94 protein-coding genes, 4 tRNA genes and 1 riboswitch (2 of these 99 only partly in view) are annotated in these 115343 nt (G+C 58.8%); of the genes, 62 read left to right on the top strand and 36 right to left on the bottom strand.

Translation table 11 applies throughout. The annotated features are described in order from the left end of the window. The 3 genes in view from B5F90_RS01780 to B5F90_RS01770 are tightly spaced (at most 60 nt apart) and all read left to right on the top strand, a layout consistent with a single transcriptional unit that may run on beyond the window. Nucleotides 1-130: the final stretch of an ABC transporter permease gene (locus tag B5F90_RS01780; RefSeq protein WP_087360511.1), read on the top strand. Its footprint begins 2270 nt before the window's first position; the window shows 130 of its 2400 coding nt (coding positions 2271-2400); its start codon lies off the left edge, out of view; the stop codon is at nucleotides 128-130. Between the two features lie 17 nt (nucleotides 131-147). Further along, nucleotides 148-2541, top strand: a complete 2394-nt coding sequence (locus B5F90_RS01775; RefSeq protein WP_087360508.1) for an ABC transporter permease — start codon at nucleotides 148-150, stop codon at nucleotides 2539-2541. Nucleotides 2542-2601: 60 nt separating this feature from the next. Continuing rightward, entirely contained in the window at nucleotides 2602-3282 is a 681-nt protein-coding gene (locus B5F90_RS01770) for an ABC transporter ATP-binding protein (protein WP_087360505.1), read from the top strand. A 231-nt stretch (nucleotides 3283-3513) separates the two neighbouring features. On the opposite strand, the gene B5F90_RS01765 is transcribed toward B5F90_RS01770, so the two are convergent. The 6 genes from B5F90_RS01765 to B5F90_RS01740 form a co-directional block, all read right to left on the bottom strand. Beyond that, nucleotides 3514-4293, bottom strand: a complete 780-nt coding sequence (locus tag B5F90_RS01765; RefSeq protein WP_087360502.1) for a LytTR family DNA-binding domain-containing protein — start codon at nucleotides 4291-4293, stop codon at nucleotides 3514-3516. Then, nucleotides 4274-5353 carry a histidine kinase gene (locus B5F90_RS01760; protein WP_087360499.1) on the bottom strand — a complete coding sequence of 360 codons (1080 nt, stop codon included), beginning with the start codon at nucleotides 5351-5353 and terminating at the stop codon, nucleotides 4274-4276. Before B5F90_RS01760 ends, B5F90_RS01765 begins: the two co-directional genes overlap by 20 nt. 15 nt (nucleotides 5354-5368) lie before the next feature. Next, complete coding sequence (locus tag B5F90_RS01755) at nucleotides 5369-6271, bottom strand: efflux RND transporter periplasmic adaptor subunit (protein ID WP_087360496.1); 903 nt, start codon at nucleotides 6269-6271, stop codon at nucleotides 5369-5371. A gap of 12 nt (nucleotides 6272-6283) precedes the next feature. Next, complete coding sequence (locus B5F90_RS01750) at nucleotides 6284-10594, bottom strand: CusA/CzcA family heavy metal efflux RND transporter (RefSeq protein ID WP_087360493.1); 4311 nt, start codon at nucleotides 10592-10594, stop codon at nucleotides 6284-6286. 478 nt (nucleotides 10595-11072) lie between these two features. After that, complete coding sequence (locus B5F90_RS01745) at nucleotides 11073-11612, bottom strand: flavodoxin family protein (protein WP_204229517.1); 540 nt, start codon at nucleotides 11610-11612, stop codon at nucleotides 11073-11075. 16 nt (nucleotides 11613-11628) lie between these two features. Then, nucleotides 11629-12012 carry a nuclear transport factor 2 family protein gene (locus B5F90_RS01740; RefSeq protein ID WP_087360671.1) on the bottom strand — a complete coding sequence of 128 codons (384 nt, stop codon included), beginning with the start codon at nucleotides 12010-12012 and terminating at the stop codon, nucleotides 11629-11631. Between the two features lie 160 nt (nucleotides 12013-12172). Here B5F90_RS01740 and B5F90_RS01735 point away from each other — a divergent pair, with 160 nt between their 5' ends. Then, nucleotides 12173-12526 carry a helix-turn-helix domain-containing protein gene (locus tag B5F90_RS01735; RefSeq protein WP_087360487.1) on the top strand — a complete coding sequence of 118 codons (354 nt, stop codon included), beginning with the start codon at nucleotides 12173-12175 and terminating at the stop codon, nucleotides 12524-12526. Nucleotides 12527-12731: 205 nt separating this feature from the next. Here B5F90_RS01735 and B5F90_RS01730 read toward each other — a convergent pair whose 3' ends face one another. Further along, nucleotides 12732-13610 carry a radical SAM mobile pair protein B gene (locus tag B5F90_RS01730; protein WP_087360484.1) on the bottom strand — a complete coding sequence of 293 codons (879 nt, stop codon included), beginning with the start codon at nucleotides 13608-13610 and terminating at the stop codon, nucleotides 12732-12734. Continuing rightward, the gene (locus B5F90_RS01725; RefSeq protein ID WP_087360481.1) at nucleotides 13595-14272 is read right to left on the bottom strand and encodes a radical SAM mobile pair protein A; all 678 of its coding nucleotides are present in this window, start codon (nucleotides 14270-14272) and stop codon (nucleotides 13595-13597) included. Before B5F90_RS01725 ends, B5F90_RS01730 begins: the two co-directional genes overlap by 16 nt. Nucleotides 14273-14426: 154 nt before the next feature. Between B5F90_RS01725 and B5F90_RS01720 the strand changes: the two genes are divergently transcribed. Next, complete coding sequence (locus B5F90_RS01720; RefSeq protein ID WP_087360478.1) at nucleotides 14427-15326, top strand: helix-turn-helix domain-containing protein; 900 nt, start codon at nucleotides 14427-14429, stop codon at nucleotides 15324-15326. Between the two features lie 70 nt (nucleotides 15327-15396). On the opposite strand, the gene B5F90_RS01715 is transcribed toward B5F90_RS01720, so the two are convergent. The 14 genes from B5F90_RS01715 to thiS all read right to left on the bottom strand — a co-directional run bounded on the left by B5F90_RS01715 (nucleotide 15397) and on the right by thiS (nucleotide 28136). Beyond that, nucleotides 15397-16158: a 4Fe-4S binding protein gene (locus B5F90_RS01715; protein WP_087360475.1), complete on the bottom strand. Its 762-nt coding sequence runs from the start codon at nucleotides 16156-16158 to the stop codon at nucleotides 15397-15399. A 13-nt stretch (nucleotides 16159-16171) separates the two neighbouring features. Further along, nucleotides 16172-17173, bottom strand: a complete 1002-nt coding sequence (locus tag B5F90_RS01710) for an NADP-dependent oxidoreductase (protein ID WP_087360472.1) — start codon at nucleotides 17171-17173, stop codon at nucleotides 16172-16174. Next, a complete protein-coding gene (locus tag B5F90_RS01705; RefSeq protein WP_087360469.1) occupies nucleotides 17170-17589 on the bottom strand; it encodes a helix-turn-helix domain-containing protein in 420 nt (139 codons plus the stop codon). Before B5F90_RS01705 ends, B5F90_RS01710 begins: the two co-directional genes overlap by 4 nt. A 691-nt stretch (nucleotides 17590-18280) precedes the next feature. Beyond that, on the bottom strand, nucleotides 18281-19816 hold the full coding sequence (locus B5F90_RS01700) for a bifunctional GNAT family N-acetyltransferase/carbon-nitrogen hydrolase family protein (protein ID WP_087360466.1): 1536 nt from the start codon (nucleotides 19814-19816) through the stop codon (nucleotides 18281-18283). A 304-nt stretch (nucleotides 19817-20120) separates the two neighbouring features. Beyond that, on the bottom strand, nucleotides 20121-20930 hold the full coding sequence (gene thiD / locus B5F90_RS01695) for a bifunctional hydroxymethylpyrimidine kinase/phosphomethylpyrimidine kinase (protein ID WP_087360669.1): 810 nt from the start codon (nucleotides 20928-20930) through the stop codon (nucleotides 20121-20123). A gap of 16 nt (nucleotides 20931-20946) precedes the next feature. Continuing rightward, nucleotides 20947-21597 (bottom strand): TenA family protein, encoded by a 651-nt coding sequence (locus B5F90_RS01690; RefSeq protein ID WP_087360667.1) that lies wholly within the window; start codon nucleotides 21595-21597, stop codon nucleotides 20947-20949. A gap of 17 nt (nucleotides 21598-21614) precedes the next feature. Next, nucleotides 21615-22316 (bottom strand): methyltransferase domain-containing protein, encoded by a 702-nt coding sequence (locus B5F90_RS01685; RefSeq protein ID WP_087360463.1) that lies wholly within the window; start codon nucleotides 22314-22316, stop codon nucleotides 21615-21617. Nucleotides 22317-22350: 34 nt separating this feature from the next. Next, nucleotides 22351-23049: a HesA/MoeB/ThiF family protein gene (locus B5F90_RS01680; RefSeq protein ID WP_087360460.1), complete on the bottom strand. Its 699-nt coding sequence runs from the start codon at nucleotides 23047-23049 to the stop codon at nucleotides 22351-22353. Between the two features lie 2 nt (nucleotides 23050-23051). Then, nucleotides 23052-24161: a 2-iminoacetate synthase ThiH gene (gene thiH / locus B5F90_RS01675; RefSeq protein WP_087360457.1), complete on the bottom strand. Its 1110-nt coding sequence runs from the start codon at nucleotides 24159-24161 to the stop codon at nucleotides 23052-23054. A gap of 35 nt (nucleotides 24162-24196) precedes the next feature. After that, nucleotides 24197-25891: a phosphomethylpyrimidine synthase ThiC gene (thiC, locus tag B5F90_RS01670; protein ID WP_087360454.1), complete on the bottom strand. Its 1695-nt coding sequence runs from the start codon at nucleotides 25889-25891 to the stop codon at nucleotides 24197-24199. Nucleotides 25892-25929: 38 nt separating this feature from the next. Then, nucleotides 25930-26700, bottom strand: coding sequence for a thiazole synthase (locus tag B5F90_RS01665; protein WP_087360451.1), 771 nt, complete (start codon nucleotides 26698-26700; stop codon nucleotides 25930-25932). Nucleotides 26701-26708: 8 nt separating this feature from the next. Further along, nucleotides 26709-27335 carry a thiamine phosphate synthase gene (locus B5F90_RS01660; protein WP_087360448.1) on the bottom strand — a complete coding sequence of 209 codons (627 nt, stop codon included), beginning with the start codon at nucleotides 27333-27335 and terminating at the stop codon, nucleotides 26709-26711. A 10-nt stretch (nucleotides 27336-27345) separates the two neighbouring features. Continuing rightward, nucleotides 27346-27939: a thiamine phosphate synthase gene (locus B5F90_RS01655; protein WP_239307719.1), complete on the bottom strand. Its 594-nt coding sequence runs from the start codon at nucleotides 27937-27939 to the stop codon at nucleotides 27346-27348. Then, complete coding sequence (gene thiS, locus B5F90_RS01650; RefSeq protein ID WP_087360445.1) at nucleotides 27936-28136, bottom strand: sulfur carrier protein ThiS; 201 nt, start codon at nucleotides 28134-28136, stop codon at nucleotides 27936-27938. The genes B5F90_RS01655 and thiS overlap by 4 nt, the downstream gene beginning before the upstream one ends. Nucleotides 28137-28180: 44 nt before the next feature. Further along, nucleotides 28181-28284: riboswitch (TPP riboswitch) on the bottom strand. Nucleotides 28285-28579: 295 nt separating this feature from the next. On the opposite strand from thiS, the gene B5F90_RS01645 reads away from it, so the two are divergent. Further along, entirely contained in the window at nucleotides 28580-29674 is a 1095-nt protein-coding gene (locus B5F90_RS01645) for an alpha/beta hydrolase (protein WP_143256077.1), read from the top strand. A gap of 243 nt (nucleotides 29675-29917) precedes the next feature. Here B5F90_RS01645 and B5F90_RS01640 read toward each other — a convergent pair whose 3' ends face one another. Both B5F90_RS01640 and B5F90_RS01635 read right to left on the bottom strand, forming a co-directional pair. Then, complete coding sequence (locus B5F90_RS01640; protein WP_087360442.1) at nucleotides 29918-30313, bottom strand: hypothetical protein; 396 nt, start codon at nucleotides 30311-30313, stop codon at nucleotides 29918-29920. A 143-nt stretch (nucleotides 30314-30456) separates the two neighbouring features. Next, nucleotides 30457-31494 carry a LacI family DNA-binding transcriptional regulator gene (locus tag B5F90_RS01635; RefSeq protein ID WP_087360439.1) on the bottom strand — a complete coding sequence of 346 codons (1038 nt, stop codon included), beginning with the start codon at nucleotides 31492-31494 and terminating at the stop codon, nucleotides 30457-30459. 164 nt (nucleotides 31495-31658) lie between these two features. Here B5F90_RS01635 and rbsK point away from each other — a divergent pair, with 164 nt between their 5' ends. Genes rbsK through B5F90_RS01590 form a run of 9 tightly spaced genes read left to right on the top strand, consistent with a single transcriptional unit; the run spans nucleotide 31659 to nucleotide 45727 of the window. Further along, nucleotides 31659-32561: a ribokinase gene (gene rbsK, locus B5F90_RS01630; protein ID WP_087360436.1), complete on the top strand. Its 903-nt coding sequence runs from the start codon at nucleotides 31659-31661 to the stop codon at nucleotides 32559-32561. A gap of 36 nt (nucleotides 32562-32597) precedes the next feature. Then, nucleotides 32598-35555, top strand: a complete 2958-nt coding sequence (locus tag B5F90_RS01625; RefSeq protein ID WP_204229516.1) for a SusC/RagA family TonB-linked outer membrane protein — start codon at nucleotides 32598-32600, stop codon at nucleotides 35553-35555. 19 nt (nucleotides 35556-35574) lie between these two features. After that, nucleotides 35575-37104 carry a RagB/SusD family nutrient uptake outer membrane protein gene (locus tag B5F90_RS01620; protein ID WP_239307718.1) on the top strand — a complete coding sequence of 510 codons (1530 nt, stop codon included), beginning with the start codon at nucleotides 35575-35577 and terminating at the stop codon, nucleotides 37102-37104. A 49-nt stretch (nucleotides 37105-37153) separates the two neighbouring features. Further along, nucleotides 37154-39136, top strand: a complete 1983-nt coding sequence (locus B5F90_RS01615) for an ADP-ribosylglycohydrolase family protein (RefSeq protein WP_087360431.1) — start codon at nucleotides 37154-37156, stop codon at nucleotides 39134-39136. Between the two features lie 6 nt (nucleotides 39137-39142). Beyond that, complete coding sequence (locus B5F90_RS01610; protein ID WP_087360428.1) at nucleotides 39143-40753, top strand: ADP-ribosylglycohydrolase family protein; 1611 nt, start codon at nucleotides 39143-39145, stop codon at nucleotides 40751-40753. A 13-nt stretch (nucleotides 40754-40766) separates the two neighbouring features. Continuing rightward, nucleotides 40767-42299, top strand: a complete 1533-nt coding sequence (locus B5F90_RS01605) for an ADP-ribosylglycohydrolase family protein (protein WP_087360426.1) — start codon at nucleotides 40767-40769, stop codon at nucleotides 42297-42299. A 33-nt stretch (nucleotides 42300-42332) separates the two neighbouring features. Further along, a complete protein-coding gene (locus B5F90_RS01600) occupies nucleotides 42333-43895 on the top strand; it encodes an alpha/beta hydrolase-fold protein (RefSeq protein ID WP_162607735.1) in 1563 nt (520 codons plus the stop codon). A gap of 28 nt (nucleotides 43896-43923) precedes the next feature. Next, a complete protein-coding gene (locus B5F90_RS01595; RefSeq protein ID WP_087360420.1) occupies nucleotides 43924-44931 on the top strand; it encodes a GRP family sugar transporter in 1008 nt (335 codons plus the stop codon). Between the two features lie 55 nt (nucleotides 44932-44986). Next, nucleotides 44987-45727, top strand: coding sequence for a DUF4595 domain-containing protein (locus B5F90_RS01590; RefSeq protein ID WP_162607734.1), 741 nt, complete (start codon nucleotides 44987-44989; stop codon nucleotides 45725-45727). A gap of 453 nt (nucleotides 45728-46180) precedes the next feature. On the opposite strand, the gene B5F90_RS01585 is transcribed toward B5F90_RS01590, so the two are convergent. Together B5F90_RS01585 and B5F90_RS01580 are read right to left on the bottom strand one after the other, a co-directional pair. Further along, a complete protein-coding gene (locus tag B5F90_RS01585) occupies nucleotides 46181-47392 on the bottom strand; it encodes a site-specific integrase (protein ID WP_087360659.1) in 1212 nt (403 codons plus the stop codon). A 161-nt stretch (nucleotides 47393-47553) separates the two neighbouring features. Then, nucleotides 47554-47629 (bottom strand) — tRNA-Lys (locus tag B5F90_RS01580). 148 nt (nucleotides 47630-47777) lie between these two features. Between B5F90_RS01580 and B5F90_RS01575 the strand changes: the two genes are divergently transcribed. The 10 genes from B5F90_RS01575 (at nucleotide 47778) to B5F90_RS01530 (ending at nucleotide 62765) form a co-directional block, all read left to right on the top strand. Then, nucleotides 47778-48968 carry a saccharopine dehydrogenase family protein gene (locus tag B5F90_RS01575; protein WP_087360414.1) on the top strand — a complete coding sequence of 397 codons (1191 nt, stop codon included), beginning with the start codon at nucleotides 47778-47780 and terminating at the stop codon, nucleotides 48966-48968. A gap of 161 nt (nucleotides 48969-49129) precedes the next feature. After that, nucleotides 49130-49684, top strand: coding sequence for a cysteine dioxygenase (locus B5F90_RS01570; protein WP_087360411.1), 555 nt, complete (start codon nucleotides 49130-49132; stop codon nucleotides 49682-49684). Between the two features lie 579 nt (nucleotides 49685-50263). Further along, the gene (gene nspC, locus B5F90_RS01565) at nucleotides 50264-51394 is read left to right on the top strand and encodes a carboxynorspermidine decarboxylase (protein WP_087360408.1); all 1131 of its coding nucleotides are present in this window, start codon (nucleotides 50264-50266) and stop codon (nucleotides 51392-51394) included. An 18-nt stretch (nucleotides 51395-51412) separates the two neighbouring features. Next, a complete protein-coding gene (locus tag B5F90_RS01560; RefSeq protein ID WP_087360405.1) occupies nucleotides 51413-52705 on the top strand; it encodes a cysteate synthase in 1293 nt (430 codons plus the stop codon). Nucleotides 52706-52861: 156 nt separating this feature from the next. Further along, a complete protein-coding gene (locus B5F90_RS01555; RefSeq protein WP_087360402.1) occupies nucleotides 52862-54853 on the top strand; it encodes a TonB-dependent receptor in 1992 nt (663 codons plus the stop codon). A gap of 365 nt (nucleotides 54854-55218) precedes the next feature. Next, a complete protein-coding gene (ftcD, locus tag B5F90_RS01550) occupies nucleotides 55219-56919 on the top strand; it encodes a glutamate formimidoyltransferase (protein WP_087360399.1) in 1701 nt (566 codons plus the stop codon). 9 nt (nucleotides 56920-56928) lie between these two features. After that, nucleotides 56929-58947: a urocanate hydratase gene (locus tag B5F90_RS01545; RefSeq protein ID WP_087360396.1), complete on the top strand. Its 2019-nt coding sequence runs from the start codon at nucleotides 56929-56931 to the stop codon at nucleotides 58945-58947. A gap of 120 nt (nucleotides 58948-59067) precedes the next feature. Further along, a complete protein-coding gene (gene hutH, locus B5F90_RS01540; RefSeq protein ID WP_087360393.1) occupies nucleotides 59068-60561 on the top strand; it encodes a histidine ammonia-lyase in 1494 nt (497 codons plus the stop codon). Between the two features lie 34 nt (nucleotides 60562-60595). Then, nucleotides 60596-61834 carry an imidazolonepropionase gene (hutI, locus tag B5F90_RS01535; protein ID WP_087360390.1) on the top strand — a complete coding sequence of 413 codons (1239 nt, stop codon included), beginning with the start codon at nucleotides 60596-60598 and terminating at the stop codon, nucleotides 61832-61834. Nucleotides 61835-61898: 64 nt separating this feature from the next. Further along, a complete protein-coding gene (locus tag B5F90_RS01530; protein WP_204229519.1) occupies nucleotides 61899-62765 on the top strand; it encodes a bifunctional methionine sulfoxide reductase B/A protein in 867 nt (288 codons plus the stop codon). A gap of 403 nt (nucleotides 62766-63168) precedes the next feature. On the opposite strand, the gene mutS is transcribed toward B5F90_RS01530, so the two are convergent. The 3 genes from mutS to B5F90_RS01515 form a co-directional block, all read right to left on the bottom strand. Beyond that, on the bottom strand, nucleotides 63169-65805 hold the full coding sequence (gene mutS / locus B5F90_RS01525) for a DNA mismatch repair protein MutS (RefSeq protein ID WP_087360658.1): 2637 nt from the start codon (nucleotides 65803-65805) through the stop codon (nucleotides 63169-63171). Between the two features lie 261 nt (nucleotides 65806-66066). Beyond that, nucleotides 66067-66687 carry a uracil-DNA glycosylase family protein gene (locus B5F90_RS01520; RefSeq protein WP_087360384.1) on the bottom strand — a complete coding sequence of 207 codons (621 nt, stop codon included), beginning with the start codon at nucleotides 66685-66687 and terminating at the stop codon, nucleotides 66067-66069. Next, the gene (locus tag B5F90_RS01515; RefSeq protein ID WP_087360381.1) at nucleotides 66684-68138 is read right to left on the bottom strand and encodes an AAA family ATPase; all 1455 of its coding nucleotides are present in this window, start codon (nucleotides 68136-68138) and stop codon (nucleotides 66684-66686) included. Before B5F90_RS01515 ends, B5F90_RS01520 begins: the two co-directional genes overlap by 4 nt. A gap of 42 nt (nucleotides 68139-68180) precedes the next feature. Here B5F90_RS01515 and B5F90_RS01510 point away from each other — a divergent pair, with 42 nt between their 5' ends. The 9 genes from B5F90_RS01510 (at nucleotide 68181) to B5F90_RS01470 (ending at nucleotide 77383) form a co-directional block, all read left to right on the top strand. Next, nucleotides 68181-68816 carry a hypothetical protein gene (locus B5F90_RS01510; protein ID WP_087360378.1) on the top strand — a complete coding sequence of 212 codons (636 nt, stop codon included), beginning with the start codon at nucleotides 68181-68183 and terminating at the stop codon, nucleotides 68814-68816. A gap of 22 nt (nucleotides 68817-68838) precedes the next feature. Continuing rightward, the gene (locus tag B5F90_RS01505; RefSeq protein WP_239307717.1) at nucleotides 68839-69402 is read left to right on the top strand and encodes a hypothetical protein; all 564 of its coding nucleotides are present in this window, start codon (nucleotides 68839-68841) and stop codon (nucleotides 69400-69402) included. Then, complete coding sequence (locus B5F90_RS01500) at nucleotides 69393-69929, top strand: RsmD family RNA methyltransferase (RefSeq protein ID WP_087360375.1); 537 nt, start codon at nucleotides 69393-69395, stop codon at nucleotides 69927-69929. Before B5F90_RS01505 ends, B5F90_RS01500 begins: the two co-directional genes overlap by 10 nt. Nucleotides 69930-69985: 56 nt before the next feature. Beyond that, nucleotides 69986-70062, top strand: a tRNA-Asp gene (locus B5F90_RS01495). A 248-nt stretch (nucleotides 70063-70310) separates the two neighbouring features. Further along, entirely contained in the window at nucleotides 70311-71528 is a 1218-nt protein-coding gene (locus B5F90_RS01490; protein WP_087360372.1) for a site-specific integrase, read from the top strand. A gap of 943 nt (nucleotides 71529-72471) precedes the next feature. Beyond that, complete coding sequence (locus B5F90_RS01485) at nucleotides 72472-73590, top strand: DUF3575 domain-containing protein (RefSeq protein WP_087360369.1); 1119 nt, start codon at nucleotides 72472-72474, stop codon at nucleotides 73588-73590. 18 nt (nucleotides 73591-73608) lie between these two features. Next, on the top strand, nucleotides 73609-74478 hold the full coding sequence (locus B5F90_RS01480; protein WP_087360654.1) for a FimB/Mfa2 family fimbrial subunit: 870 nt from the start codon (nucleotides 73609-73611) through the stop codon (nucleotides 74476-74478). Between the two features lie 37 nt (nucleotides 74479-74515). Continuing rightward, nucleotides 74516-75385 (top strand): fimbrillin family protein, encoded by an 870-nt coding sequence (locus B5F90_RS01475; protein ID WP_087360367.1) that lies wholly within the window; start codon nucleotides 74516-74518, stop codon nucleotides 75383-75385. A 123-nt stretch (nucleotides 75386-75508) separates the two neighbouring features. Then, nucleotides 75509-77383, top strand: coding sequence for a fimbrillin family protein (locus B5F90_RS01470; protein ID WP_087360364.1), 1875 nt, complete (start codon nucleotides 75509-75511; stop codon nucleotides 77381-77383). Nucleotides 77384-77744: 361 nt separating this feature from the next. On the opposite strand, the gene B5F90_RS01465 is transcribed toward B5F90_RS01470, so the two are convergent. Then, nucleotides 77745-78512 carry a hypothetical protein gene (locus tag B5F90_RS01465; RefSeq protein ID WP_143256075.1) on the bottom strand — a complete coding sequence of 256 codons (768 nt, stop codon included), beginning with the start codon at nucleotides 78510-78512 and terminating at the stop codon, nucleotides 77745-77747. Between the two features lie 1131 nt (nucleotides 78513-79643). On the opposite strand from B5F90_RS01465, the gene B5F90_RS01460 reads away from it, so the two are divergent. The 24 genes from B5F90_RS01460 to B5F90_RS01350 all read left to right on the top strand — a co-directional run bounded on the left by B5F90_RS01460 (nucleotide 79644) and on the right by B5F90_RS01350 (nucleotide 104318). Next, nucleotides 79644-80792, top strand: a complete 1149-nt coding sequence (locus B5F90_RS01460; RefSeq protein WP_087360358.1) for a transcriptional regulator — start codon at nucleotides 79644-79646, stop codon at nucleotides 80790-80792. A gap of 99 nt (nucleotides 80793-80891) precedes the next feature. Further along, nucleotides 80892-82046, top strand: coding sequence for an MraY family glycosyltransferase (locus B5F90_RS01455; RefSeq protein ID WP_087360355.1), 1155 nt, complete (start codon nucleotides 80892-80894; stop codon nucleotides 82044-82046). Between the two features lie 52 nt (nucleotides 82047-82098). Further along, entirely contained in the window at nucleotides 82099-83004 is a 906-nt protein-coding gene (rfbA, locus tag B5F90_RS01450) for a glucose-1-phosphate thymidylyltransferase RfbA (protein ID WP_087360351.1), read from the top strand. A 27-nt stretch (nucleotides 83005-83031) separates the two neighbouring features. Further along, complete coding sequence (gene rfbC, locus B5F90_RS01445) at nucleotides 83032-83601, top strand: dTDP-4-dehydrorhamnose 3,5-epimerase (RefSeq protein WP_087360348.1); 570 nt, start codon at nucleotides 83032-83034, stop codon at nucleotides 83599-83601. A gap of 3 nt (nucleotides 83602-83604) precedes the next feature. After that, entirely contained in the window at nucleotides 83605-84513 is a 909-nt protein-coding gene (gene rfbD / locus B5F90_RS01440) for a dTDP-4-dehydrorhamnose reductase (RefSeq protein WP_087360345.1), read from the top strand. 2 nt (nucleotides 84514-84515) lie between these two features. Continuing rightward, on the top strand, nucleotides 84516-85661 hold the full coding sequence (locus tag B5F90_RS01435; RefSeq protein ID WP_087360342.1) for a dTDP-glucose 4,6-dehydratase: 1146 nt from the start codon (nucleotides 84516-84518) through the stop codon (nucleotides 85659-85661). Nucleotides 85662-85704: 43 nt separating this feature from the next. Beyond that, nucleotides 85705-87237, top strand: coding sequence for a sugar transporter (locus B5F90_RS01430; RefSeq protein WP_239307716.1), 1533 nt, complete (start codon nucleotides 85705-85707; stop codon nucleotides 87235-87237). Between the two features lies 1 nt (nucleotide 87238). Further along, on the top strand, nucleotides 87239-88099 hold the full coding sequence (locus B5F90_RS01425) for a polysaccharide pyruvyl transferase family protein (RefSeq protein WP_087360339.1): 861 nt from the start codon (nucleotides 87239-87241) through the stop codon (nucleotides 88097-88099). A gap of 1 nt (nucleotide 88100) precedes the next feature. Further along, nucleotides 88101-89372 (top strand): glycosyltransferase family 4 protein, encoded by a 1272-nt coding sequence (locus B5F90_RS01420; protein ID WP_087360336.1) that lies wholly within the window; start codon nucleotides 88101-88103, stop codon nucleotides 89370-89372. After that, a complete protein-coding gene (locus tag B5F90_RS01415) occupies nucleotides 89353-90468 on the top strand; it encodes a glycosyltransferase family 1 protein (protein WP_087360333.1) in 1116 nt (371 codons plus the stop codon). Before B5F90_RS01420 ends, B5F90_RS01415 begins: the two co-directional genes overlap by 20 nt. Beyond that, nucleotides 90465-91061: an acyltransferase gene (locus B5F90_RS11260; protein ID WP_143256074.1), complete on the top strand. Its 597-nt coding sequence runs from the start codon at nucleotides 90465-90467 to the stop codon at nucleotides 91059-91061. Before B5F90_RS01415 ends, B5F90_RS11260 begins: the two co-directional genes overlap by 4 nt. Then, entirely contained in the window at nucleotides 91058-92038 is a 981-nt protein-coding gene (locus tag B5F90_RS01405; RefSeq protein ID WP_087360328.1) for a glycosyltransferase, read from the top strand. The genes B5F90_RS11260 and B5F90_RS01405 overlap by 4 nt, the downstream gene beginning before the upstream one ends. Nucleotides 92039-92059: 21 nt before the next feature. Then, nucleotides 92060-93178, top strand: coding sequence for a glycosyltransferase family 4 protein (locus tag B5F90_RS01400; RefSeq protein ID WP_087360650.1), 1119 nt, complete (start codon nucleotides 92060-92062; stop codon nucleotides 93176-93178). 129 nt (nucleotides 93179-93307) lie between these two features. Next, entirely contained in the window at nucleotides 93308-94516 is a 1209-nt protein-coding gene (locus B5F90_RS01395) for an O-antigen ligase family protein (protein WP_343213188.1), read from the top strand. 5 nt (nucleotides 94517-94521) lie between these two features. After that, nucleotides 94522-95847: an MBOAT family O-acyltransferase gene (locus B5F90_RS01390; protein ID WP_087360323.1), complete on the top strand. Its 1326-nt coding sequence runs from the start codon at nucleotides 94522-94524 to the stop codon at nucleotides 95845-95847. A gap of 3 nt (nucleotides 95848-95850) precedes the next feature. Beyond that, nucleotides 95851-96771, top strand: a complete 921-nt coding sequence (locus tag B5F90_RS01385; protein ID WP_239307715.1) for an SGNH/GDSL hydrolase family protein — start codon at nucleotides 95851-95853, stop codon at nucleotides 96769-96771. Continuing rightward, nucleotides 96737-97663 (top strand): glycosyltransferase family 2 protein, encoded by a 927-nt coding sequence (locus B5F90_RS01380; protein WP_087360320.1) that lies wholly within the window; start codon nucleotides 96737-96739, stop codon nucleotides 97661-97663. Before B5F90_RS01385 ends, B5F90_RS01380 begins: the two co-directional genes overlap by 35 nt. A 477-nt stretch (nucleotides 97664-98140) precedes the next feature. Next, nucleotides 98141-99292, top strand: coding sequence for a glycosyltransferase family 4 protein (locus B5F90_RS01375; RefSeq protein WP_087360317.1), 1152 nt, complete (start codon nucleotides 98141-98143; stop codon nucleotides 99290-99292). 7 nt (nucleotides 99293-99299) lie between these two features. Next, complete coding sequence (locus B5F90_RS11230) at nucleotides 99300-99719, top strand: acyltransferase family protein (protein ID WP_262481247.1); 420 nt, start codon at nucleotides 99300-99302, stop codon at nucleotides 99717-99719. Then, nucleotides 99682-100380, top strand: coding sequence for an acyltransferase family protein (locus B5F90_RS11225; RefSeq protein WP_262481246.1), 699 nt, complete (start codon nucleotides 99682-99684; stop codon nucleotides 100378-100380). The genes B5F90_RS11230 and B5F90_RS11225 overlap by 38 nt, the downstream gene beginning before the upstream one ends. A 38-nt stretch (nucleotides 100381-100418) precedes the next feature. Beyond that, on the top strand, nucleotides 100419-101165 hold the full coding sequence (locus B5F90_RS01365) for a WecB/TagA/CpsF family glycosyltransferase (protein ID WP_087360314.1): 747 nt from the start codon (nucleotides 100419-100421) through the stop codon (nucleotides 101163-101165). A gap of 18 nt (nucleotides 101166-101183) precedes the next feature. After that, entirely contained in the window at nucleotides 101184-102272 is a 1089-nt protein-coding gene (gene gmd / locus B5F90_RS01360) for a GDP-mannose 4,6-dehydratase (RefSeq protein WP_087360310.1), read from the top strand. A gap of 12 nt (nucleotides 102273-102284) precedes the next feature. Further along, the gene (locus B5F90_RS01355; protein WP_087360307.1) at nucleotides 102285-103229 is read left to right on the top strand and encodes a GDP-L-fucose synthase; all 945 of its coding nucleotides are present in this window, start codon (nucleotides 102285-102287) and stop codon (nucleotides 103227-103229) included. 12 nt (nucleotides 103230-103241) lie between these two features. Continuing rightward, complete coding sequence (locus B5F90_RS01350) at nucleotides 103242-104318, top strand: mannose-1-phosphate guanylyltransferase (protein WP_239307714.1); 1077 nt, start codon at nucleotides 103242-103244, stop codon at nucleotides 104316-104318. Between the two features lie 147 nt (nucleotides 104319-104465). Here B5F90_RS01350 and B5F90_RS11100 read toward each other — a convergent pair whose 3' ends face one another. From B5F90_RS11100 to B5F90_RS01320, 6 genes are all read right to left on the bottom strand, one after another. Further along, nucleotides 104466-104792: an RAP domain-containing protein gene (locus B5F90_RS11100; RefSeq protein ID WP_239307713.1), complete on the bottom strand. Its 327-nt coding sequence runs from the start codon at nucleotides 104790-104792 to the stop codon at nucleotides 104466-104468. A 619-nt stretch (nucleotides 104793-105411) separates the two neighbouring features. Next, nucleotides 105412-107043, bottom strand: a complete 1632-nt coding sequence (locus tag B5F90_RS01340; RefSeq protein WP_087360301.1) for a BACON domain-containing carbohydrate-binding protein — start codon at nucleotides 107041-107043, stop codon at nucleotides 105412-105414. A 54-nt stretch (nucleotides 107044-107097) separates the two neighbouring features. Beyond that, nucleotides 107098-108651 carry a BACON domain-containing carbohydrate-binding protein gene (locus tag B5F90_RS01335; protein ID WP_087360298.1) on the bottom strand — a complete coding sequence of 518 codons (1554 nt, stop codon included), beginning with the start codon at nucleotides 108649-108651 and terminating at the stop codon, nucleotides 107098-107100. 354 nt (nucleotides 108652-109005) lie between these two features. Next, nucleotides 109006-109362, bottom strand: a complete 357-nt coding sequence (locus B5F90_RS01330) for a hypothetical protein (RefSeq protein WP_087360295.1) — start codon at nucleotides 109360-109362, stop codon at nucleotides 109006-109008. A gap of 11 nt (nucleotides 109363-109373) precedes the next feature. Next, a complete protein-coding gene (locus tag B5F90_RS01325) occupies nucleotides 109374-110591 on the bottom strand; it encodes a site-specific integrase (protein WP_087360292.1) in 1218 nt (405 codons plus the stop codon). Between the two features lie 233 nt (nucleotides 110592-110824). Then, nucleotides 110825-110912 (bottom strand) — tRNA-Ser (locus B5F90_RS01320). A gap of 316 nt (nucleotides 110913-111228) precedes the next feature. Between B5F90_RS01320 and B5F90_RS01315 the strand changes: the two genes are divergently transcribed. The 4 genes from B5F90_RS01315 to B5F90_RS01300 all read left to right on the top strand — a co-directional run. Beyond that, nucleotides 111229-112425: a pyridoxal phosphate-dependent aminotransferase gene (locus B5F90_RS01315; protein WP_087360289.1), complete on the top strand. Its 1197-nt coding sequence runs from the start codon at nucleotides 111229-111231 to the stop codon at nucleotides 112423-112425. A gap of 458 nt (nucleotides 112426-112883) precedes the next feature. Further along, nucleotides 112884-114320: an outer membrane protein transport protein gene (locus tag B5F90_RS01310; RefSeq protein WP_087360286.1), complete on the top strand. Its 1437-nt coding sequence runs from the start codon at nucleotides 112884-112886 to the stop codon at nucleotides 114318-114320. Nucleotides 114321-114395: 75 nt separating this feature from the next. Beyond that, a tRNA-Arg gene (locus B5F90_RS01305) sits at nucleotides 114396-114470 on the top strand. A 306-nt stretch (nucleotides 114471-114776) separates the two neighbouring features. After that, nucleotides 114777-115343, top strand: partial view of an L-serine ammonia-lyase, iron-sulfur-dependent, subunit alpha gene (locus B5F90_RS01300; protein ID WP_087360283.1) — the 5' end (the start) only. 639 nt of this gene lie beyond the right edge of the window; only the first 567 of its 1206 coding nucleotides appear in the window; its start codon is at nucleotides 114777-114779; its stop codon lies beyond the right edge, outside the window.

Below are 115343 nucleotides of genomic sequence, written 5' to 3'. Positions count from 1 at the left end.
CGTGCCGCTGCACTGGTGGCTCTTCGCCGCGGCCTATGTCGTGGTGCTTGCCGTCACGGTTGCCACCGTCACCTTCTGCTCGTGGCGCACGGCCAACGAGAATCCCGCCGACTGCGTGAAAACTGAATAATCAAAATACCGCTGTATATGAAAATCGCATTGAGAAACTTCCTCACCACGTTGCGGCGATACAAGGCTTCGTCGCTGCTCAACATCGTGGGTCTGACGCTCGCCTTTACGGCCTGCTACATCATCCTGGCGCAGGTGCGCTGGGAGCTCACCTACAACCGCACGCTTCCTGATTCGGAGCGCATCTATCTGGTCGAGTCCACCGACTGGTACACTCCGGGCAGGTGGCAGGCATGGCTCAGCAGGCCTCTCTCCGAGCGGCTCATCTCCTCGACCTCGGCCGTCGAGGCCGGCGGCTGCTCCTGGGGCGGCTTCGGCCCCATGACCGTGCTGCGCGAGAATGCCTCGAAGATGGGTTACGACCGCTTCAACAACATCTATGCGGGCTCCATCTCGCTGCCGTTGCTCGATGTCTTCGACTTTAAGCCTGTTGCGGGCGACGTTCACGAGTTGAAACGGGCGCAGAGCGTCATCATTTCGCGCTCGACGGCCGAACAGCTCGGTGTCGGCGTCGGCGACATGCTCTGGTGCAACATCGACCAGCCTTCGGCCGAGAACGCCCGTGAGGTTGTGGCCATCTTCGAGGATTTCCCCCAGAACTCGTTGATGGGCAGGTGCCACATGGTCATGGATTTGGGCGATAAGTCGCTCGACGACCCTTCGGAGTGGAGCTACAACTACTACGTCCGGCTCCAGCCCGGAGCCGACCCCGGAGCGATAGCCGATGGATGGGAAAAATTCTTCATAGAGATGAATCCCAGCGCGGCGAACGAGGATGGGCACCTCGACACGGCCCCCGTTCGTCTGTCGTGCATCCGCGACCTCTACTTCGAGCCCGACAGCCGCGTGCCGTGCGCGCAGGGGTCGCTCGTGACGACCTACACGCTGCTGGGTATCGCCCTGCTGGTCATTGCGCTGGCCTTCATCAACTTCGTCAACTTCTTCCTGGCGCTGGTGCCCGTCCGCATCCGTACGGTCAACACCTTCAAGGTCTTCGGCGCCCCGAACTCCTCGCTGCGCTTCAGCTTCGTCTTCGAGGCCGTGGGGCTGGTCCTCATCGCCCTGCTGCTGGCCTGGTACCTCTCCTTCGCCATCCAGGGCACCGAGCTGGCCAGCTATATCTCCGCACCGCTCGACCTGGCGCAGAACCTCCCGGTCATCGGCATCCTGCTCGTCGTGGCGCTGGTCATGGCCCTTGTGGCGAGCCTCTATCCGGCATGGTACATCACCTCGTTCCCGCCCGCCATGGTGGTCAAGGGGGCCTTCTCCGGTACGGCCGGCGGCCGGCGGCTGCGCACGCTGCTGCTGGGCTTCCAGTTCACCATCTCGATGGGGCTCATCATCGCCACGGGATTCATCCTCCGCCAGCACAACTTCATGCTGCAGCAGGATATGGGCTTCGACCGCCGCAACCTGATGGCTGCACAGCTCTCCGGAAAGGCGGCACAGGGCTATGACGCCCTGCGCAGCCGGCTGCTGGCCGACCCGCGCGTGGTCGACGTCACGGCGGCTGAAGGACAGCTGGTGAATGTAAGCCGCATGGGATGGGGCCGCCGGTACAAGGATGAAGCTATCGCCCTGCAGGCCTATATCGTGCGGTGGAACTTCCTCAAGATGATGGGTATCCCCATTGTCGACGGCCGCGATTTCCTCGAATCGGACGAGCATAAGGAGACCGGCATGCTGATTTGCAACGAGACGGCCCGCGACGAATACAAACTCGAGCTGAACGACGTAATCGGCGGATTCCTGGATACGGACCCGCTCGTGGGTGTCTGCGCCGACTTCAACTTCCGGCCGATGCAGTACAGCATCATCCCCTTCGTCTTCTATGTCGTTCCCGATAAGTGGTCGCAGCGCTCATCGCGGGTCCTCTACCTGCGCTACCGTCCCGAGGCCAACGTCGCGGAGGTGGCCGACTACATGCGGCAGTGCATCGCCGAGGCCGACCCGCATCTGACGCCGGGCGATATCGAGATTCGCACCTTCGAGGAGGAGCTGGGCTTCGAATATGCGAAGGAGCGGCGTCTGGCGACGGTCGTCGGGCTCTTCACGGTGCTGGCCGTGGTCATCGCCCTGATGGGTGTCTTCGGCATCGTGCTGTTCGAGACGCAGTACCGCCGCCGCGAGGTGGCCGTGCGCAAGGTGATGGGGGCCACCACCGGCGAGGTGCTCCGCCTCTTCAACCGCCGCTACCTCTGGATGGTCGTCATCTGCTTCGTCATCGCCCTGCCGCTGAGCCTCTGGATTGTCAACCGCTGGATGGCCTCGTTCGCCTACCGCGCCCCCTTCACGGTGTGGATTCCCGTGGCGGCGCTCGCCGCGGTGCTCCTCGTTACGGCTGCCACGGTGACCTTCTGCTCGTGGCGTACGGCCAACGAGAACCCCGCCGAATCGGTCAAGTCCGAATAGGCGGAATACAAACCCCGAAATCGTAAAACTTAACTAAACTAAAAAATATCTGTTATGGCTATGTTGAAAGTGGAGAATCTCCACAAGATTTTCCGAACCGAAGAGATTGAGACCATCGCCCTGAACGGCGTGTCGTTCGAAGTCAACGAAGGCGAGTTTGTCGCCATCATGGGCCCCTCGGGCTGCGGCAAGTCGACGCTGCTCAACATCCTGGGGCTGCTCGACAACCCCACCTCGGGCAGCTACCAGCTCCTGGGCCGTGAGGTGGCGACGCTGCGCGAGAAGGAGCGCACGCGCTACCGCAAGGGCAACATCGGCTTCGTCTTCCAGTCGTTCAACCTCATCGATGAGCTGAACGTCTTCGAGAACGTCGAGCTGCCGCTGATTTATCTGCGCGTGAAGGCCTCGGAGCGCAAGCGCCGCGTCAACGAGATGCTGAGCCGCATGAACATCTCGCACCGCGCCGAGCACTTCCCGCAGCAACTCTCCGGCGGTCAGCAGCAGCGCGTGGCCATTGCCCGCGCCCTGGTCTCGAACCCCAAGCTGATTCTGGCCGACGAGCCCACCGGTAACCTCGACTCGAAGAACGGCCGCGAGGTGATGGAGCTCCTCTCGGAGCTGAACCGCGAAGGTACGACCGTCATCATGGTAACCCACTCGCAGTACGACTCGACCTTTGCCCACCGCGTGCTGCACCTCTTCGACGGTGAGCTGGTCAAGGACCTCACCAACCGGATGTAGCCCCCTCCCGGCGCATCGAATGAAACGCCCCGTGACGGATACTCGTCACGGGGCGTTTCGTTGCGTGTTGCCCGACGTTTTGCCGGCTGCGGGGAGGGCCTGCCGGGCGGCTCAGGTTATTGCGTGGCGTGGCCGCGGGGTAGAGGGAACGGGGCTGCTGGATGGCAGGGTAGCGGGGCGGTGTTGTGCGACGGAGCGACAGGGGCCGTTTTCCGCCTGCGCCGGGCGCCGTCACGAGCCCGAGAACCAGTTCTTGAAGTCGTTGACGCGGAGCTTGCTGACCAGAATCTTGCCGTCGGTCGGCACCTTGAGGTTGATGGCCAGCCGGTTGTTGAACCACAGATCGATGTCCTGCACGGCGCCGCGCGAGATGAGGTACTGCCGGTTGACGCGGAAGAAGCGCGCCGGGTCGAGGCTGTCGGTCAGCTCGTCGAGCGTGTTGGGAAGCACGTAGCGCTCGCGGTCGCTTACGACGGCCTTCGTCACCCCGTCGGCGATGCAGAAGTACTGCACCTGCTCGACGGCCAGCGGCAGCAGCTTGTCCCCCTTGCAGGGAATCAGGAAGTGGCTCTTGTAGTGGCCCTGCCGCTGCAGGCCGCGGATAAGTTCGGCAAGCGACTCGCCCGATGCGGCCGACGCGCCGGCACCGGCTGCGCCGTGCAGCGTCTCCAGCTTGTCGAGCGCCCGTCGGAGGTCGGCCGCGCCGATGGGCTTGAGCAGGTAGTCGATGCTGTTGACCTTGAAGGCCCGCAGCGCATACTCGTCGTAGGCCGTGGTGAAGATAACGGGGCTGGCGATGCGCACGTGTTCGAAAATCTCGAAGGCCGAGCCGTCGGCCAGATGGATGTCCATGAAGACGACGTCGGGCGCCGCGTGGCTCTCGAACCAGGCGACGCTCTCCGTGACGCTGTCCAGCGTGTCGATGACCTCGGTGCTGGGAGCGACCTCCTTCAGAAGGGCCTGCAGGTTGCGCACGGCCGCCTTTTCATCCTCAATGATTAACGCTTTCATGGTTCTTGTCGGGTTGTTGCAGGGGAAGCCTTACGCAGAAGAGCCCCCGGTCGGCCGTAATCCCTATCTCCTTCTGCCAGAGCAGCAGATAACGCTTGGCCAGATTGTCGAGCCCGATGCCGGGGCCGGCCGGAGCCTGCCGCTTGGGCTGGATGCGGTTCTCGACGAGCAGCGTCCGGCCCTCGGTGCGGATGGTGATGGTGAGCGGATTGCGGTTGCTGATTTCGTTGTGCTTGATGGCGTTCTCGACGAGCAGCTGCACCGACATGGGCGGCAGCAGCATCCCCCTTGTGGACTCGTCAATCTCCACCTCGAAGCGCAGATTCTCCTCGTAGCGCATCTTCATCAGGTAGATGTAGGCCTCGGCGAACTGCATCTCCTCGTCCAGCGTCACGCTCTGCCGGTCGTTGTCCTGGAGCGTGTAGCGCAGCACGCGCGAGAGCTCCTGCGTGTAGTCGAGCGCCCGGGCGGGCGACTCGCGAATCAGCGACTGGAGCGTGTTGAGCGAGTTGAAGAGCATGTGGGGGTTGAGCTGCTCCTTGAGCGACTCGAACTGGTGGCGCAGGCTCTCGGTGCGCAGCTCCTCGTTCTCGACGACGATGCGCTGCTGCCGCACGATGAGGTGGAAGATGTAGTTGCTGCCCGAGACGATGCTCGACATGATGAAGTCGCGCAGCGGGTGCAGGTAGTGGTGCACCATGGCGTCGATGGCCGGGATGTCGAACTGGTGGTGGAGCCAGACGAAGAGCTGCCCCAGAAGGTTGCTCGCCGCCCACGTCAGCAGGAACGAGAGCACCGTCTTCCACCCGGTCACCCGCACCAGCGGCGAGTTGAAGTGGAAGATGAGCGCATTGAAGCCGAAGAGCAGCAGCAGCGAGATGAAGGTGAAGAGTATCTCGTTGAAGACATCCTTGGGCTCCATCCCCGTGAAGAGCTGCTCCCGTTCGAAGCTGTCCGAGAGCGACAGCACCTCGGGAAAGTGTATCAGCACGGCCACCACGGCCGAGACCAGGAGCGTGGAGAGCAGATAGCGGTTCTTGAACGGAACGGAGGCTTTCATGGTGCAAAAATAGCATTATTTCCGCGCGATGCGCGCCATGGCGTACATTCCCGGGCGGAATTGCGGATTCTGCCCCTCGATGCGGACGTAGACGTCAATCGAGCGGTTCTCGTTGTTGACCTGCTGGCCGACCATGGTGATGACCCCGTGGAAGGTCTCCCCCTCGATGCCGTTGACGCGGAACTCGACCCGGTCGCCCGCCCGCAGGTTGGCGAGGTCCTTCTCGTAGGCGGTCAGACGCAGCATCATGTCGCTCTTGTTGACAATCTCGCAGAGCGGCTCGCCGACGTCGAAGTGGCGGCCGATGTTCATCTTCACGTCGGCCGCATAGCCGCTGATGGGGGCCTTGATGTCGAGGTAGGGGATGATGCCCCCGGCGAGCAGGCGCGTCGTGTCGACGCCCAGCAGTGCGAGCTGGGCTGCGGCGGCATCCATGCGGCTCCGCATCGAGAGGTACTCGGCCTTGCTCTGCTGGAAGTGCTTCTGCGACGAGGCCTCCTCGCGCGCGAGGGTCTGCTGGCGCAGGAACTCGGTGCGCAGAAACTCATACTGCGCATGGCTGTCGAGGTAGGACTGCTGCAGGGCGATGAACTCGGGATTCTCGAGCGTCGCCAGCACGGTGCCCTGCTTGACGTAGGCGCCGGGCAGCAGCGTGGTGGAGCGAATCGACCCGCCCATGGTCAGCGTCACCGTGGCGCGGCTCTGGGGCGGGAGGACCAGAATGCCGTTGAAGGTGGGTTCGTTGGGCACCGACGTGGCGCCCGATGCGGCGTCGACCTCGGAGGCGGGCTCTTCGGCCGGGGCGGCCGCGATGCTGTCGGTGGCGGCGGCTTCGGATGCAGCCGTCGAGGCCGGTGCGGTCGGAGCCGACGAGCAGGCGCAGAGAAGCGCCGCGATGGGAAGAAGTATCTTTTTCATGACTGGATGTGTTTATCGGTAGAGTTCGTATTCGAGTGCGGTGATGTTGTACTGGTTGAGCGTCTCGATGTAGCCGCGGCGGATTTCGAGCGCCGTATTGAGGCTCATGATGTATTCGGCGATGGTCGTCTCGCTGTTGGCCAGCTGCAGCCGGGCGGCGCGCACGAGCGTCTCGGCCTCGGGAAGCGCCGATTCGACGTAGTAGCGCAGGCTCTCCTCGTAGCGGCGCAGGTTGGCCTGCAGCTCGGTGATGCGGTTGTCGACGTTGCGCAGGTTGAGCGCCGCATCGTTGCGGGCGATGTAGGCGTCGGCCTTGGCCTGGCGGATGCGGCTGCGGCGGGTGTTGAAGAAGATGGGGAACGAGGCGCCGATGACGTAGGCGTTCAGCCCCTTGTCGGGGAGGATGTTTTGCCGCTGGTATCCGAACGAGAGCTCGGGGAAGAAGCGGCTCTTCTCGACCCGCGTGCGGGCCTCGGCCTCGCGCACCTGCGACTGGAAGTAGCTGCGCTGCAGGTCGGCCGAAATCTCCTTCGGCGCATCGAAGCGGGTCAGCAGCGTGTCGGAGGGCATGAGCGGCGCATCGGCATAGCAGGCCCACTGGAGCCGTGCGGCGGCGACCTTCTGCTCCTCCTGCGCCTGGAAGAGACGGTTGCGCATCTCGGCGGCCATCGTCGCGGTCATGCTCTGCTCGAGGCGGGTAATGTCGCCCTGCTGGTAGCGCAGCTCGCTCGTGCGCGAGAGCTCGGCGGCCAGCGCATTCTGGTCGGCGTAGAGGCGGCAGAGCTCCTGCGTGTAGAGGTAGTAGGACCAGGCGCGCTTGACCTCGGCGACAACCTCGCGCCGCACGAGCTCGCGGTAGTGGCCTCCGGTTTCGGTCTGGCGCCGCACGAGCGCATTCTTGTAGAAGGGGGTGAGCAGCGAGCCGAACGACTGCGTGATGCTGATTTCACGGTCGTTGCGCTCCGTGCCGTTGAGCTGTCCGAAGGAGTAGTCGACCGTCGTCGGGGCCAGCTCCCACGACTCGCCGCGCATGGCGCGGGTCCGTTCGACGGCCGCGTCGGCCGACTTGAGGCGGGGATGGTTTTCGAGGGCCATCGCAACCGCCTCGTCGAGCGTCACGCGCTGCTGGCTGTGTCCTTCGAGCGGCAGCAGCATCAGTGCGGGGAGCATCAGCACGGGAAGCAGGCGGCGCAGCAGGGGACGGCGCAGCAGCAGCGGAGCCGAGCCCACCAGCCTGTAGAATACCGGGACGACGAAGAGCGTGAGCAGCGTCGAGACGAAGAGTCCGCCGATGACGACCGTTGCCAGCGGGCGCTGCACTTCGGCCCCGGCCGAGGTGGCGACGGCCATGGGCACGAAGCCCAGCGAGGCGACCAGTCCGGTCAGGAAGACGGGGCGCAGCAGGTGCTGCGTGCCGCGGGCGATGACGCAGCCGGTCGAGAGACGATGTGTGGTGCTCTCTCTCAGAGCATTGAAGTGGTTTATCATCAGAATACCGTTTAATACAGCTACACCGAAGAGCGCGATGAAGCCCACGCCGGCCGAGATGCTGAAGGGCAGGCCGCGCAGCCACAGCGCCAGAATGCCGCCGATAATCGAGAGCGGAACCGTCGAGAAGACCACCAGCGAGTAGGTCACGCTCTTGAAGGCGAAGAAGAGCAGCAGCAGGATGAGCATCAGCGCCACGGGAATCACGACCAGCAGCGTGCGGATGGCGTTCTGGAGGTTCTCGAACTGACCGCCGTACTCGAAGTAGTAGCCCGGCTTGAGCGTGACGTGCTGTTCGAGCGTCTGGCGGATGGACTCGACGACCTGCTGGATGTCGGCGTCGCGGACGTTCACGCCGATGACCACGCGCCGCTTGGTGGCGTCGCGGTTAATCTGCAGCGGGCCGTTCACCAGGTCGATGGTGGCCACCTCGCTCACCGGAATCTGAATCCCCTCGGAGGTGCGGATGAAGAGCCGGTCGAGGTTCAGGTCGGCCACCTTGCGCTGGTCGAGGCGTACGACCAGGTCGAAGCGGCGCTCGTTCTCGAAGACCGTACCGGCCGTCTCGCCGGCGTAGGCCGAGCGGATGATGCTGTTGAGCTCCTCGATGTTGATGCCGTAGCGGGCAATCTTGGCACGGTTGTACTTCACTACGAGCTGCGGCAGACCCATCGCCTGCTCGACCAGCACGTCCGAAGCTCCGGGCACCTGCTCGACGTAGCGGGCCGCCTCGCGCGCCTTGTCGTAGAGCTCGGCCATGTCCTCGCCGTAGAGCTTGATGGCGATGTCGGCCTTGGCGCCCGTCATCAGCTCGTTGAAGCGCAGCTGGATGGGCTGGCTGAAGTTGAACTCCACGTCGGGAATCGTATCGAGCGCCGCCTTCATCTTCTCGACCAGTTCGGCGCGCGACGAGGCGCTGGTCCACTCCTCGAAGGGCTTCATGACAATCATCACGTCGGCATCCTCGACGGCCATGGGGTCGGTCGGCACCTCGGCCGTACCGATTTTGGCCACGACGTGTTTGATTTCGGGGAAGTTCTCCATCAGAATCTTCTCGGCCTGCTCCGAGACGGCGATGCTGCGCGTGAGCGAGCTTCCGGCCGGCAGGGTCATCTGCATGGCGAAGTCACCCTCGTCGAGCGTGGGGATGAACTCCGCACCGAGCCGCGTGAAGAGCATGAGGCTGCCGATGAAGGCCGCCACGGCCACGGCGACGGTCCCCCAGCTGAAGCGCAGGCAGAAGGCCAGGCAGCGCTGGTAGATGCGGTTGAGCCAGGCGAAGAAGCGGTCGGCGAAGGTCGGACGGTCGCTGATGCGGCGCCGCAGTACGAGCGACGACATCATCGGCACGTAGGTCAGCGAGAGCAGCAGCGCTCCGATGATGCAGAATACGAGCGTCTTGGCCATCGGGGTGAAGTACTTGCCCTCGATGCCCGTCAGCGTGAGAATCGGGAAGAAGACGATGAGGATGATGATGACGGCGAAGGTGGCCGAGCGGACCACGTTGCCGGCACCGGCGATGATTTGCTCGTCCATCTCGCGGCGGGAGAGCGTGCGGCCGAGGTTCTGCCGCACGAAGAGGTGGGCGAGGATTCCCTCGACGATGACGATGGAGCCGTCGACGACAATACCGAAGTCGATGGCGCCCAGACTCATCAGGTTGGCCGAGACGCCGAATATGCGCATGAGGATGAAGGCGAAGAGCATCGCCAGCGGGATGACCGAGGCGACAATCAGGCCGGCGCGGACGTTGCCCAGGAAGAGCATCAGCACGATGAAGACGATGATGGCCCCCTCGATGAGGTTGCGAATCACGGTCGAGATGTTGCGGTTGACCAGCTCCGAGCGGTTCAGATAGGGGTTGATGGTGACCCCTTCGGGCAGCATCTTCTGGATTTTCTCCACGCGCAACTCCAACTCGCGGGTGACCACGTTGGCGTTGGCCCCCTTGAGCATCATGGCGATGCCGCCGACACACTCGCCCTTGCCGTCGCGCGTCATGGCGCCGAAGCGCTTGGCCGAGCCGAACTTCACGGTGCCCACGTCGCTCACGTGAATCGGGATGCCGCCGCGGTTGGCCACCACGATGCGGCGGATGTCGTCGAGCGACGAAATCATACCCTCGGAGCGGATGTAGTAGGCGCGGTTGACCTTCTCGATGTAGCTGCCGCCCGTGTTTTCGTTGTTGCGGCTCAGCGCCTCGAAGACGTCGCCGATGGTGATGTTGAGCGAGTAGAGGGCGTCGGGGTCGACGGCCACCTCATACTGCTTGAGGTAGCCTCCGAAGCTGTTGATTTCGACGATTCCCGGGATGCCCGACAGCTGGCGCTTGACAATCCAGTCCTGGATGGTGCGCAACTCCATGGCGTCGTAGCGCTTCTCGTAGCCCGGCTCGACGTCGAGCGTATACTGGTAGATTTCGCCCAGACCCGTGGTGATGGGCATCATCTCGGGGGTGCCCAGCTCGGAGGGAATCTCTCCGGCGACGGTCTGTATCTGTTCGTTGATGAGCTGCCGGGCGTCGAGAATCGGCACGCTCTCCTTGAAGACCACCGTGACGACCGACAGACCGAAGCGCGACACGGAGCGAATCTCCTGGACGTTCATGATGTTGCTCATCGCCACCTCGATGGGGAAGGTGATGAGCTGCTCGACCTCCTGCGGAGCGAGCGTGGGGGAGACGGTCACAATCTGCACCTGGTTGTTGGTGATGTCCGGCACGGCGTCGACCGGAAGCGTCATCATCGAATAGATTCCTCCCGCCAGCAGGAAGAGGGTGGTCAATCCGACGAAGAGTTTTTTCGTGACCGCAAAGCGGACGATGGATTGGAACATGGTATGCGAAGATTGATTGTTTTTTGTACAGTTTTTAACGGTACAAAAATAGCGCGGGCGCCGCGGCCTCTGGATGAGAATCCTCCGAACTCGCCTTTTCGGGGGATGAGCGGTCCGTATGGCGGTCTGAACGGCATACGGCGCCCTCTCTTCCGCCGAGGCGCGCTTCCGGGCCGCCATCCTCCCCGCTCCCGGGCCGCCGGGCATCATCCCGCCGTCATTTTTTCCGCTTCCGGGACGCCGGGGCACGCGGAGCTCCGGCCGGACGGTCCTTCCGCTGCCTGCGCCGGGGGCAAAAAAATCCCGGGCTCGTTCACAAGCCCGGGATTGTCCCGATGGGGTTGTCGTGCGACGCCTTCCGCCGCCTCCGTTGTGCGAGGCCGAAGCGCGGCGACCTCCGCTGCGTCTGTTGCGCGGGGCCGGAACGCGACGCCCTTCCCGCCTCTACAGCGATAGCGGAGCGGCTGCGGCGTGTGGCTCAGAAGCGCTCTGCCAGAGCGGCAGCCTGCCGGCAGCCCTCCGTGCGGTCGATGTCGCCCTCGTTCAGCACGCCGGGGATGAGCACCTGTCCGACCATCTCCCACTTGAGCAGGGCGGCCGTGCGCTCCATGGGTACCCGTACGCCGTCGAACACCGTCATCTCCTCCTCTTCGCAGCAGGCAATCAGCGCGCACTTCTTGCCAGCATACGCCTTGCCGCCCACCACCAGTGAGAAGAGGCGGTCGATGACCCCCTTGATTTGCGCCGGAATCGAGTACCAGTAGACCGGCATGGTGAATACGACGGCCTCCGACTCGAGAATGGCCGGCGCGATGCGGTTGAAATCGTCGTCGAACGAGCAGGCTTTGCCCGTCTTGTAGCACGTCATGCAGGCGTGGCAGCCGCCAATCTTCAGAAAGGCGGCGTCGAACCGCTCGATGGTGTGGCCGCGCTGCTCCGCAGCCCGGATGAATGCCTCCGTCATGGCAAAGCTGTTGCCCTTGCGGCGGGGGCTGCCCGTAATGACCGTAATCTTCATGGTGGTATCTCCCTTGTTATTTTTTAATGGTATCGGAATTCTGGTTGTAGGCCTTTGCGACGCAGCGCCACCGGCCATCCATCTTCATCATCAGCAGATAGTCGGTGAAGTCGATGCGGCCGCCCCACCGCTCCTCGAGCACGCGGACGACGGCCAGCGTCTCCTCGACGTCGAGGACGTCGACGCGCGCCCGGAACTCCTGCCCGGCAGCGACCGTGTCGACGTTGTGGTAGAACTGCTCGATGCTGCCGTGCTCAAGACGGCCGTCCAGATAGCCGAACAGCACGGCCTCGTCGATGAACAGCTCGCGGGCCGGCGTGCTGTCGCCCTCGGCCACGCTCCTGACGAACTTCATGGCCGCCTGCTCGACGGCCTTGTACTCTTCGATGCTTGCTCTCATACGCTTGGTGTTTTAGGGTTTTTTCGTTCAACCGCAAAATTACGACGCGCCGTGCGGCTGCGCAAGTACCGAAAAATGATTCACGTACCGAAAATTTTTTCGGTATACCCCTCTTTTCGGGAGTTATCCCTATCTTTGTGTGACCAAACCCATCCGCACCATGTACGAACGAAAGATTCCCGTCGACCTGGACTGCCCGCTGCGGCTGACCATGAGCCTTATCGATTCGAAGTGGAAGTCCTGCATTCTGGACGAACTGCGCCACCGGCCGCTGCGGCCGAGCGAACTCCACCGTCAGCTGCCCGAGGCGACGCCCCGCGTGCTCGACCTCCAGCTCCGCGAGTTGGTCGAGGACGGGCTGGTGGCCAAGACCATCTATGCCGAGCTCCCTCCACGCTCGGAGTACTCGCTCACGGAGCTGGGGGCCTCGCTGCTGCCGCTCATCGACGCCATGATTGCGTGGGGGCAGAGCCATGCGGACTTCTTCGAGCGCAAGTACGGCCGCCGCGGGTAGGACCTGCCTAAGAAGGTCAGTTCCGACCCGGTGAGCGGCCTGCCGCTCCGGCTCTTGCCTCGCCGTTTCGGTACACCTCCTGCCGCCAGCCTTGCCGCATCCTGCTCCGGTTCTTACCTCACGTTCCGGGCCCACCTTGCCGTTCCGGGGCTGCCTTCAGCCTCCGGTCTTGCCGCACCTCGCCCGGGTGTGTCGCTTCCGCCTGTTACCGGTTAGAGCGGCGGATTTTCTCGTGGTAGAAGTAGTTGACCACCACGGGATGCCCCTTTTCGGAGCGGCCGTACGGCAGGTCATTCACCCGGTAAGGCATACCGTTTGCGGCAGCATAGTCGGCCATCTCCCGCTCGAGTGCCTGCCAGTAGTCTGTCCGGCGGCGGTTGTAGATATCCTCGTATAAAGATACCAGTTCGGGGTGCTTTTCGCGGATGTAGGCCATGATGGTCCCCTTGAACTGCCCGCGCAGGTTGAGATTCTCGAGCCAGACGAGGTCGGCATACTCCCGCACCCGCTCGATGATGGCCTTCGGGTCGGTGATGCCCGGGAAAATCGGCGATATGAAGCAGACGGTGCGGATGCCCGCCTCGTAGACCTGCCGCATGGCCTCGAGCCGCCGCTCGATGCTCACCGCACGGTCCATGTCGGCGCGGAAGGTCTCATCGAGCGTGTTGACCGACCACGAGACCGTCACGCGCGGAAATTCCCGCAACAGCTCCAGGTCGCGCAGCACAAGGTCCGACTTGGTGCAAATCATAATCTCGGCCGTCGTGCCGCGCAGCTCCTCGAGCAGCCGGCGCGTGCGCCGGAACTGCTCCTCGAAGGGGTTGTAGCCGTCGGTCACCGAGCCGATGACGATGCGTTCGCCGTCGAAGCGGTGCGGATTGCCGATGGGCCTCCAGTGCTTGACGTCGAGAAACGAGCCCCACGGTTCGGTGTGGCCCGTGAAGCGCTTCATGAACGAAGCGTAGCAATACTTGCAGGCGTGGGGACACCCCACATAGGGATTGACCGAATAGCCGCCTACGGGCAGCGACGAACGGGTCATGACGCTCTGCACGTCGATGTCGCGAATCAGTTCCTGTTCCATACTCTTTGTTTGAATGCTTCGGGTAACTCTTGTATCATGCCGCTCTCACCCATAATCGGCAACAGATCCTCCTTCATGAAGACCGCCACGCCCTGCGCCCGGGCCTGGGCGACAATGCCCCTCACCCATTCGGGCCGGGCTTCGACCTTGCCGCGGCGGCGTCCGGTCTCGATGCCGACGACGATCCACTCCACGCCCGTCAGGTCGAGCCCTTCGATCGGCCCGAACAGCGGCTCGAAAGTCACATGGTAGTGACGGGCCCGGGCGTGTTGGCGCAGTGTGGCGATACGTCCCTTCTCCGCCTCGCATGTCACGGTGACACCCATCCAGACGTTGTCGTCGTCGGTCTGCAGGTCGAGCCGCTCGGGACGTTTGGTCAGAAAGAGGTAGGCGTGCTGCGGATTGCGGGCCATGCGTTCGAACACCTCGGCGTTCCACTCGGACCGCCAGTCCGAGAAGTCGCTCATGCCGGTCATCAGAAAGACCCGCGAGTCGCGGCTTTCGAGAATGCGGAGCTTGCGGGGCATGTACTCCGGGACGGAAAAATCGTCGGTCATGTGGAAGCGTCGGCAGTTGTTGCGGGCATAGCAGTAGGTGCAGCCGACGGTGCAGCCGACGACCAGATTCAGATTGCGGATTAACGATTTGATGCAGACACTCATGGCCGGATGTTTTTCGAGGGCGGATTCATATCGAATCTTCCGTCGGCAAAGGTCCGAAGATTTTTTGTGCAAAATTATGCCCGAAAGGGGGTAATGTATGCCATTTTGATAAATGATATCGTATCTTTGTCTTCGGACAAACCGGATGCACGCGATGAAAACAACGACAAATCCCCGGCGGCTGGTCACCGTGCCGTTCAGCAAGACGCAGTGCGGCGTCGATTTCTACATCAACACGGGCCGCAGCGAGGAGATTCGCGGCGTGTTGACCGAGCACCCGCTCTTCCGCACCGACTTCTTCGAGTTTTTCTTCCTCGGCCGGGCGCAGGGCACGCTGCTGCTCGGCAGCAGCCGCATCGAGCTGCACGACGACATGGTGCTCCTCCTCTCGCCCCACGAGCAGCAGCAGTGGCTCGTCGACGAAGAGGAGCTCGACTACACGTTTCTGATTTTCCGTGAGGATTTCATGCGCACGTTCCTCTCCGACAAGCTCTTCGTCTACCGCCTGCTCTACTGCTACCAGAGCGATACGCCGCCCTGGTTCGACGCCCCTCGGGAGCGCTTCGGAGAGTACCTCCGGCTGCTGGCCAAAATCAAGACGGAGCTGCAGGCCCCGACCTCGGACAGCTACAACCTGATTGTCGCGGTGCTCTACTACCTGCTGGTGACGCTCAACCGCGACTACGCCACCGCCTACGGGTTGCCCGTCGCGCTGCCGCGCAACAACTGCGCGTTCCGCTTCAAGGCGCTGCTCGAGGAGCATATCCGCACCGTCCAGCGCGTCGGGGAGTATGCCGCGATGATGCGCGTGAGCCGCGTGACTCTGAATCGGGCCGTCGTGGAGCAGTTCGGTGTCACGGCCGCCCACCTGCTCCGCCAGCGGCTGCTCGAAGGGGTGAAGAACGGCCTGTTGTTCGAGGGGCGCAGCGTCAGCCAGTTGGCTGAGGAGTACGGCTTCTCGGACCCGAGCCACCTGATGCGTTTCTTCAAACAACAGACCGGAAAGACCTGTACGGCATACCTTTCCGACTACCGACGCGGGGCAGGCGAGTAGGGCAATTCGTCATCCCTGTCCTGGTATACGGTTAGCTACCCATCGACAGCCTGCCAACCCCGACTCAGCGTCAGAGATAGAGTTCGCACGCCTTTCGCTGCGAGCAGGCCTTCTTGAGCATCCGGCCGACGAGGGCCAGCAGCAGCCTGTTGACGCGTCGGGCATGGTGGGGGCATACGGCCACGCAGCGCATGCAGGAGATGCAACGCTTTTTGTCCACCCGTGCCGGCTCCTTAGCATCGATGGCCCCGACGGGGCACTTCGCCGCACAGAGGCCGCACTTCACGCAGGCGCGCGTTGCCTTGGGAACGATGCCGGCACCTGCAGCCTTGCGGTAGGGGCGGTTGCCCGGAATCACCGGTTCATCGAGCCCGCCGTCGTCAATCTTGCGGCGAATCCGTGCGGCAAAGCTGCGCAGCATCGCTTCGTCCTCCGCATCGGGTCGGCCCGCGGCGTATTGGCGGGCGATTGAGTGTTCGGCAACGGCCGCTACGGCGGCAATCACCTTGAACCCTGCCCCGGAGGCCTTGTCACGCAGCTCCACCAGCGTATCCTCGTAGGCCCGGTTGCCATAGACGCAGAGCAGGACGGCCCGGGCTCCGTTGCCGTGCATCGCGGCCAGACGTGCCGCAGCGACGGTCGGCACCCGTCCGCTGTAGGAGGGCACGGCAATCAGCGCCACCTCCTCGGGGCTCAGCTCCACCTGACCGAAATCGACCTCACGAGCCGTCAAATCGACCTCGACCGTCTCGTCGGTCAGTGCACGGCTCAGCATCGAGCTCACACGCTTCGTCCCACCCGTCGGGCTGAAGCAGATTTCATGAATTTTCATGCTCTGAAAAGTTTTACATCCGAATGATTACCTTCCCCCTGAGCGGCCCTTCGGCCACAAGACGCAGGGCGTCGTTAATCTCCTCGAGCGAGAAGCAGTGCGGGTCAATGGCCGGGACGATGTGTTCGCGCTCGACAAGCTCCGTGATTCGGCGGAGCTGTTCTCCGTCGGCATGCACGAAGAGGAAGCGGTACTCTTTGCCCTGACGGCGGGCCGCCCGGTCGTATTTCATTCCGGCCAGCGTGAAGAGGGCCCGCTTGTACCAGGGGAAACCGTTGCGTCGGGCAAACTCCCCGTTGGGGGCGGTCCGCAGGCTCAGCAGCCGTCCGCCCGGCTTTAGTACGGAGAGCTCGTGTTCGAATTCGCCGGCTCCGAGCGTGTCGATGACCGCATCTACCCCCGAGAGCTCTTCCCAGTAGTTCTCCCTGCGATAGTCGATGTAACGCTCGGCGCCCATGGCCAGAAATGCTTCGCGCGACCGTTCGTTGCCCGTCACCACGACGCGGAGTCCCAGTGCTCGGGCTATCGGTACAGCCATCTGCCCGAAGCTGCCCGACCCGCCGGGAATGAGCAACCTCTGTCCCGATTGCACCTGCAGCTCCTCGACCAGCCCCTGCCAGGCCGTCAGACCGGTCAGCGGGATGGCGGCCGCCACGTCGAATGCATATCCGGCGGGCATCTTCGCCACCACCTGCTCCCTTACGGCGACGTATTCGGCAAAGGCGCCAATCCGCTCCAGCGGAAGGCGTGTATAGACGGCATCGCCCGGTCGGAACTTCCCGACGCGGCTTCCGACCCGCTCGACAACGCCCGAGCACTCGTTGCCCAGCGTCTGCGGCAGACGGTAATCCTGTATCAGCCGGATGCTTCCCCGGACGATGAGCAGCTCCAGTGGATTGACGGCCGCCGCGCGTACCTTGATGAGTACCTCATCGGCAGCCGGTTCGGGTACGGCGACCTCCCGTACGGTGAGCCGTCCCTCCCTTGAATAACGGTCTAACTGTGCAGCTTTCATTCCTTTCCTTTCTTGTGTTCGTTTGCTTGATTCGACCCGTTGGCTGCGTTATGAGCCCTTTTGCGCTCCTTCATGATGTCATCCATCTGTTCCACAGCCCAGGCGAGCAGCTCTTCGAGAATCGGGCGCAGCGTCTGGCCGCGCTCCGTGAGTGCATACTCCACCCGGGGCGGAACCTCGGCGTGGAGCCTCCGTGAGATGTAGCCGTCCTCCTCGAGCGTGCGCAGGGTCGTCGATAGCATCTTCTGCGAGATGTCGGGCATGGCCTGCTTCAACTCCGTGAAGCGCAGCTTGCCCTGCTCAGAGCGTGCCAGCAGGTAGAGGACCAGCAGCGCCCACTTGTCGCAGAGCCGCGCCAGAATGTTTCTCACCGGGCAGGCCGGGAACATGGCGTCCTCGATGGTTGACCGTTTCATTGTTGCAGTCTGATTGGGTTGTGTGTTCTTGTTTCTCCTTGTTTGTTCTGTCCGACGTTTCGCTTCGTTTGCTCGGCTTGCTCGGTTTGCTCGGTTTGGCAAACCACGTCGGTCCGTCGGTCTGCAAAGATATCAATAGTCTCTTTTTTATACCAAATATATTTTACATATTATTACGAACAGAACAGCAGACAGGAGTTTTTTGCGAACAGGAAACCAGATTCGTTGGGGCGGATGAGCTTTCTTCGTACCCCGGCCGGGTCGGCGGGGAGTGAACTGTTCGGCGGGAAAAGGCGACAACGGGACGAAGAGGGGCGGTTTGTCGAGAGGTGGCTGACGAGGGGATGAAGATTCTGTTCGGCAAAGAGAGGCCGACAAGGCGGGTAGGGCAGACAGACTAGGGATGGCCGACGGATGCTTGGACGTGTCGGTCTTTCTGCGGCAAGGTCGGCAGCCAATTCCGGGGCAGACGCGTGGGGCGCATCCACATGACCGACCGGAGGCAGCATTTCCGTACCGGAGCTCACGTCGGAGCGCACAGGGAGCATAAAACAACATCGCCCCGCGGCACCAGACCGTGGGGCGATGGTCGTATTGTCCGTGTCGCGTTGCGTGGGGCGTACCGGCTTCGGGAACGGAGGGGCGGTGCAAATCGACGCGGCCCCGGGAAAACCGTCCGGAACCGGAATCCCTACTTGTTGCGGATGCGCAGCTCGTAGAGGTCCTTGCGGCGGTCCTTCAGGTTGCGGACGCTGCCGTAGGTGTGCAGCTCGTTGAGCAGGTCGAGGTCAACGTCCGAGATGAGAATCATCTCGGTGTTGGGCGTCGCCTCGGCGCGGCGGCCGTCGGTCGGGAAGGCGAAGTCGCACGGCGTGAAGACGCCCGACTGCGCATACTGGATGTCCATGTTGTGGACGCGCGGCAGGTTACCCACGCTGCCGGCGATGGCCACGAAGCACTCGTTCTCGATGGCGCGTGCCTGGGCGCAGACCCGCACGCGCGAGTAGGCGTTCTGCGTATCGGTCAGGAAGGGGACGAAGAGAATCTGCATCCCCTCGTCGGCCATGATGCGCGAGAGCTCGGGGAACTCCACGTCGTAGCAAATCAGCACGCCGATGCGCGCGCAGTCGGTCTCGAAGGTGCGGATGGCGTGGCCGCCGCTCAGACCCCAGCACTTCATCTCGTCGGGGGTGACGTGCAGCTTCTCGTACATCTCGTAGGTGCCGTCGCGGCGGCAGAGGAAGCCCACGTTGTAGAGCTGCCCGTCGTCGCGGATGTAGGGCATGCTGCCCGTGACGATGTTGATGTTGTACTTGATGGCCAGCCCGATGAAGCGCTCGCGGATATCGTCCGTGTAGCCCGCCAGGCCGCGGATGGCCTGCGACTCGCCGGCGTCGTTGAAGCGCGCCATGAGCGGGGCGTTGAAGTATTCGGGGAAGAGGACGAAGTCGCTCTGGTAGCGGCTCACCGAGTCGACGAAGAACTCCACCTGCTCGAACAGGTCGTCGAGCGTATGGTAGCTGCGCATCTGCCACTGCACCAGACCCACGCGGACCGTTGTCTTGGGCTGGACATACTCCTCGGTGGGAGCCTGGTAGTAGATGTTGTCCCACTGGAGCAGGCAGGCATAGTGGCGCGACTCCTCGTCGTTGGGCAGGTAGTTGCGCATGACCTTGCGCACGTGGAAGTCGTTCGAGAGCTGGAAGAGCAGCACCGGGTCGTAGATTTCACGCTTGCGCACCTTGTCGATGTACTCCTTGGGGCGCATCTTGTCGGCATACTTGTGGTAGTTGGGCAGGCGCCCGCCGAACATGATGGCCTTCAGGTTGAGCTTCTCGCAGAGCTCCTTGCGGTATTCGTACATGCGCCGGCCGAGCCGCAGACCGCGGTAGTCGGGATGGATGAAGACCTCGATGCCGTAGAGGATGTTGCCCTTGCGCGTATGGGTGTCGAAGGTCTCGTTGCCCGTCACCTGGGCGTAGGTATGGTCCCCCTTGACCAGGTCGTAGTCCACGATAATCGAGAGGGCGCAGCCCACGATTTTGTCATCGACCACCACCACAATCTGTCCTTCGGGGAAGATGCGGATGAGTTTGTCAATCTGTTCCGGCGTCCAGAATACGTCGCTGCCGTCGGCATAGACGCGGGTGAAGGATTTGGCCAGCTGGTCGTAGTCCTCACGCTGGAGGTTGCGGATTTCCACCTTGTTGATTTTCGTCACGTTCATCGCTTTGTCGTTTTCAGGCCTCAAAGATACCGATTTTCCGGTCAGGTTGTCATCGCCGAGGGCAACTTGCCGCCTTTCGGATGGCTTTTTTGCGCATTGCGGGGCGGTTCGGACCTCCGAAGAGGGTGTCGCGGCGCTCCTCGCGGCCCGCAGAGGACGCGGCGTGGAGATGTCCGCCGAGTTTGCCGAGAGTGCAGCGAGGAGCGGCAAACATTCCCGGCACACCCGAAAACGAGGCAGGGCGGCGCCTCCCCCGTATAGGGAAGCACCGCCCTGCAATCGGGTGTGAGGTTCGTCGCGGAGCCTACTCCCAGAAGCGGTAGAAGTGGTGCACGGAACCGTGGCCGTGGCCGATGCGGTAGTGCGCGCCGGCGGCAATGGCCCCGGCGATGTACTCCTTGGCTGCGGCCGCGGCGTCGTCGAGCGCATATCCGCGGGCCAGGAAGGCGGCGATGGCCGACGAGAGCGTGCAGCCCGTGCCGTGGGTGTTCACCGTCGCGACGCGCTTCGAGCGCAGCGGCACAATCCGGTCGCTCTCGGCGTCGTAGAAGATGTCGACCAGCTCCTCGTCGTCGAGGTGTCCCGCCTTGAGGAAGACCGAGACGCGGCCCCCCTGCGAGAGCTCGCGCGCGGCGTCGGGAAGCTCCTCCTGGCGGGGCAGCCTGCGGCCCAGCAGGATTTCGGCCTCGGGAATGTTGGGCGTGATGACCCGGGCGCGGGGAATGAGCTCGTCGCGCAGCATTGCGACGGCCTCGCGCTGCAGCAGCGGGTCGCCCGACGTAGCCACCATCACCGGGTCGAGCACCACGTTGCGGATGTCGTAGCCCGCGAGCGTGTCGCGCACGGCCAGAATCAGCTCCGAGGAGTGGAGCATGCCGATTTTGATGGCGTCGGCGCCGATGTCGTCGAGCACCGAGCGGATTTGCCCCACCACGAAGTCGACCGGCACGGGGTGTACGCCCGTGACGCCGACCGTGTTTTCGTCCACGACGGCGACGATGGCCGAGGTGCCGAAGCATCCGCAGGCCGAGAAGGTCTTCAGGTCGGCCTGAATGCCCGCACCGCCGCTCGGGTCGCTGCCGGCGATGGTCAGGGCGCGTTTGTAGGTTTTCATGTCGCTGTTCATAGCTTCAGATTTTCCAGTTTTCAAGCCTCCAGGCGCTCTCCCAGAAGAGCCACTCCATCCGGGTGCAGCGCACGAAGAGTTCGGTCATCCGCTGCCGCGTCGCCGCGCCGGCCTCGGCGGCCAGCTCGTCGCAGATGCGCGTGGCGCGGTCGGCAGCCTCGGCGAACGAGGGGTCGGCATAGGTCTCAATCCAGCGGCGGTAGGGGTTCTCCGCATCCCCTAACCGGGCGTAAATCTGCTCGCCGACCCGCTGGTAGACGCGGAAGCAGGGGAGCACGGCGGCCGCCTCGACCTCGACGGGAGCCATCGCCTGGCTCTCGAGCAGCGAGGTGTAGAGTAGGCAGGCGGGCGAGATTTCCCCGGGCTCGGGGTGGCTGCCCTCGAGGAACTGCTCGTGGAGCGCCCGCTCGACCTCTATCCCCTCGAGGGCGAAGTGCAGGAAGGCCTCCGTGTGCTCCTTGCGCACGAGGCGCGAGGCGATGTGGGCCAGCCGTCGTGCGTAGCCGTCCAGATAAAGGGCATCCTGGCGGATGTAGAAGCGGAAGCGCTCCGCGGAGAGCGTTCCGGCGGCGAGCTCCCCGACGAAGGGGTGCTCGAGTATCCTGCGGTAGACCGGTTCGGCGGCCTCCCAGGCTTCGTCACTCCAGCGTTTCATGGCCTTGTCCGCGGTGTTCATCGCTTGTAGGCCACGACGGCCACGTAGTCGCCCCGGTCGCACCCCTCGACGGGCTGCTCCTCGGCACGGTCCGAATAGAGCGGGTGGGTGGTGAGCGTCTGCGAGAAGTGCAGGTCGCGGAAACCGGCCTTTTCGAGCAGCTCCACCTTCTCGGCCGTCGTGCGCCAGGCGGCCACCTCGACGAACTCGATGGGGTAGGGGTTGGGCGGGTAGACCCCCTCGAGCAGCGGATGGTTCCACGTCCCGAGCGCCTTGGCCAGGTTGTACATGATGCCGTAGGAGCTCTCCTTCGGGACGTCAATCAGCACGATGCGTCCCCCCTCGGGCAGCGCGTCGTAGGCCTTGCGGACCACGCCCGCCAGATCGCCGATGTAGCTCGGCGTGCCGTTGAAGAGCAGCGTGTCGTAGCGTTCGCGGCCGAAGTCGGCCTCCTCGGCCGTTGCGACGGTTACCTCGAGGCCCCGCTTGCGGGCGATGTCGGCCATGCCGGTCGAGGGCTCGATGCCGTCGGTGATGCGGATGTCGTACTCCTCGCGGAGAATCTTCTCGAAGAGGCCGCTGCCGCAGCCCACCGAGAGGATGCGTCCCGCATCGCGGAGTGTCGAGGCAACGAGGTTGACCTCCGAGTAGAGTACGTTCCGGTTTTCGAGAAACCACGCATCGTAGGCCGATGCGTATTCGTCAAATCCTTTTCCCATGGTGTGGTGTTTTCGGTAGGTGAATTTTTTGTGTTCAGATATCGATTGTTTCGCAATGCATCGTCTTGAGGTCGAAGAGGAGCAGCCGTCCGTCGAGCGAGGGCTCCATGCCGGCGAGCAGCTTGAGCGCCTCCGTGGCCTCGATGGCCCCGATGACGGCCGGGACGCCGCCAAGCACCCCCAGCGTGCGGCGCGGTGCGCTGCACAGCGCCTCGCGGTCGGGGTAGAGCGTCGCGTAGCGGACCCCGCGGCGGTGGTTGAAGAGGCTCACCTGCCCGTCGAAGGGGCCAATCGAGCCGTAGACCCACGGCCGCCCCGCGGCGGCGCAGGCGTCGTCGATGAGGTAGCGCGTCGCGAAGTTGTCGCAGCAGTCGACCACCAGGTCGTAGGAGGCCACGAGCCGCTCGGCGTTTTCGGGCGTGAGCCCCTCGGCGATGCAGTCGAAGCGCGTCGCCGACGAGAGGGCCGCAAGCCGGCGGCGGGCCATCTCGCACTTGGGACGGCCCACCTCCTCCTCGGTATAGAGCGTCTGCCGCGGCAGGTTGCTCCACGAGACCACGTCGGGGTCGCAGAGGCCGAGGCGCCCCACGCCGGCCCCCGCAAGCGAGGGGGCCACCGTCGAGCCCAGGCCGCCCAGACCCACGAGCAGCACCGACGCCGAGGCCAGCCGATGCTGCCCCTCTTCGCCGATTTCGGGCAGCATGACCTGCCGCGCGTAGCGTTCGTCGAACATCGTCAGTCGAAGATTTTGTCCCAGTCCTTCCAGACCACTTCGTACCCTTCGCGACGGATGTCGGCCTCGACCTGCGCCGGCGTGCGCTCGTCGCTCACGACGAACTGCTCGAGCGACGTGGGGTAGACGCGGTAGCCTCCCGGGTCGGTCTTCGAGCCGGCGCTCATCGAGGTGGCGCCCAGCGTGGCGATGTGGTTGCGGAACTCGGCCCGCTCGCGCGTCGAGAAGGAGATGTCGACGTCGTGGTCGAAGATGCGGAAGGCGAAGGTCAGCTGCGCCAGTTCACGGTCGCTCATCACCACGTTGGGTTGGAAGTGCCCCTCCGACGGGCGCATGCGGGGGAAGTTGACGCTGTAGCGCGTCTTCCAGTAGTGCTTGCGCAGGTACTGCAGGTGGAGCGCCATCATCGTCACGTCGGTGCGCCACTCCTCAAGGCCGATGAGCACGCCCATGCCGATTTTGTGGACGCCGGCCTGTCCCATGCGGTCGAAGCCGTTGACGCGCCACTCGAACTTCGACTTCATGCCGGCCGGGTGGTAGATGTTGTAGTTGGCGCGGTTGTAGGTCTCCTGGAAGCAGACCACGCCGTTGAGCCCCGAGTGGGTCAGCCGCTCGTACTCCTCGGCCGCCAGCGGCATCACCTCGATGGTGAGGTTGTTGAAGTAGGGGCGGCAGATGTGGAGCGCCTGCTCGATGTAGTCGACACCCGCCGCACGGGGATTCTCGCCCGTGACCAGCAGCAGGTTCTCGAAGGGACCGAGCTCGCGGATGGCGCGGCACTCCTCCTCAATCTGCTCGGGGGTGAGAATCACGCGCGGAATGGCGTTGTGGCGGTTGAAGCCGCAGTAGATGCACGAATTGGTGCACGAGTTGGTGATGTACATCGGGATGTACATCGAGATGGTCTTGCCGAAACGCTCCTGCGTGTAGCGGCGGCTCAGACGGGCCATGGGCTCGAGGTAGGCGGCCGCAGCCGGCGAGATGAGCGCCATGAAGTCGTCGAGCGTGAGGTGCTCGCGTCCGAGGGCCGCTTCGACGTCGGCCGGACGTTTCGACTGGATGCGACGGGTGGTCTCCTCCCAGTCGTATTTGGCTAATTCTTCGGAAAACATGTATTCTTGATACTCTTTTTACGTACGTATACGGTTCAGCATTTGATGTTCGCCAGGTCGCGGCTCAGCTTCATGGCGCAGAAGTTGGGGCCGCACATGGTGCAGTATTCGCCGTCGGTGTGGCGGCCTTCGTTGAAGTACTCCAGCGCACGCTCCGGGTCGAGGCTCAGGTGGAACTGGTCGCGCCAGCGGAATTCGTAGCGCGCCTTGCTCAGCGCGTTGTCGCGAATCTGCGCCCCGGGGTGTCCCTTGGCCAGGTCGGCGGCATGGGCGGCAATCTTGTAGGTGATGACGCCCGTGCGCACATCCTCGCGGTTGGGGAGCCCGAGGTGCTCCTTCGGCGTGACGTAGCAGAGCATGGCCGTTCCCAGCCAGCCGATTTGCGCGGCGCCGATGGCCGAGGTGATGTGGTCGTAGCCCGGCGCGATGTCCGTGACGATAGGCCCCAGCGTGTAGAAGGGTGCGTTGTGGCAGTGGTCAATCTGACGCTCCATGTTCTCGCGGATTTTGTGCATGGGGACATGCCCGGGACCTTCGACGAAGGCCTGCACGTTCTTCGCGCGGGCGCGGAGCACCAGCTCGCCCATCGTGTCGAGCTCGGCGAACTGCGCGCGGTCGTTGGCGTCGGCGATGCAGCCGGGACGCAGCCCGTCGCCCAGCGATACGGCCACGTCGTACTGCGCCAGGATGTCGCAGATGTCGTCGAAGTGCTCGTAGAGGAAGCTCTCGCGGTCGTGGAGCAGGCACCACTTGCTCATGATGCTTCCGCCGCGCGAGACGATGCCGCAGAGGCGCCCGTCGGCCAGGTGGACATTCTGCCGGCGGATGCCAGCGTGGATGGTGAAGTAGTCGACGCCCTGCTCGCACTGCTCGATGAGCGTGTCGCGGTAGAGCTCCCACGACAAATCCTCGACCCGCCCCGAGACCTTCTCCAGCGTCTGGTAGATGGGGACCGTCCCTACGGGCACGGGCGAGTTGCGGATAATCCACTCGCGCGTCTCGTGGATATTGGCTCCCGTCGAGAGGTCCATCAGCGTGTCGCCGCCCCAGCGGCAGCTCCACACCGCCTTGTCGACCTCCTCCTCGATGCTCGACGTGGTGGACGAATTCCCGATGTTGGTGTTGATTTTCACCAGGAAGTTGCGTCCGATAATCATCGGTTCGCTCTCGGGGTGGTTGATGTTGGCCGGCAGGACGGCCCGTCCGGCGGCGAGCTCGTCGCGGACGAACTCGGGCGTGATGTGACTCTCGATGCCCAGCTCGCGGCAGTTCATGTTCTCGCGGATGGCGACATACTCCATCTCGGGGGTGATGATGCCTGCGCGGGCATAGGCCATCTGGGTGATGCACCGGCCGGCCCGGGCGCGGTAGGGGAGGGCGATGTGCTCGAAGCGCAGGTGGTCCAGGCTCGGGTCGTTGCGCCGCATCCGGCCGTATTCGGAACTGACAGCGGGGAGCCGCTCCACGTCGCCGCGGGCGACAATCCAGCTTTCGCGCATGCGCGGCAGCCCTTTTTTGAGGTCTACGACCACGTCGGGGTCACTGAACGGCCCGCTCGTGTCGTAGACGTAGACGGGGGCGTTGGGGGTGACCTCCTTCTTCCCATCGACGATGCGGACGGTGGGGGTGAGGTTCACCCGTTGCATGCCTACTCGGATGTCGGGGTAAAGCGTGCCCTGCATGTAGGCTTTCTCAGCATGGGCGTATGCTCTCTGCTCCTGTTCTTTCATGGCCGGATTGGGGTCATTGGTTTGTTTGTCGTTTCGTGTCAGTCGAGGAACGAGGTGAGGGGGCTGCTGGCGTCGGCATGGCGCGACTGGGCACCCAGACCTGCCTCGTAGGCTTCGCGGCCCGCCTCGACGGCGCGTGCGAAGGCGCGTGCCATGCGGACGGGGTCGCCCGCAACGGCGATGGCCGTATTGACCAGCACGGCGTCGGCTCCCAGCTCCATGGCGGCCGCCGCGTGCGACGGAGCGCCCAGACCGGCGTCGACAACCACCGGCACGTTGCTCTGCTCGATGATAATCTCGAGCAGCTCGCGCGTCACGAGCCCCTTGTTGGTTCCGATGGGGGCGGCCAGCGGCATGACGGTGGCCGCACCGGCCTCCTCGAGCCGCTTGCAGAGCACGGGGTCGGCCTGGATGTAGGGCAGCACGACGAAGCCCAGCTTGACGAGCTGCTCGGTGGCGCGCAGCGTCTCGACGGGGTCGGGCAGCAGGTATTTGGGGTCGGGGTGAATCTCCAGCTTGATGAAGTTCGTGCCGAAGGCCTCGCGGGCCAGCTGGGCGGCCAGAACGGCCTCCTCGGCGTCGCGCACGCCCGAGGTGTTGGGCAGCAGCTGGATGCCCGGACGGCGTACGTGGGCGAGCATGTCGTCCTCGGGGTTGTTCATGTCGATGCGTTTCATGGCTACGGTGACCATTTCGGTCTGCGAAGCCTCGATAGCGCTGGCCATCAGCTCGTTGGAGCTGAACTTGCCCGTGCCGACGAACAGACGCGAACGGAACGTCCGTCCGCCGATTACCAATTCGTTTTTCATATTGCGGATTAATGTTGGTTTTTGTTGATGAGTTCCAGTATGGTGCGGGTCTCCTGCGCGGGCGACCCGGCCGAGAGCAGCGCGCCCGAGAGGGCGATGCCGCCGATGCCGGTGGCGCAGAGGTCGGCGATGTCGGCCGCCGTGATGCCTCCAATAGCCACCACGGGGAGTGTGATGCCTTCGCGGCGGCAGCGGTCAAGGATTGTGCGGTAGCCCTCGAGCCCGAGGATGGGGCTCAGGTTGCTCTTGGTCCGCGTGAAGCGGAAGGGGCCCAGCCCGATGTAGTCGGCGCCGTCGGCCGCCGCGCGGGCGATGTCGTCGAAGGTGTTGGCCGTTGCGCCGATGATGCGGCCGGGGCCCAGAATGCGCCGCGCCTCGGCCACGGGCATGTCGTTTTTGCCCAGATGGACGCCGTCGGCGCCGAGCAGTCCGACCAGCGCCACGCGGTCGTCGAGGATGAAGGTGGCGCCGCAGGCCCGGCAGCAGACCGCCACGTCGCGCCCCGTGCGGAGCACCTCCTCGTCGGTGGCCCCCTTCATGCGGAGCTGCACCCAGCGGCAGCCCCCCTCGAGTACGGCCTGCGTCCCCGTGAGGTAGTCGAAGCGGTCGTTATGGTGTGTGATGAATTGCAACATATCGTTCTGTCTATGGTCTGTTGTATTGTTGAATCCGTTGCAGCGTCTCGCGCAGCCCGGCTGAGGAGACGTCGCGCCAGATGCACCCCAGCAGGGCGGCTCCGCCGAAGCCCAGGTCGCGCAGCGTCGGGAGCAGCTCGGGCCGGACGCCTCCCAGCGCCGCGACCCGCTCGCCGAGCAGACCGCGTGCGGCCGCCTCGCGCAGCACGGCGGGGGTGAAGGCCGAGCGGTAGCCCTCCTTCGAGATGCTGTCGAATATGGGGCTCAGGAAGAGGTAGTCGCTCGTGCGGTCGGCCGCCACCTCGTCGAGCGAGTGGCAGGAGCGGCTGACCAGCCCGTCGAAGCCGGCGGGCGGCTGCGGGTTGCGGCTGTTCAGGTGGACGCCCCCGACGCCGTACTCCGACGCCAGGTGGAGGTGGTCCTGCAGCGTGAGGCGTCGGTGCAGGTTGGCCGGAATGGCCTCAAGCAGCCGGCGCATCTCCTCCTCGCGCGAATGGGGCTTGCGCAGGTGGACGCGGTCGATGCCTCCGCGCAGCAGCGCGGCGATGACATCGGCCTCCCTTTCGGGAAAGGTCTCGGGCGTGATGACGTACAGATGCATCATCCTCCGCAGACGGCCCGGATGACCGTGACTTTGGCCCCCTCCTCGAGCTGCGTCGAGGCCCAGTCGCGACGCGCCACCACGCGGTTGTTCACCGCGACGGCGACCCCTTCGGCGGGGACCCCGGCCTTGGCGAGCACCTCTTCGAGCGACGCACCGGCGCCCACCTCGAAGGGCTTGTGGTTGATTTGAATCTCCATGTGAATTCCGTTTTACGCCAGAGGTGTGCCCGAGCGGACGGCGTTACGGTCTATGAACAAGTCCTTTCGGCGGTATTGCCCGCATCAAGTTCATAGGGTATAATCTCAGCCTCTCTGCGCCAGCAGCGGGGCACCCCTCTTGTGTTGTGCAGACAAAGATACGAAAATTTCCGAACGGTGTACCTCCCGGCCCGAAAAATCTTTGCGGCGTGCCGTTTTCCTGCCTCCGCAAAGGACATTTCCAACCAGCCGGCGCCTCGTCTGAACCGGTTCCGCCGGCTGACTTGATGCGGCTTCGGGCGCGGAAACCGGGAAAATGGTAACTCCAGCCGTAATCCGTCTAACATCATTCCGCGACAAAACGGCTACCTTTGTATCGGAAAAAGGGGCGGTGCCGCCGCCCCATGTTGAACCCTGCAAAAACGGACCACCCGATGAAGAAGATGAGTCTGCACGCCTGGCTGCTGCTCTCCGCCGTGAGCCTCACGCCGGCTGCGGCCCGCACCGCCTGTGAGGCGGAGAACCCCGAACCTGTAAAAACATACGATATGGAGACGTTGGAACTGCCCCAAGAATGGGACAAGACCTTTCCGCAGAGCGACAAGGTCGAACACTCGAAAATTACCTTTCACAACCGCTACGGCATCACCCTTGCGGCCGACCTCTACAAGCCCCTCGGGGCCGAAGGACGTCTGGCGGCCATCGCCGTCTGCGGCCCCTACGGCGCCGTCAAGGAGCAGGTCTCGGGCCTCTACGCCCAGTCGCTGGCCGAGCGCGGATTCCTCGCCATCGCCTTCGACCCCTCCTTCTACGGCGAGAGCGGCGGCACGCCCCGCAACCTCACCTCGCCCGAAATCAGCACCGATGACTTCAGCGCCGCCGTCGACTGCCTGCTCACGCGCGACGACGTCGACTCGCTGCGTGTCGGCATCTGCGGCATCTGCGGCTGGGGCGGCTTTGCGCTCAACGCCGCGGCCATCGACCCGCGCATCCGCGCCACGGTCACCTCGACGATGTACGACATGAGCCGCGTAAGCGCCAACGGCTACTTCGACGCGATGACCCCGGACGACCGCCAGGCGCTGCGCGTGCGGCTCAACGAGCAGCGGCTGAAGGATTACCGCTCGGGCGTGGGCGAGCGCGACGGCGGGGTAGTCGACCCCGTGCCGGAGGATGCACCGCTCTTCGTGCGCCAGTACCACGATTACTACAAGACTTCGCGCGGCTACCACCGCCGCTCGCCCAACTCCAACGACGGACTGCTGCGCACCAATGCGCTCGCCTTCGTCAACATGCCGCTGCTCACCTACATCGGCGAAATCCGCAGCGCCGTGCTGATGCTCCACGGCTCGGAGGCCCACTCGCGCTACTTCAGCGAGGATGCCTTCAAGCGGCTCAAGGGCGGCAACAAGCATCTGGTGATTATCCCCGGGGCCTGCCACGTCGACCTCTACGACAATCTGAAGGTGATTCCCTTCGACCGCATCGCCTCCTTCTACCGCGAGGCGTTCGACCTGCCGGCCGTGCAGGAGCAATAGTTAGCTGCAGCTGAAATCGAAGCGGGGCATCCATCATCGGTGGATGCCCCGCTTTTTGTTCCGTCCCGCTTTGCCGCGGGCTGCCTTGTTGTTTATCGGTTATGCCTGTCGTCTCTGCGCCCCTTCCCTCCGTTTGCTTCATGCCGAAGGGTCACTCCCGAACTGTGTTTCCACAACCGTTCCGGACCTCGTTCCGGAGCCATTTTCGTGCCGCACTGCCGCCGCCGTTCCCGGGCTGCGCATTTACAGCCGCTCCAGCACGGCCCGGAAGCGGGCGGGGAGGCAGATGTTCTCCACCTCGCGGGCCCGGGCGAAGAGCGGTGCCATCTGTTCGGGGGTGAAGCCGGCGATGCCGCATCCGATTTCCGTCACGAGGAACCTCAGCTGCGGATTGCGCCGTGCGAAGTCGATGAAAGCATCGACGTAGGGGGCGATGCGCTCCGTGCCGCCATGCATCGTGGGGATGGCGTAGCTTCGCCCCTGCAGCCCGACCCCCTGCCCCCAGCGGGCGCCGAACCGGCTGCAGGCGAGCCGTGCGGCACCGCCGCCGTGCATGCCCTCCAGGTTGCTTCCGAAGACGAAGATTTCACCGGGACGGAGCTCCTCAATCCAGTCGGGTGTCGTGCGCTTGTCGTGCATGTTGTTTGCGTTTTTTTGCCTGTGCGTATGATTGTGTTGTCGCGTTGCCTCATTATCGTGCTGCCGGCGTTCTGTCGTGCGCCCTGTTGTGGCTGCCTGACTCTCTGCTCAATCGGTTGCGCCCGCAAACGGCAGCGCGGCCGCTATGCGGTCTGTTCGGCCTTCAGAAGAATGTTGGCCACCGAATCGCAGACAATCAGTTGCGGCTGAAGCTGCATGTGGGTCCCCATGGACTGCTTTTCGTTGATGCTCTGCAGGAGCAGCTTGACGGCCAGCGTACCGATTTCATTCACCGGCTGACTCATGCGCGTGATGGGCGGGTCGATGAAGTCGAGGAAGGTGTTGTTGTCGAACGTGACGGCCGAGATGTCGTCGGGCATCACAAGCTCCGACTCCTTGATGGCCTTGATGGCCCCGAGCAGAATCGTGTTGCTCAGGGCGAAGATGGCCGTGGGGCGTGACGGCGAGTTGAGCGCCAGCTTCGTCTCGAGGTAGCCGTTCTGTATCGAGAAGCTGTCGCCGACAATCCTCGCCCGGGCGTCGAGCCCCTTGTCGCGCAGTGCGTCGATATAGCCCCGTACGCGCTCGCGCACCGGCATCGAGTAGGGGGTGCCCTGTATGCAGAGGATGTTCTCGTGGCCGTTGTTGAGCAGGTAACGCGTCGCTTCGTAGCCACCCTGGTAGTTGTCCGTGCAGACGTAGGAGAGCTCCGTCGCGTTGAAGTAGCGGTCGATGAGCACCACGGGGGCGATGTTGCGGTTGATGTTCTCGAGCCATTCGGGGTCCTGGCCGCAGGGGGTGACGATGATGCCGTCGACGTTGCGCGCCAGCAGCGATTCGATGCCGTTGCGCTCGTTGTGCTCGTCCTCCATCGTGTCGACCGTCACGGTTGTATATCCGTACGCGCGCGCGTCCCGTATGATGGTGCTCGCCAGATTGGCGAAGTAGAGGTTCTCCATGCTCGGAATGACGAGCCCTATCGTGTCGGTTTTGCTCGTGCGCAAACCTTTAGCCAGCAGGCTGGGTCTGTAGTTGCACCGTTTGGCCTCTTCCTGAATCGCCTCTACGGTCGACTTGCTGATGCGTGCAAGTTCGGCCTTTCCGTTCAATACGCGCGAAACCGTTGATACAGAGAATCCGGTGCGCTCCGAAATGGAGACAATCGTGCTTTTTTTCTTCATGGAGCATTTTAATTTCTACATCAAATGTACTATTTTTTTCAAAAAAATCCACAATAATTGCTAAAGTTCTGAATTTTTATTATACTTGCACAAACGTTTGCGTAAAATATGTGCCGCAAAAAGGCCCGAATGAGCTGCTGAAACAACACTAACCTATCATAAATATGAGTAAAATAATCGTAATAGGAAGTTCGAACACCGACCTTGCCATCAAGACCGTTTCGATTCCCGAGCCCGGCGAGACCGTTATCGGCGGGAAATTCATGATGACGGCCGGCGGCAAGGGCGCCAACCAGGCCGTTGCGGCTGCCCGACTGGGCGGCGACGTGGCCTTCGTGACCAAGGTCGGCGACGACATGTTCGGCGACGAGTCGCGCGCCCGCTACGTGAAGGAGGGGCTGCCCGAGAAGTTCCTGCTGGTGGAGAAGGGGACGCCCTCGGGCATGGCGCTCATCACCGTCGACGCCAAGGGCGAAAACTGCATCGTTGTGGCCCCGGGAGCCAACAACACCCTTTCGCCCGCCGACGTGGACGCCGTGCGCGGCGAGATTGAGGCGGCCGAATACCTGCTCATGCAGCTCGAGGTGCCGATGGAGACGGTCGAGCATGCCGCCGAGATTGCCGCCGCCAGCGGTACGAAGGTGATTCTCAACCCGGCGCCCGCCGCCAAACTCTCCGAAAAGCTGATTGCAAATCTCTACCTCGTGACCCCCAACCGCACCGAGTGCCAGCTGCTCTCGGGCCTTCGCATCGACAGCGATGAGGATGCCCGGCGCGCCGCAGCCCGGCTGATGGAGATGGGGGCGCGCAACGTCATCATCACGCTCGGCTCGCGCGGCTCGCTGGTCTGCACGGCCGACGGATGCACCCTCGTCGAGGCCTGCCGCGTCGAAGCGGTCGATACCACGGCCGCCGGCGACGTATTCAACGGAGCGCTCTGCGTGGCGCTCTCCGAGGGCCGCACGCTGGTCGAGGCGGCCCGCTTTGCAAGCCGCGCGTCGGCCATCTCCGTAACGCGCATGGGGGCGCAGTCGTCGATTCCCTACCGTGCGGAACTCGAACGCTAACACCCCACCAACGAAGAACCTAACAAACAAACTACTATGAACTGCAAACTTTACCAACGCTTGATGCTCAACATCGTCTGCGTGCTGCTTTTCTCGACGGGAGCATCGGTGGCCGTTGCCCGGGAGCAGGGGAACGGTCCCAAAACGGTCAGCGGACAGATTGTCGATGCCGGCACGAAGGCCCCTCTGGTCGGTGTGTCGGTCGTCGTCGAGGGTACGACCCGCGGTGTTGTATCGGACGAGGCGGGACACTACGCCATCGAGGCCGACGGCGAAGAGTCCGTGCTGAACTTCTCCTACCTGGGCTACGTCGCCCAGAGCATTGCGGTGGCAGGCCGCACGGAAATCAACGTTGCACTGCGTGAGGACCAGGAGTCGATTGACGAGGTGGTCGTCATCGGTTACGGCAAGACGACCAAGAAGGAGGTGACCGGTTCGGTGGCCAGCCTCAAGAGCAACGACTTCAATACGGGTTCGTTCACCAATGCCGCCGGTCTGTTCCAGGGCAAGGTGGCCGGTCTGAGCGTCGTGAACCCCAACGGCGGCGACCCCAACGCCTCGTATGAGATTCTGCTGCGCGGCGCCAACACGCTGAGCGCAGGCCAGGGCCCGCTGCTCATCATCGACGGCGTGGTGGGTGCCGACATCCGCAACATCAACTTCCAGGAGGTCGAGTCCATCGACGTGCTGAAGGACGGTTCGGCAGCCGCCATCTACGGTACGCGCGGCACGAACGGCGTCATCATCATCACGACCAAGCGTGCACGCTCGGGCGAGACGCACGTCGAGTACGACGGTCAATTCACCGTGCAAACGGTTGCGCGCCGCGCCGAGCCGCTGACGGCCAAGGAGTTCGAATGGGTGGTGAACAACTACCGACCCTCGAGCGCCGGGTCGCTCTACGGCGCCGAGACCGACTGGTTCGACGAGGTGACCCGCACCCCTATCAGCCACAAGCACAGTCTGGCCGTCTCGGGCGGTTCGGAGAAGTTCTCGCACCGCACGGTCGTCAACGTCGAGCAGAACCAGGGTCTGCAACGCAAGAACGACGCCGAGAAGTACCTCTTCAAGACCAACATCCATCAGAAGGCCTTCGAGGGGTGGCTCGACCTGGACTACAACGCCTACTTCTCGAAGCGCGTCTACTCGCCGGCCGACTACTCGGTCTTCGAGCAGGCCTTCTATCATAACCCCACCGAGCCGGTCTACGACCCCTCGAACACCACCTCGGGCGGCTACTTCCGCGTCGACAACACGATGGCCTACTACAATCCCGTGGCCATGCTCAACGAGCGCCGTCAGGACTACCGTGCCGACGACCTGGGCGGCAACGTGCGCGCAACGCTCAACATCCTGCCGGTCGAGGGTCTGAAGTGGGACAACTTCTTCTCCTACACGCAGCAGGACTTCGAGTCGCGTGACTACAAGACGCGCTACTATCCCGGCGCTCTGGGACAGGACGGCGTGGCCGACATCGCCAACGAGCTGACACGCGACATCCAGTGGGAGAGCACGCTCAACTACTCGCGCCAGTTCGGCCGCCACTCGCTGCAGGCCGTGCTGGGCTACACGTGGCAGCGCGGCTACTACGAGAGCTCCTCGATGGAGAACAAGGGCTTCGATACGGACGACTGGGGCACCGACAACATCGGCTCGGGAAGCGCCCTGCCCGACGGACAGGCGACGATGTCCTCCTACAAGGAGTCGAACACCTACATCGCCCTCTTCGGCCGCGTGATGTACAACTACGACGAGCGCTATCTGCTTTCGGTCTCGCTGCGCCGCGACGGTTCGAGCCGCTTCGGTGCCGACAACAAGTGGGGCTGGTTCCCCGCCGTAAGCCTCGGCTGGCGCATCAGCCAGGAGGAGTTCCTGCGCGACGTGGACTGGATTAACGAACTCAAGCTGCGTGCCGGCTATGGCGTGACGGGCAACCAGGACTTCTCGAACTACAAGTCGCTGCTGCTGATGAGCACCTCGGGCCGCTTCTACTACAACGGCAAGTGGATTAACACCTACGCCCCCTCGAGCAACGCCAACCCCAACCTGGGCTGGGAGAAGAAGGCCGAGTGGAACGTCGGAGTCGACTTCTCGGTGCTGGACAACCGTCTCTCGCTGACGCTCGACTACTATCAGCGCCGCACGACCGACCTGCTCTACACCTATCAGGTCCCCACGCCTCCCTACGTCTACAACGAGCTGTTCACCAACGTGGGTGAAATCAAGAACTCGGGTATCGAGATTACGCTCAGCGGCACCCCCGTCCGCACGAAGAACCTCGTATGGAACTCGACCTTCATCTTCTCGCGCAACACCAACAAGCTGGTGAAGTTCACCAACGAGGAGTTCACCGACGGCGAGTACAAGGTGGGGTGGCTCAACTCGCCCGTTGCGGCCTACTGCCAGCGTCTGGTCGAGGGTGAGTCGCTCGGTACGTTCTACGGCCCGCGCTATCTGGGCGTCGACGAGGAGGGCAACGACATCTACGCCAACTCGATTGCGGGCAACGTTCCCGAGTCGGCCTGGGAGAAAATCGGCTGTGCCTATCCCGACTTCACGCTGGCGTGGAGCAACATGTTCCGCATCCGCAAGAACCTCGACGTGAGCTTCACGCTGCGCGCCTCCATCGGCGGCGATATCCTCAATACCTACGCCCTCTACTACGACAACCTCTCGGAGTTCGGTCTGAAGAACGTCAGCTCGTCGTGGCTCGACAGCCGCTACACGGGCGGTGTGAAGTACTCGTCGAAGTACATCGAGGACGCCACGTTCCTCAAGCTGGACAACCTCTCGATTGGCTACACCTTCAACTTCAAGTCGAAGTACATCCGCAGCATGCGTCTCTCGCTCACGGGCCAGAACCTGCTCTGCATCACCGGCTATAAGGGCGTTGACCCCGAGGTGTCGCTCTCGGGCATCACCCCCGGTATCGAGAACATCAGCTACTATCCCTCGACGACGAGCTTCACGTTCGGGGTAAACCTCAATTTCTAACCTTCAACTCCAAACCGATATGAAAAACTTCATGCGAAATACGGGTCTTGCGCTCCTCTCGGCCATGATGCTGAGCAGCTGCTTCGACCTCAAGGAGGAAGTCTATTCCGAAATCCCGATGGACAACTTCGGAAAGACCGAACAGGAGCTCATCGCCACGGCCGGCCGTGCCTACACCCAGCTCCAGAACTACTGCACCGAGCAGAGTCTGTGGACGCTCTCGCTCCAGGTCGCGGACGAGTGCGCCGTGCCCATCAACTCCAACGGTTCGTGGGCCGAGGAGCGCTACGGCGAGCTGCAGCGCCAGCAGTACACCCCCTCGAACACCCTCGTGCTCAAGGGATGGAACTTCTGCTTCGACGGCATCGCCTCGTGCAACGAGATTCTCTACGAACTGGGCCTCTCGACCGCCGAGTTCGAGGCCAAGGAGAAAATCACGGCCGAGGTCGAGGTGCTGCGCGCCTTCTTCTACTTCATGGCCATCGACGGCTGGGGCAACGTTCCCTATTCGATTGACTACACCGACACGTCGTACCCCGAGCAGAAGGACCGCAAGTTCCTCTTCTCGTTCATCGAAAAGAGCATCAAGGACAACCTGCCGCTGCTCGATGCCGAGCCATCAACGTCGACCTACGGCCGCGTGACGCAGGATGTAGCCTACACGCTGCTGGCCAAGCTCTACCTCAATGCCGAGGAGTGGCTCGGCACGCCGATGTGGGCCGAGGCCGAGGCGGCATGCTACAACGTGATTTCGAAGGGTCATTACTCGATTGCCGACGACTACGCGTCGAACTTCTCGGCCAACAACGAGGGTTCGGTCGAGAACATCTTCGTCATCCCCTACAGCACGACCTACACCGAGTCAGACCACAACTCCTTCATCATCTACATCATGGCGCTCGACAGCTGGGCCACCGAGAAGTTCAACATTCCGGCCAGCGCCTGGGACGGTTTCGTCTGCCAGCCCGACTTCTTCCAGAAGTACGATGCGGCCGACAAGCGTCGTGACGCCACGTGGCTCTACAAGGGCAACCAGACCAACGGTGGGGGATACGACGTGACGGACGCCCCCTACAACCCCGTCTTCGACGAGTCGCTCTACTCGACGCGCCGCGCCCTCTACGACGGCGCCCGCATCTGGAAGTGGCACTACCAGACCGACGGCCAGCTCATCAGCGACCAGACGAGCATGGACAACGACTTCGTGCTGTTCCGCTACGCCGACGTGGTGCTGATGTACGCCGAGGCGCTCGTACGCCAGAATCGCGCTGCGGAGGCCGTCCAGCTGGCCGACCTGCAGAAAATCCGCACGCGTGCCGGACTGCCCGTATACTCGGCTGCCGACCTGACGCTCGACGAGCTGCTCGACGAGCGCGGACGCGAGCTTGCATGGGAGGGATGGCGCCGTCAGGACCTCATCCGCTTCGGCAAGTACAACGACGCCTGGTGGGCAAAACCCACGGCAAGTCCCGCAACCAAGCGGCTCTTCCCGATTCCGACGACCGTCCTTGCGGCCAACCCCCGTCTGAGCCAGAATCCCGGCTATTGATGAGCGGCCGCAGCACAATGAACCGATTAAACCCAACCGATAACAGAAAATGAAGAAAAAGATTGTAGTGACGTTGCTTGCCTGCATGGCACTGTGTACGGCGGCGGCGCAGCAGAAGCGCATTGCGCTCGACGAACTGCGCGACAAGATTGCCGGTGCATGGCTCGGCCAGATGGTGGGCAACATGTATGGCCTGCCCTTCGAGAACAAGTTCATCGAGAAGGAGGGTAACGAGGCCGACTTCCCCTATGGATACTCCAAGAGTCTGGCGAAGATGGAGCAGTACGACGGCGCCTTCTCGGACGACGATACCGACGTCGAGTACCTCTATCTGATGCTCATGGAGAAGTACGGCACCGAACCGACCTACGCCCAGATGCGCGAAGGGTGGATGTACCACATCCGCGACCGCGTGTGGCTGGCCAACCGTGCCGCGCTGGGGCTGATGCACTACGGATATACGCCCCCCTTCACGGGCAGCATGGAGTCGAATCCCCACTGGTATCAGATTGACCCCCAGCTCATCAACGAAATCTGGAGCTACACCGCCCCCGGCATGGTCCGCTATGCGGCCGGCAAGTCGGCCTGGGCGGCCCGCATCACCAGCGACGGCTGGGCCATCTCGCCGACGATTCACTACGGTGCGATGTATGCCGAGGCCTTCTTCGAGAGCAACATCGAGAAGCTGGTGCTCGACGCGCTGAAGTACCTCCCGGCCGACGACCGCTATGCAGCCACCGTGCGCCACATGTACGAGCTCTACAAGAAGTATCCCAACGACTGGCAGAAGGCACGCGCCGAGATGGCCGAGGCCTACTACGAGCAGGAGCCCGAGATGACGCGGACCATCTGGAACGCCAATCTCAACGGCGCGTGCGGCATCCTGACGCTGCTCTATGGCAAGGGTGACCTGCAGCGCACGATGGACCTGGGCTGCGCCATGGGCTTCGACGCCGACAACCAGACGGCGACCGTGGGCGGCATCCTGGGTGTCATCAACGGCGGCGCCTCGCTGCCCGACCAGCTGCTGATGCCCTTCGAGGGGTGGACCAAGCCCTTCAACGACCGCTACATCAACATCACGCGCTACGACATGCCCGACGCATCGATTGACGACATGATTGACCGCACGGTGGATATGGCCGTCAAGCTCGTCTGCGAGAAGGGCGGCCGCGTGGTGGAGCGCGGCGGCAAGAGGTATCTGGTCATCAACCCGAAGGCCGAGTTCAAGGCTCCGCTCGAATTCTGCGTCGGCCCGATGCCCCGCATGGAGGTGGGCTGCCCGGTGGACTACAGCTTCAGCTGCGCCGCCAACCGCGACTACACCTGGACGCTCACCGAGGGTGCGCTGCCCGAGGGCGTCGCATTCGACAACGGCCGCATCACGGGTACGCCGCAGCGTGCGGGCCGCTATCCCGTCACCCTCACGCTGAGCGACGGAAAGAAGACGCTGACCAAGCACTTCGAGCTGCTCGTGCGCACGAAGAACATCGCCCCCGAGGCCGACAGCATCCTCACGAACATCCGCACGATGAACGAGGAGGCGCTCTACAAGTGCTGGATTACCTTCGGCAAGCCGATGTACGCCCACAGCGTCGATGTCATCCGCGACGGACGGCTCAACGGCGAGGGTTCGGTCTTCTATTCGCTGGCCGCACATGCCGACCTGCCGAAAATCGACTGGTTCGGCTACGAGTGGAAGGAGCCGCGCACGATTGACATGCTGGCCTTCCATACGGGCTGCCTCGAGGAGTTCGGCGGCTGGTTCTCGTCGGTTGCCATCCAGTACCGCGGCGAGGACGGACGCTGGTACGACGTGGGCAAGTTCCGCTCGACGCCCGAGCTGCCCGAGAGCGACGATGTCTTCATCCAGCCCCACTTCGTCGAGTACCTCTTCGAGTTCGAGCCGGTGAAGACCACCGCCATCCGCATGCTGCTCGACTGCAAGGTGCAGGAGCACTGGAACAAGCCCACGAAGGGTTGCTCGAGCTTCATCTCCATCACCGAACTGAGTGTTTACGAAAAGCAATAGCAAGCAATGACAAAACGCATATTTCCCATTCTGGCGCTGGCCCTCTCGCTTGCCGCCTGCAGCGCACCGCAGCGCGCCGTCGAGGTCACGCTCTCGGAGCAGGAGCTCTACGACAAGATTCGCGGCGGCTGGGCCGGCCAGACCATCGGCGTCGTCTTCGGCGCCCCGACCGAATTCAAGTTCACCGGTACGACCATCCAGGACTACCAGCCCATCCCCTGGTCGGAGCACTACGTCAAGTACTGGTGGGACAAGAAGCCGGGACTCTTCGACGACATCTACAACGACCTGACCTTCGTCGAGACCTTCGAGCAGGAGGGACTCGACTGCACGACCGAGACGCTGGCGCGCCGCTTCGCCTTTGCCGAGTACCATCTGGCACACGCCAACCAGGCGGGACGCTACAACATCCGCAACGGCATCATGCCGCCGGCCTCGGGCAACTGGGTCAACAACCCCCACGCCGACGACCTCGACTTCCAGATTGAGGCCGACTTCATCGGACTGATGGCCCCCGGGCTGATGCCCGAGGCGCTCGACATCGCCTCGCGCGTGGGCCACATCATGAACAGCGGCGACGGCTTCTACGGCGGCGCCTTCGTGGCGGGGCTCTACGCCGCGGCCTTCATAAGCAACGACCCGGCCGAGGTGCTCGACATGGCGCTCGAGCCCATCCCGCACCAGAGCACCTTCTATCAGTGCGTCGACGAGGTGCGCCGTCTCTACCGCGAGTATCCCGACGACTGGCAGCAGTGCTGGTTCGAGATGCACAAGCGCTGGAACCGCGACGTGGGCTGCCCCAAGGGTGTCTTCCTGAGCTTCAACATCGACGCCAAAATCAACGCCGCCTACGTGGCCATCGGCCTGCTCTACGGCGGGGGCGACTTCGCCCGGTCGATGGAAATCGCCACGCGCTGCGGGCAGGATTCGGACTGCAACCCGGCAACCGTCGCCGGCGTGCTGGGCGTGATGAAGGGCTATTCGAACATCCCGGAGTTCTGGCGTGCGCCGCTGAGCGAAATCGAGTCGCTCAACTTCAGCGGCACCGACGTCTCGCTCGAAAAGGCCTATTCGATGAGCTTCAGGCAGGCGCTCGAGATGGTGCGCCGCGCCGGAGGCAAGGTGGCCGACGGGCAGGTGACCATCCCCGTGCGTGATGCCGGGGTGCTGCCGCTCGAGCAGAACTTCACCGACACCTATCCGCTCTACCGTGACCGCAAGGACTGCTTCGTCGACGGCGAGTACGAGTTCGACTTCAAGGGCAACGGCTTCGTCATCTGGGGCAACATGGTCTGCCTGCGCAGCATCACGCCCGACTACGTCAACCGCGTGTCGACGCGTCACATCGGCTCGGAGGTCTTCGCTCTGGCAGAGCCCGACGACCCCTACGTGGCCGAGTTCGAGGTGTGGATTGACGGCAAGCTCGACCAGGTGTCGCGTCTCCCGATGAAGAACACCGACCGCAAGCTCGAGCCGGCCTGGAAATACGGCCTCGAGGAGGGACACCACACCGTCCGCCTCAAGTGGCTCAACCCCGACAAGGAGTACCTGCTGCGCATCAACGACATCATGTACTACTCGTCGACCCCCTCGACCGACCCATACTACCACAACTGAAACTGAAGCTGCAATGAACAAAACGCTCATACTGCTCACCGCACTTACGGCGGCTACGGCCTGCACCCCGACCGCTCCGTCGATTGACTACGGCTCGACCTTCGAAATCGACGAGGCGACCCTCCGCGACAAGATTCGCGGAGGGTGGGCCGGCCAGACCATCGGCTGCACCTACGGCGGCCCCACCGAATTCAAGTACAAGGGGGCGCTCATCAGCGACGAGGCGCCCATCGTCTGGTACGACGACTATGCCTACGACACCTTCCGCGACGACCCGGGCCTCTACGACGACGTCTACATGGACCTCACGTTCGTCGAGGTAATGCAGCGCTACGGCATCGACGCTCCGGCCGAGGTCTACGCCCGTGCCTTTGCCAATGCCGACTACAAGCTTTGGCATGCCAACCAGGCGGCGCGCTACAACATCCTCCACGGCATCATGCCGCCCGCCTCGGGCCACTGGCACAACAACCCCCACGCCGACGACATCGACTTCCAGATTGAGGCCGACTTCATCGGCATGATTTGCCCCGGAATGCCCAACGCCGCCTCGGAAATCGGCGACCGCATCGGCCACATCATGAACTACGGCGACGGCTTCTACGGCGGCATCTACATCGGTGCGCTCTACTCGCTGGCCTTCGTCTGCGACGACATCCCGACCATCGTGCGCGAGGCGCTGCGGACGATTCCGCCCCAGAGCAAGTACCGCCGCTGCATCGAGGACGTCATCCGCTTCCACGAGGAGTTCCCCGACGACTGGCGCCGCTGCTGGCTCGAAATCGAGCGCCGCTACGCCTATGAGAAGGGGTGCCCCGAGGGTGTCTTCAACGGATTCAACATCGACGCCACCATCAATTCGGCCTACGTCGTGATGGGTCTGCTCTACGGCAACGGCGATTTCGAGCGGACAATGGACGTGGCCACGCGCTGCGGCCAGGATTCGGACTGCAACCCCGCATCGGCGGCCGGCATTCTCGGCGTGATGAAGGGCTATGACGCGATTCCCGACAAGTGGAAGCCCGCCATGGAGAAGGTCGTCGACATCGACTTCCCCTACACCTCCATCTCGCTTAACAAGATTTACGACATCAACCTCGATTTGCTGACGCAGATGATTGGACGTGAGGGAGGCAGCGTCGAGGATGGTGTCTACCGCATCGTGCTCCAGCGCCCCGAGGAGCTTCCCTACGAGGAGTCCTTCGCAACGGTGGAGCCGACCGAGCGCCGCGTGCTGAAGCTCGACATCACGGACGAGGCGACGCTCCGCTTCACGGGCAACAGCGTCGTCGTAATGGGGCAGGTGCGCCGCCTGGGCCTCGGCGGCGACGACGGCTACGTGGCCCGCATCGAGGCCTCCATCGACGGCAAGATGGTGGAGAACATCGAGATGCCCTACGACTACATCAAGCGCAAGTACGACATCTTCTACACCTATGAACTGCCGGTGGACGGTCCCCACACCCTGAACCTCAAGTGGACGAACCCCGACCCGAACTATGTCATCGAGGCCAAGGAGATGGTGGTCTATTCGGCTAAAAAGTAACGGACAATGTTAAAGCTACAAGACAGTACAGTCATGATTAAGTTACTGGCACTTCTCACGCTGATGCTCTCGTCGGCCAACACGTCGTGCGACAAGGAGCGGTCGCTGCCTGAAACGCCGCCCTCCCGGTTCGAACGCTACACGACCGACCTGACAATGTACAGCGACATCCTCGGCGAGACGATTCACTATTCGATTTATCTGCCCGCCGACTATACGACGGCTACCGACAAGCGCTACGGCGTGGTCTACCTGCTGCACGGCTTCGGCGACAACTGGGGTGCGTGGAACGACCAGTGGCTCCACATCACCACGCTCATCGACAGCAAGGAGGCTGCCGGTGAGATTACGCCGATGATTTACGTCATGCCCCAGGGCTTCAACAGCTACTACGTGAACCGCTACGACGGCAGCTTCAACTACATGGACATGTTCACCGAGGAGCTCGTGCCCTACATCGACCGCACCTACCGCACCCGAGCCGACCGCTCCTCGCGCGCCGTGGCGGGCTACTCGATGGGCGGCTTCGGGGCGATGATTCTCCCCTCGAAGCATGCCGAGCTCTTCTCGGTCTCGATTCCGCTGAGCATGTCGTTCCGCACCGACGAGCAGTACATGGCCGAGCCGCAGAGCGGCTGGGACGGACAGTGGGGGAGCATCTTCGGCGGCGTCGGCCTCGCGGGCGAAGGCCGTCTGACGGAGTACTACAAGGAGTACTGCCCCTTCTACTTCTTCAACGAGCAGAGCGCGGCGTCGTTCGCCGACCTGCACTACTACTTCGACTGTGGTGACGACGAGGAGCAGCTGCTCATCGCCAACGACCGGCTCCACCGCCAGCTGCGCGAGCTGGGCATCGCCCACGAGTACCGCGTACGCAACGGCGCCCACACCTCGGACTACTGGCACGACGCCATGCGCGAAGGGCTCGACTACATCGAGTGCTGCTTCAACGGCGGCACGTGGCCCGACGGCCAGAACATCGCGACCGACCCCTCCTATGCGGGTGTCGAGCTGAGCGAGACGGTCGGCGGGGCGGAGGTCGTGGCCTATCCCTCGGCCGGGTACGACAAGTCGAAGAGCAATTCGGTCGTCTACCTGCTCCACGACGGACTCACCAAGGACGACCTGCACCGCATGATGAATCTGTGGAACGTCGCGGTTAACACCAAGCCCTTCATCGTCGTCTGCATCCCCTCCGCGCAGGCTGGCAGCGACTTCGCCACGCTGGCGCAGGCCATCGACGCAAAGTATGCCATCGCCGAGGATGCCGACCGCCACTTCGGCGCCGGGCTGGGCTCGGGTGCCGGTCTGCTCTACCGCTATGCGGCAGGGGAGGAGGCACGTCTGGCGGCCCTCTACCTCTTCGACGGAGAGGTGGATGTCGAGGCGACGGCCCCCTGCTCCGGAACCTACTACTACATCGACACCACCGACGGGGGCGAACACTACGTCGAGGCGGGCGAGCTCTACGAGCGCTGCAAGGCCGACGGCGTACCCTACGACTACCGTGTGCGCAACGGACAGAGCGGTGCCGATGCCGCAATGGGCGGCTTCCAGGCCTCGAAGAGCAATCTGATGGACCGCATCCGTAACTGAACCGAATGAAACCTAAAAACTCACAACCATGTTTATCGTAGACAACTATTTTCTGGCCGTGGTGTTCTGCTTCGTCACGATGCTCTGCTGGGGCTCGTGGGGCAACACCCAGAAGCTGGCGTCGAAGAGCTGGCGCTACGAGCTCTTCTATTGGGATTATGTAATCGGCATGGTGCTCTTCGCCGCACTGCTGGGCTTCACCATGGGCAGCTTCGGCGACGGGGGCCGTCCCTTCGTCACGGACCTGGCGCAGGCGGCCGGCAAGAGCATCGGCTGGGTGCTGCTCGGCGGCGTCATCTTCAACGCCTCGAACATTCTGCTCTCGGCCTCGGTATCGCTCGCCGGACTCTCGGTGGCCTTCCCGCTCGGCGTGGGCATCGCCCTGGTGCTGGGCGTCATCGTCAACTACCTCGGCGCACCGTCGGGCAATCCCGTCATGCTCTTCCTCGGCGTGGCGATGATTGTGGTGGCCATCATCTGCAACGGCATCGCCTCGGGCAAGCAGCAGAGCGGCTCGGACGCGGCGGTCAACAACCGCAAGGGCCTGATGCTGGCCGTGCTGGCCGGCGTGCTGATGTCGCTCTTCTACCGCTTCGTGGTCAAGGGTATGGACATCAGCAACTTCGAGACTCCGGCTCCGGGCATGCTCACCCCCTATTCGGCCATCTTCATCTTCTCGCTGGGCGTTCTGGCCAGCAACTTCCTCTTCAACACGCTGGTCATGCGCTATCCCTTCGTCGGCGAGCGCGTCCGCTATGCGGAGTACTTCCGCGGCTCGCTCTCCACGCACCTGACGGGCTGTCTGGGCGGCGCCATCTGGTGCCTCGGCACGGCGTTCAGCTACATCGCCTCGGGGGAGGCCGGCCCGGCCGTCTCGTATGCCCTCGGACAGGGTGCGCCGATGATTGCCGCCATCTGGGGCGTCTTCATCTGGCGTGAATTCAAAGGTGCGCCGAAGTCAGTCAACCGTCTGCTGGCTCTCATGTTCCTCCTCTTCATCGGAGGCCTTGCCCTGATTGTTGCCGCCGGAAACTGATGCCGGAGGAGCGCTGAAAAACGAAATTATGTTCAACCAACAAAAAACGACTGATATGAAAAAGATTTTTGGAATTCTGGCGGCAGTCGCCATGGTGGCTGCCTGCAACACCTCCTGCTCGAAGAGCGACGACAACGGCGGCGGCAACGGCGGCGGCAACACGGCCAACGTACGCATCGCCACCTGGGCCGACGACTGGGACACCTACGCCTACACGTTCGACGCCGAGGGCAAGGTAATCAAGGTAAGCCGCAACAACGGCGAGCGCGAATGGGACTTCACCTACTCGGGTGACAAGATTGAGGCCACAGGTTATTCGGCCTTCACCATCACGCTCGGTGCCAACGGATATGCTTCGGAGTACAAGGACGAATGGGATACGTTCACCTACACGTACGACAACAACGGCTATGTGACGCAGGTTAAGAAGAACGGTGAGGTATGCGCCAATGCCGTAATCGAGGACGGATGTATCACCAAGTGGTCGAAATTCGAGGACCGCAACGAAGACGGTGTAGCCGAGGAGTGCTGGAAGGAGCACATCTACTCGAACATGAAGAATGTTGCAGGCATCCACAACATCTACGTTGAGAAGGGCGCCGGCCGCTGGCTTCAGGAGCTGGGCTTCTTCGGCAAGCCGACCAAGTATCTGTGTGAGAGCAACGGCTGGGACTATTCGGACACCCCGTCGACGCTCACCTACGAGTTTGACGAGAAGAACTGTGTGACGAAGGAGATTAAGTCGGCAGCCGACTACGTCGAGAACTACTTCTACAGCTGGACGCCGCTCGAATAACGGCCTCGTCCGAAAATCCGTTGGACGCGGACGGCAGTCGCACTGCCGTCCGTTTTTTTGCCCGCAAAGCGGGACGTGCGGGTAGGGGAGTGCGGTCGGTTGTGCGGCGTAAGGTCTGCGGAGCGAATTTCGCACGAAGAGGGGTTGCGGACAGCCAAGCAGCCGGGATATAAAAAGAAGCAGGCCCCGCAGGGAGTAACCCGCTGCAGAGCCTGCCGTTCGAAGGATGATGCGACAACCGGTTTCAGCTAAAAGTCGTAACCGACAATCTGCGCGGCATAGCTGCTCCACCCGTCCGCTGATTTGTAGGCCTCGACCGAAGCCTGCGGGACATGGATGGATGCAACCGAAGTACTGCTAAACACACTCGAGCCCAACGTCGGCGGAGTTGCCGGCATACAGTATACGAAGAAAGGAGGTCGGTTACCAACAGGGCCGCCGACCTCCCGATTCTTACAGCAGATGCTGCATGGCTTCGTCGATTTGCGCGTTCTCGAATGAATCAAGGTAGATTTGCGTGGTCGAAAGGTCGGAGTGTCCCAACGATTCGGAAATCAGAGCCACGCTTACCCCTGACCGTTTCAGGACGGTTGCATATGTATGGCGGGCAACGTAGGTCGTCAATGGAACCTCCAATCCGATCAGTTTTCCCAGCACTTTCAATTCCCGATTGATCTTTGCCAGCACCTTATGGATGCGGTTGAAAATCTGCTGTGCGGTCTTGTGTTCCGTACGGTCGAGAATTGGGAAGATATAATCTTCTTGTGTGTGGTTGTCCCTGCTGTATTTCCCGATAATCTGCAAGGCGTTCGGTACCAGATGGAAGGATAGCAGCTTCTGGGTCTTGTGTCGGGAGTAGTAGATTCTTCCGTCTACAATATCCCCATAGCGCAGGGTGGCCATATCCGTAAAGTTGATGCCTGCCGTAAAGTAGGAGAACAGGAAGATGTCCTTTGCAAATAGGGTGTATTCAGTTTTGTGGCTTGGCTCGATTTCCAATGCCATCAATTTCTGGATGTCTCCTTTCGTGATGGCACGCTTTCTTGTCCGTGTCCATAAACTGCCGACCTTGTACTTGGCAAACGGATTGACCTTTTGGATAAAGATGCCATCGGCAAGAGCCTTGTTGTAGGCGGCCTTGAATATGGCGAATTTTGTGGCTATGCTGTTGCTTGCATTGTCGTTCTTCCGCAGGAACAGTTCGAAATCCCGCAAGAAGGTATGGTCAATCTCATCGAAACGGATATTGAGAGAACGGAATCGAGACAGATGAGAACACAGCACCCGATGCTTGCTGGCCGACGCGTATTTGCCGAGCGCTTCCAACCGTTCGATTATCTGCTTCAGATAGTCGCCAACTGTACAGTTAACCCGCTTGCCGTTTTGCTCGAATAGATTCTCAAACGTGACGGGGAGCTCCATGATTTCCAGACGCTGGATTCGCTTCTCATACTCCTTGATTTTGGCTGTTATCTTGAACTGGATATTGTCCCTGTCGGGGCAGTCATCGGTCACCTTTTGCGCCTCTGCATCCCAATGTGCTGGAGCTACGGAGACACCCAACCCGATACTCTTTTTGCGCTTTCCCTGAAAGAAGAGGAGGCATAGGGGAGAGGTGGAATCCCTATAAATGATGTTCTTTCGGCATATAACCTTGAATGTCATTTGATTGCGTGTTAGCAGTCGGAGGACGGACAGGCTCAATGCGTACCCTAATGCGTACCCTGCGCCCGAAAAAGGGCGTTTTTTGAGGCTCAAAACCCGAAATCGTGATAGGGTAGAGAAAACAAAAAGAGCCGACAATCGATTGACTGTCAACTCTTTTCTGGTGAACCCGCTGGGGCTCGAACCCAGGACCCCAACATTAAAAGTGTTGTGCTCTACCTGCTGAGCTACGGATTCTCCGGCCAAACGGAACTGCGTCCCGATTTGGTGGTGCAAATGTAGAGATTATTTTTGTTTTACCAAAATAAAATGATATTTTTGTTCCGGCAAAAGCCAAAAACACTTAGCCGGAAAATAAACAAAACTCTTAACTCTAAAATAAACTATGTGTAGAGCTCTGATTATCGGCGCCGGAGGCGTCGGAACGGTCGTTACCCAGAAAATCGCCGCCAATCCGGTCTTTACGGATGTGATGCTGGCCAGCCGTACCAAATCCAAATGCGACGCCGTGGCCGCTGCCATCGGCGGCGAGCGGGTGAAGACGGCCCAGGTCGATGCCGACAACGTGGCCGAACTGTGCGAGCTGTTCCGCGCATTCAAGCCCGACATCGTGGTCAACGTGGCGCTTCCCTATCAGGACCTGACGATTATGGACGCCTGCCTCGAGTGCGGCTGCAACTACCTTGACACGGCCAACTACGAGCCGCGCGACGAGGCGCACTTCGAATATTCGTGGCAGTGGGCCTACCAGGACCGCTTCAAGGCGGCCGGTTTGACGGCCATCCTCGGCTGCGGCTTCGACCCGGGCGTTACGGCCATCTTCACGGCCTACGCCGCCAAGCACCATTTCGACGAGATTCACTACCTCGATATCGTGGACTGCAACGCCGGCAACCACGGCAAGGCATTCGCCACCAACTTCAACCCCGAAATCAACATCCGCGAGGTGACGCAGAAGGGCCGCTACTACGAGAACGGCGAGTGGGTCGTCACCGAGCCGCACGAGATTCACCGTCCGCTGCACTATCCCGGCATCGGCGAGCGTGAGTCGTATGTGATTTACCACGAGGAGCTGGAGTCGCTCGTCAAGAACTATCCGACCATCAAGCGCGCCCGTTTCTGGATGACCTTCGGACAGGAGTACCTGACGCACCTGCGCGTGATTCAGGACATCGGCATGGCGCGCATCGACCCGATTATGTACAACGGCGTCGAGATTGTGCCGATTCAGTTCCTCAAGGCGGTGCTTCCAGACCCCAAGTCGCTGGGTGCTAACTACCACGGCCAGACCTCGATTGGCTGCCGCATCCGGGGCATCAAGGACGGCAAGGAGCACACCTACTACATTTACAACAACTGCGACCACGAGCAGGCCTACAAGGAGACCGGCACGCAGGCCGTGTCGTTCACCACGGGTGTTCCGGCCGCGCTGGGTGCCGCCATGTGGGCCAAGGGGCTGTGGCGCGGCGCCGGCGTCTTCAACGTCGAGGAATTCGACCCGGACCCCTTCCTGGCGGAGCTGGGTCCCCAGGGCCTTCCCTGGCACGAGCTGTTCGACGTCGACATCGAGGTCTGAGGCCTTGCGCGCGACGCACAACCGGGAAAACGGACGGGACGGCATCCCGTCCGTTTTGTTTTTTGCTCGGCTCGGCTTCGGATTTAGGTATTTCTACTGACCTCCGCACGGAAGGATTCCGTTACTTTTGCCCATGGAAGAAACCGAAACAGAACCGAACCATGCAACCCGACACAACCGCAACACTCGCAACCCGATACGATGAACCGTGCGACGAGCGCACGGACTACGCCCCGTTTTTCGACGGCCTGCTGGCCGTTGCCGCCGGACCGCTGACCGACGAAACGGGGGAGCGCATCCGCAACTACGTGATGGGGTGGCTCGAGAGACACCCGCTCGAGTCGTTCGACCGATACTCCGACCGCAACTACGTGCGCAGCTATCTGGGCCGCTGCCCCCGCACCCACTGGGAGGCGCTCGTCATGAGCTGGAAGCAGGGTAACCGGACGACCATCCACGGCCACCCGGCCTTTGCCGGCTACCACTTTGCCGACGGCCGCTTCCGGGTCGAGGTCTTCGAACCGACGGGCGACGGCCGCGCACGACGCATTGCTGAGCAGATGATTGACGGCCGCGAAGGCTTCTTTGCCATCGGAACCCCGGGCCGCTTCGACAACCACCTCCACCGCATCACCTGCCTCAGTCCGACGGGCCACAGCCTGCACGTCTACTCGGACGACGCGCTGCAGGGCATCGCCTTCACCGAGGCGGAGTAGCTGCCATCACCGGAAGGGGGGGGGCAACGGGAGCTTCGGACAGGGCCGGAGCCCCGCCGACAGGTTTCCCGCAGCCGGGACGGTGACGGTTCCCGCCATATTTTCCGCACCGCCGCCGAAACAGCGTCCGGCCAGCTGCCGTATCGTTCGCACTGCGGCCGGAATGCCGGAGCCCTACCGACAGATTTTCCGCGCGGCAGCCGTGGTCCCCGTACCGCTGAAACGCCGCTTCCGCGCCCGACCTGCCGAGAAGTTTTCCGCGCCACAGCCGAGCGTCCTCGGCCTGCCGAGAAGTTTTCCGCGCCGCAGCCGGGACGCCGTCCGACCCGCTTGCGGGTTTTCATCCCCCGACCGGACCCGCGGCCAGCCCCGCTCTTTCCGCCGTGCGACCGCATGCGGCAGAGCCGCTACGTATAAATACCTATTTCTCCAAAAAGCGAAACGCAAACGTAGGCTTTTCGCAATGATTTTCCTATTTTTGCATCTGTTTTGAACGTTTCCGTTGACACGATGACCCGTATGGGCTTTCCCCCGAAAAGCAACGGAAACATTGGTTGGAATTTACTGGAAAACCGCTCGATGATTGACTTTCTGAAACTGCCCTCTCCGTGCTACGTCCTGGACGAGACGCTGCTGGACCACAACCTGGAGGTAATCGACCGCGTGCGCCGCGAGTCGGGTGCCGAAATCATTGTGGCGCTCAAGGCCTGCGCCATGTGGAGCATTTTCCCGGAGCTGGCGCGCCACTCCGACGGCGCCACCGCCTCGTCTGCCGCCGAAGCGCGGCTCGTCTACGAGGAGTACGGCCGCCCGGCCCACACCTACGCCCCGGTCTACACGGATGAGAACATCGAGGAGATTCTCCGCTACAGCGACCACATCACCTTCAACTCCGTGGCACAATACGAGCGCTTCGGACAGCAGGCGCTCATCCGCGGCATCTCGTGCGGCCTGCGCGTCAACCCGCGCTACTCGCCCGTCGAGACGGCACTCTACAACCCCTGCGTGGCCGGGTCGCGGCTGGGCATCGTGCCCGAGCAGCTGCGCGAGCTGCCGGCCGGCATCGAGGGGCTCCATTTCCACGTCCTCTGCGAATCTCGGCCCGAACATCTGCGTCTGGCGCTCGAAGCGCTCGAGCGGAACTTCGGCCAGCTGCTGCCGCAGCTCAAGTGGCTCAACATGGGCGGCGGCCATCTGATGACGCACGCCGAATACGACTGCGACGAGCTGATTGCCATCCTGCGCGACTTCCACGCCCGTTATCCCCACCTGAGGCTGATTCTCGAGCCGGGCAGCGCCTTTACGTGGCGCACGGGCTATCTGGTCTCGACCGTCGAGGACATCGTCGAGAACGGCGGCGTGCGTACGGCGATGCTCAACGTCTCGTTCGCCTGCCACATGCCCGACTGCCTCGAAATGCCCTACAAGCCGGCCATCCTCGGCGCCCATGAACCCGCCGAGGGCGAAGCGCGCTGGCGCATGGGCGGCAACAGCTGCCTGGCGGGCGACTACTACGGAGACTGGGCCTTCGACCACAAACTGAAGGTGGGCGAGCGGATTGTCTTCGAGGACATGATTCACTACACGATGGTCAAGACCACGATGTTCAACGGCGTGGCCCATCCCGCCATCGCCATCGCACGGCGCGACGGCAGACTCGACGTCATCCGCCGCTTCGGCTACGAGGACTTCAAGAACCGAATGTCGTAACTAATCAAACATAGATACATGGAAGAATTTACCCCTACCCGCTACACCCTCGAGTGCGTGGCCACCGGACGCGAATTCGAGGATGACGGCTGGACGCTCGAGGACCATACGTCGCCCACACCCTCGCTGGTGAGGGCCCGTTATGCCCGCAAGCAGCTCGAAGTGAAGCCCGACTCCTACGGATTCTACAAGTTCTGCGACTGGCTGCCCGTCCGGCGCATGCTCAAGGGCTCCTCGGCACCCGTAACCTACCGCAGCCGCGGACTGGCCCGGCACCTCGGTCTGGAGAATCTCTGGATTACCTTCAACGGCTGGTATCCCGCCATCGGGGCGAAGATGTCGACCTGCTCGTTCAAGGAGACCGAGGCCTTCTCGGTCTGCGCCCGCATTCCCGAGGGCGAGAAGCGGGTGCTGGTGGTCGCCTCGGCCGGCAACACGGCCCGCGCCTTCGCCAAGGTATGCTCCGACAACCGGATTCCGCTGCTGCTCTCGGTTCCCTACGACAACATCGGGGCGCTCTGGTTCGAACACGAGCTCGACCCCTGCGTCAAGCTCATCTCGTGCGAGCGGGGCGGCGACTACTTCGATGCCATCCACCTCTCGAATCTGGCGCTCAAGAGCGGCAAGTTCTACGCCGAGGGCGGCGCGAAGAACATCGCCCGCCGCGACGGCATGGCGACGACCGTGCTCTCGGCCACGACGACCATCGGCCGGATTCCCGACTACTACTTCCAGGCCGTCGGCAGCGGCACGGGTGCTATTGCCGCCTGGGAGGCCAACCTGCGTCTGATTGAGGACGGCCGCTTCGGCAGCAACCTCATGAAGCTGATGGTGGCCCAGAACGCTCCGTTCGTCCCGATGTACGACGCCTGGCGGGCCAACTCGCGACAGATGCTGCCCTACGACGACGACAAGGCGCGCCGCGACGCCGAAATCATCGACGCCAAGGTGCTTTCGAACCGTCGTCCCCCCTACAGCCTTGCGGGCGGTCTCTACGACGCGCTGAAGGCCACCGGCGGCGAGATGCTCGTGGCGACCAACGCCCAGGCGCGCAAGGCGCGTCAGCTCTTCAAGGAGCTGGAGGGTGTCGACATCTACTCGGCGGCCGGCATCGCACTCGCCTCGCTCATCAAGGAGGTGGCGGCCGGACACATCGCCAAGGATGCGGTCGTCATGCTCAATGTGACGGGCGGCGGCGAGGAGCACTTCCAGGAGGGCAAGGAGCTCTCTTACCTCAAGCCGGCACACGTCTTCCCGCTCAACCCCGACCCCGCCGAGGTCATCGCGACGGTCGAGGCGCTGTTCGAGTAGCGACGGACTTTTTTGCGGATTTCTTTCGGTCGACTTGCCGATTCGACCGAAAAGCGTATCTTTGCGGCGATTCGGAGCGAGGCGGTACAGCCGGGCCCGCTCCGGGTCGCCGCTTTTTATTCAATTTATCAACTACCAACTCAAATTCGTTACAAGATGAATGATTTCCAGATGAACAAGACTCCGAGGAGTTGTCGCTGGAGCCGTTGGAGCCGCAACAGCTGGGCAGCTTTTGCGAGCCTCCACCGCTGCGTGACCATCGGAGTGCTGGCCGTCGGGATGTCCATTCTCTTGCTTGCGACGCAGACGGTCCATGCCCAGCAGTCCGACTCGGTTGCCATCTACCGCGAGATGGCCATCGACGAGGTGGGCATATCGGGGCGCATAGCGGCCCCGACACCGAACGCCGTGTCGCAAGTCACGCTTTTCGACCGAAAGGAGCAGGGTCCCGCCCCGCTTCAGACGCTGGAGGACGCCCTGCGCCTCACCCCTTCGGTCGACATCCGGGAGCGTGGCAGCAAGGGAATCCAGGCGGACATCTCCGTACGGGGAGGCTCCTTCGACCAGACCATGGTGATGCTCAACGGCATCGACTTCACGGATGCCCGCACGGGCCATCAATCCCACTCGCTGCCCGTCGACATCGACTGCGTATCGGGCATCGACCTGGTGGAGGGTGTGCCGGGCGTAGGCGCCTATGCCGGGGCGGTCAACATCCGCACGGCGCCGCTCATGCCCGACTACCTGCGCTTCGAGGGGGCGGGCGGCCAGTACGGCTACGCCTACGGCAACATCTCGGGGGCAGCCACCCGTGAGCGGCTGACGCTCTTCACGGCCGCCTCCTACCGGCGCAGCGACGGCTACATGCACAACACCGACTTTGCCAACTACAACGCCTTCCTGAGGGCCACCTACGAGGCGTCGAGGGCCGGCAGCTTCGAGTTCCAGGCCGGCTATCAGGAGCGCTCCTTCGGCTCGAACGGCTTCTATGCGGCCTACAACCCCGACCAGTGGGAGCAGACCTCGACGGCGCTCGCCTCGCTGCGCTGGAGCGTTCCGCTCGGACGCTTCAAGCTGGGCAGCTCGGTCAGCTACCGCAAAAACTTCGACCGCTACGACTGGACGCGCGGCACGCCGCTCAACCGCCACAACACGGACAACGTCGGCGCCCGGCTGTGGAGCGACCTGCGCTGGGCGGCCGGTACCACCTCGCTCGGGGGCGACTACACCTACAACCACATCTACAGCACCAATCTGGGCGAGCCGCTCGACCGTCCCCACGGCCTCTACACCCATGCCAAGGCGCGCCACGTGGGCAACATCTGGCTGCGCCACGTCAAGCAGTGGCACCGCTGGGAGGCGGCCGCCTCGGGCGGCGTGAGCCTGACGCCCTACGGCACCTCGGCGCTGTGGAACGTCTCGGCCGACTACCGGCCCGCGGAGGGGCTCCACGTGGGTGCCGGCATCGCGCAGTCGATGCGCCTGCCCACCTTCACGGACCTCTACTACTCGTCGCCGGCCCAAATCAACAACCTCGACCTCACGCCCGAGCATGCGATTACCTACCGCCTCGGGGCCGACTACACCCGAGCCCGCTGGCACGTCGCGCTGCAGAGCTACTACCGCGCCGGGCGCGACATCATCGACTGGGTGCTGCGCGAGGATATGGGGGGCAAGTGGCACTCCGAGCAGAGCAGCCGCCTTGCGACCTTCGGGGTCGAACTCTCGGGCGGCTACCGCTCCGAGGAGGGGTTCCTGCGGCGCGCCACGCTGCTCTACGCCTACGTCACCACCAGTCAGGACAACCGCCTGGTCACCAAGAACGCCATGGACTACATGCGCCACAAGGCGGCGCTCAACGTCGAGGTGCGCTTCCTGCGCCGCCTCACGCTCTCGCTCACCGGAGCGCTCTACGACCGTGCGGGCAGCTACCTCTTCTATCCCGTTGCGGGCGACTCCTCCCTCTCGGAGCGGCGCAGCTACGACCCCTATTTCCTGCTCGACGGACGCCTGTCGTGGGAGAAGGGCATCTGCCGCCTCTATGTCGACGCAACGAACATCACCGACACCGACTACTGCGAGATGGGCGGCATACACCGTCCCGGAGCGTGGGTGACGGGAGGCATCGTGCTCACCATCGGCCGATAGGGGCCGGACCGGCTGTATGACTTCGGAGGTCTCCGCACGTGCGGGGACCTCTTTTTTCGTTGGCGGCAGGAGAGGAAGAATCTTGTTCGTCGGCGCCCGGCAAGCGGGGAAGGAAAGGGCCGCACCCGGGCCGTCCAATGCCCGGCAGCGGGGGAGGGCAGCACCCCCGCCCGCCGGAGGCCCGGCGAAGTGAACGAATACGTCCGAGCAGAGAGTGAAAAACGGCCGCAAAGTGTCGTTCCGCTCGAAAAGCGGGGGCAAAACTTCCCGTTTCAAAGGAGAAATTGCTTTTTTGATTACGGATTTGCAAATGTTCTCCGAATTTTTCTTACCTTTGATAAGAGATAATCCTAAAACTTCCGAATATGCAGAAACGTATCGTAGAATGCGTTCCCAACTTCAGCGAGGGACGCGACAAGGCCGTAATTCACGAAATTACCTCGGCCATCGAGGCGGTCGAAGGGGTCAAACTGCTCGACGTGGACCCCGGCGAGGCGACCAACCGCACGGTGGTGACCTTCGTCGGCGAGCCCGAAGCCGTGCTCGAGGCGGCCTTTGCCGGTGTCAAACGCGCCTCGGAGCTCATCGACATGCGCAACCACCACGGCGCTCACCCGCGCATGGGCGCCACCGACGTGCTGCCGCTCATCCCCATTGCGGGCATCACGCTCGAGGAGTGCGCCGAACTGTCGCGCGGTCTGGCCCGCCGCATCGCCGACGAGCTGCATATTCCGACCTACTGCTACGAGGCGGCCGCCCTGAAGCCCGAGCGGAAGAATCTGGCCGTCTGCCGCGCCGGCGAGTATGAGGCGCTGCCCGAGAAGCTGGCCCATGCGGAGACGGCGCCCGACTTCGGCGCCCGCCCCTTCGACGAGGGTGTGGCCCGCACGGGTGCGACGACCGTCGGCGCCCGCGACTTCCTCATCGCCGTCAACTTCAACCTCAATACCACCTCGACGCGCCGCGCCAACGCCATCGCCTTCGACGTGCGCGAGAAGGGACGCCCCGTGCGCGAGGGCGGTTCGCCCGTGGGCAAGCCGCTCAAGGACGAGCACGGCAACACGCTCATGCAGCCCGGTACGCTCAAGGCGACGAAAGCCATCGGCTGGTTCATCGAGGAGTACGGCATCGCCCAGGTCTCGATGAACATCACCGACATTTCGGTCACGCCGCTCCACATCGCCTTCGACGAGGTGTGCCGCAAGGCCGATGCCCGGGGCGTGCGCGTCACCGGAACCGAGATTGTGGGTCTGGTCCCCAAGCGGGCGCTGGTCGACGCAGGGCGCTACTTCCTGCGCAAGCAGCAGCGCTCGACGGGCATCTCGGAGCGTGAAATCATCCGCATCGCCATCAAGTCGATGGGGCTCGACGACCTGAAGCCCTTCAACCCCGACGAGAAGGTCATCGAGTATCTGCTCGAGGCCGACAACCGCACCAAGCGGCTCGTCGACATGACCTGCACGGACTTTGCCGAGGAGACGGCCAGCGAATCGCCGGCTCCGGGCGGCGGCTCCATCTCGGCCTACATGGGTGCGCTGGGTGCGGCCTTGGGGACGATGGTGGCCAACCTCTCGGCCCACAAGGCCGGCTGGGACGCCCGCTGGGAGGAGTTCTCCGACTGGGCCGACAAGGGCCAGGAGGTGATGACCGAGCTGCTGCATCTGGTGGACGAGGATACGGCCGCCTTCAACCGCATCATGGCCGTCTTCGCCATGCCCAAGACGACCGACGAGGAGAAGGCCGCCCGCAGCGCCGCGTTGCAGGAGGCGACGCTCTACGCCACCGAGGTGCCGCTGCGTACGATGAAGGCCTCGTCGCGCGTCTTCGAGCTCGTGCGTGCGATGGCCCAGACGGGCAACCCCAATTCGGTATCGGATGCCGGCGTGGGCGCTCTGGCCGCCCGCAGCGCCGTGATGGGTGCCTGTCTCAACGTCAAAATCAACGCCGCCGGACTCAAGGACCGTGCGACGGCCGACCGCCTCATCGCCGAAGCCGATGCGCTGGCGGCCGAAGCCTGCCACCTCGAGGCGGAGGTGCTCGCCATTGTGGAACAGAAGATAAAATAGCCAAACGATATGACACTGCAAGAATTCCAGAACGACATCCGGGCCGGCATTCCCGACAAGCTGCCCGCACCGAAACCCTACGACAAGCAAATCAACCACGCCCCGAAGCGCAAGGAGATTCTGACGCCCGAAGAGCGCGTGCTGGCCATCCGCAACGCGCTGCGCTACTTCCCGGAGAAGCACCATGCGCTGCTGGCCAGGGAGTTTGCCGAGGAGCTGCGCAAGTACGGCCGCATCTACATGTACCGTCTGCGCCCCGGCTATGAGATGTATGCCCGTCCCATCGACGAGTATCCCGCCCGCTGCCGTCAGGCGGCCGCCATCATGATGATGATTCAGAACAATCTGGACAAGGCCGTGGCGCAGCACCCCCACGAACTGATTACCTACGGAGGCAACGGCGCCGTCTTCCAGAACTGGGCGCAGTACCGCCTGACGATGAAGTACCTCTCGGAGATGACCGACCACCAGACGCTGGTCATGTATTCGGGCCACCCGCTGGGGCTCTTCCCCTCGCATCCCGACGCTCCGCGCGTGATTGTGACCAACGGCATGGTGGTGCCCAACTACTCGAAGCCCGACGACTGGGAGCGCTTCAATGCGCTGGGCGTCTCGCAGTACGGCCAGATGACCGCCGGCTCCTACATGTACATCGGTCCGCAGGGCATCGTCCACGGCACGACCATCACCATCATGAACGCCGCCCGCAAGCGGTTCAACGCCGAGCGCAAGGATGCCCGCGGCATGCTCTTCGTCTCGTCGGGACTGGGCGGCATGTCGGGTGCCCAGCCCAAGGCGGGCAACATCTCGGGCGTGGTCTCGGTCGTTGCCGAAATCAACCCCAAGGCGGCGCAGAAGCGCTACGACCAGGGGTGGGTCGACGAGCTGCACGACTCGCTCGACGAGCTGCTGCCGCGCATCCGCCGCGCCGTGGCCGACCGCGAGGTGGTCTCGCTGGCCTACGTGGGCAACGTCGTCGACCTCTGGGAGCGCCTCGCCGCCGAGGAGATTAATGTCGACCTCGGTTCGGACCAGACCTCGCTGCACAACCCCTGGGCGGGCGGTTACTACCCCGTGGGGCTGAGCTACGACGCCTCGAACAAGATGATGGTCGAGGAGCCCGTGCGCTTCCGCGAATGCGTCCAGGAGTCGCTGCGCCGCCAGGTCGACGCCATCAACAAGCTGACGGCCCGCGGCATGTACTTCTTCGACTACGGCAACGCCTTCCTGCTGGAGGCTTCGCGCGCCGGCGCGGCGGTCAACGGCGAGAACGGACGCTTCCGCTATCCCTCCTACGTGCAGGACATCATGGGCCCGATGTTCTTCGACTACGGCTTCGGACCCTTCCGCTGGGTCTGCACCTCGGGCAAGGCCGAGGACCTCGAGACGACCGACCGCATCGCGGCCGAGGTGCTCGAGAATATTCGCCGGACGGCGCCCGCCGAGATTGCCGGGCAGCTCGACGACAACATCCACTGGATTCGCGAGGCGGGGCGCAACAAGCTGGTCGTAGGCTCGCAGGCCCGCATCCTCTATGCCGACTGCCAGGGACGCACCGAAATCGCGCTGGCCTTCAACCGCGCCATCGCCGATGGTCGCCTCTCGGCACCCGTCGTACTGGGCCGCGACCACCACGACGTCTCGGGCACCGACTCGCCCTACCGCGAAACGTCGAACATCTACGACGGCTCGTCGCGCACGGCCGACATGGCGGTGCAGAACGTCATCGGCGACTCGTTCCGCGGCGCCACGTGGGTATCGCTCCACAACGGCGGCGGCGTAGGCTGGGGCGAGGTCATCAACGGCGGCTTCGGCATGGTCATCGACGGTACGGAGGAGTCCGAGCGCCACATCCGCGAGATGCTCTTCTGGGATGTCAACAACGGCATCGCCCGCCGCAGCTGGGCCCGCAACGAGGGCGCCATGTCGGCCATCCGCCGCGAGATGGAGCGCACGCCCGGCCTGCAGGTCACGATGCCCAACATCGCCGACGAGGAGCTCGTCCGCAATGCGCTCAAGGAGGAGTAACCCCTCCGCCGCGCGCATCACATTCTTCGGCAAGGGCCGGGGCGGGGGAGTTCCCTCCGCTCCGGCCGCAGCCGGGAAACAAACACCACCAACCAACCACAAAAAACGAATCATCTTCTCATGGAAATTCACCATATCTCGGCGGAGCACCTCTCGATTGGCCGCGTCCGCGAAATTCTCGACCGTCACATCACCCTTGCACTGAGCGACGACGCCAAGCGCCGCATCGTCCGCTGCCGCGAGTACCTCGACCGCAAGATGGAGCACCCCGAACGCCCCATCTACGGCATCACGACGGGCTTCGGCTCGCTCTGCAACATCTCGGTGGGGCACGATGACCTGGCCCAGCTGCAGAAGAACCTCATGATGTCGCACGCCTGCGGTACGGGCGAGCGCGTCCCCTCGGAGATTGTGCGGCTGATGCTGCTGCTCAAGGTGCAGTCGCTCTCCTACGGCCATTCGGGCGTTCAGCTGGCGACGGTCGAGCGGCTCATCGACTTCTTCAACGCCGACATCCTGCCGGTGGTCTACCAGCAGGGCTCGCTCGGAGCGTCGGGCGACCTGGCGCCGCTGGCCCACATGTCGCTGCCGCTCATCGGACTGGGCGAGGTGGAGTACGAGGGACGCGTGCGCCCCGCTGCCGAGGTGCTGGCCGAAAAGGGATGGGCTCCCATCGAGCTGCAGTCGAAGGAGGGCCTCGCGCTGCTCAACGGCACGCAGTTCATGAGCGCCTACGGCGTCTGGGCCGTCATGCAGGCGCAGCGGCTGAGCGCCTGGGCCGACCGCATCGGCGCCATGTCGCTCGACGCCTTCGACGGCCGCATCGAACCCTTCTGCGACGAGGTGCACCTGGTGCGCGGCCACAAGGGTCAGCTCACCACGGCACGTGCGTTCCGCCGCCTGCTCGAGGGCAGCGAACTGCTGGCCCGCCCCAAGCAGCATGTCCAGGACCCCTACTCGTTCCGCTGCATCCCGCAGGTGCACGGAGCCTCGAAGGATACCATCGACTATGTCGAGAGCGTCATCACGACCGAAATCAACAGCACGACCGACAACCCGACGATTTTCCCCGACGAGGACATGGTCGTCTCGGCCGGCAACTTCCACGGGCAGCCCATCGCGCTGGCCATGGACTTCCTGGCCATCGCCGTGGCCGAGCTGGGCAACATCTCGGAGCGCCGCATCTACAAGCTGATTTCGGGCCAGCGCGGCCTGCCCAACTTCCTGGTCGCCAAGCCGGGACTCAACAGCGGTTTCATGATTCCGCAGTACACGGCCGCCTCGATTGTCAGCCAGTCGAAGGGGCTCTGCATGCCGGCATCGGTCGACTCGATTCCCTCGTCGCAGGGTCAGGAGGACCATGTGAGCATGGGTTCGAACGCCGCCACGAAGCTCTACCGCGTGGTCAACAACACGGAACGCGTGCTGGCCATCGAGCTCTTCAACGCCGCCCAGGCGCTTGAGTTCCGCCGCCCGGCCCGCTCGTCGGAGCGCATCGAACGCATCTTCGCCGACTACCGCCGCGTGGTGCCTTTCGTCGACATCGACCGCGTGATGTATCCGCTCATCGATGCCTCGGTCCGCTTCCTGCGCACCGAGCAGGTGGAGGAGTAGCCGTCGTCAGCATCCGCAAAACAAAGGACGCATCATGAGACTGCTGATTAAGAACATCGGAACGATTGTCGGAATCCAGCCGGAAGGCATCGAACGTCTGTGTGGCGAGCAGATGGGACGTTTGGAGACGCTCGATGCCGCCTGGCTGCTGGCCGAGGAGGGGCGCATCGCCGCCTTCGGGTCGATGGCCGAGGGGTGTCCCGATGCCGCAGAGGTGGTGGATGCCGCCGGGGGGATGCTCTTCCCGTCGTTCTGCGACTCGCACACCCATCTGGTCTATGCCGGCAGCCGCGAGCAGGAGTTCCTCGACAAAATCAACGGCCTGAGCTACGAAGAGATAGCGCGCCGCGGCGGGGGTATTCTCAACTCCGCCGACCGGCTCCACGCCACCTCCGAGGAGGAGCTCTACCGCCAGGCGATGGAGCGCATCCGCGAAATCATCCGCATGGGCACCGGCGCCGTGGAAATCAAGAGCGGCTACGGCCTCACGACCGAGGACGAGCTGAAGATGCTGCGCGTCATCCGCCGCATCCGCCAGACGGCACCGCTCGAGGTGCGCGCCACCTTCCTCGGGGCGCACGCCGTTGGGCGCGCCTACGTCGGGCGCCAGGCAGAGTACGTAGACCTCATCTGCCGCGAAATGCTCCCGGCCGTGGCCCGCGAGGGGCTGGCCGAGTATGTCGATGTCTTCTGCGACCAGGGCTTCTTCACGGTCGAGGAGACGGCCCGCGTCCTCGAAACGGCCGCCCGCTACGGACTTGTGCCGAAGATTCATGCCAACGAGCTGGCCGTCTCGGGCGGCGTGCAGGTGGGTGTGGCCCACGGCGCGCTCTCGGTGGACCACCTCGAACGGATGGGCGAGGCCGAAATCGAGGCGCTGCGCGGCAGCCGCACGATGCCCACGATGCTCCCCGGCGCCGCCTTCTTCCTCGGGATGAGCTATCCGCCCGCCCGCGAGATGCTCCGCGCAGGTCTGGGTGTCGCGCTGGCTTCGGACTACAACCCCGGCTCGACCCCCTCGGGCAACATGAAGATGGTCCTCTCGCTGGCCACCATTCGCATGAGGATGACACCGGCCGAGGCCATCAACGCCGCGACGCTCAACGGCGCCTATGCCATGGGGCTGAGCCGCGACGCAGGCTCCATCACCGTGGGCAAGCTGGCCAACTTCTTCCTCACGCCTCCCATGCCTTCGGTCGCCTTCTTCCCCTATGCCTACACCACGCCGCTCATCAGCCGCGTCTTCCTGCGCGGCAAGGAAATAGTGGCGTAGTTTTTGCCACAGCCGTTACGACATGACCCGTTTTGCACTCATCACAAGCCTGTTGCTTACCGCCATGACCGCAACCGCACAAAAGCCCGCCCCGCTCACAGCCGAGGAGCGGCGGGTCATCATCGGGAAGGGGACCGAAGCCCCCTTCTCGGGCCGTTACTACGATTTCGACGAGGAGGGCACCTACCGCTGCCGCCAGTGCGGTGCCGCGCTCTACCGCTCGGAGGACAAGTTCGACGCCGGCTGCGGCTGGCCCAGCTTCGACGACGAGCTGCCCGGAGCCATCCGCCGCCAACGCGACGCCGACGGACGGAGGACCGAAATTCTCTGCGCCCGCTGCGGCGCGCACCTGGGGCATGTATTTGCCGGAGAGGGATTTACGCCCAAGAACCTAAGACATTGCGTCAACTCCATATCGCTCACCTTCGAACCGAAGTCAGCCGAGCAGCACGAACAGACGGCCATCTTTGCCGGCGGCTGCTTCTGGGGCGTCGAGTACATGTTCTCGCGCGTGCCGGGCGTTCGCTCCATCGAGGCGGGCTATACGGGAGGCCACACCGAGAACCCCACCTATGAGGAGGTCTGCAGCCACACGACGGGCCATGCCGAGGCGGTACGCATCCGCTTCGACCCTGCACAGGTGAGCTACGAGACGCTGGCGCGCCTCTTCTTCGAAATCCACGACCCGACGCAGGCCGACGGCCAGGGTCCCGACATCGGCGACCAGTACCGCTCGGAGCTCTTCTACACGACGCCCGAGCAGCGTGAGGTGGGCGAGCGGCTCATCGGCGAGCTGCGCGCAAAGGGGTACGACGTGGTGACGCGCATCACCCCGGCATCGCACTTCTGGCCGGCCGAGGCCTACCACCAGAACTACTACGAGCGCAAGGGGCAGCAGCCCTATTGCCACAGCCGCGTACGGCGGTTCTGAAGCTGCCGGGCTACCGGGAGGGGAGCGAGAAACCGGAGACGGCGGACGGGCGGAAAAACCGGGAACCGGAACGCCGAGGCTCCGGAAAATCGAGCAGCAGCGTCGCCGACAAACCGGCATTTCTGAGCGCCGGGATGCAGCGACACCTGAACGCCGGGGCACCGGAATGTGCCAGACTCCATGAGGCACCGAGCCGCCCCGGAGCGTCGGAGACCCGAAACATCGGGGCCCAGCCCACCGGCAAACCGCAAGGCACAGGGCCGGAGTCGTGCAGGCCGCCAGGCCGCCAGAAACCATTCGCCAGAATCAGAAGCCATTCCCCAAAAAAGAGAGGAGCCCAGCCAAACAGGCCGGACTCCTCTCCTTTTGCATTGCACCAAAGGCAACCCGCTGACAACGAGCGTCAAAGACCCGTTATCTTCTTGATTTCATTGAGCTTGTTCAGCGCCTCGATGGGCGTCAGCGAATTGATGTCCAACCCCTTGATTTGGTCGCGAATCTGCACCAGCACCGGGTCGTCGAGCTGGAACATCGAGAGCTGCATGTTCTGCGGCGAAGGGCTCTCGGCCGCCTCGCGCACGGCATGGGCCGAGGCCTTGCGCCCCCGCTCCTTGAGGCTGCGGCTGGGAACAATTTCGTTGTTGCCGTAGACCAGTTCGAGGTTGCGCAGAATCTCCTCGGCGCGGGCGACGACCGAGAGGGGCATGCCCGCCATGCGGGCCACGTGGATACCGAACGAGTGCTCGGTGCCGCCCCGCTCAAACTTGCGCAGAAAGACGATTGTATTGCCCATCTCCTTGACCGCCACGTGGTAGTTCTTCACCCGCGGGCACATCTGCTCCATCTCGTTGAGCTCGTGGTAGTGGGTGGCGAAGAGCGTCTTGGCGCGGGCCGTAGGGTGGTTGTGGAGGTATTCGACCATGGCCCACGCAATCGAAATTCCGTCGTAGGTGCTCGTACCGCGGCCGATTTCGTCGAGCAACACCAGACTGCGGTCCGAGATGTTGTTCAGGATGCTGGCCGACTCGAGCATCTCGACCATGAAGGTCGACTCGCCCTGCGAGATGTTGTCCGAAGCGCCGACGCGCGTGAAAATCTTGTCGACGATGCCGATATGGGCCGACTCGGCCGGGACGAACGAGCCCATCTGGGCCATCAGCACGATGAGCGCCGTCTGGCGCAGCAGCGCCGACTTACCCGACATGTTGGGACCCGTAATCATCATTATCTGCTGCTCCTTGTCGTCGAGCATCACGTCGTTGGGGACATACTGTTCGCCGACGGGCATCAGCGTCTCGATGACCGGGTGGCGCCCCTGGCGGATGTCGATGCGGCGCCCCTCGTCCAATACCGGACGCACGTAGTGACGCTCGCAGGCGATGCGCGCAAAGGACTGCAGGCAGTCGATGCCGGCGATGGTGGCTGCATTGCGCTGTAGCTGGGGCAGCGTACGGGCCACATAGGCAACGATTTCGGAGTAGATGCGCTGCTCGATGACGAGCATCCGCTCCTCGGCCCCCAGAATCTTCTCCTCGTACTCCTTGAGCTCCTCGGTGATGTAGCGCTCGGCGCTGGTGAGCGTCTGCTTGCGAATCCACGTCGGGGGAACCTTGTCCTTATAGGTGTTGCGCACCTCGATATAGTAGCCGAAGACGTTGTTGTAGCTGATTTTGAGGGACGGAATGCCCGTTGCCTCGCTCTCGCGCTGCTGGATGCGATTGAGGTAGTCCTTGCCGTGGAGCGCGATGCGGCGCAGGTCGTCCAGCTCGGCGTCGACCCCGTCGGCGATGACGCCCCCCTTCTGAATCTGGTTGTTCTGCGGGTCGGGGTAGATGTCGTGCGCCAGACGGTCGCGCACCTCCGTGAGGGGGTCGATGCGCTCGGCAAGCTGGTGGAGCCGGTCGGCATCGGTCGACTGCAGCAGCACCTTGAGCGTCTCGACCGCCGAGAGCGAATTCTTAAGCTGCACCAGCTCGCGCGGGGTGATGCGCGCGGCGGCGATGCGCGAACCGATGCGCTCGAGGTCACCCACGGCCTCCAGCTGCTCGCGAAGCGCCTCGGCGAACTCCCCCTCGCGCGTGAGCAGCTCCACGATGTCGAGCCGCTCGTTGATGCGCGCCGGCTCCTTGATGGGCATGGCCACCCACCGCTTGAGCAGACGGCCGCCCATGGGGGTCAGCGTCCGGTCGATGACGTCGGCAAAGCCGTTCTTGCGGCCCGCGGCGCCGTTGGTCGAGAAGAGCTCCAGGTTGCGGATGGTGAACTTGTCAATCCAGACGTAGTCGTTCTGGTCGATGCGGGCGATGGAGGTGATGTGGCCGATGTTCTTGTGCTCGGTGAATTCGAGGTAGTGGAGGATGGCTCCCGCCGCCGAAATACCTGTGGTGAAGTGCTCCACGCCGAAGCCCTTGAGCGACTGGGTGCCAAACTGGCGGCAGAGCTTTTCGCGGTTCACCTCCTCCGAAAAGACCCACTCGTCGAGGCGGTAGGTGTAGTACTTCGACCCGAAGGCCTGCGTAAAGTGCTCCTCGCAACCACGCTGGTAGATAATCTCTTTCGGAGCAAAGTTCGAGAGCAGCTTGTCGACGTACGAATCGCTCCCTTCAGAGACGTAGAACTCGCCGGTCGAGATGTCGAGGAAGGCAACGCCGGTCGACTGGCGGCCGAAATAGATGGAGGCCAGATAGATGTTCTCCTTGTTCGAGAGGATGTTCTCCTCGAGGACCACGCCGGGGGTCACCAGCTCGATGACGCCGCGCTTGACCAGCCCCTTGACCAGTTTTGGGTCCTCCAGCTGTTCGCAGATGGCGACGCGCTCGCCCGCACGCACCAGCTTGGGCAGGTAGGTGTCGATGGCGTGGTAGGGGAAGCCGGCCAGCTCGACATACGACGCCGCGCCGTTGGCCCGCCGCGTGAGGGTGATGCCCAGAATGCCGCTGGCACGGATTGCATCCTCGCCGAAGGTTTCGTAGAAGTCACCCACGCGGAACAGCAGGATTGCATCGGGGTGCACCGCCTTGATGGAGTAGTATTGCTTCATCAGCGGGGTTTCGACATATTGCTTGTTGTCGGCCTTCGTTTTTTCGCTCTTTGCCACGGTCTTTTTCTTCAAAAAATAGTTCCTACAAAGATAGCGGATTTTGCCGGCCGGTCAAAATGCCCCGCCGAAAAATTGCACGAAAAGCCGCATCATCCCGGCACATCGGAACGCGCCACCCGGCATCGGCCGGCTGTGCGCGACGCCGACCGCATCGAACCGAAGCTTTAGATAATCTGAAGTAAATACCTGTTGGAAGATATCTTACCGGAACACCTCGTCGAACATGCGGGCGTAGTGGGCGGCCTTCCACTCGAGCGGACGGGGATAGGCGCGCGACGAGGAGGGCATGCGCCAAAGCTGCAGCCGTCGGCCGTCAAGCGTGAAGGGCTGTGAGCCGCCCACCTCGGGAACCGTCGCGATGCCGAGTTTCCGGCAGAGGGTCTCGGCAGCCTTCTGACCCGTCACCACCACCGCGCGGCAGTGGGGCAGCCGGCGTATAAGGGCCGGTATGTCAGTCTCACGCACAACTTGAAGAAAATTGTCCGAAGCGTTGCCTTTCAGGCGAATAACCTCGCAGGCCGTATCGTACAGGGCGACCCCTTTCGTGCGGAGGAACTCCTCGAGCCGTGCGCGGTCGAAGGCCTTGCGGTCGGGGGTCAGAAAGTGGTCGCGCTCCCCGAAGAAGTGGTCGCCGAAGATGCGCCACATGTCGTTCTGGAGGTTGGGGTAGTAGAACTCCATCGACCAGCGCCGGCGGGGCGGCGGGAAGCTCCCCAGCATTAGCAGCCGGGCATTTTCGGGCAGGAAGGGTTCGAGCGGATGGCGCTCGACGACGGGCTCCGAGGCCTGTTCCGCGGATTGAGGTATATCCTGTTTATTCATTGTTTATCAATATATTGCGCGCAAATGCACCTTTTATATTCGAAGAAGCGTTCGTCGAAGTTGACCAGGTAGAGCCGTTCGGTTGCCCGCGTGAGAGCCGTGTAGAGCCAGCGCAGCATGTCGCGCGTCATCGGCTCGTCGCCGAAGATGCAGCGGTCGACGAAGACCGCCTTCCACTGCCCGCCTTGAGCCTTGTGGCAGGTAACCGCATAGGCGAACTTGACCTGCAGGGCGTTGAAGTGGGGATTTTCACGAATCTCCTTGAAGCGTTTCAGCTTGCTGCGGATGTCGAGGTAGTCCTTTTCGACCTCGTAGAAGAGCCGCGTGCTCTCCTCGCGCGTCAGCGAGGGGGACTCCGACGAGAGGGTGTCGAGCAGCACCTTGCAGGTGAGCTCCGTATCGTCGTAGTCGCCGAACGAGAGGGTAGCCTCGGCGAAGTGGAAGCCGTAGAGCTCCTCGAAGCGCCGCAGCCGCTTCAGGCAGGCGATGTCGCCGTTGGCGATGAAGCTCATCGGACACTCCTTGTCGTGCTCGGTGAAGTAGTAGTTGTTCTTGACCACCATCAGCATGTCGCCGCTCTCAATCTCCTCCTCGGCGTAGAGCACGTTGTAGCGGATACCATTATTATAACGGTTCGCACGCTTGTTCGAACGGGTGATGACGATGCACTCGTCGCGCCCGTAGCGCGCATAGCAGTCCTGCAGCGTCTCGAGGAAGTCGCCGCCCTCAAGTGCGACGATATCCGGGAAATCCATGTTGAAACGCGGAATCTCGTAGATTCCCTGCTCGAGCATGCAGCGCACGAGCGTGGCATTGAAGAGGATACCCGACTGCGCCTCCTGGCGGACCACCTCGTCCATCGTGCCGTAGACCACCTCGCCGTAGGAGGACATCGCCTGCGGGTCGAGCGCCGGACTGAAATCGCACCCCACGGGCGGCAGCTGCGCGTTGTCGCCCACCAGGATGAGCCGGCAGCCGCGCCCGCTGCGGACATAGTCGACCAGGTCCTGCAGCAGCGAGCCGCTGCCGAACAGCGCATCGCCGCCAGGCATGTCGGCCAGCATCGAGGCCTCGTCAACGATGAAGACGGCCCCCCGTTCTGGGTTGGGATTGAGCGAGAATTTCGATTCGTAGTCGGCATTGGTCCGCTGCCGGTAGATGCGCTTGTGGATGGTCAGCGCCTTCTCGTGGGCATACTGCGCGAGGACCTTGGCGGCACGCCCCGTGGGGGCCAGCAGGACGGGTTTCATCCCCATTTCGTGGAGCGCTCCGACCAGCGCCGAGATGAGCGTGGTCTTGCCGGTTCCCGCATATCCGTTGAGCACGAAAATCTTCGAAAAATCGTCATCTGCAAGATAATCGGATAACTTTTCTACGATTTTTTTTTGCCCAGAAGTTGCTTCAAAACAAATTTTGGCGTAAATTTGGGTCGCAATACGTGTATTAAGCATTTACCGGCATATTTGCGACAAACTTAATAACAAATATTTAAAATGAAAAGAATTGCTCAAATTATTCTGGGGGTAGTCATCCTGGGACTGGTTTATGTAATCTACGACCAGATTTCGACCCCGATTCGCTTTGACAACGAAGTGAAAGTTCGGAATGCTCAGGTCATCGACCGCATCAAGGACATCCGTACGGCTCAGCGCTCCTTCAAGTCGAAGTACCAGCGTTTTACCGGCAGCTTCGATACGCTGATTTCCTTCGTGCTCAACGACTCCCTCGAGCTCGAGCGCAAGATTGTCGACGAGGACGACTCGGTTGCCATGGCCATGCTGAAGAAGTCCGGCCGCAAGAACGTCCAGAAGTTCAAGGTCGCAGTCATCGATACCGTATTCGCACCCAAGAAGCTCTCACGCGCCGATGTGGAGAACCTCCGTTACATCCCCGGCACGGACAACAAGGCCCAGTTCATCATGGAGGCCGGCATCATCACGACCGAGTCGAAGGTGATGATTCCCGTTGTGGAGTGCCGCGCTCCCTACAAGATGTATCTCGACACGGTTGAGTTCCGTCAGGATATCATCAACCTCATCGACAACGATGTCCACAACCTCCAGCGTTACCCGGGCATCAAGTTCGGTTCGATGGAAACCGGTAACAATGAGGCAGGTAACTGGGAATAACGGAAACTCTCCCGATAAGACAGTGTCCATTCAGCTCATGTTGGATGGACACTCTTTTTCGGTAGAGAGCCTTCCTGCGGCCGAAGAGGCCGGAGGGCTCGGCTTCGAGCTGCTCACCCCGCGCACGATGCTCGTCCCGCGCGAGGCCTTTGCCGGGGAGCTGGCCGCAAGCTATCTTGCCGCCGAGGGGCTCGCACCACTCGAGGGCGAGTGCGCGGTATGGAGCGACACGCAGCAGCAGACGGTGGCCGTGATGGCCATCGACCGCGAGGTGCTCGACGCCCTGCATGCGAAGTACGGCGAGCGGCTCAGCTTCACCTCGCCGCTGCTCCACCAGCCGAAATTCTCGGGCAACGCCGTCTGGATGATGCGCTGCGGCTCGCTGCTCTACGTGAAGGTCTACCGCACCATCCTGCAGCTGGCCGAGGTCATACGGGCCGAAAACGACGCCGACGTGCTCTACTTCGTTGAACGCCTTGCCGGCATCTTCCCGCCGGCCGACTACGAGTTGCACGTAGAGGGGGAGGGCGGCGCCGCATTGCGCAAACTGCTCAAGGGATACTACAAACGAATCGTATGCGAATAGTCAGCGGAAAATACAAGGGACGTGCCATCAACCCGCCGCGCAACCTGCGTGCACGGCCGACCACCGATTTTGCCAAGGAGAACCTCTTCAACGTGCTGGGCAATCTGGTCGACTTCGAGGAGTGCGACGTACTCGACCTCTTCGCCGGCACGGGCTCCATCAGCTACGAGTTTGCCTCGCGCGGAGCACGGAGCGTCACGTCGGTCGAAATCAATCCGGTGCACTACAACTTCATCCGTCAGACGGCCGCGCAGCTCGGCATCGACAACATGTATGTCGTCAAGGCCAATGTCTTCCTCTACCTGAAGAGCTGCACGAAGCGCTTCGACATCATCTTCTCGGACGCCCCCTACGACCTGGAGGGGAGCGAACGGGTCATCGACCTGGTGCTCGGCGGCGATTTGCTGCGCGAAGGGGGAATGCTGATTTTCGAACACTCGAAGCAGCACGATTTTTCCGCACATCCCTGCTTCTGGCAGTTAAGGAGTTACGGAAGCGTGCAGTTTTCTTTCTTCAAAAAAGCGTAGCAAGGTATTGCAGAATTGAAAAAATGCATTACCTTTGCACTCGCAATACCGAAAGGGGTGCGTTAGTTCAGCTGGTTAGAATACGTGCCTGTCACGCACGGGGTCAGGGGTTCGAGTCCCCTACGCACCGCCAGAGGCCGACGAAGAGTCGGGTTAAATGAAGCAAAAGCCTTGTAAACGAGTAGTTTACGAGGTTTTTTGTTTTTGGATTATCTGCATGAGAAAGCAAAAAACAACCGGTTTCGGGTGTCCAAATCGGTGGACTTTTTCCGAGGGCCGAACCGTCCACCGAATAAGCGTTTAACTCATTGATTTGCATTGTATTTCATCTTGACGCAAAAGGCTCTTGAAAGTAATTTTGCAACCTGTAAATACGATGTTATGGAAAGGACAACCTGCACGCTGATTTACTACCTGCGCAAAACCCGAATCGACAAGGAAGGGAAAGCGCCGATTTATGTACGCCTCACAGTCAACGGCAGGCGTGCCGAAGTTTGTGCTCGGGCCCGCATCTTGCCCCGGTATTGGAATCAATCCCGAGGCAAGGCTGTGGAAAACAACCGGGAAGGCCGTGAGATTAACCGGCTGCTGGAGGCCATCTCGTTCAATATTGCGCAGACGCGACGCACGCTGGAGGCAGAAGGAAAAGAGATTACGGCTACGGGGATTATGGATCGCTACCTGGGCAAGGACCTTCCCGAACGCCATACCCTGATGGAGGTCTTTCGGGAACACAACAAACGGTGCCGGGCTTTGATTGGAATCGACTTCACCGCTTCGACCATACAGCGTTACGAGAGTCTGATGCGCATCACGGGCGAGTTTCTGTTAAAGGAGTATGGTTCCGAGGACCTCTATCTGGACGAATTGCCGGTCCATTTGGTCGAGGATTATGAGTTCTACATGAAGACCGTAAGGCGATGCGTTCACAATACGGTGATGAAGAATCTGAAAAACTTCAAGAAGATCATCCGCATCGCGCAAAGCAACGGATGGGTTCCGAAGGACCCGTTTCACGGCAAACATATCCACATGGAGCCGGTCGACCGTCCCTTTTTGGAGAAACAGGAGTTTTTGTCGATGCTTCACAAGGAGATCTCTATTCCCCGACTGGCGCAGGTCCGCGACATCTTCTGTTTCTGTTGTCTGACGGGGCTGGCCTTTACGGACGTGCAGCAGCTCAAAGCGGAGCATCTGGTGGCGGACATCCACGGCAAAATCTGGATTCGCAAGGCGCGGCAGAAGACCAAGAACATGTGCAACATTCCGCTGCTCGACGAGGCGCAAAAGATTATCGACCGCTACAAGGAGCACCCCTACTGCCAGACGCACGGCGGGCTGCTCCCCGTATGCAGCAACCAGAAGATGAACTCCTACTTGAAGGAGCTGGCCGACATCTGCGGCATCCCCAAAAATCTGTCGACTCATTGCGCGCGCCATACGTTCGCAACTCTGACGCTGGCCAGCGGCGCGACGATCGACAACGTCGCCAAGATGCTCGGCCATGCCAATGTCAACATGACGCGCCGCTATGCGAAGGTCCTCGACTCGTCAATCATGCGCGACATGGAGGTCGTTGCTGAAAATATGGCGTTGTAGCCCAATGACGGAGAGCTGAACCAACGGGAAATATCCCGGTTTTTATTCCAACGTAGTACCTCGGCTGTTTCCGGTTAACTTGGCTCCTCGTTGAGCCGGAACGAGTATTTGTAACTCGGAGTTTGAGATAGAGGGTTGTGCTTTCGCTGACAGGTTATTCGATGGATGATTTGGGGTTCGACTTGGGAGAACACCGCCCGCCTCGCAGAGCGAGGACCTTTGTCGGACAAACCGCCGGTTGTCGGACAAAGGTACACCTCGCTCCCGTCAGGCGACGGGTACAGCTCCGGCATTCGCAAAGGACAATTCCTCTCCCGAAAGGCATCTCCGAAACGAAAAATCACGGGCGGATTCTCCGCTGCAATATTGCGAGGATGTTCAGGGATTAAAAAGCGCGGTTGCCGGCCATGCAAGGCCATAATCCTTTTCGGGAATCTTCTACTGTGATGCTCCTGCACCCCCGGGTTCAACATCACCGAAATCGCCGAGGCCGCAGGCTTCGTCTCGCCCAGCCATTTCACCCGCATGTTCAAGACCCGGGGGGGGCTCACCCATCCAACTGGCGCAAGACGCAGGGTGGAGAGAACTCCATTTGGTAACTCCGGCCGGCCTCTGACGGCCCCGAATTCTTGCCTAAACAACAATTTTTCTTGCCTAAACGACAAAATTGACAACCGGGACTTTCCAGTTCCGGTTTTTCTGTTAATTTTGTTCTCGAACTCTTCGGTCCGAAGCCATGCTTCCCTTCAAGCAAAATCCCCTTGCTGTACGTTCGCCCTTCGGAAGCGAAAGGGTGACGTGCGTCCGGATTTGCAAAAATTCCCCCCCCCACAAAAAAATCATAACTGACGCCTCCGCGTTAACTCCGCCATGCCCGAATCCCCTCGATCCGGGCCTGGGGTGTTCTGTCCCTGCAGCAACCCGAACAAATCTTTTGAGAACCATGAATAGATTGCTGACCCTATTGTTTGCGTTGGGCCTCCTCGCGGGCCCAACCTTCGGCCTGACGGCAGACAACCCCTCCGACCCTGCCCCGGCCGAGTATACCTTCCGCTTCGTGGCGGGCGACGACATGTTCTACATCCCGTGGAACGGCAACGGCGAAGAGCTCGACCGTCTGTTGGCCTGCATCGCGCAAAACAAGGCCGCCATCACGGAGGGCTCCGTTCCCGTTCTGGTCGACGGCTACTGCACCTCGCAGCCCTCGGAGGCCGAAAACCTCGCCTTGGCCAAGACGCGCTCCAACCGCGTGAAGACGGAGATGATTCTCCGCGGCGGGCTCACCGAGGAGTGCTTCACAACGAAAAACCATGCCGACAAAGGCAACTTCGTCACCGTGCGCCTCGTCATCCCCGCCACTCCGTCGGAGGCCGAGCTTGCAGCCCGCCGCGCTGCCGAGAAGGCCGAAGCCGAGCGTCTGGAGGCCGCGAAGCGCGCCGAAGAGGAGCGCCTTGCCGCCGAGCGGGCCGCCGCCGAAGAGCGCCGCAGAGCAGAAGAAGAGGCACGCCGGGCCGCCGAGGAGGCTGCCGCTGCCGCTGCCGCCCCCGCGGCCGAAGAGCCCGAGGAGAGTGAATGCTGCGCCATGGGCCTCGACCTGCGGGCCAACCTGCTGCGCTGGGCGACGCTGACGCCCGACCTCGGGCTGGAGTGGCACATCTCCGACCGCTGGAGCCTGGGCGTAGGCGGCTCGTGGACCTCGTGGTCGTGGAACAACAAGCAGCGCCGCTACGCCCTCTGGGAGGTGGCTCCCGAGGTGCGTTATTATATGGGTAAGGCGCGGCGCGGCTACCTCGGCCTGATGTTCAAGACCGGCGCCTTCAACTACAAGTTCTCCGAGACGGGACGCCAGGGCGACCTTCTGGGCGGCGGGCTGACCGGAGGCTACATCCTGCCGCTCGGCAAGCGCCTCTCGCTCGACTTCTCGCTCGGGCTCGGATACCTGAACGCCGACTATGAGAAATACACGGTCATCGACGGCGTGCGCGTGCGCCACGGCTCGGAGACCAGGGATTGGTGGGGCCCCGTTCATGCCGGCATCACCCTGAAGTGGAACCTTTTCTAAACCATGGAGGACGACGATATGAAACCAACACGATATATTCCGATTCTGGCCGCCGCAGCCACCGCGCTGCTGACCGCCTCCTGCGTCAAGGACACGCTCTACAACACGCCGCACCCCAACCACGGCAAGATTACCGTCACGGCCGACTGGTCGGCCCGCGGCGAGGGTATCGACATCCCCGCCACGTGGACCCTCTCGATGGGCGACTATACGGGTACGGAGACCGCCGCAACCCACGCCCCCGACCATCTGTTCGCGCCGGGCAGCTACACCCTCGTGGCGTGGAACCCGGCCGAGGGCATCACCGTCAGCGGCACCACGGCCACCGTCGCCCCGGCCTCGGGCAGCCAGACGACGGGCGCCTTCATCGACAATGCCCCGGGGTGGTTCTTCACCCATACGGAGCAGGTGACCATCGAGAAGGACACCGACTATCCGCTGACCGCCGCAATGCAGCAGCGCGTGCGCGAGCTGCAGCTGGAGCTGGAGGTGACGCAGGGACGCCCCGAACTCATCCAGAGCGTGACGGCCACCCTCAGCGGCATAGCCGGAGCCTTCGACATGGCGCGGGGGCAGACCACGGGCGAACCGGCCTCCACGGTCTTCTCCTTCACCCGTGACGGCAGTCGGCTCACGGCCGATGCCCGCCTGCTGGGTACGATGGGAGCCGTGCAGACCATGGTGCTGGACATCGTATTTGTGGACGGCGGACGCACGCAGCGCACGGAGGTCGATTTGACCGAGGCCATGAAGGACTTCAACGACGACATGACCACCGCCTACCGCATAACCGGCACGCTGGAGACCCCCGTCGGCATGGAGGAATGCAATGCCGAGATTACCGGATGGGAGTCGGTGGAAGGTGGCGATGCCAGTGCGGAAATGTAACGGAAACAATGTAACAACAAGAAAAAAACCATACACCATGAAGACCCGATTTTTTGCTTTCGCAGCGCTGGCAGTGACACTGGCCGCCTGCAACAAGGACAACAACGAGACGCTGAACACGAACGACCCCGTAGCTGCCCGGTTCACCGCCGAAATCGCCCCCGCTACCCGCGTCAATTCGGAAGGAACCGACTGGACCGACGGCGACCGCATCGGCGTCACCGGCGCAGGCTTCACCAACGTGCCCTACAAGAGAGAGAACGGTAAGTTCGTGACCGACGGTACAACCATCTATTTCGATGACACCGAAACGAAGACCTTCAATGCCTACTATCCGTATCAGGCTGAGGGCGGAACGGTGACCGTCAGCACCGCAGCCGACAAGCAGGGCACGGGCATCGACTTCCTCTTTGCCTCGGGAGCCACGGGCGATACCCACAACCCGACGGTGAGCTTCACCGGCGACCATGCGTTCCACCACTGCATGAGTCTCATCAAGTTCACCTTCAAGGCAGGCGATGGTCTCATTTTCAACGAAACGGAACCTGCCGGCTACACGTTGGAGGGACTGAAGCACGAAGGCACATTCGACACGGCTACCGGCACGACTGCCGTAACCGCAGCCTCCGAATCGCCGATTACCATGCAGCTTAACGGCGCCACCGCCTCGCAAGTCATCATTCTCCCGCAGGAAGTGACCTCCTCTCTTAACCTTAAAGTGTCTTACAACGGACAGAGCTACATCGCCCAACTGAAACTGCCTGCTACACCCACAGCCAATTTCTACACAGCAGGCTATGCCTACACCTACAACATAACGCTCAGCAACAAGGGCATCACGGTGGAAGAACCGGAGATTACCCCGTGGGAATCCGGAGATTCGAACGATGCAAGTGCCACGCTGTAAGTTTCACATACAGCTGCCCCGGCGCAAGCGTCAAGCCGGAGCTGCCCATAGACACTATGGTGCGACGGCCGCCTTCGCAGGCGGCGGCAGCACAAAACGAAAACAAATAAAAGACAACCCGATATGAAGAAAAGAGATTCCATCCATCTGCTTCTTGCCGCAGCCGCGCTGCTCCTTGCCACGGCTGCCTGCACGAAGGACGAACTGGCGGACGGCGACCGTCTGCCCGAAGGACAATACCCCCTTGAGATAGCCCGCATCACCCTTGGCGTGGAGGGCGGCGAGGCGCAGCCCTGGGGCGCACCGCAGACGCGCGTCAGCGAGATTGCGGACGGCACGGGCAGCGTGTTCGACGCGGGCGACCGGTTCGCCGTGCAAATAGACGGCAAGAAAGAGGTCGGCACCTACACCGTGCAGGACGACGGCTCCGCCGAAGCCGAAAACCCCCTGTACTGGAGCGACCGCAACGACCACACCGTCAACGCCTGGTACCCCGACACGAACGGCACCCTCGACCTCAGCGACCAAAGCCAAAGTCTTGCCTATCTACTGGGCGGTACGGGCACGGGCGACTACGAGAGTCCTGTCGAGCTGACCTTCACCCACCAGTTGGCGAAGGTGCGCATCACACCCACCGACGATGCACTCGGCGAGGTAACCTCCCTCCAGCTCTATACCTATACACAGTGTACCTACGAAAAAGGCAAAGTCGTGCAGGGCACGGACGAGGGCTGGATAAAGATGAAGAAGTGCGAATACACCGATAACGGCGCAACCATCACCTGCTGGGAGGCGAACGTGGTGCCCGGCTATGCCATTTCAAAGCTGCGGGCAAACGGCACCGAGGAACGCGACCTCTCCTCCGCCTTCACCCCCGAGGCGGGCAAGGTCTACAACATCACGCTGGAAAAGGACAAGGGCTACACCATAGACGAGAACGGCACCTACATCGTATACAGCGAAGAGGGATTGAGGGCATGGGCAGGTTCATTATGGAGCAACCCATCGCTGAGCATCATTCTTACGGCCGACATCAAGCTGACACCGCCGGCCGACGGCGGAAGCAACTGGAATCCGATAAATACCTATCAAGGGACCTTCGACGGCGGCGGACATACCATCTCGGGGCTGGTCATTAAGGGAAACTCCACGAGATTGGGCTTTTTCCAATTTCTTAAATCTGCTACGGTGAAGAACTTGACGCTGGAGAACGTACAAATAACAAACGATTTCAGCTGGGATGGTATGAGCTATGTCGGCGGCGTGGCGGGAGAAAACGAAGGCAGCGTCATTGAAAACTGCTTCGTATCGGGCAGCGTCATCGGCAACGCCATCGGGAAATGGAGTAAAAGCTGCGTAGGTGGTGTGGCGGGCCGAATAAGTAACGCCGGAACAGTGTACTTCGACGCGATCGGATGCGGCACCTCGGCTACCGTGAAGGGGCATAACCGGGTCGGCGGCGTGGCCGGTGAAGTGATTCTTGACAACGTAGCCAGCTGCTATGCCACGGGCAGCGTGACCCTTGAAAGTAAGGTCACAGACGATACCTATATCGGCGGCGTGGTGGGATACTGCTACGATTCATTCATCTCTGGCTGCTATGCCACGGGCAGCGTGACCGGTTCCGGAAGCGGTACCATCTATGTAGGCGGCGTACTGGGAACCAGCCTTTGTGCCACCTTGAATGCCTGCTACCATGCCCAAGGAAAGGTCAGCGGCCCGAACGGAACCACTGGCGGCGTACTGGGACAAAACATCCTGGACAGCTATTTTGGCGGCGGCGTACTGAATGTCTGCTACTGGGAAAACAACGGTCAGGAAAAAGGCATCGGCACGAATGAGGGAGGTACCGTCCTCGAAGCCACCAAGGTGGACGGCACGACCGTCACCTGGCAAACGGCCATTGAGGCAATGAACGCTAAATTAGACTGGCTGAGGACAGGCTGGCATTACGAGCTCAAAGACGGCAACAGACTGCCTACCTTGAAGAAACTGTAAACCGTCGGGCGGACTCCCGCCCGCAACCGAAACCCCGACACGGGGAGGCATTACGCCGCAAAATCGGCCCGGCAGGGGACCCGCCCCTCGCAAATGGCCGAACAAATTGACAGAGGATGGATTGACAAAGCCCGCTCAGGCCTTGTCAACAGCTCTTCGACAGACGGTCGCACCGGGCGTGCGACCGTCTTTTTCATGCCCGCCCCTTGCACCCCGACGCACAAGGGGGATGCGCACAGAGGCAGCCGCTCCGCGGTCATCTGCGGCCCCGCCGCAGCGGAGGGAGCGCCGCCCCGGCTCGCGCGCCACATCGGATATTCATGCACAGGAGCGTTGCGGAGGTTCGGCGGGCGGCCGCGGACTACCGGAATGCGAAGCCCCGGGCCTCGAGCCGGCGGCGGATGGCTCCGCCCTGCGCACGACGGATAAAGTCGGGGAGCTGCTGCTTGAGCAGCGCCAGCAGCGCGTCGGCACGCTTCTGAAGGTCGGGCTCCTCGCGGCCGACCCGCTCAAGGGCCTTGACCAGAGGCTTGGCCGCCACGGGGTCCAAATCCTGAAGCGCGTGGCAGAGCGACCGCACGACGCGGTCGAGGCTCTGCAGCCCCGCCAAATCGCGGTTGTCCGAGGTGTAGTCCCCCACCAGATGGACGTTGTAGGCCACGCTGGCGAAGAAGCGGGCCGAGGCGGCATCCCGCCCGCCGTGGGCGAAGCCGAAGAGCTCCTCCGTCCGGCGGTTGAGCAGCGCGTTGCGCCGCTTCTGTTCGGCCACCATATCCGAGCGGAAGAGCCGCAGGGTGCTGTCCCGGTCGAGGTCGTACTCCCGGCAGTAGCGGACCACGCGCGCCTCGAGCTCCGGGCTCCACGGCTCGGCGTCGTAGCCCCAGTGGAAGAGCAGCCGGTGCTTGCAGGCAAAACCCTCGTGGCGGGCCTTCAGCTCGCTGTAGAAGGGCTCGCACTTGTCAATCATGTCGGAGCTGATGAACTTCATCCACGCCCGCAGACGGGGCTCTTCGCGCAGCCCCATCACCTCCGTCATATCCGCAACGTGCTCCTGCCACGAACCGTGCGCCCGGACCGCGAAGCTCACCATCAGCGCCGCCAACAGCGCCATCCATCTGCCGAATTTCATATTCCGTCGATTCTCTGTTTTGGGCCGATTCTCAGTTTTTCTCTGTTTTCGGTCGATTTTCCGTTTTCGGTCGATTCTCCGTTTTCGGTCGATTCTCCGTTTTGCCGGAAGGGGCCCGCACCCGGGCGTGCCGCTGCACGGACGAGGTCCGAAGCTCCGCGGGGGACTCCCCCGCCCCGCCGCATGCCGGCGCAAAAGGCCCGTGCCCTGCGGAACTCTCCTGCCGCATGCCGGCGCAAAAGGCCCGTGCCCCGCGGAACTTCCTCGCCCCGACGCATGCTGGCGCAAAAGGCCCATGCTCCACGGAACGCCCCCTCCGCCTGCCGGCGCAAAAGGCCCATGCCCCGCGGAACTCCCCGCCACATGCCGGCGCAAAAGGCCCTTGCTCCGCGGAACGCCCCACCGCCGCATGCCGGCAGAGCGACATTCGGCAAAGAGGCAAACGATTCCGGCCCTTGCACAGCCCTCACGACAAAAATAACGATTTATCGGGTCAAAAAGGGGCGGCGGCGGATTTTTTCACCTCGCCGCCCGAAACCGGGGCAGCGCCGCTCCCCGAAGCCCCGTCCGAAGGCTTGCGCCGGAGGCACACGCCGAAGCCCCATCCGAAAGCACGCACCGAAACCCCATCCGAAGACTCGCGCCGGGGGCACGCGCCGAAGTCCCGGCGCCGGTGCGGAATCCGCCCGCCGCCCCAACCGCTCAACCGCCCCGGAAGAGTTGTCAAAAAAGGGCCATCCAGCCAACCGACGCCATCGGCAAAAAACGGCGCGGTTTTCATCGCCAAAAGGCATCAACATCCGGATTATTAACCAAATATGCCTGCAAAAAAACCGTATAAATCATCAGAAAATTTTCAATCCGTTTGCGTTTGGTTTCCATTTTATGTACCTTTGCCGACGTGGTGTGTAATTCACGAAAAATGAGATGACGGGTTTTCATTGCCGGAGGTCGCAGACTCGGCTGAAAACAGGTGAAGAGAAATTTTCACAAACGCACTCGTTAATAAACGCAACACTTTGTATGTCAACGCGTTACGCAAACGCATCGACAAGGCCGGGGTATGCCCTTCGGTGAAGCGCCCGGCCCCGGAATCGAACGAATTGAACAAATTGCACGAAACAAACGACAATGGCGAAGTCGAACGGAAGCGGCTGGGACTGGTCGGAATCGCTTGCTGAGCGGATGCGCATGCAAAAAAACGGCAATGCCGTACGCTGGTATGTGCTGACGCTGCCCGTATCGCGGCGGGGCCACTACCAGGGGGAGCCGGCACGCGGCCTGAAGGCCGAGCTCGACCGCCGCACCCGCACGGGAGAGCCCACGTTCGAATACTTCGCACCCTCGTACATCGAGGCGCGCAAGCGCCGCGGCGAACTGGTCGACACGCGCCGCCCGCTGCTCTACAACTACGTCTTCGTGCACGCCTCGGAGGCTGAAATCTACCGGATGAAGCGCTTCCAACCCCAATACAACTTTCTGCCCCGGATTCGGACCGCACGCGAAGAGTACTACCCCTACCTCACGGACCGGGCGATGGAGAACCTGCGGTGGGTCGCCGCCTCCTACTCCGACGTGCTGCCGCTCTACACGCCCGAACCGGGCCAGCTGATGAAGGGCGACCGCGTGCGCATCACCGAGGGGCAGTTCAAGGGGGTCGAGGCGACGGTCATCTCCCAGCCCGGAGCCGGACGCAAGGAGGTGATGGTCTGCGTCGAGGGGTGCATGTACGTCCCGCTGCTCGCGGTCGAGCCCGGGCAGTATGAGGTCATCGCCCTGAATGCCGACAACCGCCACATATATACGCGTCTGGGCAGCAGCCGCCTGCCCGACCTGCTCCACGAGGCGATGGGCCGCTTCCACACGCCCGAAGGGGTGACGGAAGAGGACCGCCGCACGGCCCGCGAGGTGTTGCGCCAGTACGGGAGCCTGCAGCTTGAGAGCGACGTGATGCGCTGCAAGCTCTACGCGATGCAGCTCCCCGCCCATGCGATACTCGGCGACCGGACGGCCTTCGAGCAGCTGCTCGGCACGATGCGGAGCATCCTCCCGCTGCTGCGGGCCGAACAGGCGCGGGCGCAGCTGCTCGTCTCGCTCTACGGCTGCACGAACAGCTGCATCTACCGCGAGGAGGCCCACCGCGCCGTCGACCCGTGGCGCGAAGAGAACCCCGTCAAGAAGAATAAACTGCAACTCATCCGCCGTCTGGACGACTACGACCGCTGGCTGGGGCACTGCCCCAATGCCGCCGGCCCCGAGCGGACGGCCGTCGTTGGATAATCACATCCGTTCAATCTCACCCTGCCGGGAGGTGCCGATGGCCCAGATGCTACTCGCTGCACGACACGTCCATGCATCCCGGCTCAAATACACATATTTATGCCATTCATTCTCTCTTTCCTGATTGCCCTGCTGAGCGTCTGGTGGATTCATCCGCTGCTGGTCAAGATTGCCCTCGACAAGAACATCGTCGACAACCCCAACGCGCGCAAGCTGCAGCGCAAGCCGGTCCCCGTGCTGGGAGGCATCGCCGTCTTCTTCGGCTCGGTCATCGGTCTGGGCTGCGCCGGATTCTGGTACGACTGCTCCGAGTTGTTCATCGTCGTGGTGGCGATGATGATTATGCTCTACACCGGAACGCTCGACGATATCCTCGACCTCTCGCCCGCATTGCGGTTTCTGATTGAGATTTTCACGGTGCTGCTGCTGGTCTACATCGGAGGATACAGCCTCAACGACTTCCACGGACTGTGGGGCATTCACCAGATTCCGCAGTATGTGGCCGTGCCGCTGACGGTCGTGGCGGCCGTGGGCATCATCAACGCAATCAATCTGATGGACGGAGTGGACGGACTCTCGTCGGGCTACTGCATCCTGACAAGCATCTTCTTCGGTGTGATGTTCTGGGCTGTAGGCGACTGGTCCCTGTCCATACTGGCGCTGGTGGCAGCCGGGTCGCTCATACCCTTCTTCCTGCACAACCTGTTCGGCAAAACGTCGAAGATGTTCATCGGCGACGGCGGCACGCTGGTCATGGGCATCGTGATTTCGGTCTTCGTCATGCGGACGCTGACGCACGGCACCTGCTGCGAAATCTACGATGCAAAGCATGTCGGGCTGATTCCCTTCATGCTGGCAGTGCTCTCGGTTCCGGTCTTCGACACGCTCCGCGTGATGACGACGCGCATTCTGAAGCGCAAGTCGCCGTTCCATCCCGACAAGACGCACCTGCACCACATGTTCATCCGTCTGGGCTGCTCGCACGCCGCCACGACGCTGGCCATTCTGCTGCTCAACCTGTTCGTCGCCCTGTGCGGCTGGCTCAGCAACCTGGCAGGATGCTCTATTGACGTACAGTTGTACATTGTGGTCATTACCTCGCTGCTGATTACCGTGGGGCTCTATAACTTCATGGAGTACCAGATTCGTCACAAGACGCATCTTTTGCTGATTCTCCACCGATTCGGCTACCGCACGCACCTCAACCGCACGGGCATCTTCTTCTGGCTCCAGAAGAAGATGGACAGGATGTAATCCTGTATCAATTGAAAGGGTAAAAGTAAAATCGATTCAAAATCATAAAATCATGAAAGGTATTGTACTGGCAGGTGGATCCGGCACCCGGCTCTACCCGATTACGAAAGGGGTCAGCAAACAGATGCTCCCCATTTTCGACAAACCGATGATTTATTATCCCATCTCGGTGCTGATGCTGGCCGGGATTCGGGAGATTCTCATTATCTCGACGCCGGCCGACCTGCCCGGGTTCAAGCGGCTGCTGGGTGACGGGTCAGACTTTGGCGTCCGGTTCGAATATGCCGAGCAGCCCTCACCCGACGGGCTGGCTCAGGCCTTCCTGATTGGTGAGCAGTTTATCGGCGACGATTCGGTATGCCTCGTCCTCGGAGACAACATCTTCAACGGCAACGGCTTCTCGGTTATGCTGCACGAAGCCGTGCGGTCGGCCGAGAAGGACCACAAGGCGACGGTCTTCGGTTATTGGGTCAGCGACCCCGAGCGCTACGGTGTAGCGGAGTTCGACAACGAGGGCAATTGTCTTTCAATCGAGGAGAAACCCGCTAAGCCCAAGTCCAATTATGCGGTCGTGGGGCTTTACTTCTATCCCAACAAGGTGGTGGATGTGGCCAAGAGTATCAAACCTTCGGCTCGCGGTGAACTGGAAATTACCTCGGTGAACCAGCGGTTCCTGGATGATGGAGAGCTGAAGGTCCAGACCCTCGGGCGGGGTTTTGCCTGGCTTGATACCGGAACGCACGATTCGCTGGCCGAAGCCTCGACCTATGTTGAAGTGATTGAAAAACGGCAGGGTCTGAAAATTGCCTGCCTCGAAGGTATCGCCTTCCGAAAAGGGTGGATAACGGCAGACAAAATGCGCGAGTTGGCGCAGCCGATGCTGAAAAACCAGTACGGGCAGTATCTGCTGAAAGTGATTGACGAGGTTGCCCAAACCGGTAAGAGTAATCTGGATTAATAATATATCTGTTCCAAACTTATAGAAATGGAAGTAATCAAGACAAATATCGAAGGTGTGGTGATTATAGAGCCCCGCATCTTCCGGGATGACCGCGGTTATTTCTTCGAATCCTTCTCGCAGCGCGATTTTCAGGAGAAAGTCTGCAATACGGTTTTCGTACAGGACAACGAAAGCAAGTCGAGTTACGGCGTACTTCGCGGTCTGCACTTTCAGAAGACGCCTTATGCGCAGTCGAAACTCGTCCGTGTAATCAAGGGGGCCGTATTAGATGTCGCCGTGGATATCCGCAAGGGCTCGCCGACCTTCGGACAGCACGTTGCCGTGGAATTGACCGAAGACAACCATCGCCAGTTCTTCATTCCCCGTGGGTTTGCCCATGGATTCAGTGTGCTGACCGACGAGGTTATCTTCCAGTACAAGTGTGACAACTTCTATGCACCGCAGTCGGAAGGTGCGCTGGCCTGGGACGATCCCGATCTGGGAATCGACTGGCGGATTCCGACCGACAAGGTCCTTCTTTCGGAAAAGGATCGCCATCACAGCCGTCTGCGCGATGCGGAGTGGCTTTTTGATTACAACGAAAAACTCTATTAGGCGATGAAGATTCTTGTAACGGGAGCCAACGGTCAGTTGGGACGCGAGATGCGTATTGTCAGTCGGGATACGGACCACGAATTTGTCTTCACGGATGTCGTCGAGGCGGAGGGCGTACAGACGACCCGGCTCGATATCACCGATCTGGAGGCAGTTCGTCGCATCGTTCGGGAGGAGCGAATCGACTGTATTGTCAACTGTGCAGCCTATACGAATGTCGACAAGGCGGAGAGCGACGAGGCTTTCTGCCGGGTGTTGAATGCCGAAGCGCCTCGCAATCTGGCTCAGGCCATGAAGGAGGTGAACGGTCTGTTAATTCATATCTCGACGGACTATGTTTTTGGCGGGGATCCCTACAATACGCCTTGCCGGGAGGACCAGAAGGGTACTCCGACCGGAGTCTACGGACAGACCAAGCTTGAAGGAGAGCAGTATATTCTCGGCATGGGTTGCAAGTATGTCATTCTTCGTACCGCCTGGCTCTATTCCGAATTTGGCCGAAACTTTGTCAAGACGATGCTCAACCTCACGTCGACCAAACCGCAGTTGAAGGTCGTATTCGATCAGGCCGGCACCCCGACCTATGCCTACGATCTGGCGTTGGCCATCCGAACGATCCTTGCCGATTATGCGGCCAGTGATACAACGCAGGGATATGCCAAGGGCGGTATCTACCACTATTCGGACGAAGGGGTCTGCTCGTGGTTCGACTTTACAAAGATGATTGCCGCACTGGACGGAAACACAACGTGCGATATCCAGCCCTGCCACAGTGACGAGTTTCCCAGCCCTGTCAAACGTCCGGCCTATTCCGTGCTGGACAAAACCAAGATCAAGGAGACATTCGGCCTTCGGATTCCGTATTGGGTCGATTCGCTGAAGATTTGTATGGACAATCTTAAAAACATGTAGTCATGAACAATTTCAAACGCAATATCATCATTACCGGTGGAGCCGGTTTTATCGGTTCGCATGTCGTACGGCTTTTCGTTACGAAATACCCCAACTATCATATTATCAACCTCGACAAGCTGACCTATGCCGGGAATCTGGCCAATCTGAAGGATATCGAGCAGGCACCGAATTATACCTTCGTCAAAGCGGATATTTGTGATTTCGATACTGTTCTTTTACTGATGCAGCAGTATGAGGTGGATGGCATTATCCATCTGGCGGCCGAAAGCCACGTGGACCGTTCCATCAAGGATCCCTTCACCTTTGCACGGACCAATGTCATGGGAACCCTTTCGATGCTCGAGGCAGCTCATCGCTATTGGAGTTCGCGCCCCGAGGGCTTTGAAGGCAAACTTTTCTACCATATCTCGACTGACGAGGTGTATGGGGCACTGAAAATGACGCATCCCGAGGGTATCAAGCCTCCTTTTACGACTACGGCCTCCTCGACGGAGCACCATCTGGCTTACGGCGAGGAGTTCTTCTACGAAACGACAAAGTATAATCCGCACAGCCCCTATTCTGCCTCCAAGGCTTCGAGTGACCACTTCGTGCGGGCTTATCACGATACTTATGGCATGCCGACTCTGGTGACCAACTGCTCGAATAATTATGGCCCCTATCAGTTCCCCGAGAAGTTGATTCCGTTGTTCATCAATAATATCCGCCACCGCAAACCGCTGCCTGTATACGGCAAGGGAGAGAATGTCCGTGACTGGCTGTATGTCGAGGATCATGCTCGTGCAATTGATTTAATCTTCCATCGCGGCAAGGTGGCCGATACCTACAACATCGGAGGATTCAACGAGTGGAAAAACATCGATTTGATAAAGGTCGTCATCAAGACGGTCGACCGTCTCTTGGGCCGTAAGGAGGGTGAGGATATGGAACTGATTACCTACGTAACGGACCGCCCGGGTCATGATATGCGTTATGCTATCGATTCGTCGAAACTGCAGCGCGAGCTGGGCTGGGAACCCTCGCTGCAGTTCGAGGAGGGCATCGAGAAGACCGTGCGCTGGTATCTGGACAACCAAGCGTGGATGGACAACATCACCTCGGGGGAATACGAGAAGTATTACGACGAGATGTATCGAAATAGATAATAACCAGTTATTATATGTGCTGTAACCTTATTGAAGGGTGATTATGGAGAGAGAGTCTAGGGTAAAAAAGAGCCTGCTGAATGCCCGTGTCAATCTGATTTTCTATTTTCTGACGCTGGCATTAAGCTTTTTTTCTCGGAAAATTTTTCTGGACACTCTTGGTGCCGACTTCGTGGGCTTGACGGGAACACTGCAGAATCTCCTCGGTTTCTTGAATCTGGCAGAGTTGGGGATTGGTAGTGCAATCGGTTATGTTCTTTATAAACCGTTGTTCGACCACGATGAATCGAAAATCAACGAGATTATATCCGTTTTCGGATATCTCTACCGCTGGATTGGATTCATCATTCTGGGTGCAGGATTGGTCCTTGCCTGCTTCCTCCCTCTGATTTTCCCGGATACGAAATTTGAGATGGGCATTATCTTCTTCGCCTACTTCTCATTCCTTATTTCGTCATTGATTGGCTATTTTGCCAACTACAAGCAGACTCTGTTGGGTGCCGACCAAAAGAATTATGTGGTTACAGCCTATTTTCAAACAGCAACGATTATTAAGACCCTAATCCAGATGGCTAGTGCCTATTATACGGGCAGCTACTATCTGTGGGTCGTTATCGAATTGGTCTTTGGCATAATCTATTCCATCATTCTTAACTGGAAAATCAATCAGGTCTATCCTTGGTTAAAGAGTGAAGTCCGTTTGGGTAAACAACTCTTCAAAAAGTATCCCGAGGTGATGAAATATTCAAAGCAGATTTTTATTCACCAAATTGCGTCTTTCTTCCAGTTTCAGACTACCCCTTTATTTGTTTATGCATTTGCTTCTTTAAAGTTGGTAACATATTATGGTAATTATACGCTCATTGTTGATAAATTGTGTCAATTAATGAATACGGTTCTAGGAAGTACTGCTGCTGGGGTTGGGAATTTGATTGCTGAAGGGAATATGGCAAAAATCGAGTCTGTTTTTTGGGAAATAACTGGCATTAGAAGCTGGATTGCAGGCATTTTTGCTTTTGTATTATATAATACATTGAATGGATTAATTATATGGTGGTTGGGGGAGCATTATCTCCTTTCAGATTCTATACTGTTATTATTGACTTTAAAAATTTATATTCAAATAGCTACTGGTAGTATCGGCCAATTTGTATCAGGATTTGGCTTATTTGCAGATGTGTGGTCTTCTTTCCTCCAAGTTATATTATTTGTTATAATAGCTATTGTTGGTGGATATTGGTGGGGGTTGCATGGTATAATTATAGCGGCGATTGCTAGCATCTTTTTTGTAGTGGGAATTTGGAAACCTTACTATCTATATACATATGGCTTTAAACAGTCTGTATGGAGGTACTGGTATGTATGGTCTCAATATGTTATATTAACAGTTGTATCTGTCTTTTTATCTTATTCTATTTTATCTCAAATGGATGTGTTTTTTAATACAAAGAATATAGTCCATTGGATGATGTATTCGACCTGCGTGTTAGTTTTGTATTCTTTGATAAGTTTTATTGTGTATTATATATTTATTAAAAGATTTCGATGCATCTTGCATCGTTTTATAAAAAAATAACATGCGCTACTCTTTGAACGAGTTTCTCTATTATTTTGGATGTCGTCTACCATTAATTATTAAAGGACGATATATTACCCACAATCTAATTAGGGTTCATTGGGGAAGAGGACTAAATAATTTTGGAGATTGTTTACAGCCAGATATCTTAAAACATTATGGGTTAACACCAGTGTATGTTTCTCAGAAAGATGCTGATATAATATTAGCAGGAAGTATTTTGCAATGGGTCCCAACAGATTTTACAGGCTATATAATTGGTACTGGAGGAGATAATTTTAAATATAATTTTCCGAAAGCAAAAATCTTAGCAGTAAGAGGCAGGTTAACATTATCTAATATTTCTGGGTGCGTAGAAAATATAAAACTGGGAGATCCCGGATTACTGATGCCTTATGTCTTTCCTGAAAAAAAAGAGGTAAAATATAAACTTGGAGTGATTCCCCATTTTGTCGACAAAGACAGTGACATAATATTAAATTGGAGGAAACGATTTGGTTCAGATGTTTTGTTTATAGATGTTTTAAGATCTCCTAAACAGGTTATAGCAGAGATAAAGCAGTGTGCCTCAATTGTTTCATCATCTCTTCATGGACTAATAATTGCTGATGCTTTCCATATTCCCAACATGAGGTTTGTAAATAGACAGACAATGCCGACCTCATTTTATGATTATAAATTTGATGATTATTATTCTTCGTTAAATTGTAAAAGTCTTTTCATAGAAGCCAACGGCCAAGAGACTGTTGTGGATTTAATTAAATCAGCAACATTGAAACCCATAGATCATATTAGATCGATTCAAGCGGATTTAGATCATATTATGATTGAGGTTGCAAATAAATTTAGAATGAAGAAATAATATGTTTATACTACAAGTTGCTAGTGGTGATTTCTTCTCTACATACGGAGGCGGTCAGGTCTATGTGAAGAATATTGTGGACGAAATGATTCGTCAAGGGTATTCTTTGACCGTCATCTCGTTTGTTAATCAAAATTCGGGCATAGAAAAGAAGCAATACAAATCAATCGACCTCTATGAAGTTGGGAATTGCGGGATTGACAAATTGCAGAATCTAGTAAAACAGCTCCATCCCGACGTCATTCATGCACATAGCCACAAGGCCCATGTGGTGACGATTGGGAATAATTTGCATATCCCGGTTATTGTTACGGCTCATCATGGAGGAATCTTGTGTCCGGCCGGTACGTTGCTCAATAGTAAGGATGAGATTTGTCATACCGCAGTTTCGCATGAGCACTGTTTATCCTGCTGTCTTCGAGGTATCCGAAGTGGCCGGTATTGGTATCCAATGATGCGTTTGATTCCCCGGAATCTTTACAGGAAACTGGGAGTTGGATTGTCAAGATTGCCGTTTATTCCATTTGTCTCGCCGATTGGAGGTGCCGCTTGGTCAATTTTACGCAAACAGCAAGAATGGGAGACAATCGCTGAGGGGTGTTCAAGGATGATTGCTCCGTGCAATGCTATAGCTGAGGCAATGCTGCGCAATGGTTTGGATTCACATAAAATAACCCTATTGCCTCATGGTATTCCTCTTCCCACATCAGTTCCAGATTTTCCACCGATAATAGACGGACGGATAAAGTTTTTCTATGTAGGCCGGATTTGTTATGTAAAAGGTTTGCATATTTTGTTGCAGGCTTTTTCGCATTTGAGGAATTCCAACATTGAACTGCATTTGATCGGAGGGAGTGGCAATAAGACAGAAAAGCGTTACGAAACGGCGCTGAAAAAGAGGTTTGCCTCGGATCAACGTATTGTCTGGCACGGGAAAGTTGCTCCTGATAAAGTCTTTGATGTGATTGGCTCGTTTCATGTGGCGGTTTCGGTACCGATTTACATGGAAATCTTCGGATTGAATATCGCAGAAGCTTTGGCAATGGGTAAGCCGGTTTTGGCAACCCGCTGCGGTGGAGCTGAGATGCAGATTAAGAATGGCGTGAATGGTTGGTTGGTAGAACCTAATGATGTCGGAGCTTTAGCCAAGAAGTTAGATGATATTGCGTCTAACTTCATGAATTATGAACCAATGCTCTCAGCACAGAGAGTTATATCCATTAGTCAACACTGTAACGCGTTAATGCAGATTTATGAAGAAGTTGCTCATTGATATAAACACCATTATCCCATATTATACAAAACATTATGCAACCGGGATTGGCAGGTCTACATTAGAGTTATTGAAGGCATTATCAAAAATAGAAGCTATTCCATTTAAGATTATCCTTTTCTCTCAAAACATGAGGGGAATAAAAGCGAAAAAGGATTTCTCTTTTTCATGTCTTCACTTTTATATGCCCAATCGCCCTTTCTTCAAAAAGTTATCTAGTATATTACGCTTAAAGAGGGTATTTTGCAATTATGATCTCCTCCATATGCCGAATAATACAGATGTCGTCGAAAACGAGAAGAAAGTTATATACACAATACATGATTTGGCAGTATGCCGTTATCCCCAAATGTGGGGCGTAGAAAATAATCCTCGTTTTTTTCAACAATTAAGAGCCTCTTTACAAAATTGTAAAGCAATTATAACGTGCTCTGAGTGTTCAAAACGAGATATAATAGCCTTTGCTCATGTGCCCCAGGAAAAAGTTATATCAATACCGTGGGGCATTAACCGTACTGTTTTCCGTCCAGCTTCCACGCCGAATTTCGTCAAGCAATTAGGTCTGCCATCATTATATTATTTTTCTGCATCGTGCAACCATCCTCGTAAGAATCTTCCAATTTTGCTCCTTGCGTTCAGAGAATATCTAGAAAAAGGCGGATTAGGTGTGTTAGTATTATTAAATCCTATCGAAACTGACCTCATTCGTGCAGCAGATTTAATCGAAACCAAAAAAATAATTATCTGTCGCAACATCTCTGATAAAGACCTGGCTGAATTGTATACATTTGCTCATTGTTCAATACTTGTTTCAGAATATGAGGGTTTTGGCTTCCCGATTTTAGAATCACTGGCATGCCACACAATGGTTCTTTCCTCACAAAATAGCAGTTTAAAAGAGGTGGGAGGAGCTGTCTGCGATTATATAAAACAAATTACCCCCACCGCTATTTGCGACAAGCTACTATACTATGACAAAATGGATAAAAAAGAGATACTTAATATAGACGAACTTGAATCTCATTTGAAACAATTTACATGGGACAAATGTGCGTCAGAATATGTCAAGTTCTATCAAAAACAGTTAAATATATGATTTTTATCTGCCGGCTCTTTTTCTTTCTTCTTAAGAAATACGAAAAACTAAAAGCAAAAATGTTTTCTGTTTGGTGCCAACACCAGATGAGGTCTCATGGGGAACATATCCAAATTCACCCGTCATCTTCCGTATTGTCTCTTGAGAGAATCTCAATAGGAAACAATTTTAATACGGGCCCTATGCTAAGATTACGAGCCTACACAGATTTCGGAAACCACAAATATGATGCAACCATCACGATTGGCAATAATTTTTATGCTGGAGATAACTGCGCCATAATGGCTGTCGGCCATATTATTATTGGTAATAATGTTACATTGGCATCAAGAGTAACAGTTATCGATCATTCGCATGGGATTGGAGATTATTCTGATATGAAAGAACCAGTCATGGAGCGAAACCTGGGAGTAAAGGGTCCAATAATTATTGAAGATAATGTGTGGCTTTGTGAGGGCGTTGTAATCCTTTCAAATGTAAAAATTGGAGAAAATGCCATCATTGGTGCAAATTCAGTGGTTACACATGACATTCCCGCAAACAGTATAGCCGTTGGTATTCCTGCTAAAGTAATAAGAACAATTGAATTATGACATTTTCTATAGTCATACCGTCTTATAATGGCGCTGATTTTATCGAACAAGCCTTGCAATCAGCATTGGCCCAAACTCGCCCGGCAGACGAGATTATTGTTTCTGATGATAATTCCACTGATGCGACTTTAGAAATTTGTCGAAAATATGCAAATCGAATCAAAATCTATTCAAATCCGCAGGGCCCTTCTGGATTTGTAAATGGATGGAATCATGCTATAGCGAAAGCGACAAGTGAATATATAACTATACTCCATCAGGATGATATACTTGCGCCAACATTCTTATCAGAAATAGAAAGGGCTCTACGCATTTATCCTGATGTAAAACATTTATTCGTTCCTTGTAATAATATTGATGGAGCAAATCATATTTTACAAGAACCGATTTACTGCACTGGAGAAATAAGACGATACACAGGAAAAGAATATGTGAGAGCTTACCAGACAATAGGGAACCCTCATATACATCGTTGCCCAGGCGTAGTAACTCATCGTTCTATTTTTAATCTTTGTCAATATCGAGAAGAAGCTGGTCACATTGCAGATGATGACTTTTTCTATAGAGTTGGACAATATACAGATGTTGTTGGTGTTATGAAAGTTCTTGCGTCATATCGACTTCACAATAAATCAGAAACAGGACATTTGGGGAATAATAAATTAATTCAACGTTTGGCGACAGATTATCTATTTCAGTTGAACCATTTTAGCGAGAATATCATTTTCGATGAATCTGCCAAATCATATTTTATAAGATTTGCAAAGCATTTCATATTTAATGAATTAATTATAGGAGCCCAAATTAATAGTCGCCAATTGATAGATAAAGGGCAAAAGGATTTATGCATTTTAACCAAAGATTTATCTATTAATTTGTCTTTTCGAGAAAAAGCTTTTCTCCTATTGAAACAGCTATTAGGGCTCAAAACGGTTTCAAAATTATTTGGCTTTATCAGAGGGTGTAAAGTACAGTAACCGCATTTTGCAATGACTTTATTGACTATATTAATATGCATTCCTTGCCTGATGACAGGCGGAACCGAGGTCCAAACATTGAATCTAGTACGGGCCTTGGTAGCTGGAGGTCATCGGGTTGTGACCATATGTTATTTTGAACATTACGACGATATGGTTTCCCGATTTCAGAAGGCGGGGAGTGAGGTTGTATGTTTGAGCCCGGATGGCGTACGAATTGGAGGCTGGAGAGGTATTCTATTCCTGTATAAAGGGTTACGTTCTGTTCTAAAACAATATAAACCCGATGTCGCCCATGTTCAATATATGGCTCCGGGAGCGATTCCTATTTTGCTGTTGCGTCTGTTGGGGATGCGACAGATCCTAACAACAGCTCATACGGCAGCGGATATTTACCCCAACCTGAAACTGGTTCATCTTATTCAACGGCATTGTGTACGGGCGTTCACTTGTATTACGGAATTGGCCGAACGTTCGTTCTTTGGTAGTTCTCAACTTTATGATGAGCACTATCCTTTAAAAAAACGCAACCATTTCACCATCTACAATGCACTCCCCGCAAGCCTTCCTGTAATTCAGGAACCTCGTACGGCCAATCAGCCAATTACCATCGGTGTCGTCAGTCGATTGGAGTCAATCAAGGGAATGGATTTGGTTGTGCCGGCTTTTGCAAAAGTAAGATCCGCTCATCCGGAAGTAAGATTGCTGATTGTCGGAGATGGTACACTGCGCGGACAGATGGAACAACAGGCTCAAGCTGCCGATATTTCCAGTGCGGTAGAATTTGTCGGACGCCAACCGCAGGAGGCGTTGACGCACTATTATGACCGGATTGATATCTTGCTAATGCCATCGCGCAGTGAAGGTTTCGGGCTGACAGCCATTGAAGGAATGGCCCGGGGATGTGTTGTCGTAGCCTCACGAATTGGAGGTCTTCCTGAGGTTGTTCGTGAGGGTGAGGTCGGTTTATTGCATGAATCGGAGAATATTGAGGATTTAGCGTCGAAACTTATCTATCTTTGCGAATCGCCGAAGCTGTGGCAACAATATTCCACCCAGGCTATTACTTATGTGAAACAATTCGGTTTTGAACGGTTCAGCATATTGTTCAACGATTTATATCGGCGAATCGCGGAATAGAGCGACCAACTCATTGTCGAGAATATGTACGTTCTGAATTATCTATATTTTTTGATCATCACAATTGTTGGTTATCGGTGGCTGACCTCCTCGGGGTCGATGAGCTATCCAATGGATAAACACCGACGAATGTGGCTGGATGGTCCCGAACGGTTCTGGATATTAACATTCTCGACGGGTCTGCTGGCATTTTCGGCTCCTGGAGGATTGGACTTGATGGCAGTCCGGTTATTTGTATTGGAACTTTTTTGCCTGCTGGGGTTATTATTTATCTGCAAACGCAGAGTTCAATGGACTGCGGCAACTGCCGTTTACGTGATTTACCTTCTCTGGTTGGTCATAGGTTTGACCTATAGCCCAGCTCCTGGATACGGGTTCCGTGTAATTCTGAAATACATCTACCCGTTGCTGATTATGTTGTTTGCATCTGCAGCAGTGCGGGATACTGAAGTTTTTCTCAAAGCAGGACTAGGAGCACGGACGGTAGCCTTAATATCAATTGCGTTTGCCTTTATTCCATTTATAGGAAAACTTGTCCCTGGAGTATTTTGGTATGGAACTGCAGAAGCAATTAATTATATCTCTATGTGTATGCTTTCTTTGGCATTGATTTCTTATACCAAAGGGACTCATCATAAAAAGAGAAATATTTATTATACGATTCTCTTCATTCTTCCCTGTCTTTTATGGGTGTTTCGAACCAGTATAATGGGAACAACATTGGCTTTTATGGTATTTTTTATTTTTAAATATAGATTCAAGTCGTTACCGATAATTTTCGGATTCCTCTTATTGTTTATAGTAGCCGTTTTTGCAATCCCCTCTGTAAGAGAAAAAATGTTTTTTGATGAAAGTAGTGTTAGTGCTATACAATTGCAAAGTGGAGACTTTTCGACAGATAATATTGATTCTAATGGGCGTTTTGCCATGTGGGAATGGTCGTTGGATCAGTTTTATCATGGTAGAGAGCTAATAGGAACGGGAACGGGAAATCTGCAAGAAACATTTTATGCCCTTCGACATCCGTTCGGAACAATTCGAATCGTCCACAGCGACTATGTTCAGATGCTATGTGATAATGGTTTGATTGGACTAATCCTATTTGGGTGTAGTTTTCTGTTTTTGATTTTCCATTGTTTTGTCGTTTATCAGAATCATAAATATCACGAAGGTATTAGAATGTGCGCAATCGTTGCTGGGTCTTCAATAGCTGGCGTCTTATTGACGATGATGACCGATAATGTAATCAACTATTCCATGGCTACTATATCTTATCCATGTGGCTTTTATGGAATGATGTTAGGAATGATGGCAAAGTACAAAACAAATAATAGGTAGTTGTCATGTTTTTTAACTCACCTGAATATATCTTTTTTTTAAGCCTCGTCTTTGTTCTTGTATTGTTGACGAATCGAACCAAGACGTTGCAAATCAGAAATTTTATACTGCTTATTGCGTCGTATGTCTTTTATGCACAACTGCATATATGGTTTGTTCTTTTGCTTGTCTATACGACATTGGTAAATTATGGGTGTGGTCGATGGATTTCATATGCCCAGCAAAAGCATAAAAATGCAAAGCTTCCAGTAACAGTCGGTATTGTGTTGTCTTTGGCCATTCTGGTTGTTTTCAAATATGCCTATATTATTGACACTTCCATTATATTACCTGTTGGCTTGTCCTTCTTTACGTTCCAGGCGTTGTCATATACCATTGATATTTATAGAGGGAAAATTGTAGAGGAAAAGAATCTGTTGAATGTAGCCTTGTTCATCGCCTTTTTCCCGACCCTATTGTCTGGCCCTATTGAACGGGCCCGGAACTTAATACCCCAATTAAAACAACCGACCGCTATCACTTCAGAAATTGTTTTCTCGGGTATTGGCTTGTTTATCTGGGGGCTATTCAAGAAAGTTGTTATTGCCGACAGATTGGCCGAATATGTAAACGCGGTATATGCAGCTCCTACAGGACAGACTGGAAGTACGTTGGCTTTAGCGGCCTTGTTCTACAGCTTCCAGATATATTGTGATTTCAGCGGGTATGCCGATATGGCAATTGGTAGTGGCAAGATTCTGGGATTCGATATTATGAAGAATTTCAATTTCCCCTATTTTGCCAACACAATTAAAGAATTCTGGCGCAGGTGGCATATCTCATTGACCTCCTGGTTTACCGAATATGTCTATTTTTCAATGGGTGGCAATCGGGTGAAACAAGCTCGATGGATTCTGAATATATCAACGGTCTTTCTGTTGAGCGGCATATGGCATGGGGCAACCTGGGGATTTGTATTGTGGGGATTGATACACGCCGTGCTTTACTTGATCGAGCACTTCTGCAAGATAAAGCATCCTAATTTGCTCAATCAGGTGTTGGTCTTTATTTTGGTGACATTTGCCTGGATCTTTTTCCGGATTGAAGACAGTGCAACGGCGTGGAATGTTATATGTACGATTTGTACGGATATTATCTCGCCAATCAACTGGGGGAGTTCAACGTTTAGTACATTATTGACAGTTGTATTGTTGGTACTTTTTATTGTTCGAGAGTATTTGATGTATAAGCAGAAGCTTCCTCAAAAGTACAGTCTGGAGTATATGCTGCTGATATTTGGAATCTGTTTATTTGGGGTATCCAGCGACCAATTCGTCTATTTCCAATTCTGACACATGAGAACGATTGTCAAGATAGTGCTGCTGTTCTTCTTGTTTATTGGTATTGACAGAGGACTCGGGCTTATAATTAACCAAGGATTATATTGTTATTTTGGATTGAACCAACATTCGGAAGTGCTGTTTCTGGGACATTCTCATCTGATGCTGGCTGTTGATAAATCCAAGTTTGAGCGCGAAACCGGAGTAAAGGTTTCGAAGTATTGCCGGGAAGGAGTCAATGTAGCTGATCGCTATGTCATGTTGAAGCATTTTCTGTCGCTGCCCTATAGTGATTCCCTGAAATATGTGATTTATGGAGTCGATCAGTTCATGTTTACGGGAAAGGGTTTGAGTCAGAATTCCTATAAGTTGTTTTATCCTTTTATGGATAATAAAGCTATTGACTCCTATATCAGAGAATCGACCTCTGCTTATGATTACTGGCTGCATAAACTCTTTTGTTCGACTCGGTACTCGGATGCTCTCTTGAATAGTTCCATTCGGGGATGGAGACAAGATTGGAGCAATTATAAAATAGGCAAACTCGATGTAGAAAATTTGCGTCAACAAATAAAGGATGGGAAACAGCGACATATCGCTTTCGAACCTGACTTGATGACGGACTTTGAGAATACATTGACGTTGTTGAGACAAAAAGGAATCATTACGATATTGGTGAATACCCCGATTGCGCAAATTTTGAACGAATATGAGCCCGAGAAGTATCAAAAGTTCATCTCTTATCTCCAAAGCAAGGTTGATTCAACCTACGTCTACTATTGGGATTTGAATCCGGAATTCTCAGAGAAATATGATTTGCTTTTTGATCCTATCCATTTGAATGCTGAAGGGCAGCAAGTCATCAATTCCGTGTTGGCAAAGAAATTTCAATCATTTAACCATGCCCAAGATATCCGTTGTAATTCCTCTTTATAACAAAGAGAAGAGCATTGCATCTACACTACAGACCGTTTTAAATCAAACATTCACCGATTATGAGATTGTAATCGTTAATGATGGTTCTACGGATAACAGCATAGCCGAGGTTGAAAAAATCCAGGATAATCGTATTCGGTTAATTCATCAACAGAATGCCGGTGTTTCTGCCGCTCGGAATCGAGGAATTGAAGAAGCAAAGGGAGAGTTGATTGCATTCCTGGATGCAGATGACGAATGGAAGCCCGAGTATTTGGCTACACAATATCAACTTTCCCTGAAATATCCAGAATGTAGCGTTTTTGCCTGCAATTATGAATTTCATGACGCTGAAGGAAACGTAACGCCGACGATTATTCACAAGTTGCCATTTGTAGGAGAGACTGGAATCATGACCAATTATTTTGAAGTTGCCAGTTGTTCCAATCCTCCAATTTGCTCCATATCTATCATGGTGCGAAAACAGGTAATTCAGGCAATCGGAGGTTTCCCGGTTGGTGTCACATCCGGTGAAGATTTGCTTACATGGGCAAGACTTTCTATTAAAGGTCAGATTGCTTTCTGTAATAAGCCATTAGCCATTTATAATTTAGGCGAAGGATATGATTATACCCATTTGCCCCCACGGCGACAAGATAGAAATGATCCAGTCGGGAAATCATTATTGCAGCTATACAAATCTCATCCGTCTGTAATTGGATTGAGGCATTACATATCTCATTGGCACAGAATGAGGGCATCTGTTGCAATTCGATTTGGGGAACGCAGGGAGACCATTCGAGAAGTAATGATTGGATTGTATTATAATCCACTTAATATTAGATTAATGATGTTTTTCTTATTGGCACTCTGCCCTTCTAAGATAAGGCATATTATAATCTCAAGGTATTAATAATGATACGTTATCTATTTCTTTCCGACTTTAGCATTTGGTTGTTGGGGGATAAGCAATTACTTATATATGATTTTGACTGTTAAAGTTTATAAATTATTCGGAGTTAAGTTTGATTGATTTTCCGCGTGTATTGATATTTCAACTCATATTGATTCTTCAAGAACTTATTGATTATTGAGTTTCCTCTGTGAAACTTATTGTACTGATGCATGATTGGCTTTTTTGACTTGTGCAAAGGCTCAGAATGTTCTGGAAGTATTGGATGAACAAGATTTATCTAAAGCTCATGCATTTGTCTCAATAGCAAATTATATGTTTATTGGTACTAAGCAATCATCTTTACAATCGGTAAATATTGTATAATTGGAGAGGAGATCATTATCATAGGGAATATTCCTGATTATTCGATAATAATTGGGAATCCATCTCAAAAGATTGATGATACCAGAGATATAAAGCAAAGTGATTTTATCCATGAAGATTTTACTGGTTCATAACGATTACGGAAAATACTCGGGAGAGGAGTCCGTTGTCGATCAGATGGCAGCCATGTGGGCCGAGCACGGCCATCAGGTTGTGCAGTTGAGAATGTCGACAGCTGATAGTCGGGATTCGCTGATGGGAAAGATGCATGGATTCGTGGCTGGGTTATACAGCCCGAAAGGGGTTCGGGAGATGCGCCGGATTTTGAAGGAGGAGCGCCCGGATGTCGTCAATGTGCACAATCTCTATCCGTTTATCTCTCCGGCTGCTCTGTTTGAGTGCAAAAAAGCGGGTGTCCCGGTTGTGATGACCGTCCATAACTTCCGTTTGATCTGCCCCACGGGCTTGTTCATGCGGGATGGAAAACCTTGCGAATTGTGCCTGGAGCGAGGCAACGAATGGGGCTGTGTACGTTATAATTGCGAGCACTCCCTGTTGAAATCGGTTGGATATGCGGCGCGCAATGCGGTGGCTCGATATTCGGGAGCCTATCGCAAATGCGTTAATCGGTTTGCTTGTATTACCGGTTTTCAGCGGCAGAAGTTGATACAAGACGGATTTGATGCCGGAAAGATTGTTGTTATACCGAACAGTGTTCCTTGTTCTCCCTCTTTTCAAGCTACGTTAGGTAATTATATTGCTTATGTCGGCCGATTGAGTTATGAGAAAGGGTACGATTTGCTGATTGAAGTGGCTCGCCGTCATCCAGATATTCAATTCCGATTCGCTGGAGCCAAGCGAATGCCAGGAGAGGTAAAAATGCCGAAGAATGTCCGTTTTATGGGGTATCTGAAGGGTAAAGAGTTATCGGATTTTATTCAAGACGCTCGTTTTTTGGTGATTCCTAGCCGTTGCTATGAGGGATTCCCTATGGCTATTCTTGAGGCTGCTCAATTCGGGAAACCAGCAGTAGGGCCCAATCATGGCGGCTTTACAGAGATTATTGGCGAAGGAGATGCGGCAATCGGTCGTCTATTCGCTCCGGGAGATGTTGACGCTCTAGAGCAACAAATTGTTTCCCTATGGAATAATCCATGTGAGATTACTCGTCTGGGTGAGAAGGCGCATGACAAGCTCTTGAGGGAATATTCCACAGAGGTGATTTATCAAGAGTGGAATGATTTAATTAAAAGTATATTGTAGTAAATTAATGATGGCAGAAACTAAACAGTTCAAGAAAAATTCCCCCCTCCGAATTGCCGGACTGGATGTAATTCGTGTAGTTGCTATTTTCTCGGTAATCGCTGGGCATTTTTTTGTATTGAATACACCTTTCCGAGATACAGCGTTCGATGTTCATGGAATGTTTCTACAGGGAATGTCTTATTTATTATTTATCTCTACTGGAGTTCCTTTATTCATTATGATGACTGGTTTCTTGAATGCTCACAAGGTAGAGTGTAATTGGAAGTATTATCGCGGGGGTATAAGGGTAATTATTACTTATTTGTTTTTTTCTGTAGTTACTATCTTATTCCGAAAATTCTGGCTGGAGGAGGATTTATCTTGGATTAAAGTGGGGATTGAAAATATTGGATTTTTCAGCCATCCCTTATGGTTGGTATATTGAAATGTGGATAGGGCTGTACTTGTTAACTCCTTTCCTGAATTTGATGTATAGGGCGATTCCGACAAAGCGGCAAAAACAGACTTTGTTAGTGACTTTGTTTGTATTGACGGCTTTGCCCGATTTGCTCAATCGTTACGGATTCCATCTCGTCCCCGGATTCTGGCAAGAAGTATACCCATTGACCTTTTTCTTTATTGGATCATATATCCGTGAATATGAGCCAGGATTGACTGGCAAGAAGGTATGGGGGGCAATTGCAGTCATTATTCTTGTATGTGCCATCAACCCGATTTTCAATATGCTCTTTGTTAAGAACCATACAATGATTCAAATTGTTGGAGGTTCTAATGGCGTATTCGGAACTATTATAGCAGTTTTGATGTTTCTTCTCTTGTACAAAGTGGATATTAAGAACCATGTGACGACCGCCGTTTTGAAGCGCGTCTCGTTGCTATCGCTTGATATGTATTTATGTTGTTATATTTTTGACAGGATATTCTATCCTTATTTCCTGGATCGTTACTTTGTCAATCAATCCCAATTTGGAAAATACTTTTTTATAATTGTACCCTTGGTCTTCTTCTCATCGCTCATTGTGGCCCAACTTAAGGAGTGGCTGTTTGCATTGGGAGGCAGACTTCTGGGGTTGAAAAAAGCGTGACCCAAACAAAATGTCCTTAAAGACCATCTTTCCACGCTATGGAATACTACTTCAACATACGTTACGAGTTTGACAAGAAGGCCGTACACGAAAGCATTGCGCGTCAGTTGCAGAAAAACGAAGCCGGCTACATCTGTGTGGCCGACGGCGTGATTCTCAATACTGCAAACCGGGACCCCGAATATCTCAAGGTTGTCAACGGCGGCATGTTCTCCATCTGCGACAGCAGCTACGTTCCGCTCTACATCCGATGGCTCTACGGAAAGCGTTTCGAGCAGTACTGCGGCTGTCAGATTTTCATGGACATCATCCGCAGCCGCAAGTATCGGATGCTCTTCATGGGTACCTCGCAGGCGATTCTCGACGGTCTGAAGGCCAATCTAATGAAGGAAAATCCCGATGTGGCGCAGATGCAGTTCATCGAACTGCCGTTCCGCAAGGTTGAGGAGTTCGACTACCCGGAGATTGCCCGCATGGTGGAGGCCGACGGTGCCGACATCATCTGGGTGGCCCTCGGAGCCCCCAAGCAGGAGTTCTTCATGAGCCGGCTGAAGCCCTATCTGCATCGCGGCGTCATGATTGCCGTCGGAGCCGCCTTCAAGTTCTTCAGCGGAACCGACGTCTCGCGGGCGCCCCAGTGGATGATTCGCTGCCATCTGGAGTTCGTCCACCGAATCTTCAAGGAGCCCCGCAAACAGCTCTCGCGCTGCGCCGGGATTCTCGGCTCCCTGCCGCGGCTGCTCTGGCAGGAGCGCCGACGCAAGCATCAGCAAAAGAAACAATAAACATACAATCAGAAAGATATGAAAACTGCGCTTATCACCGGAATCACGGGCCAGGACGGTTCGTTTCTGGCTGAACTTCTGCTGTCGAAAGGATACGACGTCCACGGCACAATCCGCCGCTCGTCGACCGACTACCGCGAGAGGATTGCACACCTCGAAGGCAAGCCCCATTTCCACCTCCACTACGCCGACCTCGGCGACTCGATGAGCATCATCCAGGTGGTCAGCAAGGTGCGTCCCGACGAAATCTACAACCTTGCGGCCCAGAGCCACGTGCAGGTGTCGTTCGATGCGCCGGAGTTCACCGCCGATGTCGATGCCACGGGCGTGCTGCGTATCCTCGAGGCCGTGCGCCTCTGCGGTTTGGCCTCAACCTGCCGCATCTATCAGGCTTCGACCTCGGAGCTCTACGGCAAGGTGGAGGAGGTCCCGCAGAACGAGAAGACCCCGTTTCACCCCTACAGCCCCTATGCCGTGGCAAAGCTCTACGGCTACTGGATTGTCAAGGAGTACCGCGAGGCCTACAACATGTTCTGCTGCTCGGGCATCCTGTTCAACCACGAGTCGGAGCGCCGCGGCGAGACCTTCGTGACGCGCAAGATTACCCTCGCGGCGGCCCGTATCGCCCAGGGCAAGCAGGACAAGCTCTACCTCGGAAACCTCTCTTCGCTGCGCGACTGGGGCTATGCGAAGGATTACGTCGAGTGCATGTGGCTGATTCTGCAGAACGAGAAGCCCGAGGATTTCGTCATTGCCACCGGCGTGCAGCACTCAGTCCGGGAATTTTGCTATCTTGCCTTCAAATACGTAGGCATCGAGCTGGAGTTCGTGGGCGAGGGTGCCGACGAGAAGGGCGTAGACAAGGCCACGGGCCGCGTGCTGGTCGAGGTGTCGCCCGACTTCTACCGTCCGACGGATGTCGTGAACCTCTGGGGCGACCCGACGAAGGCGAAGACCCAGCTGGGTTGGAACCCGATGAAGACGAGCTTCGAGCAGTTGGTAAAGATTATGGTCGATGCCGATATGGCGAAGGTGGCCATCGAGCGTGCCGATGAGGAGATTCGCACGAACCTGGCCGAGTACCTCGAAAAGGGCATCGTAAAATAGGAGGAAAGTCTTATGATGGAGAAGAATGCAAAAATCTATGTAGCCGGACACCGCGGCATGGTGGGTTCGGCCATCGTTCGCGAACTGCAGCGTCAGGGCTACACGAACATCATCACCCGTACGCACAAGGAACTGGACCTGACGCGTCAGGAGCCCGTCGAGCGCTTCTTTGCCGAGGAGCGTCCCGAGTACGTCTTCCTCGCTGCGGCGAAGGTCGGCGGCATCGAAGCCAACCAGAGCGCGCTGGCCGACTTCATGTACGACAACATGATTCTCGAGATGAACGTCATCCACGCCGCCTGGCAGAACGGCTGCAAGAAGCTGGAGTTCCTCGGCTCGTCGTGCATCTACCCGCGCATGGCGCCCCAGCCGATGAAGGAGTCGTGCCTGCTGACCTCGGCGCTCGAGAAGACGAACGAGGCCTATGCGCTGGCCAAGATCTCGGGTCTGAAGTATTGCGAGTTTCTGAACCGCCAGTACGGTACGGACTACATCAGCGTGATGCCGACGAACCTCTACGGTCCGAATGACAACTACCACCCGACGCACAGCCACGTGCTGCCGGCACTGATCCGCCGCTTCCACGAAGCCAAGGTGCAGGGGCTTCCCTACGTGACGTGCTGGGGCGACGGCAGCCCGCTGCGCGAGTTCCTCTACGTGGATGACCTGGCCAACCTCTGCGTCTTCCTGATGAACAACTACTCGGGCAACGAGACGGTGAATGCCGGCACGGGCAAGGAGCTGACCATCAAGGCGCTGACCGAGCTGGTTGCCAAGGTAATCGGCTATACGGGCGAGATTCGCTGGGACCCCTCGATGCCGAACGGCACGCCGCGCAAGCTGCTTGACGTCTCGAAGGCCACGGCACTGGGCTGGACCTACAAGACCGAACTCGAGGACGGTATCCGCCTTGCCTACAAGGATTTCCTGGAGAACCCGATGCGGGCCGAACGATAAACCGGCAGAGCCATGGCAGCCAGCAATCGCTACTGTGTCATCATGGCCGGCGGAATCGGCAGCCGCTTCTGGCCGGCCAGCCGACGCCATCTTCCCAAGCAGTTCCTCGATATTCTGGGCACGGGGAAGAGCTTCATCCGCCATACGTTCGAGCGTTTTGCACCGCTCATCTCGGCGGAGCACTTCCTCGTGGTGACGAATGCCGCCTACCGGCAGCTGGTGCTCGAGCAGCTCCCCGAACTGCAACCCGAGCAGGTGCTGTGCGAGCCCGTCGGGCGCAATACGGCCCCCTGCATCGCCTATGCGGCCTTCCGCCTCGGGGCGCTGCAGCCCGAGTCGACGATGGTCGTGGCACCGTCCGACCACTTCATCTTCGACGAGGAGGAGTTCCGCCGCAACATCTCCTCCTGCATGGAGTTCGCCGAGGCACGCGACGCGCTGGTGACCATAGGCATCCGCCCCTCGCGTCCCGATACGGGCTACGGCTATATCCAGACCGCAGCCGCCGGCGAAATCTCCCCGGTCGCATCGTTCCGCGAGAAACCCGACCTGAAGACTGCCATGAGCTATCTGGCGGCGGGCAACTACCTGTGGAATGCCGGCATCTTCATCTGGTCGACGCGGAGCTTCCTCGCGGCCCTCGAACGCCACCTTCCGGAGCTCTACGGCCTCTTTGCCGAGCGGGCCGCAGCGTTTGCCTCGCCCGACGAACGGCAGGCCGTGGAGGAAATCTATGCCCGCTGCCCCTCGATTTCGATTGACTACGGGGTGCTGGAACAAGCTGACAACGTCTTCGTACGCGGGTCGGACTTCGGGTGGAACGACGTCGGAACGTGGGGCTCGCTCTACGAACTCTCGGCAAAGGACGACGACGGCAACGTCACACCACCCTTCTCGAAGCTCTACGACACGAGCGGCTGTCTGGTCAAGACCGCCTCGGCGGAGAAGGTCGTCGTGGTGGATTCGCTGCACGACTATATCGTAGTCGATACGCCGGATGCGCTACTGCTCTGCCCGCGCTCGCGCGAGCAGCATATCAAGCAGGTGCTCGAGGAGCTCACGCCGTTGGACAACGGACGCTTCGTGTAGCCGTTCGCTTCGAAGCAAATGCAGGGCCGGTCCCCTTACGGGAGACCGGCCCTTTTTGTAGGTTCGATTATGGGCATTTCGTATTGGACGGCATCCTATCAAATCCTGTCATATTCCTCTTTAAGCAACAATGCCCCTGTTAGATATTCATCGTCGGCAGCTATCAGGGCTTCCAAGTTTGTTTGGTACTGACTGGGGTAGCAATGAAACTCTTTTGCCATTCTTTTCAAACCCGCAGGGCTGCAATAGGCCGGCGTATTCCCCTCTTTGATGCCCATCGATGGTGCGGTCATCGAACAATGGTTCCGAAATCACTCTGCCGAACATTTGCCGAACCACATCATTACTCAACTGAATGAAATAGGGAATCCGGACAACTTTATATCCCAGCTCCTCATAGAGGCGTTGATTTTCGACGTCGGCCTTGATTCGTTCCGGTTTCTGGTAGTGTTGAACTCCATCGAACTCAATCATGAGTTTCAACCTTTCGCATCGATAGTCCGGCCTTATGCGTCTGCTTGACCTTTCAATGGTCTTGTCATGGAACCATTCCGAAGGCGGAATCTCCAGAAATATGACTGCCAAATAATCTTCCATCCCGGTTCGATGTAACCCGGTATCCTTATCTATGCCAGCTTTGATTGCCGCTTGTCTCGTTTCGCGGAGAAATCCCCATCCATTAGGTTGCATAAATTCAAATATAAAGATGTTCCAATAAGGGGTATCGGTTGGAAGAGCACCCTGCTGTCGGACTGCAACGACAGGCAACGGTCAAGCAAACCGATAACCCCTACAAAAGAAAAACTTTGAGAGCTTATATGCAAATATTCGGGACAAAAAGGGGTTAGGCAAATCTTGAAGGGAATCGTACATCGGGCATTTGCTCCGGGGTGCCGCTTCGGCCCAATCCGGCGGCGGGCGGCGTGTGCCGGTCAACCCCGACCATGCCCAGCCGGCGGCAAATCCGGCTCCGTGGCAGCAAAGGCAACAGATGGCGGGAAGCGGCAGCAGGACTGCGTCCGAACCCCAAAAAGGCGGCCCGGAGTATTCCGGACCGCCTTTCGTGCGTCAACGGGTAGACCGTGGGGCGGAATTACTCCGCCTTTCGGAAGTCGATGGTGATGCTCTTGCCGTCGTACGTCCACTGCTCGCGGTCAATCTCCAAATTGTCCGGTTTCGTATCGTTGTCGAACCAGGCTGTGATTGGAAAGCTCGAAACCCCGTCTCCGGGATTGTAGGAGCAGTACAACTGCGTCAGCGCCGTATTCCGGCTCACATCCAGCGTGGTCAACTGATTGTAGTGGCATTGCAACGACGTCAGCATCGTATTCTGGCTCACATCCAGCTCCGTCAACTGATTGGAGTAGCACACCAAATTCGTCAGCGCCGTATTCCGGCTCACATCCAGCGACGTCAGTTGATTATCGTAGCAATACAGCTTCCCCAGCGCCGTGCAGTTGCTCACATCCAGTGACGTCAACTGATTGCCACCACAGTAGAAATACCACGTCAGTTTCGTGTTCGCACTTACATCCAGCTCCTTCAACGAATTGTTGGAGCAGTTAAACATCTCCAGTTCCGTATTCGCACGTACATCCAGCTCTGTCAACGAATTGTTGGAGCAGGAAAAATCCGTCAGTTTCGTGTTCGCACGTACATCCAGCTCCGTCAACTGATTGTTAGAGCAGATCAAACCCGTCAGCTCCGTGTTCCGGCTTACATCCAGCTCCGTCAACAGGTTTCTATCGCAGTACAAATGCGTCAGTTTCGTGTTCGCGCTTACATCCAGCTCCGTCAACGAATTGTTGGAGCCCCAAATTATTATCAGTTCCGGGTTCGCGCTTACATCCAGCGAAGACAACTGATTGTCATAGCAGTACAAATACGTCAGCTCCGAGTTCGCACTTATATCCAGTGAAGTCAACTGATTGTCATTGCCGTACAAATACGACAGCTTCGTGTTCGTACTTACATCCAGCTCCGTCAACTGGTTCTCCTCGCAGTGCAAAGTTATCAGTTCCGAGTTCGCGCTTACGTTCAGCTTCTTCAATGAATTGTTGGAACAGCTCAACAACCATAGTTTCGTGTTCGCACTTACATCCAGCGACGTCAACCGATTGTATTCGCATTCCAAATCCGTCAGCGACTCAAAATACTCGATTCCTTGCAGGGAGGTCAGGGCGCCGGGCGCATCTTCAGTCCCTGAAACGTCCAGTTCGGTGATTGCGGCAATCTTTTCCATATCCTCCGGCGTGATATGTTCAGCATCGGCGATAATACCCTGTTTTTGCAGCTCCTTTGCAAAGTCCGGGTCGAATTGGGCGGTGAAATCCGTAGCGTCGGATGCCGCCGTCTGGGTGACGGTCAGCCGCACGCTCTGCTCCCCGCAGACCAGATCGGCATAGGCCGTGCGGGCCGATGCCCGGAAATTGCGGGCGGCCGACAGTTCGACGGTCTGTTCGCCGGCCGTACCGCTCGTGGGCGTGACGGTCAGCCAGTCGGCCGAGGATTCGGCATCGTCGTATGCGACCGAAAGCGTCCAGTCGGCCGTGGCGGTAAAGGCGACCGTTGCGGTCCGCTCCTCGTCGGCGTCGAGTGTGTATTCGGTCTTCTCGATGGTCAGGTTCCCGGAACGGGAAGCGTCATCATCCTTCTTGCAGCCCGTAAAGGCAAGGGCAAGGGCGGCCGTGAGGGCCAGCCAGTAAAGCGGTTTGGGGGTCTTCATGGGACAGGTTTTTGCAATCAGTTAATAATAGTGTGGTTACAGAAACTGGCGCCGTTACTCCGTCTTTCGGAAGTCGATGGTGATGTTCTTGTCGTCGTACCACCAGCTCGATGAGTATACATCCAAACCTGCCGGCACTGTCTCATTGTCGAACCAGGCCGTTACCGGAAAGCTCGAAACCCCGTCTCCGGGATTGTAGCTGCAGTCCAACAGCGTCAGCGCCGTATTCCGGCTCAAATCCAGCGACGGCAATTCATTGGAGAAGCAGGACAACTCCGTCAACGCCGTATTCTGACTCACATCCAGCGACGTCAACTGATTGTTACCGCAGTACAAATCAGTCAGCACCGTATTCCGGCTCAAATCCAGCGATGTCAACTCATTGTCGAAGCATCTCAACTTCGTCAGCGCCGTATTCCGGCTCAAATCCAGCTCCGTCAACTGATTGTTGCTGCACTGCAACTCCGTCAACGCCGTATTCCGGCTCAAATCCAGCGACGTTAGTGGATTATCGTGGCAAAACAGCACCTCCAGCGCCGTGCAGTTGCTCACATCCAGTTCCGTCAACTGATTGCCATAACAGTAGAAATGCCACGCCAGTTTCGTGTTCGCACTTACATCCAGCTCCGTCAACGAATTGTTGGAGCAGTCAAACATCTCCAGTTCCGTATTCGCACGCACATCCAGCTCTGTCAACGAATTGTTGGAGCAGGACAAATCCGCCAGCTTCGTGTTCGCACGTACATCCAGCTCCGTCAACTTATTGTTAAAGCAGGACAAATACATCAGCTCCGTGTTCCGGCTTACGTCCAGCGTCGTCAACTCATTGTAGTTGCAATACAAATACGTCAGTGCCGTGTTCGCGCCCACGTTCAGCGTCTCCATCGAATTGGAGGAGCAGATCAACAACCATAGTTTCGTGTTCGCGCTTACATCCAGCTCCGGCAACTGATTGTATTGGCATTCCAACTCCATCAGTGCCGTATTCCGGCTCACATCCAACGACGTCAACTGATTGTATCGGCATTCCAACTCCGTCAGCGACTCAAAATACTCGATTCCTTGCAGGGAGGTCAGGGCGCCGGGCGCATCTTCAGTCCCTGAAACGTCCAGAGAGGTGATTGCGGCAATCTTTTCCATATCCTCCGGCGTGATATTTCCCGCATCGGCGATAATACCCTGTTTTTGCAGCTCCTTTGCAAAGTCCGGGTCGAATTGGGCGGTGAAATCCGTATCGCCGGATGCCGCCGTCTGGGTGACGGTCAGCCGCACGCTCTGTTCCCCGCAGGCCAGATCGGCATAGGCCGTGCGGGCCGATGCCCGGAAATTGCGGGTGGCCGACAGTTCGACGGTCTGTTCGCCGGCCGTACCGCTCGTGGGCGTGACGGTCAGCCAGTCGGCCGAGGATTCGGCATCATCGTACACGACCGAAAGCGTCCAGTCGGCCGCGGCGGTAAAGGCGACCGTTGCGGTCCGCTCCTCGTCGGCGTCGAGTGTGTATTCGGTCTTCTCGATGGTCAGGTTCCCGGGACGGGAGGCATCATCATCCTTCTTGCAGCCCGTAAGGGCAAGGATGGCAAGCAGGGGCAAAAGGTAAAGCTGTTTCATATGGCTCTTTTTTATGTGAGTATGCAAGGTAGGTGAAAAAATCGAAATTTCCGCGTCTTTGTGCGGTTCGGGAGGTGAATTTTGTCGGAAAGATTTGTTTTTGTCGTTTAGGCAATTTTTTGTCGTTTAGGCAATTTTGAAACCGGTCGCAAAACGGCCTTGCAAATGCGAACGGACGCCGCCTTCAGTTGGAAAGACAGCGTCCGTTGAGGCGTCGTTAGTGTGTGCGCAAGACCGGCTGCGGGGCCCGGTGGGGCGGCCGGCCGATGGAAGGGGAGAGATGGCCGCTTCCGGGAGCGGGCCCCGGCGGCTGGACGGCTGGACGGCTCATCGTGGTCGTCCCGCCCCGACCGGTCAGTTGGCGGGCGCGGTCTCGTCGGGAAGCTCCACCAACCTCAGGTGCGGGGCGGCGGGGTGGAGCAGCCAGCGGCGGAAGGCCTCGCTCTCGAGGCTCCGCAGTCGGAAGGCCAGCGCCGCAATCATCTCCAGGTTGTAGAACTCCACCCCGTGGACGATCCGCTGTGTCGGCCCCCGGCGCAATGCCTCCGAGCGGTAGATGGCCCGGATGTTGGCCCGTACGGCCGCCTCGAAGACTCCGAACAGGCGGGCGATCTCCGGCTGTGCGAGCCATACTTCGCCCCCGGCGTTGCGGTGCAGGATGACGCGCCCGCGATCGATTGTGATTGATCCCCGATATCCAATCGTCTCCATACCGGCGGTGATTAAAACTCCTCGGGCAACTTGCTCATCTCGCGCAGGATGGTCTGGTCGAGCACCTTGGCGTAGTGACGCGTCATGTTGGTGTTCGAGTGGCCGAGCATCTTGGCCACGCTCTCGATCGAGACCCCGTGGGCCAGCGTGTAGGTGGCGAAGAAGTGGCGCGCGCAATGCGTCGAGAGGTTCTTGCGGATGCCGCAAATGTCGGCCAGCTCCTTCAGGTAGACGTTCATCTTCTGGTTGCTCGTCACGGGCAGCAGCACGTTGTGCGCCAGGCATTCGGGATCGGTGCGGTAGCGTTTGAGGATCTCCTCGGGGATCTTCAGCAGCGGGATGTTGCACATGTTGCCGGTCTTCTGACGCGGCTTGCGGATCCAGCGGTGGCCCTGCATGTCGGTGACGATGTGCTCGGGTGCGAGCTGCTTGATGTCCGAGAATGCCAGCCCCGTGAAGCAGCAGAAGATGAAGATGTCGCGCGTCAGCGCCAGCCGCGGGATGGTGATCTCCTTGTGCAGGATGCGGTCGATCTCCGCCTTCTCGGGCATCTCGCGCCGCACGGGCTGCATCTTGAAGCGCATCCCGGCGAAGGGGTCCTCCTCCATCCACTTGCGGGACAGCGCCAGGCGGATGATCTTCTTGAAGTTCCCCAGATACTTCATCGTCGTGTTGTGGCTGCAGCCGCATGAGGTCTTCAGAAAGAACCCGAAATCCTCGATGAAGCGACGGTCGACCCGCTCCAGTTCGATGTCGTCGCGGCGGTAGGTGTGGCGGATGAAGGCGAGCGTGTGCTTCAGACAGGTGTCGTAACGCCCGGCCGTCGCCTCGGCCATGTCGATGCCCACCAGCTGGCGGCACTTCTCGTTGTGCTCGCGGAAGAGCTTGAGGAGCGTGCGGCGGTTCGAGGTGCGGCGCCCCAGAAAGCGCTCCAGCACGTCGTGGACGGTGTAGGGTCGCTGTTCGAACTCCAGTTCGCGGTGGACGAAAACGAGGCGTGCCCGGACGTTTTCGAGGTAGAGATTGAGGTTTTTGCCCAGTGCCGTACGCGAGGAGGCCCGGCTGCGTTTGGCATCCCACAACTCGGGTCGGATGCTCTTGTGGATGGTGGTGTCGGTGCGCTGGCCGTTGACCGTGATGCGCACGCAGACGGGGACTTCCCCGTGCTTGTTCGGTCTCGTCCGACGGATGTAGAACGAGATGTTCAGGGATGTTGTTTCCGGATACATGACTCTTGTGTTTTACGGTGGTAAAGTTACGTGGCAACGCGCAAAATCAAGGCATGCAAAATGCAGACAATCAGCGAATAAGAACCCGACTGCGGTGGCAGGGAAACGGCGGCGGCACCGTTTTGCCACCCGAAAGGCTGCCGCGGGGTGTTTCATCTGTCCACCCGGCAAAAACAAAAATCCCTGTAAGTGAGCTGCTTACAGGGATTTTCGGGGCTTTTGTCCAGCCCCCTTGGCGGAGAGAGAGGGATTCGAACCCCCGGAGCCTCGCAGCTCAACGGTTTTCAAGACCGCCGCAATCGACCACTCTGCCATCTCTCCGGGCACAAAAATAGTACGGTTTTTCCATTCCGCCAAATCTCCGGTGCCATTATTTCGCTGCAACTGAGCCCGGAGAGGCACCCTGCACGACAATTTTGCGGGCCCGGTTTCCGCTTTCGCGCGAAAAGTCCTATCTTTGCTCAATCCGACAGGTATCGGACTGCTGCCCGTGCACGCGTTCCCAACAAAGGCCGCGGCACGGCGCACTCCCCCACCATCGGACGGTCAGGTTAATGATTTACCCCGACTCGGCACGAAGGCGCACTTCCGCGCCCCCTTACGCCGCTGCCGGAGGACAAAACGAGCAACACGAACGATGCCACCCATTTCCCAACGTGCGGAGCTGATGCCGGCTTCGCCCATCCGCAAACTCGTGCCGCTGGCCGAAGCGGCCAAGGCGCGCGGCACGAAAATCTACCACCTCAACATCGGCCAGCCCGACGTGCCCACGCCGCAGGTCGGCCTCGACGCACTGCGCCACATCGACCGCACGGTGCTCGAATACAGCCCCAGCGACGGCTACCGCTCGCTGCGCGAGAAGCTGGTCGAGTACTACGCCCAGTACCAAATCAAGCTCTCGCCCGACGAAATCATCGTCACCACGGGAGGCTCCGAGGCGGTGCTCTTCGCCTTTATGTCGTGCCTCAACCCGGGCGACGAAATCATCGTCCCCGAGCCGGCCTATGCCAACTACATGGCCTTTGCCATCTCGGCCGGTGCGGTCATCCGCCCCGTCGTTTCGACCATCGAGCAGGGCTTTGCGCTGCCCGACATCGCCGAATTCGAGCGGCTCATCAACGAGCGCACGCGCGGCATCCTGATTTGCAACCCCAACAACCCCACCGGATACCTCTACACGCGCAAGGAGATGGACCGCATCCGCGACCTGGTGAAGCGCTACGACCTCTTCCTCTTCTCGGACGAGGTCTACCGCGAGTTCATCTACACGGGGTCGCCCTACATCTCTGCCTGCCATCTGGATGGCATCGAGGAGCACGTCGTACTGATTGACTCCCTCTCGAAGCGCTACTCCGAGTGCGGCATCCGCATCGGCGCGCTCATCACCAAGAACCGCAAGCTGCGCGACGCGGTGATGAAGTTCTGCCAGGCGCGCCTCTCGCCCCCGCTGCTGGGGCAGATTGTCGCCGAGGCCTCCATCGATGCGCCGCGCTCCTACAGCGCCGAAGTCTACGAGGAGTACATCGAACGGCGCAAGTGCCTCATCGACGGGCTCAACCGCATCCCGGGCGTCTACTCCCCCATCCCCATGGGTGCCTTCTACACGGTGGCCCGCCTGCCGGTCGAGAACAGCGACGACTTCTGCGCCTGGTGTCTGAGCGACTTCAGCTACGAGGGCGAGACCGTCATGATGGCCCCCGCCTCGGGCTTCTACTCCGACCCCGCCTACGGCCGCAACGAGGTGCGCATCGCCTACGTGCTGAACAAGCGGGACCTCACGCGCGCCCTCTTCCTGCTCGAAAAGGCGCTCGAGGCCTACAACAGCCGCAAATAGCCGAAGCCCCGCCCTCCCCGCCGGAGCGGCGGCAGCAAGTTTTCCGACAAGGGCCGCACACCGAAGTGCGGCCCTTGCCTTTGTCCGTACCTTTACTCAGACGTTGCCCGGCCGCCCCGATGCGGAACGCAGCCGCTCCGTTACCCCACACGGCCGCTCCGATGCGGAGCGTGTGCTTCCTCCTACCCCTCTTACCTCGCCTACCCCGCCCGCGGCCCGTCTTTACCCTGTTGCCGTCCTGCCGCTCTCCCGCCGCCCCGCTGTCCCGGCACAATCAATTGCGGCAGCAGCCACGCCGGTCGTCCGACCCGACATACCGGCCAATGTTCTACCGTTTATTCCAATTTCTAAGACTTTCCGACCAATTTCTTTGGGGCGCACGGATTGTTTTCCTACCTTTGCCGCCGTTGCTGCGCGCCCCGCAAGGGCCCGCCAAGTATTAACCTAAACCATTTGACATGAAAAAAGTCCTCCTCCTTCTGGCCGCCACGGCGGCAACGCTCGCGGCCTCGGCCGAAGGATACCAGGTAAACAACCTCTCCTCGAAGCAGAACGGTATGGGACACGTCGGTACGGCCATGAAGCTCAACTCCGAGTCCGTGTGGTTCAACCCTGCCGCCGCTGCCTTCCAGCAATCGAAATTCGACATCTCGGTCGGCATCACGGGCATCGCCTCGAAGGCCACCTACACCTCGCTGCCCGACTACACGGGCGCCACGCCCCAGCGCCACTTCACCTCGGACAACAAAATCTCGACGCCCCTCTACGCCTACATCAACTACAAGCCGCTCGACTGGATGTCGGTGGGTCTGGCCTTCAACACCCCCTTTGGCTCCTCGATGAACTGGGGCGACAACTGGGCGGGTGCCCATCTGGTGCAGTCCATCAACCTCTCGGCCTACAACCTCCAGCCGACCGTCGGCTTCCGCATCGGCAAGCACATCTCGGTGGGCGCCGGTCTGATGATGACCTGGGGTACGTTCGACCTCTCGCGCTCGCTGCTCCCCGTCGGGGCCGACAACGCCCAGAACCAACTGCTCATGGGGGCGCTGCAGACGGCCATGCCGACGCTGCCCAACATCTTCGAGATGGCCGGCGACCGAAGCCTCATGTCGCTCGCTCTCAAGGGAGACGCCAAGATGGCCGTCGGCGTCAACGCCGGCATCATGTGGGACATCAACGAGCAGTGGTCGCTCGGCTTCACCTACCGCTCGAAGCTGCGCATGAAGGTCAACTCGGGCTCCATCGCCCTCAAGACGATTGACGACCCCGCCATCGGTCAGATTCTCGGTCAGCTGCTCCAGGCTCCCCAGTTCTCCACGCTGCAGAACCTCTCCTCGGCCGTGGTAAAGACCGAACTTCCGCTCCCCGCCTCGCTCACGTGGGGCGTCAGCTTCCGCCCGACGCCGAAGTGGGAGTTTGCCGTCGACCTGCAGTATGTCCTCTGGAGCGCCTATGACCGGCTCGACGTCGAGCTCGTCAATCCGACCGACAACACGACCGTCATGACGCTGGCCAGCGACAAGAACTACTCCAACACGCTGGCGGTCCGCATCGGCGGCCAGTACCGCGTCTGCGATTTTCTGACGGCGCGCATGGGTATGTACGTCGACGAGAGCCCCGTGAGCAGCGACTACCTCAATCCCGAGACCCCCTCGATGACCAAGCTGGCCTACACGGTCGGTCTGACGCTGCGTCCGACCCGCTGGCTCGACATCGACCTGGCCTACGGCTACGTCAACTCGGCCGACCCCGAGCGCACGGGCTCCTACCCCTACACCAACTCGGTGCTCGAGTTGGCAGGCGTCGGCGCCGCCCAGGCAACGACCGACTTCTCGGGCAACTACACGGCCCGCGCCCACACCTTCTCGCTCGGTCTGAACTTCCGTTTCTGAAAGCCGGAATATTTTACTATCTTTGCGGTGCGCTTCGCCCCAATGCGGGAGGAGCACACCGCAATCGTTTTGCAGGGCCCTATAGTTCAAGGGATAGAACGAGGGTTTCCTAAACCCTAAATCCGCGTTCGAGTCGCGGTGGGGCTACCAGGCCGGCGGCCGGAGTTTTTCCAGCAGGAGAACTCCGGCCGCACTGTTTTTGGGGCTGAGACAGAGCGAGGCGGCGCTGTGTCGAAAGAAGACGCGCCCACTGGCTCTCCCCCCTTTCCGACACCACCCTCTCCGCCGCGGCAAGCAGCTGCTTCCCCGGCGAAAGCCCGCCTTCGGGCACAACTTTTGCCCCTCACCGTCGTCGCCTTCCCGGACAGGCGGTCGGGCCCGGCAAAAATCTCGCACCCCGCATGGCTTTTTGCCCCCGCCTTTTCGTATCTTTGCAGCCGGAAAACACACGAAGAAATGGAATCGCTCAAAGAGTTGTACAAAATCGGGAACGGCCCCTCGAGCAGCCACACGATGGGGCCCAAGAAGGCGGCCGAGCAGTTCGCCGCACGCGGCAACCACGCCGACGCCTTCCGCGTAACGCTCTACGGCTCGCTCGCCGCCACGGGCAAGGGCCACCTGACCGACGTGGCCATCCTCTCGGTACTCCAGCCCATCGCGCCGACCGAAATCGTCTGGCGCCCCGAGACGGTGCTCTCCTTCCACCCCAACGGCATGCTCTTCGAGGCGCTCAGCGGGGGCAAGGTCATCGACAGCTGGACGATTTTCAGCATTGGCGGCGGCGCGCTGGCCAACGAGGAGACTACCCGCGAGGAGCCGCGCAGCATCTACCCGCTGACGACCATCAACTCCATCAAGGAGTGGTGCTACCACGAGGGTAAGACCTACTGGGAGTATGTCAACGACTGCGAGGGGCCCGAAATCTGGGACTACCTCGACACCATCTGGGAGCAGATGTGCAAGACCATCCAGAACGGACTGAACAACGACGGCGTGCTGCCGGGCGGTCTGAAGGTGGCGCGC

It is taken from the genome of Alistipes sp. An31A (genome assembly GCF_002159425.1).
GTDB lineage: Bacteria > Bacteroidota > Bacteroidia > Bacteroidales > Rikenellaceae > Alistipes > Alistipes excrementigallinarum.
Note: the sequence above shows the minus strand (reverse complement) of the source record. Positions and strands in the feature narration are given on the sequence as shown.

Coding starts and splice junctions, on each gene's coding strand:
- B5F90_RS01625 (WP_204229516.1), top strand. CDS start 32,598: ATGAACTGCAAACTTTACCAACGCTTGATGCTCAACATCGTCTGCGTG.
- B5F90_RS01760 (WP_087360499.1), bottom strand. CDS start 5,353: ATGAAAGCCTCCGTTCCGTTCAAGAACCGCTATCTGCTCTCCACGCTC.
- B5F90_RS01655 (WP_239307719.1), bottom strand. CDS start 27,939: ATGATGCATCTGTACGTCATCACGCCCGAGACCTTTCCCGAAAGGGAG.
- gmd (WP_087360310.1), top strand. CDS start 101,184: ATGAAAACTGCGCTTATCACCGGAATCACGGGCCAGGACGGTTCGTTT.
- B5F90_RS01335 (WP_087360298.1), bottom strand. CDS start 108,651: ATGAAACAGCTTTACCTTTTGCCCCTGCTTGCCATCCTTGCCCTTACG.
- B5F90_RS01570 (WP_087360411.1), top strand. CDS start 49,130: ATGCAACCCGACACAACCGCAACACTCGCAACCCGATACGATGAACCG.
- B5F90_RS01660 (WP_087360448.1), bottom strand. CDS start 27,335: ATGTTGCAATTCATCACACACCATAACGACCGCTTCGACTACCTCACG.
- mutS (WP_087360658.1), bottom strand. CDS start 65,805: ATGAAGCAATACTACTCCATCAAGGCGGTGCACCCCGATGCAATCCTG.
- thiC (WP_087360454.1), bottom strand. CDS start 25,891: ATGAAAGAACAGGAGCAGAGAGCATACGCCCATGCTGAGAAAGCCTAC.
- B5F90_RS01430 (WP_239307716.1), top strand. CDS start 85,705: ATGGAGAGAGAGTCTAGGGTAAAAAAGAGCCTGCTGAATGCCCGTGTC.
- B5F90_RS01765 (WP_087360502.1), bottom strand. CDS start 4,293: ATGAAAGCGTTAATCATTGAGGATGAAAAGGCGGCCGTGCGCAACCTG.
- B5F90_RS01455 (WP_087360355.1), top strand. CDS start 80,892: ATGCCATTCATTCTCTCTTTCCTGATTGCCCTGCTGAGCGTCTGGTGG.
- B5F90_RS01470 (WP_087360364.1), top strand. CDS start 75,509: ATGAAGAAAAGAGATTCCATCCATCTGCTTCTTGCCGCAGCCGCGCTG.
- B5F90_RS01745 (WP_204229517.1), bottom strand. CDS start 11,612: ATGAAGATTACGGTCATTACGGGCAGCCCCCGCCGCAAGGGCAACAGC.
- rfbA (WP_087360351.1), top strand. CDS start 82,099: ATGAAAGGTATTGTACTGGCAGGTGGATCCGGCACCCGGCTCTACCCG.
- B5F90_RS01560 (WP_087360405.1), top strand. CDS start 51,413: ATGGAAGAATTTACCCCTACCCGCTACACCCTCGAGTGCGTGGCCACC.
- B5F90_RS01700 (WP_087360466.1), bottom strand. CDS start 19,816: ATGAACGTGACGAAAATCAACAAGGTGGAAATCCGCAACCTCCAGCGT.
- B5F90_RS01770 (WP_087360505.1), top strand. CDS start 2,602: ATGTTGAAAGTGGAGAATCTCCACAAGATTTTCCGAACCGAAGAGATT.
- B5F90_RS01610 (WP_087360428.1), top strand. CDS start 39,143: ATGACAAAACGCATATTTCCCATTCTGGCGCTGGCCCTCTCGCTTGCC.
- B5F90_RS01585 (WP_087360659.1), bottom strand. CDS start 47,392: ATGACATTCAAGGTTATATGCCGAAAGAACATCATTTATAGGGATTCC.
- B5F90_RS01705 (WP_087360469.1), bottom strand. CDS start 17,589: ATGAAACGGTCAACCATCGAGGACGCCATGTTCCCGGCCTGCCCGGTG.
- B5F90_RS01395 (WP_343213188.1), top strand. CDS start 93,308: ATGTGGCTGGATGGTCCCGAACGGTTCTGGATATTAACATTCTCGACG.
- B5F90_RS01735 (WP_087360487.1), top strand. CDS start 12,173: ATGTACGAACGAAAGATTCCCGTCGACCTGGACTGCCCGCTGCGGCTG.
- B5F90_RS01330 (WP_087360295.1), bottom strand. CDS start 109,362: ATGGAGACGATTGGATATCGGGGATCAATCACAATCGATCGCGGGCGC.
- hutH (WP_087360393.1), top strand. CDS start 59,068: ATGGAAATTCACCATATCTCGGCGGAGCACCTCTCGATTGGCCGCGTC.
- B5F90_RS01530 (WP_204229519.1), top strand. CDS start 61,899: ATGACCGCAACCGCACAAAAGCCCGCCCCGCTCACAGCCGAGGAGCGG.
- B5F90_RS01365 (WP_087360314.1), top strand. CDS start 100,419: ATGGAATACTACTTCAACATACGTTACGAGTTTGACAAGAAGGCCGTA.
- ftcD (WP_087360399.1), top strand. CDS start 55,219: ATGCAGAAACGTATCGTAGAATGCGTTCCCAACTTCAGCGAGGGACGC.
- B5F90_RS01355 (WP_087360307.1), top strand. CDS start 102,285: ATGATGGAGAAGAATGCAAAAATCTATGTAGCCGGACACCGCGGCATG.
- B5F90_RS11260 (WP_143256074.1), top strand. CDS start 90,465: ATGATTTTTATCTGCCGGCTCTTTTTCTTTCTTCTTAAGAAATACGAA.
- B5F90_RS01415 (WP_087360333.1), top strand. CDS start 89,353: ATGAAGAAGTTGCTCATTGATATAAACACCATTATCCCATATTATACA.
- B5F90_RS01490 (WP_087360372.1), top strand. CDS start 70,311: ATGGAAAGGACAACCTGCACGCTGATTTACTACCTGCGCAAAACCCGA.
- B5F90_RS01425 (WP_087360339.1), top strand. CDS start 87,239: ATGCGCTACTCTTTGAACGAGTTTCTCTATTATTTTGGATGTCGTCTA.
- B5F90_RS01420 (WP_087360336.1), top strand. CDS start 88,101: ATGTTTATACTACAAGTTGCTAGTGGTGATTTCTTCTCTACATACGGA.
- B5F90_RS01640 (WP_087360442.1), bottom strand. CDS start 30,313: ATGCACGACAAGCGCACGACACCCGACTGGATTGAGGAGCTCCGTCCC.
- B5F90_RS01715 (WP_087360475.1), bottom strand. CDS start 16,158: ATGAAAATTCATGAAATCTGCTTCAGCCCGACGGGTGGGACGAAGCGT.
- B5F90_RS01405 (WP_087360328.1), top strand. CDS start 91,058: ATGACATTTTCTATAGTCATACCGTCTTATAATGGCGCTGATTTTATC.
- B5F90_RS01690 (WP_087360667.1), bottom strand. CDS start 21,597: ATGAAACGCTGGAGTGACGAAGCCTGGGAGGCCGCCGAACCGGTCTAC.
- B5F90_RS01615 (WP_087360431.1), top strand. CDS start 37,154: ATGAAGAAAAAGATTGTAGTGACGTTGCTTGCCTGCATGGCACTGTGT.
- B5F90_RS01590 (WP_162607734.1), top strand. CDS start 44,987: ATGAAAAAGATTTTTGGAATTCTGGCGGCAGTCGCCATGGTGGCTGCC.
- B5F90_RS01595 (WP_087360420.1), top strand. CDS start 43,924: ATGTTTATCGTAGACAACTATTTTCTGGCCGTGGTGTTCTGCTTCGTC.
- B5F90_RS01605 (WP_087360426.1), top strand. CDS start 40,767: ATGAACAAAACGCTCATACTGCTCACCGCACTTACGGCGGCTACGGCC.
- B5F90_RS01645 (WP_143256077.1), top strand. CDS start 28,580: ATGAGTCTGCACGCCTGGCTGCTGCTCTCCGCCGTGAGCCTCACGCCG.
- B5F90_RS01310 (WP_087360286.1), top strand. CDS start 112,884: ATGAAAAAAGTCCTCCTCCTTCTGGCCGCCACGGCGGCAACGCTCGCG.
- thiD (WP_087360669.1), bottom strand. CDS start 20,930: ATGAAAACCTACAAACGCGCCCTGACCATCGCCGGCAGCGACCCGAGC.
- B5F90_RS01665 (WP_087360451.1), bottom strand. CDS start 26,700: ATGAAAAACGAATTGGTAATCGGCGGACGGACGTTCCGTTCGCGTCTG.
- nspC (WP_087360408.1), top strand. CDS start 50,264: ATGATTGACTTTCTGAAACTGCCCTCTCCGTGCTACGTCCTGGACGAG.
- B5F90_RS01340 (WP_087360301.1), bottom strand. CDS start 107,043: ATGAAGACCCCCAAACCGCTTTACTGGCTGGCCCTCACGGCCGCCCTT.
- B5F90_RS01720 (WP_087360478.1), top strand. CDS start 14,427: ATGAAAACAACGACAAATCCCCGGCGGCTGGTCACCGTGCCGTTCAGC.
- B5F90_RS01755 (WP_087360496.1), bottom strand. CDS start 6,271: ATGAAAAAGATACTTCTTCCCATCGCGGCGCTTCTCTGCGCCTGCTCG.
- B5F90_RS01600 (WP_162607735.1), top strand. CDS start 42,333: ATGATTAAGTTACTGGCACTTCTCACGCTGATGCTCTCGTCGGCCAAC.
- B5F90_RS01620 (WP_239307718.1), top strand. CDS start 35,575: ATGAAAAACTTCATGCGAAATACGGGTCTTGCGCTCCTCTCGGCCATG.
- B5F90_RS01775 (WP_087360508.1), top strand. CDS start 148: ATGAAAATCGCATTGAGAAACTTCCTCACCACGTTGCGGCGATACAAG.
- hutI (WP_087360390.1), top strand. CDS start 60,596: ATGAGACTGCTGATTAAGAACATCGGAACGATTGTCGGAATCCAGCCG.
- thiH (WP_087360457.1), bottom strand. CDS start 24,161: ATGTTTTCCGAAGAATTAGCCAAATACGACTGGGAGGAGACCACCCGT.
- B5F90_RS01465 (WP_143256075.1), bottom strand. CDS start 78,512: ATGAAATTCGGCAGATGGATGGCGCTGTTGGCGGCGCTGATGGTGAGC.
- rfbD (WP_087360345.1), top strand. CDS start 83,605: ATGAAGATTCTTGTAACGGGAGCCAACGGTCAGTTGGGACGCGAGATG.
- rbsK (WP_087360436.1), top strand. CDS start 31,659: ATGAGTAAAATAATCGTAATAGGAAGTTCGAACACCGACCTTGCCATC.
- B5F90_RS01385 (WP_239307715.1), top strand. CDS start 95,851: ATGAGAACGATTGTCAAGATAGTGCTGCTGTTCTTCTTGTTTATTGGT.
- B5F90_RS01500 (WP_087360375.1), top strand. CDS start 69,393: ATGCGAATAGTCAGCGGAAAATACAAGGGACGTGCCATCAACCCGCCG.
- B5F90_RS01350 (WP_239307714.1), top strand. CDS start 103,242: ATGGCAGCCAGCAATCGCTACTGTGTCATCATGGCCGGCGGAATCGGC.
- B5F90_RS01380 (WP_087360320.1), top strand. CDS start 96,737: ATGCCCAAGATATCCGTTGTAATTCCTCTTTATAACAAAGAGAAGAGC.
- B5F90_RS01680 (WP_087360460.1), bottom strand. CDS start 23,049: ATGTTCGACGAACGCTACGCGCGGCAGGTCATGCTGCCCGAAATCGGC.
- B5F90_RS01635 (WP_087360439.1), bottom strand. CDS start 31,494: ATGAAGAAAAAAAGCACGATTGTCTCCATTTCGGAGCGCACCGGATTC.
- B5F90_RS01710 (WP_087360472.1), bottom strand. CDS start 17,173: ATGAAAGCTGCACAGTTAGACCGTTATTCAAGGGAGGGACGGCTCACC.
- B5F90_RS01730 (WP_087360484.1), bottom strand. CDS start 13,610: ATGGAACAGGAACTGATTCGCGACATCGACGTGCAGAGCGTCATGACC.
- B5F90_RS01315 (WP_087360289.1), top strand. CDS start 111,229: ATGCCACCCATTTCCCAACGTGCGGAGCTGATGCCGGCTTCGCCCATC.
- B5F90_RS01480 (WP_087360654.1), top strand. CDS start 73,609: ATGAAACCAACACGATATATTCCGATTCTGGCCGCCGCAGCCACCGCG.
- B5F90_RS01545 (WP_087360396.1), top strand. CDS start 56,929: ATGACACTGCAAGAATTCCAGAACGACATCCGGGCCGGCATTCCCGAC.
- B5F90_RS11230 (WP_262481247.1), top strand. CDS start 99,300: ATGATGGCAGAAACTAAACAGTTCAAGAAAAATTCCCCCCTCCGAATT.
- B5F90_RS01520 (WP_087360384.1), bottom strand. CDS start 66,687: ATGAATAAACAGGATATACCTCAATCCGCGGAACAGGCCTCGGAGCCC.
- B5F90_RS01475 (WP_087360367.1), top strand. CDS start 74,516: ATGAAGACCCGATTTTTTGCTTTCGCAGCGCTGGCAGTGACACTGGCC.
- B5F90_RS01325 (WP_087360292.1), bottom strand. CDS start 110,591: ATGTATCCGGAAACAACATCCCTGAACATCTCGTTCTACATCCGTCGG.
- rfbC (WP_087360348.1), top strand. CDS start 83,032: ATGGAAGTAATCAAGACAAATATCGAAGGTGTGGTGATTATAGAGCCC.
- B5F90_RS01575 (WP_087360414.1), top strand. CDS start 47,778: ATGTGTAGAGCTCTGATTATCGGCGCCGGAGGCGTCGGAACGGTCGTT.
- B5F90_RS01485 (WP_087360369.1), top strand. CDS start 72,472: ATGAATAGATTGCTGACCCTATTGTTTGCGTTGGGCCTCCTCGCGGGC.
- B5F90_RS01740 (WP_087360671.1), bottom strand. CDS start 12,012: ATGAGAGCAAGCATCGAAGAGTACAAGGCCGTCGAGCAGGCGGCCATG.
- thiS (WP_087360445.1), bottom strand. CDS start 28,136: ATGGAGATTCAAATCAACCACAAGCCCTTCGAGGTGGGCGCCGGTGCG.
- B5F90_RS01555 (WP_087360402.1), top strand. CDS start 52,862: ATGAATGATTTCCAGATGAACAAGACTCCGAGGAGTTGTCGCTGGAGC.
- B5F90_RS01390 (WP_087360323.1), top strand. CDS start 94,522: ATGTTTTTTAACTCACCTGAATATATCTTTTTTTTAAGCCTCGTCTTT.
- B5F90_RS01515 (WP_087360381.1), bottom strand. CDS start 68,138: ATGCTTAATACACGTATTGCGACCCAAATTTACGCCAAAATTTGTTTT.
- B5F90_RS11100 (WP_239307713.1), bottom strand. CDS start 104,792: ATGATTGAGTTCGATGGAGTTCAACACTACCAGAAACCGGAACGAATC.
- B5F90_RS01510 (WP_087360378.1), top strand. CDS start 68,181: ATGAAAAGAATTGCTCAAATTATTCTGGGGGTAGTCATCCTGGGACTG.
- B5F90_RS01685 (WP_087360463.1), bottom strand. CDS start 22,316: ATGGGAAAAGGATTTGACGAATACGCATCGGCCTACGATGCGTGGTTT.
- B5F90_RS01375 (WP_087360317.1), top strand. CDS start 98,141: ATGAAGATTTTACTGGTTCATAACGATTACGGAAAATACTCGGGAGAG.
- B5F90_RS01725 (WP_087360481.1), bottom strand. CDS start 14,272: ATGAGTGTCTGCATCAAATCGTTAATCCGCAATCTGAATCTGGTCGTC.
- B5F90_RS01435 (WP_087360342.1), top strand. CDS start 84,516: ATGAACAATTTCAAACGCAATATCATCATTACCGGTGGAGCCGGTTTT.
- B5F90_RS01460 (WP_087360358.1), top strand. CDS start 79,644: ATGGCGAAGTCGAACGGAAGCGGCTGGGACTGGTCGGAATCGCTTGCT.
- B5F90_RS01750 (WP_087360493.1), bottom strand. CDS start 10,594: ATGTTCCAATCCATCGTCCGCTTTGCGGTCACGAAAAAACTCTTCGTC.